Source organism: Solibacillus silvestris, assembly GCF_051967575.1.
Lineage (GTDB): Bacteria > Bacillota > Bacilli > Bacillales_A > Planococcaceae > Solibacillus > Solibacillus silvestris_B.
In genome coordinates, this window is the sequence record NZ_JBQCJW010000007.1 from 1 (window position 1) to 115343 (window position 115343).

Here is a 115343-nt window from a genome sequence, read left to right on the forward strand (position 1 = left end):
TGTGCATGCGGCTTTGTTTGTGGGACGTATGCCATTTCTGAATAGCTCAAGCGCCAAAAAATTGTACCAATCAAAACCGATGTGATGGCTCACGATCGGCAAATCACCTAAAAATGCCTTAAAGTCGTGAATGACCGTGGCAATCTTCTGTTCATCTTTCACCCGCTCGTTTGTGATTCCGTGAATATGCGAATTTTTGATCGGCTTTTCGGGATTGACAAAACGATGAAAAAGATCAATCGTTTCCCCATGGCGTACTTTCAATGCGGCGATTTCAACGATTTTATCGCCCCGAGCAGCAGAGCCGCCTGTTGTTTCAATATCGACTACAACATATTCGTCGGCCTTCTCGAGCATTTGAGCCATATCCGTCACTTTCAGGCGCGGACTATAACCCGCCATCAAGTCTCTTAAATACTGGGCGGCAAGCTTTGTATTATAATAATGGCCATAACGCGAACGCGCAATATAGCCGTGTTTTTCCAATTCTTCAATTGCCTCTTTCGGATAGCTTGCCAATAATGCTTCACAGTTTGCAAAGCTGACAATTGAGCATGTAATAAAAATTCTAATGTGCACACGTTCGATTTTCATCATTTCACCTCACGATCTCGAAACGTTTGTTCTATTTTATTGAATCATAAATCAGTGGAGGCATGCCATAAAAATGGCTGGAAATTATAATTTTTTAGGCCATTTTAAAACTTGTTTAATGGAAACGATCGATGGACTGCAAATTGAATCGCAAAATGAATAAAAGGCAAATTATTTTCCGCATAAATGACGCTACAAGTAAGAATTGGTAAGGCTTGTGCTGGAATTTTTTTAAACGAACGTTGAAATCGAAAAGGGGAAATTCAACTCATGGGGTCAGGGGGATTAGTTTACTTAGTGGGCATCCAATCGGCAAGTCATGCATTTTGCAACTATGATGGGCCGACAATTCATTTAAATATTTAAGAGAACCTGCCATCTCTAATATGGATGGCAGGTTCTCTTCTAATCACTCTACTTTTAGGGCGATTGGTTTAATCTTCAAATTCGGCGGCTATGTTTACTTAAGTATTTTTCGACATCGTTGTAGAGGCCGCCGTGGTTTGAGTATTTGACATAGTTTTTCACTGTGCGCAGCCAATCCAATGTGGAAGGCTGGACATTTTCGAGTGCTTGAAGAAAATCTTCGGTCGTTAAAGGGCGTTCAGTCCCTTTTGTTAAAATCTCCTCAATTAAATGCTCTGAAGCCAGCTCCACGACGTTTTCAATATCAGCGCCGGAAAAAAATTCGGTTTTGGAGGCGAGGAGCTGTGTATCGATATTTTCTGCGAATCTACCTTTGACTTTCAGCTTGAAAATTTGTTCCCTTGCTTCCTCATCCGGCGGCGCCACAAAAATCAATCGATCGAAACGGCCGGGGCGCTTCAAGGCATTATCGACATCCCAAGGCGTGTTCGTCGCCGCCATGACAAGTATTTCATCTGTACTCGAATCGATCCCTTCCATCTCCGTCAAGAAAGTGTCGATGAGCCCGCGTGTGTTTGAAGAGGATTTGGAGCGGCTGAATCCAATCGTATCAACCTCATCAAAAAAGAGGATGCTCGGTTTCTGAAAACGCGCTTTATCAAAAATATCCTTCAAATTCCGTTCGCTTACACCGATGTATGGATCCAGTATATCGGTTATTCTTACTGGGTAAAAGTGGGCATTGCACTCACCGGCAGTTGCCCGTGCGATGAACGTTTTCCCGCATCCGGGGGGTCCGTAGAACAGAATGCCGCCACCGATCTTTTTCCGGAACTTGGCAAACAACCCTTTGTTGAAAAAGGGACTAATAATGCGTAAGTGAATGGTCTTTTTCAAATCTTCCAAGCCTGCGACATCCGCAAATGTTACATCATCGGTTTCTTGCTTTGCATTAGTCGGCGCCGCATTGCCGTCAATCACCTTCAGCATCGGCTGAAACGGCTTTGTTTTGTTAATGGAGGATTGGGGAAAATTGACCTCTCCATCCATTGGAACATCGGGCAAGGACGGCGATGTATTTTCCTCTTGCTTCAAATGGGAACTTATTTTCACCAGTTCATTGACCATATCGTTCCTTAAACGATCTTCTGCACAATTGGAAATGGCCGTTGATATTGAAGAAATCGCTTCATGATAGCGGCCGTTTTCGGCAAGCTCCTTTCCGAGCCAATAATTCGCCTGCGGATCGGCCGGACTTTGTGCAACCATTTCCTGTAACCATTTTATTTTATCCATTTCATTCACCTGCTTTTTTTCCTTAGGATTTTAACTAATGGCATAGCCAACCATGTATAGGAAGTAAAAAGGAAATATAGTATGATCCAAGCTGTGCTTAAATAATTCAACCCGCTAAAGAGGAGAAGAATAAAGATGCCGATACCGAGTCCCCAGACGACGAATGGTCCTCCTATGCGGTCCATTAAACGAAGCGGCGCCAACAGGGGATGGTTATGTACATCCATTTCCTCCAATACCGCCAGCAGTTGCGGATCATCAGGTTTCAAAAGGAAGGCTTGGCGGTAATATTCCCTCGCTTCCTTCTCCTTGTTTTGAAGGGATGCATGCAGCCCAAGTTGAATCAGCTTGGATAATTCGCTATCGCCCGAATTCATATAATGTTCTAATGCCTGCATTTGCTGCTGTTTTTTATCCGTTATTGCCTCAAGGCGGAAATAGTAGCGGAGGACATGGGCATTTTCAGGATCCAATTCCATCGCCCTTTGAATGAGCTGCTGCGATTTTTTCCTATGGCCGAGCTTTTTCATTAAATACGCATAGCTCGCATGGACTTGCGCATGATTGGGATCAATGCGAAGCGCCTCTAAAAAAGCTTCCTCCGATTTCTGGAACTTCTCCGTTTCCATATAAATATGTCCTAAAATATAGAGCGTATGTTCACGGGCATAGCCTAATCGCATCGCCTCGAGCAGCTGTTCTTCAGCATCCTCATAAAAATTCAATTGATAATTGCTGAAGCCAAGCATATACCAAAGGCGCCCATTTTCAAGATGCTCATGCAAAATGTCCTTTATGGAATCGACGACCTGCTGAAAACGATCTATTTCATAATAATGTTCAATCATTTCAATGGACAGAGGTTGTTGTTCGATCAATTTAAACACCTACATTCGATTAGTTAAATTAATTTTGAAAGCATGATGAGCATACTCTCGATGACACCGGAAATTAACACCCACACAATCCCTTTTTTATATAAAACTTCCGTGCCTCCGCCAACAGCGAGATGCTCTTTAAACGGTTTTTTCATGGCTAAAAAATAAATGATATAACAGAGCACCCCGAATAATTTGGCGATATTGTCCATATTGGATAGGCTGATGGCAATCGCTTGCTGGGCAATTGCATAAACAACGATCACTTTCAAAATAAAGAGCACGGTGCTGACCGCGATTAAGCCTTGAATATATTTTTTGTCCAGCCGCAGCCATTTCGCATTTTGTATACCGAGCACAGAAACGCCGATAATGCCTCCAAAAAATGCTACAAGAAAAAGACCGCCGATATTATAGCTTTTTGTTGCACCGGCATCATTTTCGACTAAGCTTGAAGAATATAGATCTTGCATATTGCAGCCTCCTCATAAATTCCATCGTAATGCGACAGACTTCCGTTTTCTTGTAATAGTATAGAGGACATTTTCTAATATTTGTATAATTCAACCGCAAAATGAGTTGATGGGTTTAGTTTTTCTCTGGAGTGTGAGGAAAAGGTCGTATCCAATTTAAAGCGGGATTTTCGAAAGAAGATGGAGAGTCCTTACCGACGGATTTTGATTAGTGAATTATAACTAGAAAGCGGGTTTTCGGGATATGCGAGGGTAGCAGAAGCGCATATCTTTTAAAGAATAATGGGAGAATGCTCTGGTGAACGGCGAACGTAGGGAAGCAAAAAAAAATTCAAAGCGCTCATTTAAGTGTTTATTTTCATACGGAATGGGTAAAACAATATAATTATGGCAGGAAAGTTTTGTTTATATTGAATACAGTATATGCCCATTTCGGAAATCATTTTTTCAGGAGGCTATGAACATGGCAAAAGCGGCTATCATTACAGGCGGAGGAAGCGGATTAGGTCAAGCGACAGCTATCCGCATGGCACAGGAAGGCATTAATATTGCCGTAGTGGATGTAAGTGAAAAAGGCGGCAACGAAACAGTCGAAAAAGTAAAAGCGCATGGCGTTGATGCAATTTTCATCAAAGCGGATGTTTCGAAGGCGGAGGAAGTAAAAAATTATGTCGATAAAACGTTGGGAATATACGGCTCAATTGACTATTTCTTCAATAATGCCGGGATTTCGGGAAGCGGCAAATTCTATTTGGATACAACAATCGAGGAAATCGATCAAATTGTCGGCATTAACCTTCTTGGTGCGCTGTATGGGGTCCGCTATGTGGCGGAAGCTATGCTGAAAAACGGCGGCGGTTCAATCGTTAATACAGCATCAAGTGCCGGCGTTATCGGGCAAGACTCTGTTGTGACATACTCGGCAACGAAACACGGCATCGTAGGCTTAACAAGAAGTATGGTGGCGGAATATGCAAAGGATGGCTTGCGTGTAAATGCGATCGCTCCGGGGCCAACTGAGACACCGATGGTAAAAGCCTTTTATGAGGCAAACCCGAAAATGAAGGAAAACGCTACTGGCGGAATTCCGCAAAAACGCTTAGGGACACCAGAGGAGGTGGCCGAGCTTGTCACATTCCTTTTAACATCAAAAGCAGAGTATATTAACGGTGAAGTCATCCGTATTGATGGTGGATTCACGAGTACGAAATAATTGAAAATTCCCGGATGCGAGACTTGCACTTGAAAACAGTGCAGGTCTTATATTTTGCATACATATTTAAGAGCAATTCGAATCATGGGCAAATATAGGCGGTTCAAAGGTTCGGCGGTTTTGTTTTCGCCCAAAATACTTAAAACATATGTTACGATTCTACTAGCTAAAGCGAAGCAAAGGAGGGTTTTCAATGCATGAAGCATTCATTGCTGCCTATTTTTTGAAAAAAGGCGAAGCGATTGAAAAGATTGAGCGGCAGGATGAGATTGGCGGTTCGAAACATTTTGATGGAGAGCGCGATGATTTTCTCGTGCAGCTGGAGCAGAGCGGTATACCCCCTGATTTGGTCGTCTTGTAACTAAATGGATATTATTTTTCGCGGATGCCTTGAACTTTCGGCTAGCCTATTTGCATTGTTCGCTATAGGGGTTGGGTTCCCAGCCTTATAGTAGCGGAAGAAAATAAGCGGAGATTTTCCGGTTAAGTGAAGAGAAAACGCTATTTAACGGACTTTTCAAGTAGATAGGCGGAGTTTTTCCGTCAATTTCGGCTATTTTTTGCTTTATTTTCTAATTAGGCGGAATTTCCCCGTCTATTCATCAGATAGGGCGCCCAACTGGGTTCCCAATGGGGGAAGAGCGGGCACTTTTCATCCCCCATACGGGAAACCCTCACTGTTCACTTAATAAAACGGCAATTAAACGAACGAAAGCGATGGAATGAACGAATTTACGTTTCTTCCATCGCTTTTTTTCTATAAATCCGTTTTTTCTTGATTGAATCCAATCATTCCGTGCTGAACTTAGAAACAATGCGCTGCAGCTCTTCCGCAAGATGGGCGAGGGACCCTGCAGCCGCGTTCACTTCTGTCATGGATGCGAGTTGCTCCTCCGAGGCAGATGCCACAGATACGGCATTATCGGCTGTTGTCTCGGAAACTTTTGCTATTTGCAGTGACTGCTCCGAAACAGATTCCATTTTCGTATGGATACTATCGGATACGGCTGAAATCTGATCTACCTGCTTTTGCACTTGGCCGATGATCGCCAGGATTTCATTGAATGTCGCCTTTGTATTATAAGAAATCGTGATACCGGCATTTACGCGGCTCTTCACTTGCTGGATGGATGAAACGGTTTTAGTCGTATCTGTTTCAATTTCCGCTGCGATGCGTGAAATGTCGGATACGGACTGTTTTGTCTGCTCGGACAGCTTTTTCACCTCATCCGCGACAACCGCAAAACCTTTGCCTGCTTCTCCCGCACGCGCCGCTTCAATCGCTGCATTAAGGGCAAGCAAATTTGTCTGGTCGGAAATATCCTGCACAAGCTGCAAAATATTCACGATTTCCTTCGTGCGGCTTGTCAGCAATGTTAATGAATCAGCAGTTGCCTCCACTGTCGACTGAATTAAATTCATTTGCGAGACAGTGTTTTCCACATAGACTGAGCCTTTTTCGATTTTCTCGCTTGTGGAATGGGATAGTGCGGTTGCCTGATCGGCTTGACTCGCGATTTCCTTTGCCTCGCCCAATACTTTCTGGGCAAAGGCGGCTGAAGAGCGCGACATGCTTCTTTGGTTGTCCGCTGCGTCCGACACATGCTGGATTGACGTTGAAATCAGTTCTGTGCCGACCATTGTTTCATCGGCACTGGCCATCAGCTCCTCTGCAGATGCCGCGACCTGGTCCGAACTGTCCGACACATGCGAAATAATATCCTTTAAATTGCCGGTCATCTGACGGAATGAAGCTTGCAGTTCACCGACTTCATCGTCCGATTCCTTGTCTTCAAACTGCACATTCAAATTCCCGGCAGCAATTTCTTTGGCACCTGCCGTCAACCGGGCAATCCGTCCGACAATTCTGTTCGTAAAATAAAGTGCAGCCACAATACTGCCTGTTAACAGCACAACCGCCAATATGACTGAAATCCACGTAATGGCATTGATTTTACTGTCGAGTTCTCGCTGCATCGCCGCATAGTTTGCGCCGACATCGCGTTTCAGCTCGATTACATCATTGACAATCCCGCGTGTGCGCTGTGATTGCCGCTTGATTTCTGCAATATTTCTGTCCTGCAGCGAGGCTTCCGTCACCTCGGAAATATTTGCGAACTTCTGCTCAAAACGTTTACCAATGATGTGCTGCCAATCTGTTGTAAAAGTGTTGTGCAAAATTTCGTAAACTGTCTTTATATTAGCTAAATCTGTTTCAATATTTTGCTTATTGTTTTCTGACACATTCACGGAATAAACGCTCAATGATTTTTGAAGACTTTGCACGGAGCTGTTTAATTCCTCCACCTTGACTAGAGATTCCACGACTTCTTCCGTCGAAGCATTCAGGCTCATTAGTTGACCGATGTTATAGCCGATAATACAGACAGCCAGCAGCAGCGGAATGAGGGCCAGCATTAATATCTTTTGTTTTAGCTTCATTGTTTGACCATCCTTTCTCCTACTTAATCGTCAGTTGCCCCTCTGCAAGCTCCTGCTGTAATTTTTCAAGTTGTTTTTGTTCCTGTGCCGTCAATTTAATGACACGTATTGGCGCAAGACCGACGCCATTTTCCTTGATGCCAAGTATTTTATCTTTTTCTGCGAGCGACCCGGATACGGCGATTTCTTCAATCGCTTGATATACAGCTGTATCTACGCGTTTTTGCATGGAAGAGACAATCGTATCTTCAGCTAGGAAAAACTGGTCGCTGTCTACGCCGAATGCATACACACCTGCTTCTTGCGCTGCTAAAATGGCGCCAACTCCAGCAAAGCCGGCAGCCGGATATAAAAAGTCAGCCCCTTGTGCGATCATATCCCGGGAAATGGAAGCCCCAAGCTTATCATCGCCGAAATTTCCCGCATACACGGATAAAATCTGCGCATCGGGATTCATATGTTTAACGCCTGCTTTAAAACCTTGCTCAAAGCGCTGGATGACCGGATTATCGACACCGCCGATAAATCCGACAATACCGCTTGTTGATTTCATCGCAGCCAATGCCCCGATCAGAAACGAGCCTTCATCCTCTTTAAAGGTAATTGTATGAATATTCGGCAAGGCGGAAACTGCATCGATTAATAAAAACTGCTGGTCAGGATGTGCAGCGGCTACTGCTTCCATATCTTCCAGCACCGTAAACCCGATGCCAATGACTAAATCCTGCCCTTCCTCAAGAAGCTCCTCTATGCCTTGCTTATATGTACCTGTTTCCTCCAGTTCACGGTAATCAAAAGTTATATCCAGCTCATCGCGCGCCGTTTCAAGCCCCTCAAAAGCGATATCCGAAAACGACTGGTCCCCGAGCCCCGCATCGGAAAGCATGACCCCGATTTTCACACGCTCCTTTGTTTCTTCGTCTGAATCCGATGAGCACGCGGAAAGTATGCCAGCGACTAAAAGACTTATCGCAAAAGTCCATTTCTTTTTCATCCTATCAATCCTTTACTTTTAATACATAGTATAGATGTATGACAACCTACCTTTTCGATTTTATCGTATAATTGCCATTTAATAAAATAAAGTAAATTATCGCGCAAATTATTAATAGAAAGATGGGGGGAATTGATGTCGGCTTTTGCCAGTGGTTTATAAGGAGGCGCTTCCAAAGAAAGTCATTGACGGGAAAAGCGGATTGCATGTAGATAAGAGCCTATGCAAAAGATGCTGCAAGTATAATCGGACGCAATGATCCGTTAGGTAAAATTAAATAAAGGACTGTCCAAATTGACCAGTCCTTCAAAATTTATATAAATATCCGAAACTTCTAATTCCAAAAGCCTTAATAAAAGAAAAAACATTCCCAAGGAAAATCAACTATCCACCAAATCCTCTACCCATGGATATCGTTTATCCTCCCCGAATAATGAAGCTTTGTTGAATTGCGGTTGATCTTCTATATCGATGGTGCAGTTCGGCAAGTTAAGGGAATATTTACCCTTTGCATTTTCGATTTGAATTTGCAGACCGCTTTCCGCCAAAATTTTCTTAAGTCGGTAAATGGAAGTATAAAGATTTTGTTCAGCCTTCTTCAATTCGATTTTAGGCCATAGCTTTTCTGTAAGCTGCCATTTTTCTATCCCATGCTTACGGTATATAAGCAAGAGGGCGAATAATTCCTCTACTTTTACTGTCGGCCATTTTAACCGCACTTCCTGATTTTCGTGAAAAACTTTAATATGACCGAAAAGCTCGATTTTTAAGCTATTATTGAGTATAACATTCGAATGGGCTTTTCTCTTTTTCATGACACGTTCCAGCGCGACAAGAATATCATCTTCATCAGTCGGTTTCAAAAGATAATGTACCGCATTCAGCCTGAATGCATCAACTGCATATTGATTGTATGCCGTGACGAAAATGATTTCTATATTCGTACCTCCATTGAGGAGCTTTGTGGCAAGCTCGATTCCATTCATTCCAGGCATTTCAATATCCAAAAAAACAACATCCGGCTTTAAATCCGGGATTTCGGCAAGTGCGGCGGACGGTTTTTGATATTGGCCGACTACACAAGCCAAGCCAGTATGCTCCAATTGCATTTTTAGAAAATTGGCGACCAGTATTTCATCATCAACAATGACTGCTTTAAGCATAAAAACAACCCCTTTCTAGTTGATTGGTATTTCAAATGTAACCTTTGTCCATAAATTTTGCTCGCTCTCGATAATTAATTGTGTTTCATAATATTTTGCCAATCGCTTATTAATATTGGGGATGCCGATACCGCGTTTTCTTTGCTTTGCCGCATCCATTAAATCGGAAATCCGCCCAGCTGGTATTCCAACACCCGTATCAAATACGCTAACTACTAGTTTTGATTGTTCCTTACTGATGGAAATTTTAATGACGCCGCCATCTTCTTTCGGATAAATGCCATGGTTTATCGCATTTTCCACTAACGGCTGGATGGAAAGTGAAGGAATCGATTCCGCCAATGCATGTGGGTCAATATCATAATCAATACACAATTTTTCCCCGAATCGCTCTTTTTCTATAGCAATATAAGAAGTTAGCAAATTCAATTCTTTATCGACCGTTACGAAAATGTCCCGGGAATTAAACTCGAAAGATTGTCTTAGAAAATTGCTGAAATGCCCCAATAATTGAGCCGCTTTTTTTCCGTCCGTATAACATAGAGACATCACACTCGTTAAAGTATTGAAGAAAAAGTGCGGCTTGATTTGCGCTACTAAATACGCCTGTTCGGTCACATCCAATTCATGTGTTAAAAAGTCGTTCGTTTTATAGGATTGATTGACCCGAATCGTTAAGTAAATCGCAAGCGTAATAGCGTAAATCAGAATGTTCAAAAAGCCGAGCTCCAATTTTGCAGTGACGCCAAAACTGTATAGGAGCAAGTTAATATTATAAATATTAATATTCAGTATACTAAACATGATAATCGTGTGATGGTAATCATTTGCGGCATTTTTCTTTTTTATATAAAAATAAGCGACTTTTATCATAATGTATAAGTAAGTAAAGCAATTCAAAAAAACAAAGACAGGTGCGAACATATGGTAAAAATTCAACGATGTCAATAAAATGACGGGAACATAAAGGGAATAAATAAAAATCAATGAATTTCTCAGCCAAGGCGCCAGCAGTCTTTTATCAATTTGCGACACAATTAGAATCAAAGAGATTGTTGCAAGAAAGATGGAGGTGTCCTTGATTTTAAACATTGCTTCGAAAGATAGATTTGGCAGGAGATAAAGAATCGTTCGTTCGCTTAAACATAAATTTATGAATGCAAAAAAGATGCATGATAAAGCGAAGGCAAGGATGAAGAATTCTTTTCTGCGATACTTTTCCACAAAAAGATATAAAAGAATATATAATAATCCGATCGTCAGCAAAATCGTGATAATCGCCAATTCATATAGCACTTTTTTAAAGCTTTCAGTAACTAAAACTTCCTGTTCACCGAAATAGATCGAATTTGAAATTCCTGCGCTGTTAAATGAAAAATCGGAAACCTGTATGATGATTTCAATCTGATTTGTATCTGTTTGAAAGAAAATCAATTTAGGGTAATTTCCTTCCTTATAATCTGCCTCGCTCTTTGTGACAGTACCTTCTTCGCTAACAAGTTCCCCATTAATGAAAATATTGCTCGCACTGCGGATGTTCTGCTTCTTGATGCCGAGTATCTTCCCGGCAGGCACGTTTTTTATGACAAGTCTATATGTGCCCACACCTTTTCTTTCTTCATTATTCGCCCAATTGCCGGGGACTTGGATTAATTTTGCATTTTCCTTAATCCGATCGGTAAATGCGTTCGGTTCATATAACTCGCCTTCATAAAATTCCCATTTCCCATCAAGCGCAATCATTTTATCATCGTGAAAAGGTGTCTTGCTGAGGTCAAGCGTTCCCTGTGAAGCAAAAGAGGGCTGATCATTTTGCAAGAAAAATAAAGTAAGTGCGAATAGAATCACCAAACTAACTAAAAGGAGCAAAACCTTCTTTTTTTTCAACTCCACACCCCCGTGTATCAATAAGAACTAAGTGCTGTTTTTATGTCGAACCTTGTAAGAATCTTGTAAGAAAGTTCTATTTGAAACATTATACACTCTCTTTCATAATTAAATTATAGTTTTGTCTAGGTATTAAGTCTATAGTTGTGGAATTTAATTTCAGATAAATCAATATTCAATAATGAGCGAAGAAAGGGAGGATATCATATTTCCGGCGGTAGTCTTGTATCAGGAAAAATAGTTGCAACTAAAGATTTATCAGGGTGTATCAAACAAGTCTATGTTTACATCAATGATACGATTTTGGGCTTGAAATTTATGTTTGCCGAGAATGGGACCGTAAAAGAGGGAAGTCTACACGGTACGAAGGAAAATTGCAGGCTTCATTTAGTGCATGTTCCTGACAACTCTTATATTAGTGGAATAACGACAGACATCTCGGAAGGGAAATTGTCGATTATTCAATTTCATTATGCCAACAATGAAAGCAGCGATATAATCGGCAATCCAAATAACGTAAAACATGAAAATATCGCAACGATACATAATGACAACTACAGATTGGTGAACGCAAAAGTAGCTTCTTCATGGAAATATAGAAATGGCATTGAAGCGATTCAATTTCAGTTTGCCCATATTAATAGTGATCTCCAAGGCGGAAGTGAACTTAGTTTGGCAGTGCATGGGTAAGGAGTATGGAGGGGATTAATCCTGTAATATTAGGTTGGCGCATGGCAGCATATTAAAAAAATTCATTTAAGTGTTTATCAATTTAATGAAGGACAAGAAAATTATATAATCGGTAAGATTTTTTGTAGCTAAGATTTCAGATTTAATATTGTATTTTGATTTTGACGGGTTAAGAGTAAACAAGTTCAAGGAAGGTTTACTTACATAATTGAAAGGAGATGATTTTATATGAGGAATAAATATTTAAGTAAAATGATTAGCATGTTTTTAGTATCCATTTTAATAGTAAGCAATAGTTTCATAGGATTTCCAACAGAAAAAAATGTTTTTGCAGCCAGTCTCCCGGATGGGGTTCAGGATTTCAGAGACTATAAAATAATAGATGGCATTCATACTAGTCCAGATGGATTTTTTACTATTACTTCTTCTAAGACGCCTATAGAAGCAGACGAATTTGGCGCTTTTATAAATAGCACTACTATCAATAATGAAGAAACGGTATATATGGATATAAAGGCTAATTCTATGTTAGGCAGTTTTGAACTTGAAAAACTTTATATGGGGGAGTACTTTAATGATTCATTAAAGGGTGGCCATTTCAAAGATATAGTTGTAACTGGCTATGCTAATGATGAAGAAGTCTTTTCCACTCTCCCTCATACCGAAAGCAATCAAGATATTATGGTTGAGAATTTTCCTATCGACTATAGTCCGGCTATAGGTAAAACAATAAATTCTTTTAGGATTACTTATACAAAATCCAATGATAATTATTCACAACATATTGGCTTTAACTTAGTAAATTTCACAATTACCAATGCATCGGTAAATCCGCCAATGAATAATGAAGAAGCGCCGGCTTTCCCAATGCTTCCTTTTACTCAGACGTTTGATTTAATACCAGCAGGAACAGAAAGTGAAATAGATCAGCCGCTAAAAATAGATGGTATGGTTTATTCGACAGATGCCCTGAATGAAGCTTTAGCTGTTGAAACGATTCGAAATTCAGGCAACACAATTGGCAGTGGGCACGCACTGAACGCCATCTGGTACGGAACGAATACCGGGACATATTTCCAGTTCGAATCCGAAAATCAACTAAACAATTTTAAAATGACATCCCTTGAGCTTGATATGTGGGATCATGGTTCACGAAATGCTGAAAAATATACAGTGACTGGTTATGATGATGGAATCGCTAAAGTTTCTGTTTTGGTGGATTTTAAAACACCAAATGGATTAGCGACAACTTATTTGGATAATTTATCTAGTCCAAATTCGGAATTATCGTGGATGAGAAATGTTGGTCCTACCGGAGATTTTACGGGAGGCAAACTTATCTTCAAAGGGTCGTTATGGTCAAATTTGGATATGGTTCGATTTACGGTTGCAGACACAGCTCCGAACACAATTTTAGGTGCAATAATAGATAATATTGTGTTAGATCCACCAATAGATTTTCTAGATGATTCTATAGCACCTGCGATAAATAACAGCAATATTTATATATCTAATGTTACTTCTTCAGGCATTACATTAAACTGGGACAAAGCAACAGACAATGTTACGAGCCAGGAAAATCTGGAATATCAAGTTTACCAATCAGGCAGCAGCAATATCGATACTGTAAGCAATGTGGAGGCGAACGGTACAGCTTTAGGGCAGGAATTCACGAAAGACATGAATACGTTTGGTGTTACAGGTCTTTCGCCGAATACAACATACTATTTCAACGTCCTTGTCAAAGATGCGGCGGGGAATAAGAGCGTGTATTCAACAAAAGAGGCAACGATAAGCCCGAATTCCAAAGAGCTCCCAGCGGTGATTAAGGCAACAGGTACACCAGGGACTTGGACAGATTTAGGTACTGAATTGACTGATGGGGAACAAGGATCAGATGATATTAGCGGAAAAGATTTTGAAATCTATTATACAGATTCCGATTCAGGGGATACCCGGACTGATAATATAGGGCTGTATGTATGGGAGGAGTCTGAATTCAATGATCCAAGCAGTGCATATGAAGGGGAACGGGCAACTCTAATAAACAGCCAATACGCCTCTAAATATGGCGGTGATGGCTCAGCACGTACACATCTAGTTATCAAAACAATCGATGGTTCAGAATTTAAATTTGATGGATTCCATATTTTTAATTCTTTAGGTTTAGTAGGAGATAGCTCCAAAATTACAGTGGTTGGCTATAGGGACAGTGTAAAGACGGGGGAAGTTACGCTTACCGTAGCAGATGACCCATCATATATTTCCAAATTCAATTCTACCGAGCTGGAACCTAGTATATTCCAGAATGTTGACAGAGTTGTTATAAAAAGAAGTTCTGCTGCTCCGGATTATAATGAGTATCCAGAGTTATGGTATTGTTTCAATTCCTTTGCAGTAGATAATCCTATTATAAATCAGACGCCAGCAACACCAGCTTTAGCTGCAAATAATATGGCTATTGCGGATCGCAGCTCAGTTATAGTAGGAGAAGATATAATTTTAACAGCAACAGGTGACAGACAATCAGCGACAGGATCTGTTATCAATGATGAGCGATATATCCCTCTTTCCTGGTCGTCATCAGAAAATGATAAGAATGGAAACTTTACTGAATCAAATGGTGTTTACACGTCAACATATACCTCAAGCATTTCGGGAGATTATAACATTTCAGTAGTTTTCCAAAAGCAGTTATGGGATGGGGATTCATGGATAAATGCGGTGGGGCAGACTGATACAAAGACTGTGAATGTAATAGTGAACCGACCACTAGACATGATGCCACCGTTACCGGGTAACAATGGATTGATTATCTCATCTGACGTCACTCCTATAAAGGTTAATTTGGTCTGGGCAAAAGCAACAGACAATGCCACTCAACAAGGCGATTTAGAATACGAAGTCTACCAATCCAGCAGCGATAATATTGATACTGTAAACAATATCGAAGCAAACGGTACAGCATTAGGGCAAGGATTCATGAAAGACTTGAATACGTTTGCTGTGACGGGTCTTACGCCGAATACAACTTACTATTTCAACGTCCTTGTCAAAGATGCGGCGGGGAATAAGAGCGTGTATACGATGCAGCAAATAGTAACACAAAATTTGAAAAGCAATAACGCGGATTTAAGTAATTTAACGATTTCATCTGGTCCGTTAAATACGGCTTTCAATAAAGATACAGTAAATTATACAGCGATTGTACCTTCCATGATGAATGGTATGACGGTTATACCTACTTTTGATGATAGTAAAGCAACAGCGCAGTTAAGAATAAATGATCAGCCAGAGATAGAACTTCAGCCATTTTATCTTAATGATGGCAAAAATACGATCGACATCATTGTGACAGCGGAAGATCGATTAACAACGAAAACATATAGTGTTACCGTTTATCGATTATTACCTCCGCCAACTGTTTCAGCGAATGATGCCAATAACTCAATTATAGGTATTAATCCTTCCATGGAGTTTCAAATCAACGGAGGCGCATGGACAACCTTTAATTTAGCAAACCTGCCTGATCTAAGCGGGGACAAGACGGTGAAAGTCCGTTATATTGCGAATATTATAAAAGGTGAACCTACTAATGAAGAAACAATTTTAACATTTACAACAAACCCTAAAACCGCGAGTGCTCCGACTATAACATCGACAGTTACTAAGGAAGACACTATTAGCGAAAATGGTTTGGTAATCACGCCGCATGCAGAAGATGCCGATGATGTAACACACTATAAAATAAGCGATATTACTGGCGGTGTTCTTTATAAAAATGATGGCGTATCAACAATTGAGAACGGGTATTTCATCACAAAAGCAGAAGGGCAATCGGGATTGAAGTTCCTTCCATATGCTGATACAAATTCGATGGCAGGCGATACTTATGCATTTAAAGTTCAAGCGTCATTGGATGTGACAGGTTTAGGATTGAGTGATTTTACTTCAGGCAGAATTGCTGTAACAGAAGTAAATGATGAACCAAATGCTAATAGTGATTCCTTACCTTCTATAGATGAAAATTCGTCAAGCTTCAATATACCTTTAACAGATTTATTGTCCAATGATTGGGCGGGACCGGATAATGAAAGCGGACAAACATTAATGATAACGAATGTCCAGAGCGTTGAAGGAGGAACAGTGCGTCTTGACGGCAACCATATCGTATTTACACCAAACCCGAATTATCGTGGAACGGCGAGATTTAACTATACGATTATGGATGATGGCACAACAAATGGTGCACCAGACCCGAAAACAGATGAAAGCATGGCTTTAATTCCGATCAAACCAAGGGCTGATCAGCCGACCGTGACAGATGCTGTAACAAATGAGGATGAAAAAAGTTCGGACGGATTAGTTATTACACCAGCAAATGCTGATGGAGCCACAACAACCCATTATAAAATTACGGGGATTACGGGTGGCAGCCTTTATAAAAATGATGGGGCTTTTCCAATTGTTAATGGTGATTTTATAACAGTATCGGAAGGTCAGGCCGGGCTAAAGTTCCAGCCTGCAGAAGATCAGTATGGCACAACAGGATTTGGCTTTTTAATCCAGGCAGCTCCAAGCGATGATGGGAGAAAATTAAGCGATGCGATTCAAGCAAGTATTATCGTGAAGGAAGTCAATGACAATCCAATCGCCACTGATGATCAACTTCCGAACAAGGAATTGAATTCAGGTGGAATCTCAATTACTTTTGAAGAGCTTTTACAAAATGATCTAAAAGGTCCAGAAAACGAAAATGGCCAGACACTGACAATTACTTCAGTTGAAAATGCGGTTGGGGGAACAGCCACTATCCAAGATGGAAAGATTATATTTATTCCAAACGGTACAGGATCAGCAAGTTTTGATTACACTGTCCGGGATAATGGCACAACAAATGGGAACGCCGATTCTCTAACTGATAGTGCGAAAGTTCAGTTTACAGTAGTTTCAAAGCCAGTCATTCAGCTTCAAGGAAACAATCCGATGTATATTGAATTAGGCAGCACATATTTGGAGCCTGGATATAGTGCGATGGACGAAGTGGATGGGGACTTGACAGGTGAAGTGAATATTAGTGGGGCGGTCAATAATAATCAGCTCGGTATTTATCCGCTTAACTATAATCTAGTCAACAGCAATGGTATCTCTGCAATAGAGATGACGAGAACTGTCCAAGTGGTGTCAGCAGATTTACAAACATTGTCAGTATCGGCAGGGAATTTGATGCCAGAATTTGACAAGGTACAATCGAATTACAATCTGACTGTACCATCGAATACAGCGACAATCGATGTTTCAGCAAGCACTCTTGATATGACTGCCAATGCTAGCATAAATAGCCATGCCGTTGGAAATGGCGGAAACGAGTCGATTCCGTTACAGCCTGGTGCTAATACTATCACAATAGAGGTAGCAGCTAACGGTGGACTGACGAAAACTTATACACTGCACATTATAAGAGAGCTTACGAATGCAAAAGCGCCAACAATTTCACAGCAGCCTACTAATCAAACGGTAACTGTGGACGTTGAAGCGAATTTAACGGTAGCTGCTGCAACAGATAAAGGCACACTCAGCTATCAATGGTATTCAAACACGACAAACAGCACAACGGATGGCAAGCTAATCCCGGGAGCAATAGGTGCGACATACTCGGCGCCAACTGCAATTGCCGGCATAACCTATTATTATGTCGTTGTCACGAATACAGACAATAATGCGTCAGGGCGCGAAACGGCGACGGCAACGAGTGAGGTCGCAGCCGTTACGGTAAATGCGAAAAGCATAAACGCTTATTTAGCTGATTTGACATTATCAAGCGGTGCATTAAGCCCGGCATTTACTAAAAACAGAGAAACTTACACGGTGAATGTGGCGAATTCCGTCTCCGCTATTACATTTATACCGACAGTGGAAGAGACAGGGAAAGCAACGGTGACAGTGAATGGTCAGCCAGCTGCAACGGCTGTTCCGCTAACAATTGGCGCAAATAAAATTAAGGTCGTTGTAACGGCTGAAGACGGCGTGACACAAAACACATATACGATCACGGTGAACCGTGCACAGCCAGCAACTAATGACGGAGGCGGCTCTACACCAGCTCCGCAGCCAGAGCCGCAACCAGAGCCACAGCCAAATCCGGCACCAGTGCCAGCTCCTCAGCCAACGACAGAACAGATTGTCGTGGATGTGGACGGCAGCAACGGGTCGAATTTGGCGAAAACGCCGATCACTCGCACGACAGAGACAGATGGTACAGTGAAGGATAAAGTGGCGATGACAGATGCAATCGCAAAGGAAACAGTTCAAAAAGCAAAAGAGCAAGGGGTGGACACAGCCCGCATCATGATTCCGGACAAACAGGACAAAGTGTCGGAAATAGTAGTGGAGATCCCTCAGTCCGCACTGGTCGAATTGAATAACGGAAGCCTGAAACTGGAGATCGTCACACCAAATGCGGTCATTTCCATCCCGACAAAATCGCTTGACCAGTTTAATGGGGACTTATATTTCCGGATCGTTCCGGTCAAATCTGACAGTGAAAAGCAACAAGTGGAGGAACGTGCGAAAAATGAATCGTTAATCCAGGAGGCTGTAGGGAACAGCACCGTGCAGGTGATCGGCCGCCCGATGGAAATCGAAACAAATATGCAAAGCCGCGAAGTGGCAATTGTCCTTCCGCTAACGGCAAGCCTGCCGAAAAATGCGGCAGAGCGTGAAAATCTTTTAAACAACTTAGGGGTTTACATTGAACATAGCGATGGTTCAAAAGAACTGATCAAAGGCATGGTCGTGAAAATGCAGGACGGTTCGGAAGGTCTTCAGTTTACAGTGAATAAATTCAGTACCTTTACAATGGTGTATTTAGAAGGCTGGGAGGAAGAGGCAAAGGAAGAGGCCGATAAAACCCTGCACACACCATATATTAAAGGCTATGCAAACAGCGAATTCCGACCAGATGCACCGGTCACTCGTGCCCAAATGGCGACAATGCTGGCGAAAAACCTGGATGCAGCCCCTTCAGCAAGCACATATAAGGATGTTTCCAAAAAACATGGCGCATATGATGCGATATTGGAAGTAAGAGAAGCGGGTATTATGACAGGCAAAACCGCTGACGCATTCGATCCGAACGGAACAGTCACGCGTGCCCAAATGGCAGCCATCGTTCATCGCTGGATTTTAAAACAATGTGAACAGGATGCCGAGGCTTACGCAAGCTGCGGCATCGCAGCAAACTTACCAGCAGCCAACTTCACGGATGTGAAGGGAAGCCACTGGGCAAAAGAAGCGATGGACTTCACCAAAGCAGCGGATATCATGGTCGGGGAGGGCGACAAATTCCGACCGGAGGCAAACTTGACGCGCGCGCAGGCCGTGAAGGTGCTGAACCGCCTATTCAAGCGAGGCCCGTTAACGGTTAGCACAGCAGCAACATTCACAGACGTGCCAGCAACACATTGGGCGTTTGGCGAAATAGAAGAAGCAGCAAGGGAACATTCTTCTTCATTGGATAAAAAAGAATAGCACAGAATGAAGCAAACCTAGCGAAAGAAGTAGTTAGGTTTGCTTTATTATGTAGCAATAAGTCAATAGAGAAACTTGAGCCTAGGTTACAGAATGGAGATAGGCGAATTACAAACGAAAAAGAGACTGTTATAATTTTCCTAAATTTCCCTTGTATTATTTTGGAACTGCGACTATTGTCTGTGTCGCTCCATGCTTTTTAGGAGAAAAGGTGTTTGAAATCAGTAGGTAAAGCATGATACAAATTCAGGAGTGCAATGCTATACTTTTTATTATCAGATATTTCAGTTAAATAGACGGGAGGAACAGTGTGGATTTTAATAAGAAGACAAAACGTAATATCGTATTGCTTTGGGTTTTTACGGGTCTGCCTCTCATGCTCGTACTATATTTCCTATTTCCAAATCAACCGGTTGACTGGGGGATTTTTGTTTATTTAATCATTTTTGCCCTTATTACGACCGCCATTCCATTCCAAGTCGGAAATACGACAATTATTCTTTCGCAATGGGTCACACTAGCTGCCTTCTTGCTGTATGGTGCCGGTGCTGAAATGGTTATTGTTCAATTAGGGATTTTGCCGATTATTTATCAAATGAGGAATCGTCAAGATGCGCTTTACAGAATCATATTTATTTCATGGATGTTTGTTTACACATCGTTTGCCGCTGCAGGCATTGTACATTTATTTGGTTTTGAGGTCGGCAACACGAATTTGTTGAACTTGCTCAGTTACGGGTCTTTGTTCGTCATACTGCACTTATTCGTGAACCATACGATTTTGTATGTGCGCGACAGATTAGTCGGGATCGAGGAGAAATTTTTCAGCGATCATGCGAAATGGGATTATAGTAGTGTTGTCATTACATTGCCTTTTGCCATTGCTCTAGTAATTATGATCAATGAAGTGGGAATGCCTGCGATTTTCCTGCTCGGAATTCCTTTTATTGTTATTACTTATGTTGTCAGAATGTACAATACTTCGGAAAGGGTCAACTATTCATTAAGTAAAGCGAGCGCGTTCGGGCATGAGCTGGCGGATCGATTAAGCACCCAGCAAATTATGGAGTTATTTATGCACCGGGTGAGCGAGCTTTTTGCGCATGATGCGATGTATATTGTCGACCATATTCAAGGGGAATATGTCATTCTCCGTGCCAGAATCGATGGAGAAGATCGTGATGTGCTCACACAATCCGGGTCGATACGAAAATCATTTATTCATTATTGTTTTCAAACAGAGGATAAACAGGTTTATGGAAGTGCAAAAGACTGGGGGAAAGAAGCGCCTGATTTCCTGCCTTCTGATATGAATAGCGTCATGATTGTTCCTATTCACCGAAATCAAAAGACAGAAGGGGTAGTCATTTTAACGGCCCGCAAGAAAAATGCATTTGAAAAGTATCAAATGGATATCGTGCATTTGCTGTCCACATATTTTGCAGTGTCACTGGAAAAAGCCAAGTATTTGAATGCGGCTGTAGAGAAAAGCGAAACATGTGCATTGACGGGTCTTTATAATTACCGCTATTTGGATAAGATACTTTTGATGGAACAAGATCGCATTGAAGCAAATCCGCACTTGCAATTTTCTTTATTAATGATGGATATTGATCATTTCAAACGGATTAATGACACATATGGCCATCATGCGGGAAATATTGTGCTGAAGGACTTTGCGAAGCTGCTGGAAAGCTTTGTTCCAAAAGGCGCAGTACTGGCGCGTTATGGAGGAGAGGAGTTTGTTATGCTCATTCCTCATAAAGACAAACAGGAGGCAACAAAATTGGGTGAACATATTCGCCGTAAAGTGGAAAATACACCGTTCTTAATTGAGACGGATTTAGCGGAAGCTGCCCGCGAAGAGATTATTTTTATAACCGTAAGTATCGGTGTGTCCAATGTGCCGGAGGATACCGAAGAAACGAAAGGGCTTTTGCGAAATGCCGATCGTGCTCTTTATATCGGGGCGAAACAGGCTGGGCGGAATAAAGTTGCGGAATATGTGAGATGATGAGACCCCTAAATATTTTGTTTTTAGGTTAATTATAGATTTTATAATTGTGGGTAACTTTGCGAGGAAGTGTTGTCCCCGTACAGGCAAAACGCGCCAACTTACCGGACTATTAGATCCCTTCGTGCAAAAGGATGGCACTGAAAATCCCCCGGGAAATCCAGGCGTATTTTAAGGGAAGCGGCGAGACTTTTAGAAGAGGCTGATTTCCGTAATTTGAGATGAAGAGTGGCCGCCATTAACGGTTTGGAGACCAGTTTAATTACTCGCTCTAATAAATAGACGGAAAAATTCCCTTTAATTAAAAAATAGAATCAAAAACAGCCTAAATAGAAGGAAAAACTCCGGCTATTGATCCGAAAAATACGAAAAGGGAGGGTTTTCCTTTGCATAACCGGAAATTCTCCCCTTAATTACCCCGAAGCAAGGCCTATTGCGCAAATAAGCGGAAAACCTCCGCTTATTTATTTCTCTCATCATTAAATTAAGAGCCGGAATCTCTGTCAGTAAAGATGAATTTTGTCCAATAAGACCATTTCCGGAAAATAGTTTTAATATTATTACTGCTTTTCAAACACATTACAGCCGGATTTAGAAAATAGTGTAAAAGAAGTTTTAGAGTATTGAAACAAGATGGCTGTTTCCTGATTATTGCAGAGGTGTACAAAATTAATTATCATATGAAAACCTTTAAAAGTAATGAAGATATGGAGCAGCTGTTTAAAAAATTGGGGTTCAACAAAGTGGAATTCTATGTAACTTCGAATAAAAAGTGGATATGTATTCAAGGGATTAAATAATGTGGAAAATAAATCAACATGAGGTTGGAACAAAACAAAAAATATCAACTTTTTAATAAAGTACATTCTCTATTATAAAGAAATATCTGCTTCTGTTCCAACCACTTTTTTGTAAAAGCCTTTCTTTTGCTTCATGAGTAGTTCAGGCTTTACTTTAATTGGCGGAAAACTTCTTCACTTTCTCCAGTGCGTCAAGCAGCTTCACTGTAACGACATCCGATTCTTCGATGTGCTCTTGAAGAACGGTGTTTGTTTCGTCGAAAATGGAAGTTGATCGTTTAAAGTTGTTTAAGACGTCCTCATTGGAAAGCTTTTGGTTTTTAATCAAACTTAATAATGCTTTAATCTCACTTTGGACATCCTCAATCATTACTAGCAAACCATCAATTTTCTCGGATGTTTCGGAAGTTGTTTGGATGCCTTGCTCGACAATATGCATATTGCTTTTTGTGTTCTCGGAAACTTTTTGGATTTGCAATTGTGTATCCTTTGTGAGGCTTACAATGTTTTCTGCACTATGCTTTGTGCTTTCCGCCAGCTTTCTCACTTCTTCTGCCACGACAGCAAATCCTTTTCCATGCTCCCCTGCTCTTGCAGCCTCGATCGAAGCGTTTAATGCGAGCAGGTTCGTCTGGTTGGAGATATTGCTTATGACCGTTACGATATCTTCAATTTCTTTTGAGCGATGGCTTAATTCATTCATATTAATGGAAGTTTTTTTTGATTCGTTTCCTAAATCATCGATGATCGTTTTAACTGCGGAAACGGCTTCGCGACTCCCTTGGGATACTTTCACCATGTTTTCGGATACTTCGATCAATTTACTTCCTTTATTAAGTGCATCATCGGAAATTTCATTGGATTGAATTGTACTATTCTCCACTTGGTTGAACTCTGTGAGAATATCTTTCACCATTTCACCTAATGTAATATGTTGGCTATTTACTTTATCATGCTGTTCAATTGTGGAAATCAGTTCTTTATGTAAATCATTTAAAAAAATTTGAAAGGCATGATCTTTTTCGTCTAATGTTGCATTTAAATCATCAATCTTTTTCTTAAATAAATCAATATCCTCTTTTTTCGTTGTAAACACTGATAGCATAGCCAATCCTCCATAAGATGTATTTTAAATGTGCCTTTATAGTGAAAGTATACCATATATTTACTGTAAATAGGTTAAAGCGAATTAATTATTGATTATGAAAAACGGATCATTCATTTTCGGTTCATATCGTTATTATTGAAAGCGGAATTTGTGGAGATGATGGAATATTGCGTTAAATCATACTATTTTTATAAGAATTAATGTATGATGGAAATACAATCTTTCAAGGTTGAGAAAATCTTTATAAACAGCTTGCAGGAAAATCGGGGGAATGGAATATGGCAAAAATTTATGTGATTCATGAGAATGATGATTGGACACGTCATTTAGTGAACCGCCTTGAGGAACTGAATTTACCGTATGAAGCATGGCATTTGGACGAAGGGATGGTCAATTTAACGACGGTCCCTCCAGAAGGTGTATTTTATAATCGTATGAGTGCATCATCACATACACGTGACCATCGATACGCACCGGAATTGACAGGTGCGGTATTGGATTGGCTAGAATTCCACGGCAGAAAAGTGCTGAATGGCAGCAACGCGCTTCGTTTAGAGTTAAGCAAGGTGAAGCAATATACCGCACTTGAAAAACAAGGGATAAGAACAGCGAAAACGATAGCGGCAGTTGGAAAAGAGCAAATTGTTGAAGCTGCTAAAGCATTGGATATCGTACCGTTTATTACGAAGCATAATCGTGCCGGAAAAGGGCTCGGTGTACAGCTATTTTATTCGATCGCTGCATTGGAGGAGCATTTGGCGAAGTCGGATTATGATGAGCCGGTAGATGGGATTGTGCTTATTCAGGAATATATTGAGTCGCCTGATTCGTTCATTACACGTGTTGAATTTATCGGCGGAGAGTATTTTTATTCGGTGCAAGTCGATACATCGGAAGGATTCGAACTATGCCCGGCAGATGCATGCCAAATTGGCGAATTGTACTGTCCGGCAGGCGAGGAGCCAAAAGAGCAGCGCGCGAAATTTGAAATTGTTGAAAATGGAGAAACAGAGCTGCTTGAAAACTATGCGGCCTTCTTGAAAAATAGCGGAATTGACGTTGCGGGCATTGAATTTATCCGCAATGCAAAAGGGGAGATATTCACGTATGATGTGAACACGAATACAAATTACAATGCAGATGCAGAAGCGAAGGAAGGAAAATTTGCAATGCTGCAGCTTGCAAAATTTTTAGCGCAAGAGCTGGAAAAAGTGACGGCACAAATTGTGAATGAAAAGTGAGCATGAAATATAAAACGTCCAATGAGGGGAAACTGAACCACTTCCCCCATTGGACGTTTTTTGATCTTCATTTATGCTTTTTATGCTGCTTCATTCGTTTCACTAAAAAGCCGCCTTTGAATGACTTTGGCTCATAGGAAATAATGAATGCAGTCGGTTCGTGATGCTGCACAAGCATGAACAATTCTTTCTCGCGATTCCGTTTCGTTAAAATTTCGTATTTATAACGCTGGCTGTCGCGCCCTTCCCCTACATATGTCGTCAAGGCAAAACCTTCGTCGCGAATAACTTTTATCAATTCTTCGTTGCGGCTTTGCGTATTGATCGTCACGTAAATATAACCAATCGCAAGCTTCTGCTCAATGCGTGTCCCGATAATGATCCCAAGACCAAACCCGACCGCATAGACGACCATTGCGAGGAAGCCTTGATCTCCGCTGAATACGAGCGAAAGCCCAAATACATAAATGAGCATCTCGACAATTCCGATAAGCGAGGCGAGCATCGTAATATTCTTCACCAGGAAAATTGTGCGCAGCGTAAACAAAGGGACATAAAGCAGCTGCAGTAAAAGTATTAGTAAAATTTCTTTCATTGAAATCGAATCCTTTTCTCAAATAGTATGCTCATCATAATACGGCAGGTGTTTTCAAAGCAATCGAAACGCATAGGAAATGACGGGATGTCCTATAAATAAAATTACCAAAATTTTAAAGGGAAAAAGTCCAATATTTTGGTTTACCCGAGCCGTTGCATTGGCAAACATAAACTTAAAACAAATTTAAATTCAGAAGAGGCGACTAAATATATGGAGCAACAGTATAAAGGCACAAATAAAATGATTATAGGCATTGTATTTGGCGTTATTACATTTTGGCTGTTTGCGCAGGCGATGGTAAATGTTGTGCCTGCTGTTCAGGAAGATTTGGGTATTTCACTTGGAACGATAAATATTGCGATTAGTTTGTCGGCTTTATTTTCGGGGATGTTTATTGTGGCGGCAGGCGGACTTGCGGATAAGATTGGCCGCAAGAAAATCGCTGTTATTGGGTATATATTAAGCATTGTTGGCTCGCTTTGTCTAGTTTTGACCAAAGGAGCGATTTTGCTGATCATTGGCCGTATTATTATTGGGCTTTCGACAGCTTGCATTATGCCTTCGACGATCGCATTAATCAAAGCTTATTTTGAAGATGCAGCGGCTGCAACCGGAATTATTATTAATGTTATTTTCGGTGTGCTTTCAATTTTGGCGGTAATTATGTTAGTGCCGAAAAATGCTGGCAAAGTTACCGAACGAACAGAAAGGCGATAAAATAATATAAGATAGTAGGTTTTATTTTACTAGCCCGATTGCTTATAAATCTAATTTTGAAGAGGTGCAAAATGATGAAAAGCCAATTAATGGAGATGCTGCAAGCCCGCAAAGAAGAAATCATTGCAATTCGCAGACATTTACATGAATATCCGGAAATCTCTTTTAAAGAAGAGAAAACAGCGCAATATATTCTCGACTTCTATAAAGGAAAAGACGTCGAAATCCAATCAAACACAGGAAACGGCTATGGAATTATTGTTACGATTAAAGGCGGGAAGCGTGGCAAAAATATCGGGCTTCGCGCAGATTTTGATGCACTGCCAATTATCGAGGAAGCCGATGTGCCATTCAAATCGAAAAATGAAGGTGTCATGCATGCATGCGGGCACGACGGGCATACCGCTTATTTGTTAGTGTTGGCGGATTGCCTGATACAGCTGAAAGAACATATCCCCGGGACGATAAAAATAATCCACCAACATGCAGAAGAGGTTCCGCCGGGTGGTGCAAAAAGTATCGTCGAATCGGGCGTTTTGGATGATTTGGACAATATTTTTGGTATTCACTTATTGCCGATGGGCGAAGCAGGGGTAGTAGGCTATCATGCAGGGTATTCATTCAATGGGAGAGCATATTTGAAGCTGAAAATTCAAGGCAGGGGGGGACATGGTTCATCCCCGCATCTGGCGAATGATGCGATTGTCGCGGGGGCGCACTTTGTCATTGCCGCCCAAACGATTATTAGCCGCCGCTTAAGCCCTTTTGAAATAGGTGTAATTACGATTGGCTCTTTTGATGGAAAAGGGACATTTAATGTGATTAAAGACAGTGTCGAGCTTGAAGGGGATATACGCTATATGACAAACGAGACGAAAGAAACGATTGAAAAAGAAGTAAAGCGTCTTATAAAAGGGCTCGAGGAACAATTTGGCGTGACATGCGAATATACGTATGCAAATGATTACCCGCCATTATACAATGATCCGGGGCTGACGGAAAAAGTTGCGCAATATTTAAAAAATGCGAATGATGAACATATAAAAGAGGTGAAGGAGTTTCCGGCAATGGCCCCTTCGGAAGACTTTGCCTACTATGCGGAAAAATTCCCTTCCTGCTTTTTCTATATTGGCTGTACACCGAAAGGAGTGGAAAAACCATATTTCAACCATCATCCTAAATTCGACATCGATGAGGAAGCGCTCCTTGTAGCGGCTAAAGCAGTAGGTCATGTCGTTTGTGGGTATTATGAATTAGATTAATATAAAGGGATGCTTCCGCTATTGGTGGACGATGCGGAGGCAATATGGTTGAAATTATGTATTAGGTCTATTTTCGTATAATCAGAAAAAATTTTGGTGATTATTTTGCGTTACATGTATATATTTTTGCTATTGTAAATGTAATTCCTATTTAATTAGGAAAAAGAAAAGGTGATTGGCAGTGCACTTGTTTTCCTTTAGCTGCTGATTTCTGTATAATTACATAGAGCAGACAGTGTATTATACTCCATTTAAATAAATAGAGAGAGAAGTTGATGAAATGACCATTCTTATAGTGGACGATAACCAAGTGAATCTCTTTGTTATCGAGAAAATCTTGAAAAGTGATGGTTATGATAATTTTGTCTCGGTGCAATCGGCAAAAGAAATGTTTGACTATTTAGATCCATCCAATGCACCTAAATGCAACGAGATAAATGTCATTTTACTAGATGTCATGATGCCGGAGATGGATGGCATTGAAGCTTGCCGTATTTTAAAACAAAACCCGCAATGGAAAGATATTCAGGTGATATTTGTGACAGCGCTTGAAGACAAAGTGAAATTGTCAGAAGCTTTGGACGTTGGGGGCATTGATTACATAACAAAACCTATTAATCGGGTGGAACTACTAGCTCGGATACGTGTCGGAAAGCGTCTGAAATCAGAGCTTGACTGGCATACAAACCAAGAGAAAATCCTCCAAATGGAGCTCGATTTAGCGGCGCGCGTCCAGCAAAGTTTATTAAGTCCGCCCGTTCAGCAACCGAATATTGCGATTGCGGCATCGTATTTGCCATCATCGAATTTAGCAGGGGATTTATATTATTGGGACAAGCTCGATGAACACCGGTATGCAGTAATGCTGCTGGACATGATGGGGCATGGCGTTTCGGCGTCCTTAGTATGCATGTATATTTCCTCGGTGCTGCGGGAGGCGATCAAAAAGCTGACAAAGCCCGAGCTTGTTATCGCGGAGCTAAATCGCTATATGAACTTGCTGCAAAATGATAAAGAAAATTTATTGTATTACTTTACCGGTGTGTATTTTATTGTTGATACGAAGGAAAAAACAGTGGAATATGTTAATGCCGGGCATCCAACAGGGTATGCGCTCGTGGATGGGAAAAAAACTGTCCCCATTACGCAAACGAGCTATGCGGTAGGATTCGTCGAGAATATTAAAGTTGAAAAAGAAATCATTCATTTTGATTCATCGATTCAAATCGTATTGTTTACAGATGGGGTGCTGGAGGCAATGGGTCCATGTGATATCACGTCTACAAAAGAACTTTGCAAGATTGCGAGTGAAACATGGTCAATGGATGTACCGCCGATTGACTATTTAGTAGATAAAGATCTTCAGCAAAACCAGCCGGATGATATGTGCGTACTATTATTGCAGGCGAAAAGCTAATGGAAAAAAGGCAACACGATTTTTATAGTCGTGCTGCCTTTTTAAATCAAATTTTCTTCTGATAAATGCGTTCTGCTGCGTTGACGGTGCGGTATTTCGTTGCCAATGCAGTGAATTGCAATGTTTCCTTATCGCCTAGACCTAGAAAGCCATTTTGTGCCAGGCTGTTATAAAATAAGTCGTGCACACCATTTTGAAGCTCAGGCGTGAAATAAATAAGCACATTGCGGCAAATAATAATGTCAAACTCCTGAAACGATTGATCTGTCGCTAAGTTATGCTGCGCAAATATAATATTTTCACGTAAATACGGATGGAACGAAGCGTAGCAATTATCGGTTTTATAGTATTGCGAAAAGCCTTCTGTACCGCCGGCAAGCATATAGTTTTTCGTATATGCTTGCATTTTATGGAGGGGGAAGGCTCCTTCTTGCGCTTTTTTGAGCACCTCTTCATTCATATCGGTCGCATACATTACCGTGCGCCCGAGCAGTCCTTCCTCTTGCAGTAAGATCGCCATTGAATATACTTCTTCGCCTGTGGCACAGCCAGCATGCCAAATCCTTATTTTATCGAGCTGGTGAAGCTGTGGCACAATATGCTCGCGGAACACTCTGAAGAAGGAGGGATCCCGGAACATTTCGGTCACATTAATCGAAAAATCATTGAGCAGCACTTTTAATAGCTGCTCGTCGTAAATAATGGATTCAGTCAATCGGGAAATCGTCGGAATATTATTGATGCGCATACGATGCTCAACTCTTCGCAATATCGATTGTTGATTGTATTTCCGGAAATCAAACCCGGATAATGTATATACCGCCTCTAATAGCAAACGTACTTCCAGCTTTTTCTTATCCATTTTGTATACGTTCCCCGCTTGTAAGCCATACCGTCAATACGGAGAATAATTGGTCTAAATTTAAAGGCTTACTAATATAATCGGATGCGCCCACTTCAAATGCGCGATCACGGTCCTGCTTCATCGCTTTTGCCGTCAATGCAATAATCGGCAGCTCTGTCAGCTGTAAATCATTGCGAATACGCTCCATTGTTTCATATCCATCCATTTCAGGCATCATAATATCCATCAATACTGCATCAACTCGAGTGGCCGTCTGCAAAATGTTCAAGCATTCAACACCATTCGAAGCTTCCAAAATATGAACGCCTTTTTGTTCAAGTGCTTGGCGCAATGCATAAATATTGCGGTAATCGTCATCAACAATCAAAATATGCTTTTCGTCGAATACCGTTTTCGCCACCTCCAACGGAATTGCCGGAATGGCTTCCGTGAATACGGCTTCCTGTTCAGCAAGAGCCAATTGCGGGATATTTCCTTCAGGCAAGTTCGGTAAATATACTGTAAACGTACTGCCTTGCCCTTCAGTACTTTTCAATGTAATCCAGCCACCTAAGAGCTTCGTCACTTCACGGCAAATCGATAAGCCTAAGCCCGTACCGCCATATTTGCGGACAGTTGCCCCGTCAGCTTGCTGGAAAGATTCAAACACAATGTTTTGCTTATTTTTTGGAATGCCGATGCCTGTATCTGTCACACTAACTGAAAGCCATGCATCACTGAACTGTTTCATGGAAGGGGTCACTTTTGCTTGCTCTACCTTCACATTGACCGAACCTTCTTCTGTGAACTTCAAAGCATTCGACAGCAGATTATTCAATATTTGATGGAATCGCTTTACATCTGTATGGAATGTTTGCCCTATATTATCCGCCACATCCACTGTTAATTCGAGCTCTTTTTGTTTTGCGATTGGCAAGAATAGATTATGAATATGCTGCGGTATGCCGAAAACATCCATTTCGCTAAACCATAAATCCATTTTGCCTGCCTCGACTTTTGATAAGTCTAAAATATCGTTAATGAGGCTCAATAAATCCTCGCCTGAATCATGGATAACTTTCGCATATTCCAGCTCGTCTTCGGATAAGCGGTTGTCATGATTTTCCGAAAGCATCTCGGACAATATTAAAATACTATTGAGCGGTGTGCGTAATTCATGGGACATATTCGCCAAAAACTCGGATTTATAGTTGGAGCTTTGGCGCAGTTGTTCGGCGCTTTGCTTCAGCTCGACTTGCGCTTTTTCAAGTGCATGCGTTTTTTGTTCCGCATCACGGGTGCGCTCTTCCAACCGCTCATTAATTGTCGTAAGTTCCTCTGTTTGCATTTTCAATTCTTCCGATTGGGTTTGAAGCTCTTCCGACTGCACTTGCAATTCTTCCGTCATCGTCTGGGATTCATTTAAAAGTCGAATAATCTCCATGCGCCCGATGATGCTGTTAATCGTCACACCTAAATGCAGAATCACTTCTTTGATCAGATTACGGTGCTGTTCACTATATTTTTTTAACGAGGCCAATTCCAAAACGGCTACAACTTCTCTTCCGAATAATACCGGCACAATGATACCGTTCGCAATCGGGATATTTCCTAAAGCCGTCTCGAGATAGTGGAAGCTGTTTTCCTTGTTTTCATAGCTTAGTATGCGCTTTTCTTTTACACTTTGCCCGATGAAGCCTTGTCCGACAATAATGCTGTCACGGCCCACATCTTCGCCTGTTTCGGCAAAAGAGGCAATTTTATTGAACCGGGAATGATTCCGTACATCCTGAATATAAAATGCGCCATATACCGAATGTGTGCGGGTCGTCACTGAATTCAGCAGAACTTCTCCCAATTCATCAAGTGTATTCACCCCTTGGTAGGCAGTCACAATTTCAGCCAAACTCGTCTGGAACCATTGACGGTCCTCCATCGTTGCAAGGAGCGTGTTCGTCGCAATGACGAGATCTTTTACTTCATCATTCGTCCTTGCCACTAAACGCTTCCTTTTTTCGCCTTTGGATGCGTTCATCTCATGGATGGCATCTGTTACTTCAGTAATCGACCCGGCAATATTGCGTGAAATAATTGTGAAAACGATGATTGTCACAGTTGCGATTAACGATAATATCGCAAAAAGACTGAACGTTAATTTTGTGTTTTTGTCATTGAGCGCCGACACATGGTGCTGGATCGCTTCAGTTTCGATATTGCGGTACGTTGTGAACTTTTGCTGCAACTCGCTGATCGCTACATTGCTTTGTTCTCCGTGGAATATCGAAAGCACCTGATCTCTGTCCTCGCTTAACGCCGCTGCCAATAAAGGCTGTCCGATTTCGTTGATCCACTCCGTTATGCTGCTGTATAAAATGTCAAGCTGGTCTTGGCGGTTTGAGTAATCCTGCATTACCCCTTCCAATTCATCATAGACAAGTTCCCAGGATGCCGCCTCTTCATAATATTTGTCTAAATACTTTTCCTCATTTGCGATTAAATAACGCTGCAGCGATGATTCCATATTGACGATTTTACGCTCCAACCTGTTTGAGATGGTGCGCATATTGGAATCGTATTTGATGACTTCATTCCGCTCATTTTGCAGGCCCGTAATTTGATTATTTAGGACAATTGCCGAAATGGCTAAACAGCAAATGAGAATGATATAGCCACTCGTAATTTTAAAGCCGATGCCCATTCTTCGTTTTTTGTTCATTTTGATCCTACCTTTATATTAAATCTCTCCTGCTAAGTATACTATAGTTTAACAGGCTATACGAATATGGGGAATTGAAGATTGAAAAGCATGGTTAATTTGGCTTTTCTGCACGCACTGACATGAATTACCCGAGCTGCTAAACGACAATTCAGCGGGGGATGAAGCGTCTCCCGCTGAATGAAGGTTGTCGATACAATTATTTCAAAATTATTTAAACCTTATCGATTTTTCCATAAATCCCTCCGCCGCCACCGGTAATGGCCAGTTGCCCCTTTCTTGCCAAATCGATTGTTATGGCGAGTTTTTCAGGGATGGCCTCCTTTAATTCTTCCAACGAAGCTTCATGCAATATATTCATCTCCGTGCCGAACGCATCAAGCATTTTTTCAATTGTTTTCGAGCCGATGCCCGGTATGAAATCAAGCGGAATTTGGTGGATATAAGGGGGTCTTTTAACTTTCTGGAACGGTGCATCGGTTAATTCGCGTATTCTTTTCGATACACCTTTAATGAGCTGTTCTTTTCCGCAATATGGACAGCGGGTATGCCCATCTTCCAGTATTTGTTCGCCACAGCTCGTACAGACAGTTTCGTAATATTTGCCGAGCAGCGGATTTAGCCCGTAATTGGCGACAATGGCTCTTCCTTCTTTTTGGTGGAGCGCTTTCCTCAATTCCTCAAAATTGGCATCTGCAACTTTGATTTTTTGATATTCGCGGGCAAGCTTTCCGAGGGAGTGGGCATCTGAATTCGTTACGAAACTATAAGGCCCCAATTCACTCATCCCTTTTACCATCGTTGTATCCGAGCTTAGCCCGAGTTCAATCCCATCAATTAGGTCAGGATCGAAAACTTCGGATAAACTTTTTTTCACGCCTTTGCCAAAAAGGCTTTTAAACGGTGTGAAAACATGGGCCGGTATGAACAGACCATTTAGTTCACGCACTTTTTGTTGCAATGTGCGTCCATCACAATAAGTGCGCTGCGAGCTTAAATGAATATTTTTTTGATGGGCACGCATCCAGTTTGAAAATTCCTTCATCTTTTCGATTGTAGGAATATAGCACAGTACGTGGATCGGTCCATGACAATGCTCATCATAAATTTCGATTTCCGAACCTAAAATAAGCGTCGTCTTTTTAAAGCGTACACCGCCATCAATCAGTTCCTCCGCTTTTTGTTCATGAATAAGCTGTTCAATCTCTTCAATGACTTCAGGTGAATGGCAATCGATAATCCCGATTAAATCCAGGCCTTTTCTTGAAGTGGCGGTTTCCAATATATTTGCGAGCGTCAAATTTTTGCTTCCCGTGATTTTTACTGCACGCCCTTTTTCCGTCCGCCCAATATGTATATGTAAATCCGCATATATTTCCTTCAGCATTCGAACACGTCCTTAAAAGTATAGTTATAAAGAGAATACCCGAAAATTGAAGAATTGTTGCAGCGGAACGCAAATAAATTGAAGACGAAAAATAAATAGTATAGTCGATTTACAAAATTCCTTTCATCGCTTCCCATTTCTCCATCGCAGCGTCTTCATCAAACGTGCTTAAAATCCGGTAATTTTCGTCGTCCAAAATCCGGTAATGCTTGCTTAAATGATTCTGCTGGAGGCGGTGTTTTTTATGCTCGTCAATATTTTTCCACCAAACATATCCGCCTAGCGTTTTTTCCCTTGGGGTAATGATGACTTCATGTGCAGTCAATTCAATCACCTCCATCGGATCACCGCCAATCCGGCTTTGCAATGTTTCGCTATGGCGGAAAAGGGCGCATATCGCAATCGTTGTCGTCCAATTTGCGAGGATGCGGCCTTTCTCTATTTGAACAAGCGTCTTTTTTGAAATGCCTAAAACTTCGGCCATTTTATCTTGTGTATATTTATTTTCTGTTCGTATGAGCTTCAGACTGTCAGACGTCATTTGCGTAATGAATTCTCTGTCCATCCAATCACCTCGTCTACTATTATATTTTATTAAAAAAATAGCCCTAACAATATCGTCAAGGCTACTTTAAAACATGCACTTAATCGGCTTTCCCTTTACTTAAAAGCTTATTTGAAATTACAAGCCCGACCGCACCGATCAAAATAAATAAAATCGAACGGATAAGAATATCAAGTGCGGATAAATCAAAGAAAATCATTTTGATTATCCCGAAAAACAATAGGACAATGCCGACTAATTTCAGCTGCCTGTAGTTTCGTTTTGCTGCTAAAAAGAGCGATAAACAAGCAATGAGGAAAATCGAAACAGTATTAAAAATAACAGCTGTGCTCCAATTAATGAGCTCATGAAAATTCATGAAATGTGTTGCATTAAAGAACCAAACGATTGAAACAAACATGCCTGCAAGCGTGATTTGCTCCGTGTATCGCGCGAAAAGAGTTTCGTGATTTTTGAAAATCCTGCCATGCTTCCATAAATCCGCCACAATCATCCAGAAAATCGCAATATATAAAATGCGGATTATGAGCGCAACTGTAACTGCCTGTTCATCAATCCATATCGTCGACAGTAAAACGAGTGCCGCAAATCCGTAGATTCCAGCAGCAAGGACTGGAAGCAGTCGGCCAATCAATGCACGGCTTCCGATAAGAACAGCCGTAAAGCCGATCGCAATAGCACTAAACACGAAATACGAAGTGAAATGGAGCGGCATGTATGCCCAGTCCAATTTCCAAATGTAAAGAAGGGCGACCATATATAAAAGACATGGGTAAAAATCCTCTAAACCGAGCAGCCGGTTTTTGTTATCGACCGGCGTACGCTTATATTGGCGAAGTATCCAGTATAATGCGACGAGCATAACGATGACGAGCACAATAGTCAAATGCTCTATAGAGAAAAATGGCTGAACTATATAAAACATAAGAACGAAAAGTGAAAGCATCGAAAATGTAATACCCTGCACCCATTTCATGAATACAATTGCATGCTTCAACGCAAGGGTCAACCCTGCGAATGACACGAGAATCATTAAAAGCAGCATGACTTCGCTTGAAATATTGAGCTGTGCAATAATGTTCAATATTGCGATTGCACATAAAGTACCGAACATATCGATTAATAGTCGATCCCCGCGTTTGAATGCGATGTATAAAGAACTTGCCAATATCCCGAGCAAGACAATGAGCACAATGACGAGTGTGGCCTCTTTTTGCAGAAGCATCACGTTTACCAGTGATAAAACAATGACAGTAAAGCTAAATAGCATACTCGCATTTCTCTTGCTTTTGCTAGAATATAAATGTAAAAAGCTTCCTGTAAAGATGCTGTACAACGCAACAGCAGAGAATGCGAAAAATACTGCATGCCCGCTATGGAATGCTGAAACGATCCCAAGCGCCAAAACCGAAAAAGCCATCCCGATATAGAGTGCTTTGCGCTGTGCATGCTTCCAAATAACAACTTGCACAACAGCGAAGAGCAGCAAGACGAAAATCCCGATAATAAGTGCGCTGAATTTCATATATTCAAGTAAATACGGCAGCAGTAATGATGTCAATACAACGAGCGCGGTCAATGCTTCGTTGCCTTTTACATAACTGATCAATACACCATACACAATGTAGGCAAGCGCGACAATGAGTGCAACATACAAATGAAGGACATCATATAAAATGGCACCCGCAGCCGTCACTAAAATTCCGACAATGAAAGCACCGCCATAAAGCGATAAGGCGACAACCCGTGAGCCTTTTTGTTTTTTCTCCATTAAAAATGCACATATACCGAGACCGATTGATAACGCAAAGCCGGCGATTATTTTTACGCTGTCCGATAAAAAGCCGTAATCGCTCACAAGCTTCAAGCCCCACAGAATACCGAGCACTAAAATGACCATAAAAATTCTTGGCAATGCCCTTGTAAATGTTTCTTCAAGTGAGCGTTTTTCCTTTTTAGGCGCGGTTTTTTCATGAACTGCAGATGGATCTTTTTGAACGAGCGGTTTTGGCTGAACGATCGCTTTTGGAGCCTCTTTTTTAATGGTTGCAATTTGCCCGATCGTTGCATGCTCTTTTAAATGCTGCACTTCTGCACGCAATGTGCGGAGTTCCCGTTCCAATGCAGCAATCCGTTCCAGCATCTCTGAATCTTTTTCCATACAATTCACCTCTCTCAATGAAAGTAATGATATTCGATTAGTGTAATTTTACACTTTGAATCAATGCATGTAAAATGTTTTCCGGAAATTCCTTCTTTTGTATGTATTAAAGAACGGGCAAGTAGTCCAGAGGAAATAAATCCATTAATTACGAATAAGGACATAAAAAAATAAAAAAACTACATCCCTTATTGTTGGACAGTATCCATTAATAGGGACGCAGCTTTATAAATGATCAAATAGTCGAAGCTTGTTTTATATGAAGGGCATTATTCAATGCATTTTCGAATGTCGCAGTGAGCTGCTGGCTAATGCTTGCTTGTGGCGCAAAGCTTTCGAAGCCGTGGAAGCCACCAGGGTATAAGTGGAATTCTGTCGGTACATCGCTTTGGCGAAGTTTTTGAACATACGTAATCGTTTCATCTCTGAATGGATCTAAATCGCCGATGCATGTGAAAGTAGGCGGCAAATCCGAGTAATCCTCTGCACGCGCGGGCGCAGCATAAATCGGCACATCATCCGCATCTTTCAGATCACCTAAATACATATCCCATGCAGCGCGATTTCCAGCACCGTTCCAAACGCGTTCATCTGTGATCTCTTCGTTTGAAGCTGTGTTGCAACGATCGTCAATCATTGGGTAAAGAGGGAATTGAGCTGCAATCTTTGGTCCTTTGCGATCACGTGCAAGCAATGTTAGAGCGGCAGTCAATCCGCCACCAGCGCTCGCCCCAACAACGACAATTCGTTCTGGATCCACATTCAATTCGTCCGCATGTTCGGCAAACCATTTCAGACCAGAGTAGCAGTCTTCAATCGGTGCCGGATATGGATGTTCCGGCGCCAAGCGGTAATCGACATTCACAACAACGCAATTAAATTGCTCAGCATAGTGCTCACAGCTTTGACTAAACATTTCCGCAGTACCTAAAATATAGCCCCCGCCATGAATATAATAGATGCCCGGCAAAACATCCGCCTGATTTTTAGGGCGATGGATTAAAACGCGTACATCAGGATTCCCGTCAGTCCCGGGCACGATTTTTTCGATTGTCTCCACATTTGGCGATTCGGGAGCATTTGGTTGGCTTATTTGCTCCGCGATGCCGGCACGGATATCTTTAAGTGATTGCAGTGAAATCGGCATTTTAGGCATTAAAGCAAAAATTTCTTTTAACTCTGGATGAACTTTTTTTTCCATAATACATCTACCCCTTTTTGAAAGCTTAATTGAAGCATTTTACAATGAATTATATTAGGCGCGAACTGTATATTATGTATAAAAAAGAGAAAAAATTTATTTGTACTCCATGAACGAAGAAAAAAGTACATAAAAGTTCTCTTCAAAAAAATAATTTGGTAGTATAAATTTAAATATTGCATCATAGGGGGTTATATGAGTAATTTAATTATATTTTTATGCATATTTTTGATTCTATTGATCATTTTTATAAAGACATTCCGTTCATTTACATCACAGCTTTACTTGCGCAGAAAGATAAAAAAAGGCTTGCGTCAAAATAAAAGCGAAATTTATGAAGCAAGAGGGAATAAGCAGCAGCTTTTCGAAATTCACAAGCGCGTTTACAACTATGTTACCTATAGACCGAATCGATTAATTGCGCCGATGAACAGAAGGAAATTCGAACAAAAGGCGAATAATGAATTGAATCGAATGGTCAGAAACCCGTTCACAAAATTATTTTCCGCTGTATTGACATTTTCAAAAGGCGTATTCGCATTTGCCTTTTTGGTGGCGACTGTCTTTTCAGGTGCGATTGTCGTTGATGAAGTAAAAGCTTCCTCGCTAACTTTGCCGACGATTAATAAAGATACACAGTTAAAGCTTAATGTCGATTTGGAAGACAAAATTGATTCACTTGTAACATATTTGCTGAATAGCGAAAATAAGATGAAAAGCTTCAACTTTCAGGAGCTGGCGAATGAAGCAGTTATTCCCGTTTATGATGTGAAAGACTATCCGCAAGCTGTAACGAATGTTGAGCAATTAGGGCAAGCGATCGCACATCATATGTCCCAGTTCGAAAACAGGTTCACGGTGTATTATGAAGGGGAATCGGCGGATTTCGAGAGCATTGTCGATCAAGTATATACATGGCTGCAGGTGAATGAACCGTATTTATGGGCAGTGATGGGCGATTTCTCGACACGCGCAAAATCTTACGGAAACACGATCGAATGGCAAGCAACGGTAAATTATGATTTGACGGCTGAAGAAAATGCGATCGTTCTGGGGAAAATCGAGCAAATTATCAATACCGTGCCGCAAGGTGCAACAGAGGCGGAAAAAGTGAAATTTGTGAATGATTATTTAGTCGTGCATACGAAATACAATTTGGATAGCAAGGCAAATCCCCATACACCGTATTCCATTTTAGTTAATGGGGAAGGGGTATGCGAAGGGTATGCATTAGCGGCATTATTAATGCTGGAGGCTCTTCACATTGAAGCGAAATATGTCGTCGGAAATGCTGGGGGTCCCCATGCCTGGAATCTGGTGAAGGTGGATGGGCAGTGGTACCACTTGGATACAACATGGAATGACCCATTGCCGGATCAAGGGGAAAAAGTTCATTACCAGTATTTTTTAATTACCGATGAAAAAATGTCGGACGACCATGAGTGGATTGAATCCGATTATCCAAAAACTGCAATCAACAACTATCTTTAAAATTTGGATAAGCATAAAAATACCAAGTGAAACATTGTCACTATTCGACATGGCACTTGGTATTTTTTTATTATATAGTTGCTACTTTCCTAAATTATTCGCCTTAATGCCGTCCGGATTTGATCGCAAGTAACTGCCATCCTCAAAGCCGCCATTACGGTAATAGCCTTCGACAAATGTGCCGTCTTGTTTAATATAGCTATCAACATAGTGCGGCTGGACAAAATGGAGCTTAGGCTTCGGCATTTCATATTGCTGTGCTTGTGTCAATGGGTCGGGATGCTGGAAAATTGCTGCGTTATTACTGAAAGCGGGTGGCTGATCCATTGATGAATAACCGTTGTAATCGATTGTTTGCGGTATGTCCATTTGCTCATATTGCGTGACATCGCCTTGCTGTAAAAAATCAAATTGCTGAAACATGCAGTTGTCCTCCTAATGATTGTATAAATTGTTCGATTTGAGCGATTTCTCTTTTTAGCTGTTGCTCGTCCTGCAATGCCAATTTTTCGGTCTTTTGCATTTGTTCGAATACTTGCTGCTGTTGCTCCTGAATCATTGCTGTTGTTTCGTCTGCAACTTGCATAATGGATTTGCGAACATATTGCTCCATTTTAAAAGTAAAGTTTTTCCGCAGTGCCTGCATTTGCTGTGACGCTTCGTTTTTCAGGACAGGCATCTTTTCTTCAATTTGCTTCTCCTGCATTTTTTTCGATAAAAAGGGCATTCCGAATGCTGCAACGACTGGAACCAAAATAGGTGCCGTCAACAGCAATACCGAACTGGCACTACCTATAATGAGTCCTGACTTCAATGTCGGGTCCATCCCTTTTTCAAAATCGAGCTGCAACATGTCATCAAATTCAAATTGCACATGGCGTTGCTGGATATGGACACTTTGTTCATATGTCGTTGTTAAAGCTTCCGAAATTTGATGCTCCAGCTTGGCAAATAGCAGCTGAAGCTGTGGCGTATATGTTTCGATCCATGTTTTCATCTGGTATTTGATGAATAGCGGCAACTCTCTTTCAAAAAAGTTTTCGATGTTGCCACTTTGGAATAAATCCATTTTTTCCTCGATTCGACGTGCAAGACCAGCAAAAAAGTAATCAATAGATTTATGCATCATCATTAATATAATCGTTTGCTGTTCATTGATATACTGTGTAAGTTCACCATTCCGGGCTGTTTCACTTTCTTTCCACGCTTTCATTTGTGCAAGCTTTTGTGCATGGATGGAAGCATCTTCGGCACATAAATTATGGAGCAGCACTAACTGCTCGGCGATTTGTGTTTTCAATTGCTGCAAGCGAATTGTGTAACGGCGATTTTTTTCCTGTTGGCGCGACCCGCTCGCACACATGTCCTTCAGTTTTTGTTCAACTACTCCAAAATTCGAAAGGGCATAAAGCTCCTCATCATCTGCCATTTTTGCTTCGAGGGCTTCCTTTGCGGAAATCGGATAGACGAACACTTCCTCCAAACCGAGCGCCATTTTTAATCGCATCGTTAAAATTTGTGTCGCTTCTTCTATTTGTTCTTCGTCGATTTGATCCACAAAATTCGCGATGAAAATAATGCGGTCGATCCCTTGTTTCAATAACCCATTTTGCAAAAATTCGATTTCGGTTCTATTGAGAGGCTTATGCATTTGCAGCATAAAAAATACAACGTCCGCATGCGGAATAAATGAATACGTAATTTCTGAACGCAGCTCATTGACATCATTCAATCCAGGTGTATCAATAATCAGAATTTCGTCTTTTAACAGGGGGGCGTCCATGCCGATGCGAATGTGTTCGATTTTGCTTGCGTCATCTATTTCGTTGGCGGCGAATTGTGTCAGTGCATGTTCGCTAAACGGAAGAACTCGTTCTTCTGTATTCGAATAATGTACAGCAATTGTTGGCTCTTCAGCATAGTAAATTGCATTAATCGTAGCAGTAGTCGGTATGATCCCTGTCGGCAGCAAGGGGATGCCTAGCAATGCATTCACAAAGCTTGATTTCCCGTGGTTAAATTCGCCAATAACGACGATTGTATAGTCGTTGCTGTCGATATCTTGCTGCAATTCTTCCAGTTTTTTCAGTTCGCGGTTAAACTCGTATTTCTTTGCAATATTCATCAATTGCTGCAGCTGTAATGAAAAGTCTGCTGTCATAAGCTCCATATTACACCTCTAGCTTCATATATTTATCAATGCTTGTTTTTATGTGCTGCTGGCCACGCTCAACTACTAATATATCGCGGTTTAATTGGGCGATTTTTTGCTCGATTTCCTGTTGTTCCGTTTCGGCCATTTTTAGTGCACGTTGATTGCGTTTCCGTTCATCCGCAATTTGCGTTTCGACCATCTTTTTCACTTGGCCAATCATTCTTTTCAGCTGTTCATGCATCTCGCTTTCAAAGTTCGATACATTAGAATTAATATGTACCGAGTAGCGTTCCATCACTTGGCTGCGCATCTTTGCTTTCACATCCACAGGGCGGCGATCACCGAATAGTTTATCGCGGACCCAAGTCACCATCCCGCCGAAAAAGCCCCCGTAAGATTCTTTATATTCAAAGCTGCTAAATTCAGTATTCCAATTTGTGGACGATTGTGAATGGCTGAAAGAAATCGTATTTTTAATTTGGTGCAGCTCCTGTTTAAAGTTATTTAAATTTTGATTGAATAAACTTTGCATAACTTGCTCCAATTTTTGCACTGTTTTCTTCGGTATTGCAGATTCCAATTTACCTGTGCGGCGTTCAATTTCAAGTTTAATTTCAGCTTGATCGGCAGTTGACGTATAGAGTTCATCCAATGTGCTAAGCGCAATTTCGCTAATAGTCGTCAGCTCGCTATGATACCAATTTTTAAGTGACTGAACATGCAAACCGATTTGGCTTGTTGCCACGTCCATATTGTTGCGCATTTTTTGTTCAAGTTGAACGAGTTTTTGTTCTAGCATTTTAATCTCATTCGCACTGCGGTTAGTAGCATTTTGCAGCATTGAACGCTCATATTGCAAATGCTCTGCCAAAAAGGCATCGATCGTTTCGTCATACATCGCACGGAGCTTTACGAGTTTTTCGAAGCCTGTATCATAGGCCAGAAAATGATCCAAATCTTGTTCAAACTGGGGTATGCCTGTTTGTTCCAATGTTAAAAGCGGCTTACGGCGGCGGCGACCTGATGCTTCTGTTGTACCGATATGATGCAGCAGTGCATGCTGGGCCGAAATTAAATAAATTTTAGGATCGGCTACTAGTCCTGCAAGCTGGTCTTTAATATAGTCAATCGCTGTTTGTTCATCAATATTGTTTTCAAGCAAATCTTTGAAGTTTACAACAAAAAAGATTTTATGTAAATGCTCATCCAAAATACGGCTTAAAAATACTTTATCAGATTCAGAAAACGGCTTTGTCGCATTTAAAATAAATATTGCGGCATCACTGCGCGGAATATAGTGTGTTGTGATCGCTTCACGCGCAGCATCAAAGTCATTTGTACCTGGACTGTCAATAATCGTAATATTATTTTTGCAAAAATCTGTTGGAAAACCGAGTACTGCCTCGCGAATTTCGGAGATTTCCTTTTTCTCCTTTTCGATGCCAAGCAAGTTGCCGAGCAAACTCGGTTTCGAATCTGGGGCGACGATACTTTTAAATTGTTCTTCCGTCATTTGTTTTGTCGTGCCATCGCGGTATACAATCGAATAGCTCTTTACTGGCGCATACGAAATTTTATTGAGCATCGCCGTCGTTGGGTTAATCGAAGACGGCAAAAAGCGTTCGCGCAACAGCGCATTGATCAACGTGGATTTGCCGTTCGAAAATTCCCCGACAACGATGATTTCAAAGCTATCCCGTGCAATGATGGATTCGATATGTTCAAATTGTTCTTTTAATGTTGAAACATCATAAAATTGTGCAAGTTGCTTAAGAGTTTTAACCTCCTCTTGGAAGCTGTGCAATGTTTCTTTATACAGTTCAATACTTTTATTCATTGGGAATATCCTTTCCATTACGGATAAATTATATCGATATAGTTTTCGTGACCTGTAATCCATAAATTATCGCTAATTTCAAACCAGCCTGTTGTGTCATCACGCCGATAAGCCGGGTAGGTTGCCGCTGCTGAAGTGACATAAACAACCGGATAATCAATACCGGGTCCCGTCCGGACATTGATTTCAGCCTTTGCCATAATTTGCGCGATTGGCGGGACTCCTAAGTCAACTGGTGTAAACGGTGTATCGTAATGAACAACATTAACAGGATCGGTAATGTGAACCCAGCCACCGGAAATAGAATACCAATCATTTTCCATGTTATAGAACGTCAAGTATGAATCCGCTGTTGTTCCGATATACTCACCGTCGATCTCGTCAAAAACATGTGTTGGTTCGCTGACAAGGATGACCCCTAGTGGCATTATGTCGGGATTAAAAGTGTACGTATATGGCACTTCGTCGTATTCAGATATAAAATCATGCCATATATTGCTTGCGAAGCTTTTTGTGCGTGTAACCTTTTCGGAAATATTAGCTTTAATTGAATCGAAAAAGCCGTCTCCACCATCAGTGGGAGTTTCTTTAAGAGCATGAATCGCTTTTTGCCCGCCGAAGAGTAAAGCAAATAGCATGGCCGCTCGAACAAATGGAATATGCGGGCGGAAATAAATCGCAAAACGTAACTGATTCTTCTTTAAATGGGCAAGCGGAATCTGCTGTTTTACAAACATTTCAAAAGAATCGGATAAATGGAGGTCAGTGAATGGGTTAAGTTGATCCAGTTGCTTGTGCTCACATTTACGTTTCATTTCAAGTATTTGCTGCTGCGTATCCTGTAAATATTGCTCACGTTCAGGCAATAATGAATAGTGACATTGTTTTTTCGCGGTACTTAACGCTTTTTTCAAGTCATTCATGTCATCCGCAATCGGCTCGAGGCTGTTCAAAATATTTTGTTTATGTTGTTCAACAAGCTGTAGCTGGCTTTCAATATTTTTCCCGGCTATTGAATACCGGGCAATTATCACTTGTTTTAAACCGTCAAGTACGGATGGCCACATATGTTCAATCGCGAAATACGTTGTTTTATATAGCTGTTTGTCTTCTTTTCGGATTGCCTTGTTTCTAGCCTCATTTACGAGATGGCGGTGGCGCTTTATTTGTTTCTTGTTTTTCTTATGAAAGAGTCTGGAATATATTTTTTTATCATAGTATTCATTCGCAATAGCTACTTTATTGTTGAATAGAGAAAGTTTATCGATATAATCTTTTTTCACTAGTTCATGTGCATAAAATTGCGCCAATGTTTCATGTTCGGCTATATACTCTTTTCGGATAAGTGCTACTAGCTCTTCATAGGTTTTCACGTTCTGTAAGACAAAAAGCTCACGTTCGATTTGCTGACATATGTCATTGATTTCACGTTCAACTTCAGGGATATTTCGGAAAAGCTTTTCAACTTCTGAAATACGTTGGGGCAGCTTCAAACTTTCAATTTCCAGATGTAGAACTTCATTCATTTGCTCCAGCAGAAAGCCATGCTCCGTATAAGGCCAATTTAACTTCTGTGGATGCATAGAAAAGCTATCGTATGTATCGAAAGCTTTATCCAATAGCGGCAGAAATTCTTCTTCAATATCGAATTTAACAGAAATAGGCATAAGATGTTTTGGAGAATCAGTAAACATATTTATTTGCCTGAATAGGTCATTTAAATGCGGAATAATCGCCAGTTTTTTCAGAGTATTTTTTAAATAAGTGCGATCATGTTCAATTTGTAATAACTGTTCATCGATTTTCCTGTCCACCAGGGAATAGATTTGTTCAAAGAATTTATGCCATTCTTCGTGGAAATGTCGGATGTAATCTAAACACTCTTTTTCGATAAATCGGTAAATTTTTACTATGCGGTTTTGCGATGTCTGTTTTTCATACGATAGTTTTTCCATACTAATACGATAAGTGAACTGCTGTGAGACTTCCGAAAAATTATCGCAGAATTTTTCGAAAGCCGGCTGAAACAATTGAAGGAAATCTTCATTTGCATCTGTTATTTTATGTGCTGAATGGAGTTTCTTTTTTATTTTAATGAAATCTTCTCTGATTTTTCGATTAAATTTTTCAAGAACCGTATATGCAGACGCATTTTTAGCTACGGTTTGAGTAAATTGCTTCATTTCTGACAGGATATCCATTATATAGCTGTCATTGTACCGAGCCTCCAACGATGCTAATTTATCATTTCTTTCACTTGTAAAGAAATATTCTGTTGTATATGTCTTCAATGATTTCTGCAAATAATCGGCCGCCTGCTGCTGTACTCTTTTTCTAGCTTCAAATGCAGTGAGCTTATCTATTAATTCATCGAGATTGCTATCATTCCAGTCAAGATCATTCATATTTTTTACTTTGGCCTCTTTAGCGAGAAGGCTGTCGATGCCAATTAAATCGGTTAGCTTCATCTCAGCATAGCGCTGCTTCCATTCATTAAGCAGAATATTTGCTACTTCCTTATGCTCAAGCTGCTCAAAGCGTTCGGGATCGTCATCATAGCACGCTTCAACAGTTATAGCCATTCGGTTGACGACACCTAAAACGTTTAGACCATAAGATTGCAATAGTCGAATTGTTTTGTTTTCCGTTGCGGAATTAATCCCTTTAACCCCGCCGCCAAACAGCCAAATTGCGCCATCTCCTTGTTCGATGAAATTTTTAGCGACATTCGTATGTTCATCGTGATTCGAATTAAAGCCAGGCGTATCAATTAACGTAACCTTTTTCAATAAAGGGTTTGGTGCAGTCATGCGAATAGAATGAATATTTTCCAGGCTGCTGCTTCTTGCCTCGTCACGCTTTGATTGCAATATATATTGATCTATCTCGTCCAATGACATTTCCTTTTCATTACCATTGCGATCTACTGCATAAGTTTTAATATTATCCCCATATTCAATGATTGTGCTAAGTGCAGTTGCGGGTTTATTTTCAACAGGAAGCCCGATTTCCGGAATCAGCTGATTAAGAAGATGGGATTTTCCGGCGTTCGTTTCCCCGGTTACTAAAATCTTCGGTGGCTGATCGAGAATAGACAAGGTTTGCTTTAATAATCGGATGATCTCTCTGGAATCATTCGTATCATGTTTTGTTAGTTTTTGAATTGATTTAGTTAGTTGAGTATATAATACATTTTTCATGTCAAAAAAACCGCTTTCCTAATTTGGTTATTAAGTCTATTTTAACTATAAAAATGGAAAATGTTAAGCATAGTTATTCCTATAGTTCGGTAGGTGATTGTGAAAAAAATCCTAATAATAAAATCTTTAAAAGGATCCTTGAAAACGATTGACAAATTCTGTGTATTAAATGCATAATACATTGTGAGGTGTGTATGAAGCACTTAATACATTTTTTTAGCTATAGCGTATTAAACCGATAATACACGAAAGGAGCTGACAATAGTGGAAGTGAAGTTCAATAATCGTGATCCTGTGTATGTGCAGGTCATACGGCATTTTAAGGAACAAATTGCGAAAGGTTTTTTAGCGCCCGGACATGTGATTCCGTCACGGCGAGAGTTGGCGAACCAGCTCAAAATCAACCCAAATACGGTGCAGCGTGCCTATAAGGAAATGGAGGAGCAACAATTGATTTATACAGAAGGAAATATGCCAAGTTGTATTACGAAAGATGAAGCGGTGCTGAAAAGTGTACGCGAAGAATTAATTAGTGAAGCAGTGCAAGTTTTTATAAGTTCGATTAAATCAATCAATGCGCCACTTCCGGAAGTGATGGAGCTCGTGCAAAAAAAGTATGAGGAGGCTGGGCAGCGTGATTGAAGTAAAAAATGTCTTTAAAAAATACAAGAAAAAGCAAGTATTAAAAGATATGAGCTTCACGGCTGAAAAAGGGCAAATTACATGTTTGATTGGTATCAATGGTGCAGGGAAAACGACGATTATGAAATCGATAATGGCGCTTACACCGATTGACCGCGGCGAAATATTAATAGATGGGCAAAAGATTTCGAAGGATGCATACGAAAAAATTACGTACATCCCTGATCGTTTAACGATGATGCCGAACTATACGATTGCGCAAAGCTTCGAATTTATGGCCGATTTTTACAAAACATGGAATGAGCAGCGCGCAACAGAGCTTCTTGCCTTTTTCAAACTTGAGGCAAACGATAAAATTTCAAGCTTATCAAAAGGGAATGCGGCAAAGGTAAATTTACTGCTCGGTTTAGCATTGGATGTGGATTACATACTGATGGATGAGCCATTTTCAGGAATCGATATTTTCTCGCGCGAGCAGATTGCCGATGTTTTCACAAGTCATTTGATCGAAAATCGCGGCGTCATTATTACGACACATGAAATTAGTGATATCGAGCATTTAATCGATAAGGCGGTGCTTATTGGCAATGGCACGGTATTAACGGAAATGGATGTTGAGCATGTACGCGAAACTGAAGGGAAATCGGTCGTTGATGTCATGCGGGAGGTGTATGTATGATGAATAATTATATAAAACTCGTCAATTTTGAAGTGAAGCGATTTTGGAAAATTTTTGCGACGCTAGTCATTGTTGTCGCCCTCGCACAAATGATCGGTGCGGTCCTCAATTCATTTTCTTTCAATAGTAGAGCAAAGGAAATAATGATAAAGAATCAGATTTCGGAAAGCGAATATGTTTTCGAGTATGGCGGGTACTCACTCCGCAACTTTCTTAACTCGGAATATTTTGTGCTCTCTATCATGTTTGCAGCAACAGTGCTCATCATTTACGTATTTTTCATTTGGTACCGAGATTGGCTGGGCAAGTCATCGATTATCTACCGTTTATTAATGCTGCCGACTGAACGGCGCAATGTGTATTTTGCAAAGCTGACGGCGATTTTACTTTTCGTCCTGTGCCTTGTCGGTGTGCAAATTATTTTACTGGAAGTCGTGGAGCAAATCATCCGGTCAATCATACCTGGGCAACTGCGCGAAGACGTGGGGATATTCTATACGTATTCCAACGAGCTGTTAACGATATTGTATCCGGAGACACTTTTACAATTCGTGCTGACTTACGGGCTGGGGATGACTATAGTAGCGATCGTCTTCACGGCCATTTTATTTGAACGAAGCTATCATTTAAAAGGTATTTTCATTGCAGTGCTATATAGTGCGGTTTCAATCTTCATCATTGCGATTCCGGCTATTTTACAAAGCATTACGCATTATTTTTACAATAATGAACTGATTCTGATGACAGTAGTAAGCAGTATTTTAGCGTTGGGATTTGCCATTTATATGGCAAACTATTTATTGAAACGAAAAATCAACGTGTAGAGGAGGGGAAAATGGATGAAAAAATATTGGCAATTGCTTGTTATTGCGGGGATTATCGCTGCAACAATTAGTGTCCACTATATACAAGTCGCAAGCGCTACAAAGCAAAATTACAATTTTACGTTTGAAAATATTTCCGGGGATGATAAATATATAGATTCGCTTGTAATTGAAGCAAATGTTGAAAATCGAATGATGCATCATTCCGTCGTTATCAAAAAAGATGAAACAATGACGTTGGGCCGTTACCATTATCGGTATATCCCTGAACAATTCCAGCAGATGATCGACAAACATAAAAATTTCATGCGCGGAAAAGGGTTCAATACAAATAACTATTTTGAGGACGATACGAAGCTTATTTATGTAGAGGAACCTAGCGGAACATGGGAACTGAGCGAAGGGGACCCATATTCTTATCATATCGATCTATTGGATAAAGCAAATAATAAGAAAGTCTCGTTTGAAGTCCAGTCTGAGATGAAGAACAAATTAAACTGGATGAGCATTATTAATATTGCTGTTGTAAACAATGAAATGAAGCTATTTGAAAGGCATGTAAAAAATAATGGCGATGAGGAATTTTATGTCGTCATTATTGATTTGAAGAAACAGCAACTACTGAGTGAAAGCCTGATTGATACTGTGACAAGTGGTGAAAACATAGGAAAGAGTTTTGAGCTTTATAATTCATATTATAATTTAGCGCAGGAAAAATATAATGTATATGCATTAACTTCCTATGATGCTAAAAAAGAAGAGTTCAATATTATTTCCCGTAAGGTCAGCGTGCTGAATATGGAGACAAATGAAGTGAGCCCGATTCAATTGCCGGAAGGTGTAGAGTATGAAATGCAAAGCGCTGTAGTGGATAATAATTATTTCATTCCGGTGTATATAACAGATACAGACACGATGATTTACCGGTATAATATCGGGCAGCAAAGATGGCTTGACCCGATCAGCGTACCGCATCCTGTTGCAATCACGAAACCTTTATCAAACAACATCGGTGCGCAAAACGGCAAGCTATATGTAATGAATGAAACGGAAAAAGACAATATACTTCAAATTTTCGATATTGAAAGTGGTACAACATTATATGAAGGTATTCTTTCAACAAAAAATGAAAACGAAAACTATCATATTTGGGCGTCGCGTTTTTATGAAATAGCAGAGTAATCTAAAATTAAACAATAAGTGCTGCAGCTCAATGGATTAGGCTACCAACGAATTATCCTTGAGGTTGTATCGGAAATCCCACTATTTTTTCAAGGAGAAAAGAAAGTGGGATTTTTGCTATTATTCTTTTACAATCGTTAATTTTCTTCGATCGGTGTACGCGCTCTTGCTAAAGGCATTTTTTTCGTTTAGTGATTATTTAAATATTGTAAAGTTTTGTAAATTTATGCTTGGAATAATATGTTTTTTGCTATGATTATCGATATTCGAGAGTCGACGAAAGGTGAAAAAATGGAGCAATTGATAAAAAGTGAAAAAAGTTACGTTAAGTCATTAATTGAAATATTTGCAGTATCCACTAAATTAGGTTTTACATCATTTGGCGGGCCGATTGCGCATTTAGGGTATTTTCATGAAGAATATGTCCGGAGAAGAAAATGGCTTGATGAAAAAAGTTATGCTGACTTAGTGGCGCTGTGTCAATTTTTACCGGGTCCTGCAAGCAGTCAAGTAGGAATTGGAATAGGCGTGATGCGGGCGGGTGTAATAGGGGGTATTGTTTCTTTTTTAGGCTTTACGATGCCGTCCGTTGCAGCTCTCATAATATTTGCTTTAGTTGTTCAAGGCCTAGATGTGAGTGATACAGGTTTGATTCATGGGCTGAAAATAGTAGCGGTCGCTGTTGTAGCACATGCGATTTTAGGAATGGCCCAAAAATTAACACCGGATATCCAAAGGAAAACAATTGCCCTCATTGCCATAGTCGTTATGTTATTATGGCAAACCGCTTATGCTCAAATTGGAATAATTATTTTAGCGGCGTTCATTGGCTTCTTATTGTATCGACAAGAGAAGGAAGATTCCGTGGAGGGAGCAATTTTTCCGATCAGCCGAGGGTTTGCTGCAAGTTGTTTAGCAATATTCTTTGCTTTACTGATTCTTCTTCCAATAGTAAGAGAAGTGACTTCCATGCATTGGGTCGCTCTATTTGATAGCTTTTATCGTTCTGGCTCACTAGTATTTGGAGGCGGGCATGTTGTATTGCCATTGCTTGAACGAGAATTTATACCGGGTGGTTCGTTGAGTGAAGAGGCATTTCTAGCAGGATATGGCGTAACCCAAGCAGTACCGGGGCCGCTATTTACATTTGCTGCCTACATAGGCACAGTGATGAATGGATGGACAGGAGGTATACTGGCAACGGTGGCCATATTTTTACCCGCATTTTTATTGATTTTAGGGACACTTCCTTTTTGGGATAGCCTCCGTCGTCTTTCAAAAGTGAAAGGTGCGCTCATGGGGGTAAACGCAGCGGTTGTAGGCATATTAATTTCCGCTTTTTATGAGCCGATTTGGACGAGTTCAATCTTCACGCCAATGGACTTTGCTTTAGCAGCTATTTTATTTGGCATGCTCACTTTTTGGAAATTGGCTCCTTGGATGATCGTTGTGTCAGGGGCTATAGGTGGAATGCTTATGTCGGTTATTTAATAGAATTAAATATAAAACAGCGCTTCATTAGCTGCGCACTTTACAGAGTATCGTATATATGCCGGGCTGATAAAATAAAAAAGAATTGGAAAAGGTGTCCAAGAAGCCATTCTTGAACACCTTTTTCCCCTGCTAATATGGTCTGATTTCCACTATCTTTGCAGCAATCGTCTTTACAAATGACGCATCATGCTCGACAAAAAACAGTGTCGGCCTGTAGCGTGCGATCATCGTCTCAATTTGCTGCTGATTAAAAACATCCAAATAATTCAGCGGCTCATCCCAAATGTAAAACTCGGCAGGGAGCCCGAGCGACTTCGCAAATTCCACCTTCTTCTGCTGTCCATTGCTCATGCTTTCGATCGGTACGTTAAAAATATCTCGGCCAAAGCCCAAAATGCGCAGATTGTTGAGAAATAATGTGTAATCAATGCTGTGCTCAAAGGCAAAATCCTTCACAGTGCCTTTATTATTGTCATGATTTTGACGAATGGCGCTCATGCTAAGTCCTTGTGGAAGCTTGATTTCACCGTGAACTTCACCTGCAAAAGAGCCTAGCAAATAGTTTAATAGCGATGTTTTCCCGCTGCCGTTCGGGCCGATTAATGCCACTTGTTCACCTTGGAAAATATCGAATGTAATCGGGTGGAACAATGGCTTTCCATCATAGCTCAGTGTAAAGTTTTTCATGCGCAGCACTGGATTGCGGTGGCTGGACTGGCAGTTGATCGTCAAATCGCTTACCGTTTCAATATTTTTTAGCAGCTTTGTTTTTTCCTCGATTTTTTCGCTTGTGCGTTTTTCAATTGCTTTGGCGCGTTTATTCATGCGTTTCGCGATCGCATTTCCGAACGGGTCATTGCCTGATGGTTTTTCCCGCTGTGTAGCCCAGTCGGATTTTTCCCGAGCCGTTTTTTGCAGGCGGTCGATTTCGGATTTCAGTGAGCGATTTTGTTCTAGCTCGAAGTCGTCTTGAAGCTTCTTTTGCTGTTCATATGTTGTGAAGTCGCCTTTATAGAGCTTCACATCACTTTTTTCAATAACTAAAATATGATCAACCACTTCATCGACAAATGCCCGGTCATGGCTGACAACGATAAAGCCTTTTTTCTTCTTTAAATAATTCGCGACCGTTGCGCGTGCTTTCATATCTAAGTGATTTGTCGGTTCATCAAGCAAAGGGAAGCGATTTTCCTCGCAAAATAGCGCGGCAAGAAGCACCTTAGTTTGCTCGCCACCGGATAATTGCTCAAAAGGCTGCCATAACATTGCTTTATCCAGTCCGAGCAGCTGGCATTCACGCTCCAGTTTCCATAATTCCACCGCCATTACTTCCTCAATTGCATAATAAGTAATATTTTTCGGATCGCGAATTATTTGAGGGAAATAGACAAATTCCTCATCACTCGAAATCGTTCCGCTATACGGCAATTTATTCATAAATAAATTCAGCAATGTCGTTTTTCCGCGGCCGTTGCGCCCAATCAAACCAAGTTTCCACGAGTGATCGAGCGTCAAATTGACATCTTCGAACAATAGTTCATCCAGCGTATCATAACTAAAAGTCAGGTTTTTCATTTCAATCGGCATAGTGCATACCTCCAATTTTTTCGTTTGAAAGTATACGCATTTTCCCGCTTAAAGAACACAATAGTGCGAAAGGATAGATAATCTTGAGCATGCTATTAAATTTTATCCAAAAAAATCCTCCCGAAATTGTTCGGAAGGATTAGCATTCATACGTAAATAAGCCTCTGTAAAGGCATATAAGGTAATGAAAAATGGACAGACTAATCCTATTTTAAGTGAAAATGCGTATACATTTTACGTGTAAAATAGAATTATATTTCCATCAGCCATTCATCATCCCTTCAAATAAGTTAGTGCTATTATGGCATAGCTGCACTGAATTTTCAAATGATTTCGCATCATCGGTTTATGCAGGGTTTTGCGTTCTGTGTTTTATTCAGGCGTCTATACTATATAAATATAATGAGAATGAATCCAGCCTGATGCGGATGTATACTTTTCTGCTCTTAATAAATGGGCATAAAGTGTAAACATGAATTTTTTAATATTCCACTGCATGCGGTAATATTTTAATCCATCATCATATTTGTAGTGATGAAGCTTCTCTAGCCAATTGATCAAGCCGTCTTCAGTAAGCCCCCTATCAAATAATGCGTCAATGACAGGCATCATCCGTTCGTCTTCTTCGTCGATATATGCGTAATCGGTACATAAACATTTTTTTAATATTGTAAGTATATCATCTGTTGTAGCTATATTTGAAAATAGGGGATGCGAGACAGCACGCGCGAGTAAATCACTGCCATGTGCAACACTATGCGCCCAGCCTTTGTTTTCAATATAGCCGCGGTAATCATGCTCAAACTTTAAATATTGAATGCTTTTAGTGAGTACATGAGATGCCAAATCTTCCTTTAAAAATGGTTTGCTGCAGTCTTTATATAAAACTAGCTGAATGGCAAGCGCTGAAAATGAGCGGGTTAATACCGCATCGCCTTGCTGTTCATGGATGTCGAAAAACAGATGCTCGTCATCGCTGCATGTTTCCGCAATTTTGATAAGCTGTGTATTGGATAGATGATCATTTAATATGAGCTCACAAAAACCGCCATAAATTAATGTATCGCGAATATATGTATCGGTGCTTCCGATATGTTCGAGCATAAAAGTTAACAGGGAATCTGCTTGCTCTAGTTGTAAGTTCGTTAATTTCTTTTCATGAATATGCTTTAAGATTGAGATAGAATCGTTCATTTTACTCTCCTATACTTGTAGTATATAGCTCCAAAGTGCATCTCGCTTATGGAAGCCGGTTTTATAATAAAGGCTATTCGCTTCGGCGTTCGTATTATTTACCGTTAAAGTAACTTGTGTAATTGCTTCATTCAAAAAAATAATTGTTAATGCCTCGTTTAAAAGCTGTTTGCCAAGGCCTTGCCCGCGATACTCCGGCGCGATCGCAATGAATTCCAGATGTGTGGAGTGAAGTGCATCATCCATTTCAAAGTAGGCATAGCCTTTAACTGATTGGTTTTCCTTCAAAACAATAAGCTGATGCTGATTATGTTGGAGTTTTTCCGTAATTGTTTCGGCCGGGTAGTATGCATTCGGAAAAGCATGTGAATGAATGGCTGCAAATTGCGGAAAATCCTGTTCGTTATATGGCTCGCTTAATATTGCTTCTACCGGCTGGAATGTTTCTTTCGTTAAACGTAAATACAAATGCTCACCCGACTTTTTGCTATGAAGAGTTTCCATAAATTTTTGCTGGAATGAATTTTCTTCATTGATAAAAAACAGAATTTCTTTTAACGGTCCAAGCCTAGCAGTTGCAAAATGCCATAACTTTAACTGTCTTTCGATATTTTGCCCACTGGAAAAAGGCCCCCATACTTCGGCGATCCCATCGTAAATATCAAAGCCGACGAGTTCGGTAATTTCATTGGCGCTACGTGATACGAAAATAATCGCTTGATCACCTTCTGTAAAATCCTCAAGCAAATCCCGCAAAATATCTGCTTTATCTGTACCACAGTAGCCGATATGGAATTTTTTGTTTGTATTTAGCGCCGCAATAAAAGCAGCCGCTTCGTCCAATTGATCGATTGTCAGTTGTTCAAAAGTTGTCATTGTAAAACTCCTATTCTTTTTGTTAGCGATGAATTAAAAGTTTTTGCTGTTATTTTTTTAAAGAAAGTTACTAAAATTGCGAAAATGAAAACGATGGTGCTGTTTATTATCAAATAAGAAGGCGAGCAGCAATATGATAAAAGCCCATAAGTATTATAAATAGACTGATCATTTCGCGATATGGGCCAGAGTTCAACATTTAGCTTAAAATTTTTCACTTTAAGTCAATATAACAGGGATTTTCTTGAAGATATATGTACAAATTCGTGATTGGCACTATTACAGTTAACTTTTATATGGAACATTATAGCAAAAATGTATGGAAGTGTGGTTTCTCTTGTAAGAAGAAATTTTTACAGATAAACCGATATCTCTTTTGTTTATAAAATGATTGATATAAATTGAACTTTGTTTACAAATAAATAAACGTATAGTATAAATGTTTGTGGAGGTGGTTAATTTGGATTTTCAAAATATTGCAGCAGATATGCTTAGTAAAGGGTATGAGTTGCAAGATGAGGCATACAAATGTCTGTATTGTGGACACCGATATGATTTGCACGAAGTTTTTCCGCATGACAATCGCTTTTTTACAGCTGAAGGTATGATGAAAAAGCATATCGAATCAGTGCACACGTCGCCATTCCATGCGTTGCTTGCGCTTGATAAAAAGGTGACAGGCTTAACGGATGTGCAAATTGAGATGATGCAGCATTTTTTTGAAGGGAAAACCGATCAGGAAATTGTGGATGCCAGCAATTTGACAAGTGTGTCGACTGTTCGCCAGCACCGTTTCAAACTGCGGGAGAAGGAGAAGCAGGCGAAAATTTTTATCGCGCTTATGCAGCTGATGAAAAACCCCGAGCATTACGCGATACATAAAGGAGCGAGACAAGTGGACGAACGCTATAGCATTGAAGAAAAAGAACGTGAAAAATTATTGGCAACATATTTTAAAGACGGGCTGGATGGCGGAATTGACACGATTCCGAGCAAAGAAAAGAAAAAGCTCATTATTTTACAGCATATTTTGAAGCGCTTTGACAAAGGGAAGCACTATCATGAAAAAGAAGTAAATGAAATTTTAAAAACTGTTCATGCTGATTTTGTGTCACTGCGTCGCCATTTAATCGAGTACGGCTTTATGGAACGCAGTGATGATGGGACGGCATATTGGATTAGGAAATAGGGGGATGCAGAAATGAAGGCGGAATTAACGCGCTATCGGGTAAAGCCTGACAAATCTTCTAAAGTTGAGGAGTGGCTGAACTTTTTGAATGAGCATATGGCAGATGTGCTCGTTACACTGGAAGGCGAAAAAGTGTATGTAGAAACGATCTTTTACGAAATTTTGAATGGAGAAGAGTTTTTATATTGGTATTCAGTTCGGGGAGAAGGCGGAATGAATGTCGATGATTCCACACATTGGATCGATATAAAGCATCTGGAATATTGGGAGGAATGTATTGACCCTGGCTTCGGCTCTGTCGATTTGGATACGAAAGTCGTCATGATACCTGAGAAGGTGCGCGCCAGTATGGATTTTTAATCATGTAAACCTTGGATAAATGCCTCTTAAGTTCTATAAAAGCGCGCCCTTTAGTATCTACAAATAGAGCGCCTTTTTAAAATTGTGATACAGTAGGAATATTAACCGTAAACAGAACGGATTTGGAGGACTATATGACGAATACAGTAGATGAATTAATGGAATCGCTCGTGGCAGCAACCGTAAATAATGAAGTGAAGTGGGGCAAAGGCACGGAACAACTTGAAGATGTTTTGGGAGAAGTATACGGCAACACAGAAAAGCTTTATTTCTTTTTCGATGAAGAAGAAGGTTCAAACATTGTGTTCGCAACATACAAATACTACGAAGGCGAAGTAGAGGCCGATGAATATTTGAAAGATGGCATGAGCTTATTCGTAATTGATGCAGATGATTTTGAAATTCTAAATGAAGTAACGGATGAAGATGCAGAAGATCCAACGCTATTCACAACTTTAATGGAAGCAATTGAAGAAGCGAAATAGTATCCGGTTGTCGGAAATCCATGTACTTCGGGTGCAAATCATTATAAAATGATTTGCACCAATTACCCTTTTTTTCATTCCTCTCCTACAAGCCTGAATTCCATGCCTTCCGGATATAGGCCAATATATGAACCTTCCTTATTTAAATAGGCGATTTCCGCACCCTCTATTAATTGATGGCTGGATAGCACTTTTAAGATTGCTTCCAGTGCTAATCCTAAATCAACAACAAGGAAAAAAGTAATGCCGGCCCCATCCCCGATTTCCGAGCCATATAGTTCGCCATTGCCAGTCTCATGTAATACATCATCTAATAAATCCTCTACTACTAAGCTTCTTTCTTCCGCTTCATAATATTGGTCCTCATGTTCATAGCGGTATTGGACAGCAATTTTAATTAATGAATTCGGATCCACATATTCATAGCCTTGATTGACCTTCTCGTTCGCTAAATTTTTCATCACTCTTTTTGAGCTTTCGAAAAATCCTAGCGGCAGCTCTTCTTCCCTGCCTTGAACGCCTAATGTGCCCGATAAAATAAAGACATATTTATTCACTTTCCACACTTGCCAATAAAGTGTCTCACTACCCGTTTTCTTCAGTAACCGAATCATATTAAACCTCCCCGAAAATAATTGAGCATATCATAAAACCATTATAGCTCATTTTTATATAGCTTTTACCAAATAGGGCATGTAATGGTTGCAAAGAACTAGTATCCTTTTTTTGCTGGCAATTATTTACGTCAGCTCTTACAATTTCTTTATACGTATAGAAAACAGAAAGAATGGGTGCTGTTTATGGGAAAAACATTGAATCCCTCCATGGAACGCTATGTTCATTCGGAGGAAGAGCAACAAAAGCTTTATAAAAGAACGTTATGGGTTGTTATTTTATCACAAACTTTTGGAGGAGCTGGGCTGGCTGCCGGGATTACGGTCGGGGCATTAATCGCTCGACAATTGCTCGGATCTGAAAGCTTTTCTGGTTTGCCGACTGCTTTATTCACGCTTGGCTCTGCGTTGTCCGCTTTTTTAGTCGGGCGTTTTTCGCAGCGTTTTGGACGAAGGTATGGACTTTCATTCGGATTCATTACTGGGGGAGTCGGTGCGATTGGAGTCGTAACTGCAACAGCGATGGAAAACATCGTGCTGCTGTTTTTGGCTCTGTTCATTTATGGAGCGGGCACTTCCACAAACTTGCAGGCGCGCTATGCGGGCACGGATTTAGCGAAGCCGAAACAGCGCGCTACAGCTATAAGCATGGCAATGGTTGCTACAACGTTTGGTGCCGTTGCAGGTCCGAATTTGGTGACGCCAACTGGGCATTTAGCGGAGGCGATTGGCTTACCGGCATTGACCGGACCGTTTTTGCTCGCAGCTTTGGCGTATTTGCTAGCCGGCTTTACGTTTTTCTTCTTATTAAAGCCAGACCCTTTACTCGTAGCAATTGCTATTGCAGAAAAACAAAACAACCAACAAATTTCTGCAGGTATTACGGCAAATGAACAGCCGACAATCGATCGTTTAGGTATGAGTGTTGGGGCAATTGTACTTGTGCTGACACATGTTGTCATGGTTGCGATTATGACAATGACGCCGGTTCATATGGAGCATGCAGGTAGCGGGCTGTCACTTATTGGACTGGTGATTAGCATGCATGTTGCCGCGATGTATTTACCCTCACTTGTGACGGGGATTCTGGTCGATAAAATAGGTAGGGCCTGGATGGTTATTGCCTCGGGTATTACGCTTTCGCTTGCGGGCTTTTTAGCGGCGTATACACCGGGTGATGTGATTTGGTCGATATCCCTTGCGCTAATCCTGCTTGGTCTTGGCTGGAATTTCGGGCTTATTAGCGGGACGGCGATGATCATTGATGCGACGACAATTCAAAACCGTGCGAAAGTCCAGGGCTCCGTCGATGTTTCAGTCGCGCTGGGAGGATCGGCAGGGGGCTTGCTATCGGGTATAATTGTCGCTAACTCAAGCTATTCTTACCTTAGCTTCGCCGGTGCATACTTGGCGATATTATTGATTCCGCTTATGATTTGGGTGCGGTATAGAAGGAAGGTAGAGGATTGATGAGTGGAGAGTTTTTTCACTTCCATGAAATATGGTGATTTGATGAAAAAAATGATGACTATGTTATTAACTGTGCTGTTAATTGTCGGATGTACGCAAAAAGAGTTGATGCTGGATGATGAATTGATATTTGAATTACAGAATGTTAATGAAAAAGAACTCGAGCTGTTAAAAGAACACGCGACTAATTTTACAATAGAAGAATTGAAACAAAATTATGCAACGATTATATTTGATTACCAAATACAGAATGGTGAAAAATTTGATAATCTAACAGTTCAGCATAATGATGATTTCAGTTATTTAATGGATCAGGTTAAGTTGCAGCACGGCCCTTTTTTTATCCTAAAAAAGTGCCTAGTAACAAAACCAGGCACTGCATTAAATACGATCTTATAACGAATCACACTTCAATATATGCTCCCACAAGAAAGTGGACAATGAATTGTTTTCTTTTTCCATTACTTAAATATAACCAAGCCTTTAAAACGCCGAAAAACTTTTCACCGTTAATGGTGCTTCACCGAAAACTTTTTGGTCAAATTGCTCCTCGATATAAATTTCAGCCAGAACCTGCTCGCGTTCGCCGGCTGTTTTGCCGTGCTGTACCGCTATGACCGCTTCGTATAGGCGGGCAAACTGCTGCATGAGCGGCTTTGCTTCAAGTGTTTGCATAGCCGGATCAAGCGCGGCGAATGTTTTGAAACGTTGCTCTAGTGCAGAAGCGAGCTGCTGCAAAGATGGATGGTCAGTTTGCTTCAACTCTTCAAGCAGTGCCATATGCGCATTCTTTTGCACGAGGCGGATGAGTTCATGCGCCAAAATATTCGAAGTGCCTTCCCAAACGGTCAATACTTGCGCATCCCGGAGCAGGCGAGGGAGCACAAAATCCTCGATATAGCCATTGCCGCCATGCAGCTCAATTGCTTCATGCGTAAATTCGATCGCCCATTCCGCCGTTTCCTTTTTCACTAACGCGATTAACAGGCGGACGATTTGCTGCCCTTCCTCCGATGCGCCGCCATTTACGACCGCATCATAGCGCTCCACTAGATCGAATAGCGCGACAAGAGAGGCATGCCATTTTGCGTGCAATGCTCCTAAGGAATGCTGTACCATCGGAAAATCGGCAATTTTTTGTCCAAAGGCTGTCCTTCCGTTTGTATAGTGCACCGCTTCGTCCAATGCACGCTTCATAATGCCGACAGATGCTGCGGCATTGCAAATTCGCGACAAGTTGAGAGCTTCGAGCATATAGTAGATTCCTTTAGACGAATCCCCGACAACATATGCTTTTGCACCATTAAACTCGACTTCTCCTGATGGTACTGCTTTTACACCAAGCTTATCTTTCAATCGGCGGATCGTAATGTTATTAAGCTCACCATCGTAGTCATGCCATGGTACAGCAAACAATGTTAAACCTTTGGAGCCTTGCTTGGAATTGGTCGTCTGGCGAGCAAGTACCATTGCAACTCCGCACATCCCAGCATTCGATGCAAAATACTTTTCACCGTATAAACGCCATTCACCTTGTTCAAATCGCGCTTCAACGACATTTGCCCCGACATCGGATCCCCCTTGACGCTCCGTTAAAAAAGTGGCTCCTTCAAATAATTCCGCATCGCCTGTCGCACATATATGCGGCATAAATTTCTGCTTCAATTCGTCGGAAGCATAATGCTCGAATAAATAGGCGGTCGCCATCGTTAATGTGACAGGGCAGTAAAAGCCAGGCTCCGTTTGCGATAATAAATAGCCTTGTGCAAAGCTGTACATGTAATTGCCTTTATGTCCGAGCTCGGGGATATTTTTGTGCACATAGCCGACAATGCCCGTCGCGTACGTTTCGGCAACGGTTTGCTTGTAGCCCTCATTGACAATAACTTCGCTCACTTCATCACCATATGCATTGTAGCGGCGCAATCTAGGCTCTCCTTCACGATCCGTCACTTTTGCGCGGGCGTCTATTGGCCCTGCACAAAGCTTTCCGAATGCTGTGAGCTGTTCATTGGCATACGCATAAAAGTCGCTAGGTAGTTTTTGCTGCAGAAGCTGCTGCAATGTTTTGTCTGCTTCATAGAAATTTTTGTTTTTTTCATGCCTATTGGCCAACACTTGTACTTGCATTTGCTTCACCTCTTAACTGCTGCTTTAATATTTTTCCGGATGCATTGCGCGGAAGTGCTTCGACTTGCTCATAAATTTTCGGCACTTTAAACGCGGCAAGTTTTTCGCAAAGGAAATTGCGGATTTCCTCCTCTGAAACAGATGCCTTTGCCGAATATACAGCCTTTACCGTTTCACCCCATTCTGGATGTGGCACACCGAAAACGGCTGCTTCAAAAATGGCCTCATGCTGGAGCAATTGATCTTCTATTTCTTTCGGATAAATATTGACACCGCCGGAAATGATGACATCTTTTTTACGGTCGACAATGTAAATATACCCTTCCTCATCAATGCGGCCCAAATCGCCTGATCGGACCCAGCCATCGATGAATATATTTTTCGTTTCCTCAGGGTTTTTATAGTATTCTTTCATATTGCCTTCACCGAATAAAATAATTTCGCCGATTTCGCCTTGTGCGACGTCTTCGTTTAAATGATTAATGACGCGCAGCTCTGTTCCGAACGGTGCGCGATTGCCGATGCTTCCCGCTTTTTGCGGATGATCGGCTGCATGCAAAATTGATCCGCTTGGCCCGGCTTCTGTCAGGCCGTACACACATACTAAATTTTCTGTGTTAAACTGCTTTTGAATGTATAGTACTTCTTTTTCTGATAGCGGTGCACCGCCATATACCCACCATTTCATTGAGGAAAGGTCGGCATTTGCAATATGCGGTGAACTTGCTGTTAAAAGATAGGCGACAGGTGCGCCGAAGAAATGGGTTGTTTTATATGTCTGCACTGTATCAATCAATAAATCGGGCGTGAATGTCGGTGTCAGTACAGCGGTTGCGCCTACTAAAATAGCAGTTGCCAAAAATAGATTCAACGGTGCGGAATGGGTTAACGGCATCATGATGAGCAGCCGGCTTTCAGGCTTCACTTCCATCTCGATCGCAATCATATGCGAGACCGCAAGCACATTGCGGTTTGTGAGTAATACGCCCTTTGGATTGCCTGTTGTTCCGGAAGTATAGAGCAATGTCGAGTCATCGTCCTCGGTTAAATCGCAAAGAGCCGCTTCGTCAGTTGCAGCTGCCTGGAATTGCTCGAAGCTTTGCCAATGCAATGAAGCTGCACCTGTTTTTACTTTTAAACCGTCAAAAGAAATGGAGGAGGCTTGATCGAAAATAAGCTCATGGGCAAAAATCGCATTTGCGTCACTATGGTTCAGCACGTATTCGATTTCGCGCGCAACAAATTTGGCATTAATCGGTACGACAACACCACCAATGCGCTGTATGGCAAAGTACAGGACGACAAATTCCTTTACATTCGGCATGAAAATCCCGACTTTATCGCCTTTTGCAATTCCACTTGCACATAAAGCATTGGCCGTGATGTTCACCTGTTCATCCAATTGTTTATACGTCGTTTCCTGCCCTAAACTAATTACAGCAGCTTGATCCGGATACTTCCTTGCATGACGAGCCAATAAATTTGAAATATTCATGATTGTTCCTCCAATAATTGAGTTAGTTTTTCACGAAAAATAGCTTCCGTCTTTTCAATATCTTGACGGATTTCATACAGCTCTTGAATCTTGTCATCAATTTCTTTCAGCTTTTGCCGACCGTATTCAATTGTCCGCTCCAACTGCTTCACGCCAGTACGGTCAAGGTCAAAAAGCAAAATCATTTCCTTAATTTCATCCATTGAAAAACCATACTTTTTCCCGCGTATAATGAGCTTTATCTTCGCCTCCTCCCGTTTGGAATAATGGCGCATCCCGTTATGAGGTCTTGTCGGCTTTAAAATGCCAAGTTCTTCATAGTAGCGTAAAGTTCTTGGCGTCAGTGCATATTGTTTGGCAATCACTTTAATGGACTTCACCTAAGACACCTCCATTGGCAAAAGTATAACATTTACGTTAGCGTCAATTTAAAGGGAAATGAAGTATAAAAGAGAAAAAAATTATTTGAGCAGGATTTTCGGGTATAGGGATTGTACGGGATATGGAAGATGGAAAATCCAATACAAGTAATTTAAAAACGTGGTTAATCAGTTTACAGAATAAACTTGCATTATTTCATCAAAAAATGCTTTCCTAATATGATGGGGATAGGCATTGTTATTCTCTGTAAAATATTCAAGTAAGAAAGAATTATTGTTTGGAAGTAGTGTGATTATGAAAAAAGAGATCAAATTAAATGTCGTCATTAGCATAATAGTAATAGTTTTTGTTTTAATTGGTACTTTATTGAATTTATATTATTCAACAAACGCATTGAAACAATCATTGACGAACAATTATTTAGAAAGCAATAATAACTACTCCAATAAATTGGCGGAAGGCACCGAATATATTATTCATAATTTGCAGCTAACGATTACTGCGCTGGCAAATCTGGCAAGTAAAACGGAATTTACCCAAGAACATCTGGACATATTCTATGAATCGGAAAAAGAGCATTTCAATTCGATTTTTATTGCCGATGAAAATGGCGTCATTCAATTGATAAGCCCGCATGAATTTCAAAGCGAGGACAATATTACAATAAAAGCCGGCACGAAAATCGATGCGAAAATCATGGAGAGAGCCCTCAGAGAGAAAAAGCCGTTTATTTCAGACACATATGAAACCGCAAGCGGAACATTGCTTTTTCTTGTGACAGCCCCTATATTCCGCGAGCAAAAAAATATGGGAGGGGTAATGGTGAGCACGGTCTATTTGGAAAATAATAATGTAATCGACACTATTTTAGGGACACATGCGTACAATGATGGCTCTTTCGTATATGCAGTGGATCGGAATGGGCGCATTTTATATCACCCAAATCGCGAAAAGATTTTCAGCAATGCAAGCAAGGATCCTGTTGTGAAAAAGTTGCTAGATGGGAAAAGCGGTTTTAAAAAAGTGACAGATGCGCAAGGGGACGAGTTTTTTGCGGGGTTTACGTATATCGATAATTTAGGATGGGGCATTATTTCATTAACTCCGGCATCCGCGATTAATGGTCCGATAAATGATTTGCTGATCAATTTAATTACACAATCCTTTACATTTCTAGTCTTTCTATTAATTTTTGCAAGCATTATCGTAAAAATATTAACTAAGCCGTTGACTAAATTGGCCGAATACTCGGAAAGATCATTGCTGAATAAAGATATAAGTGCATCAAAAGACGAAATGTTATATATCAACTCGCATATTTATGAAATAAACCAGCTCAATCGCCAAGTGAAAAGTCATTTAATGATGCTGAATCAGGAACTGCAACTCGATGGATTATCGGGTCTAGCCAATCGGAGGAATTTCGATGCTACCATTAATAAATGGGTTGCTCAAAAGAAGCCGTTTTCTCTAATATTGCTCGACATCGATAATTTCAAGCAAATAAACGATCATTACGGTCATTTAGTTGGGGACGATGTGATTAAATTTGTTGCCTCTATTTTAAGCAGCTTTACACAAAATGATGACGTGGCATTTCGATATGGCGGCGAAGAATTCGGGGTTTTGCTGAAAGGGAAAAATGAATTGGAGGCATTCGATTTAGCAGAACAAATTCGAGCGAAAATAGCAGAAACAAAAAGTCCGATGGGTAGAGCGATTACAATATCGCTAGGTGTCACCTCTTATAAGGCACACGATATGTATGCGAGCTCTATTATCGGAAGAGCAGATAAAGGACTGTATGTTTCAAAAGAGAATGGAAAAAATAAAGTGTCCATTTACGAAGACGAATCGGATTAGCAATATAATTTCAGCAGTATACTTTGGGCGTGTTTCTCTCGACGGAACACGTTTTTTTTTGTAGAGGGCCATGTAAACAACTATATTATTACAGAAATGTGACATATCCTTATATATTATTGGTCGTTACTATATTGGAATTTGCAAGTTGTATTTTTTCCGATAAAAATTGATGTCATTCATAATAAAAAAAGTATGTTTACAAGGAAAATATGCTAGAAATAGGAGAAGTATATTATTTCGAAAATTTAGAATTAAATAAATAATTTTACTAGAAAAATGTCGAATAATGGGGAAAAAGGGGCTAAAATTATAGAAAAATATGTAAAAGGTGCGATGCGAATGAAGAGTTTGAAGATGAAACTTATGTTAAGTATAAGCATGCTATTATTTGTTGGAATGTTGGCAGTATCCTTTATAAGCTATTTCACCGCAAGCGATATGCTGGAAAATAGCATCAAAATCGAAGCAACGAAGGAGGCCCTTTATTTAACAGAGAAAATGGATGTTTATATACAAGAAAAAAAGAGCATTGTTGAATCGATTTCCGTATCGGCCGCCGCCTATTTTGGTGATAAAGATCAGCAGCTGCAGCATATCCGAACATTAAGAGCGGCCTTTCCTGAATTTGAAACAATCGCGATTTCCCATGATTTGATAGGGAAAAATGTGTTGACAGATGAAGGGAAAACAATCGATTTGTCGAGCCGAGCCTACTTGAATGATGTAAAAGAAGGAAAGATTGTGCTTGTTGATCCGAATATTAGTATTGCCACAGGGAATTTAATATCGGTAGTTGCAGCACCGATTATGATAAATGGGAAAGCACGCGGGTTTGTCGTCGGCGGAATTCCGTTGGAGGAAGTAATCTCTGTTGTGAAAGAGGCGAAATTCGGACAAACAGGATATGCATCATTATTCGGTACGACAGGTATGGTCATTCATCATCCAATTGAGGAAATGATTATAGACAAAACAATACATGACTTTAATGTACCGGAATTAAGCGAAATACATGAATATTATTTAAAAGGGGAGAACGGAACGAAACTTTATGAGCTGAATGGCGAATACAAAATGGCTGCATATGCCGGTACGCGCGACCAATGGGGAATTATATATGGGGCGCCCTATGAAGAGCTTTTCGCACCGATCAATAAACTGAAAAATACGCTTATCATCCTGACGATTAGTTTTCTGCTCATCGGGCTGGCGATGATGTATATTATCGCAAAAAGAATAACTAAGCCGATTGAAAACCTGAACGATGCCTTTACCGTTTTAGAATCAGGCAATCTCACACATGAAATTACCCCGGTAGGCAAAGATGAAATTGCCCAGTTGGGAACAAGCTATAATGAAACGCTAGATCATTTAAAAGGGCTGATACGGGAAGTGAACGACTGTGCACACAATGTCAAAAACTCGGCAGATTCTTTGTTTGAAAATATGGAAAACGTAAACGACAGTGCGCATCAAGTGTCCACTACGATACACCAATTGAACAACGGCGTGGAAACACAGTTGAACAGCGTTGAAGAAAGCACGATTGCCATGAATGAAGTCGTGACTGTTATTCAGCAAGTTTCAACAAGTGCCACTCAAGTAGCGGACTATTCGGAAGTTAGTGTGAAAAATGCCCAGCAAGGGAATGAGGCGATCAATAAAATCATTAATCAAATGACGACAATTCACGATGTCGTCCAGCAATCTGCAAATATGATCAAAGGGTTGGAAAGTCGGTCAAAAGAAATAAGTGCGATTGTCAATGTAATTACGGCGATTTCAGATCAAACGAATTTGCTTGCATTAAATGCAGCTATTGAATCTGCTCGTGCAGGTGAACATGGAAAAGGCTTTGCTGTCGTGGCAGGGGAAGTGAAAAAATTAGCCGAGCAATCCAATCAGTCCGCGGGGCAGATTGTGACGCTAATAAATGAAATACAAAAGGAGACAGAAAAAGCCGTATTCTCAATGGCTCAAGGAGTTTCGGAAGTCCAGCAAGGAATGTTGGATGTACAGCGGGCGAATCAGGCATTTGAAGAAATACTGACAACGACCGAGAAAGTTTCCAATGAAATTCAGGAAGTGTCGGCAGCATCAGAGCAAATGTCAGCATCGTCAGAGCAAATTATGGCATCCATTGAAGAGTTGAACCATATTTCGAAAACATCTGTTCAACATTCATCCGAAGTTTTATCGGTCACTATGAAGCAAGTTGAAATTCTCGGTCAAATAGCAAACGCAACAAAAGAATTAAATGAAACAGCAATAACATTGGAAGCATCGATTAATCGCTTTCAAATCAATTAATGATTAAAGGCATACGCAGCCATTTAGCAAAAAGCAGAGTCCAGTAAGGGCTCTGCTTTTTGAAATGATGGGAATACACTTTCTCAATCAACCGACAATAAATATTAGTTATTTAGTATTAAAAATTATTGACAATGATTATCAGTTAGATATAATGTTAATGACAATGATAATTGTTATCAATTAAATTTAAGGAGCGTTATTGAGATGAAATCAAAAAAGTTTTATTCATTTATGACAATGCTATTTGCAACAGTTGTTTTTCTTGTACTTGCCGGCTGTTCAGATAAAGATTCAAGCACAAAGGAAAATGATGAAGAAGATACAAATTCACAAACAGCAAATTCAGAAGATTCAGCAATACAATATCCAATCGTTATTAAACATGCATTAGGAGAAACAATAATTGAAGAAAAGCCGGAGCGTGTGGCGACAATTGCATGGGCAAACCATGATGTGGCGCTTGCTTTGGATGTAGTGCCAGTAGGATTCTCAGCTGCAAACTATGGTGTGCAGGATGAGAGCGGCATGCTGCCATGGACAGCTGAAAAGCTAAAAGCGCTGGGTGAAGAAAATCCTAATATTTACCAAGATACAGACGGCTTAGATTTTGAAGCTATTTCAGATTCAAATCCGGATGTCATTTTAGCTGCATATTCAGGTCTTACACAAGAAGAATATGATACGTTAAGCGAGATTGCACCAGTAATCGCTTATCCAACAACACCATGGGTTATTACATGGCGCGACCAAATTCTGTACAACGCAAAAGGGATGGGCATGGAAGAAGAAGGAAAGCAATTAATTGCTGATACAGAAAAACTGATCCAAGATAAAGCAAATGAATTCCCGGAAATTAAAGGAAAAAAAGCAGCATTTGGTATGTTCAATGCGACAGATTTATCGAAATTTTACATTTATACACCAGTTGACCCACGCGGAGAATTGTTAGTGGAGCTTGGAATGGAGTATCCAGAAGGTCTTAAAGCACAAACTAAAAATGAAGACAGCTTCTATATCGAATTAAGTGCTGAAAACGCAGATGCTTTGAATGATACAGAAATTCTTATCTTATATGGCGATGACAACACATTAAAATCACTTCAAGCAGACCCGATTTTAGGAAAAGTACCTGCAATTCAAAATGGGACTGTGTTAGTTATTCCTGACAACACACCACTTGCAGCAGCAGGGAATCCAAACCCGCTCTCAATTGACTACACGATTGATGAATATGTATCACTAATTTCGGAAGTCGCGAAAAAGTTAAAGTAATATGAAAAGCTCATCCGTTTTAGAAAAAAAGTCCCTACATATGCCGCGTCATCTTATGAAAGTACTGCTGCTTTTAATTATTTTACTTGGTATGTGTATCGTGGCATCGCTTGTCTTTGGCTCTCGGATGATTAGCTGGACAGACCTTCTGAATGGGCTCTTCCATTCAGAAGTTCAGTCTCATGAGGCGAGTGTTGTAAGACAGCGAATTGTCAGAACCTTATTCTGCTTATTATGTGGTGCTGCATTAGGTGTATCGGGTGCACTGATGCAATCTGTTACACGAAATCCGATTGCTGATCCGAGTATATTAGGTGTGAACACTGGGGCATCCCTTTTTGTCGTTTGCGGTATTGCCTTTTTGAATATTAGCTCGGCCAATCAGTATATTTGGCTAGCGATAGCGGGCGCATTTATTACCGCTATTTTTGTTTTTGGAATTGGTTCAATGGGAAGCGGGGGCGCGACACCGTTGAAGCTCGTCTTAGCTGGCGCAGCGACAAGCGCAATTTTATCATCCCTCGTTGTAGCGGTGATGATTCCGCGCACAAATGTAATGGATCAATTCAGATTTTGGCAAGTAGGTAGTGTCGGCTCAGGCAGCTGGGACGCTATTGCTCTTTTTATGCCATTTATAATAGTAGGAATTGGAATTGCACTTTTTACAGCTCCGGGCTTAAATGCTTTGGCACTAGGTGATGATGTGGCGAAAGGATTAGGCGTAAGGACAGGCACTTTAAGAATCGTGGCTGCATTAGGTGGTGTATTATTATGCGGAGCTGCGACGGCTCTAGCAGGACCGATTGGCTTTATAGGCTTATTAGCTACGCATATCATACGTCTCGTAATAGGACCGGATTTACGCTATATTATTCCAATGTCCGCATTGTCGGGCGCCATCATTTTAACGCTGTCTGATGTAGTTGGCAGATTGCTCGGGAGTCCAAGCGAGCTGGAAGTTGGTATTGTGACGGCCTTTATTGGCGCACCGATTTTAATTTTAATTACAATGAAAGCGAAAATGCGTGCGATATGATGAATGAAACGATTAATACAATTAGGAATTTACGAATAAAAAGAAAACGTCGCTTTATGCTGATGACTGCATTGCTGGCGCTTCTCGCATTCGCGCTTTGCTGTACGATGCTGATGCTGGGCAATACGATTTATCCTGTGCAAGATGTGCTCCGTGTATTGTTCGGAGAGCAAGTAAAGGGTGCGTCATTTGCGGTAAATACAATCCGTTTTCCGAGAATGGTGGCAGGGTTGTTTGCGGGCTTTGCGTTTGGTGTCGGGGGCTATATTTTCCAGACGATGCTGCGCAACCCATTAGCTAACCCGAATGTCATCGGTATTACTGCTGGCTCAAGCGCTGCTGCTGTATTTTGCATCATTGTTTTGAATGCAAGCAATACAGTCGTATCCATCGCAGCTATAATCGGAGGGCTTGCAACAGCTATCTTTATATATCTGCTGGCAAAAGGCGCATCCTTTTCGATTGGTCGACTAATTTTAGTCGGTATCGGCATTCAGGCGATGCTGACGGCCTTTATCAACTATTTAATGCTCATCGGGGATACGCATGATATTCCGGCTGCAATGAGATGGCTGAGCGGTAGTTTAAACGGTGCTAAATTAACTAACTTATATCCGTTAATCATTTTCGTGTGTATTTGCACACCGATTTTAATGTATTTTGCGAAGCGTCTGGAAATGCTGGAGCTTGGTGAACAGGCGGCAACTTCTTTAGGCGTCAATACAAATCAAACGAGAGTCATCCTTATTATTACGTCGGTGCTCATGATTGCATTGGCGACTGCTGCAACGGGTCCGATTGCCTTTATTTCCTTTTTGGCAGGTCCCATTGCAAAAAAATTGGTAGGTGTCGGATTTTCAGGTCTCATTCCTGCAGGTTTAATCGGGATCATTTTAGTATTGGCGGCAGATCTTATCGGACAGTTTGCTTTTGAGACACGCTATCCGGTAGGGGTCATTACAGGGATAATTGGTGCACCATACTTAATTTATTTATTAATCCGTATTAATCGGAAAGGAGATTTATGATGAAACCGACACATACATTCCAAACGGAAAGCATTATTGCCGGCTATGACAACAAAACGATTTTGCACGACGTAAGTATTGCCATACCAAGCAATAAAATTAGCATTATCATCGGGGCGAATGGCTGCGGAAAATCGACACTTTTAAAAACGATGGCACGGTTAATAAAACCTGTTTCGGGTCAAGTAATGCTGGATGATAAACCAATCCATAAAATCCCGGCCAAACAACTGGCGCGGGTAGTAGGGCTGTTGCCTCAATCGCCTATCGTCCCTGAAGGTATTACGGTTGCAGATTTAATAGGGCGCGGCAGATTTCCTCACCACAGCTTTTTAAAAGGCTGGTCAAAAGAAGATGATGCAGCTGTTGCCGAAGCAATGGACATTATGCGAATTACTGAATTTGCCAATCGGCATATTGATGAACTATCAGGTGGACAAAGACAGCGTGTATGGATTGCGATGGCACTTGCACAGCAAACCGATATTTTGTTTTTGGATGAACCGACAACCTATTTGGATATTACGTACCAAGTGGAGATTCTGGATTTGCTGACAGATTTAAATCGCAAGCGTGGCACGACAATTGTGATGGTGCTTCATGATATTAATTTATCTGCACGCTATGCCGACTATATTTTTGCGCTGCATGAAGGCAATCTTGTTTCGGAAGGTGCGCCATCTCAAGTGATTACAAGTGAATTGATCAAACATATTTTCGATTTAAACTGTATCGTCACACAAGATCCTGTTTCGGGTTCGCCTTCTGTTGTACCGATTGGAAGACACCATACGAAATCCGAAGTGCTCGTTTAGCAGCGATAGAAGGCAAGCGTTTTAGCAAAATGAAAAGAATGGAGTGTTTCGAATGAACGATATTTATGACGTTACGATAATTGGTGGAGGACCAAGTGGATTATATAGCGCGTTTTATTCAGGCTTAAGGGATTTAAAAACGAAAATTATAGAATTTCAACCGACATTAGGCGGCAAATTGCACGTTTATCCCGAAAAAATTATTTGGGATATTGGCGGCTTGCCTGCGACACCTGCACTACAAGTCATTGAAAATCTCATTAAACAGGGACTGACATTTAAGCCAACAGTATGTCTAAATACGAAAGTCGATTTCATCACAAAGAAAGATGATCTATTTGTGATTGAAACAAGTTCAGGCGAAAAACACTATTCAAAAAAAGTCATCGTTGCGGTAGGCGGAGGGATTATCAGTCCGATTAAATTGCATATTGAAGGCGCTGAGAAATATGAAGTATCGAATTTGCATTATACAATTCGAGGCATTCAAAGCTTTAAGGACAAGTCACTGTTAATTTCAGGCGGCGGCAACTCGGCAATTGACTGGGCGAAAGATCTGATCGGCATTGCCAAAAAGATTACAGTAATATACCGGGGTGAAAAGCTTTCTGCCCATGAAGCGCAAATCCGTCATTTGCAGGAGAATGGTGTACCGATTATTACGAATACGCAAATTAAAACACTTGTGGCCAACGACACAAAGACAAAAATCGAAGAAGTCATTCTGGAAAATGTCGTTACAAACCAAACTTCGAAAATGGTTGTGGATGATGTACTTGTAAACCACGGCTATGACCGGGATTCTTCATTTTCTTTTGATGCTGCGCTTGCTCCGGAAAAAGATAAAGAGTATGACTATTATTATTTAACGGATGGAAAAGGGCTGACATCGGTTGACGGTATTTATGCAGTCGGCGATATCTCCAAGTATGAAAATAAAGTCTACTTGATTACCGGTACATTCCAGGATGCCGTCAATGCGATTAATGCCATCAAATTAAGCCTTGAACCAACGGCTGATCAGTATGCAAAAGTGTCATCACATAACGAAGTATTCGAAACACGAAACCGGGAAGTGATGAAGGAAATATTGGTGAAGGGGTAGCGCACGTAATACGATACATGTTTGAATACAAAGAAACGCCAACGCAAAAGCTCCCATCGCCTTTGCGTTTTTTATTTGCTTTTAATTATACAGGCACCGTATATCGCATCTTTGAAAAGCTTGCACCGTAATTTACAATAAAAGTAAAGTAATGCCAAAAATTATAAATGGGAGAGTTGTTGTATGCCTTTACAAAGAATATTCGACTATAAATGGCTTCTTATCGCCTGTATTGTACTGCTTGGGAAATTTTACCTTGTATCAGTTTTCATTCGTTTATACACTATCGGATGAGCACGTGAATGGTATGGTTATCGGTTCACTTATTGATTGTGCGATTGTTGCGCCGGCGCTTCTTCTAGTGCAAAAACGAAAATGGTCAGTTAGAAATTTTGTTGTGTTCGTTGCAGCGGGAATATTGTTTGCACGCCTCGTCATTCCATCAGCATTTATCGAACCTTTCCGTTATTTAACATTTTCTGTGATTGAAAATGAAAATATGCATCAATTTAAAGTTTGGGGAAATACCGAGGACCAGCCCGCTTTTGTCATTGAGATGAAATATGAGCAAACAATTCATTTGATCGGCGGCATCGAAAAAAAGGCTAAGTATATCGGGATTTATGCGGACGATCCAGTAACGCTTCGCCGGGAAATCGAGTTGGCGATGGAATCGGGAATAGTGTAAAAGGTGAATGTGTTGGGTATGTAATAGAAGATGCAATAAAATGAGGTGAAAAGATGAATATACGAATATTAGGTTATAAAGATGCGTCACAATACAAAAAAATACGACTTCAAGCATTATACAATTACCCAGCATTATTTAGCTCGTCATACGAACATGAAAAAAATTACACGATTCAAGAAATTGAACAACGCCTTCGCCCGCAAGCCGAAAAATTCACTCTCGGGGTATTTGAGGGGGAACGATTGATCGGGATTGTTGCATTTGTGCGGGAAACGAGTGCAAAGCTATATCATAAAGGACATATTATGGGGATGTACGTCGTCCCGGAAGCAAGAGAAAAAGGTGCAGCTCGGATGATGCTGGAAGAGCTGTTTCGATTATTGCGGAAAAATGATGGGCTTGAGCAGATTCATTTGACAGTCGGATCATCAAACGAACAGGCGATTGCGCTTTATGAATCTCTTCAATTCAAGCAATATGCTATAGAGCAAAAGGCATTGAAAATCGATGGGATCTATTATGATGAATTATGGATGGTGAAAAATCTTTAATTTAAAAAGCTGTGCTAAAAGCCGATGAGACCTTTAGCACAGCTTTTCCCCTTTATAAGCATAGGTCACACAGCAATGAGGGCATTGCTGCATGCCGCTGAGGAATTATCCGAAAAACTTCGGCAATTCTTTTTTTGCTTTATATTGCAGATCCGGCAGAACCTTTCGATAAACGTTCTGAAATGATGAGCACAATCAAGATCAGTATGATTTGCAATACACCGTATGCACAAGCCGTCCCAAACTTAAATGCGTACAGCTTTTGGAAAATCGCAACCGATAATGGGATTGTTGATGTGTTATAAATTAAAATCGATGCAACAAACTCCCCAATGCTTTGCACGAAAGCTAATAATGTCCCAGCAAGAACGCCTGACAATGTAAGCGGGATGACAATCTTTCTGAATGTGTACCACCATGTCGCCCCCAAACTGCGCGACGCTTCTTCCACTGATTGATCGAGCTGCATAAGGGAAGCGGAAGTCGACCTGAATACAAGCGGCAGATGGCGGATAAAGTAGGCGAGCGGCAAAATCCAAAACGAGCCGATTAATACTTGGTTGAATGTAAATACGCTTTCAGTCGAGAACGCCGCGATTAAATTTACCGCAACGACTGTGCCAGGCAATGCCCATGGAATGGTGATTAAAATATCGAGCATCGTTTTCCCTTTAAAACTAAGTCTGACCATTGCATACGCTGCAGCAACACCGAATATAATATTGCCGACTGTTGCGATGAAGCCCATTTGCAGCGAGTTCCAGATTGGTCGCCATGTCCTTTCATCGGTAAACAGCGCTTTATAATGATCAAGCGTATATTCGGTCGGCAAAATTTGGATTGTCCAAGCACCATCTTTTGAAAAAGAAATTAGCACGAGCACTAAAATCGGCAATATTAAAATAAGGGTGCCTATGAATGAAAGGGCGACCGCTAAATATTTCAATGGCTTTGAACTTACCTCTGAACGGTGCACACTCACACCTTTGCTCAAGTTTTGATAGTTGCGCCGGTTTTGATACCAACGCATAATAAGCAAAAATGTAATCGACACAATCGATAAAATCGTGGACTGTGTCGCCGCCATGTCCAAGTTGCCGTTCGTGCGCGATAAATAAATTTGCATTGTCATCGTTCGTTCCACCCCAAACATCAGAGGGGCCGTATAGGATGCCATCGACACCATGAATACGAGGAGGGACGAAGCGATTAAAGAAGGAGTAAGCATCGGTAAAATGATTTTCCTCCAAACACGAATACGGCTGGCACCTAAACTTGTAGCAGCTTCTTCCAATGATGGATCAAGCCCTTTAATCGCTGCCGAAGCCGTCAAGTAAAAATACGTATACATCGTGAACGTATGGACGACGATCACACCCCAAATCCCTTTCAATGAAAAAGGAACATCCTCCAAACTAAGCAGTTGCTGGAATAGCCGAGGGAAGATGCCGCTTTCCCCGTACAAAAATGTGAACGATAATACTCCGACCAACGGCGGCAGCGCCATTGGTACCAACACTAAAACGGATAGTATTCTTCTTCCTGGAAAATCATAGCGCTCTAGTAAAAACGCCATTGCCACACCTACAATCGCACAGCAAACAACACTGATGACAGATATATAAAAACTATTCCAAAGCGCCTCTAAATTCGCTGTACTTTCCAAACTGAAAAACTTCGTATAATTTGCGAGTTTATCATCACCTGCAAAGCTTTGAACAAATGTTGTATAAAACGGATAAATGACATAAGCAAATAAAATCAGAAAGAGCGGAGAGACGAGAATATATACAAAATAGCGTGACTGTGTAAGACGAGACCACCAATTCGCTTTGTAAGTGTCAACGGTTTCTTTGCTCATTGTGTGCCTCCTCCCTTATTCTCCGAGAAAATAAATATTTTGTTTTGGGATATGCAAATCAATTGTATGACCGGCTTGCTTTATTGCCGTACCTCGACTAATAATCATCGCTTTTAATGTCGTATTATTCCATTTTAAAAAATAGTTTACGCTGAGACCCGTAAATTCGGTCAGCTCGATTATGCCGGAAATCGTGTTGTCGCCAGCACCACTTTCAAATGCTTCCGGGCGTATCGATACATAAATTTCATCACCGACATTTACTTGCAGCCCTTTTGCCAAGTTTTCGGTTAAGCCTTGTAAAGTAAGGCCATTTTCATTCGCAACAGTGATCGTTTCATCATTAATCGACTGTACTTTCATTTCGAGCAAATTGGTTTCACCGATGAAAGTAGCGACAAAGCGGTTGTTTGGGCGATGGTAAATTTCCTGCGGGGTGCCGATTTGCTTCACAACACCGTTTTCCATTACCATAATCCGATCAGACATCGCCATTGCTTCAGTTTGATCATGTGTTACGTATATAGTTGTCACACCGAGCTCTGATTGAATACGCTTAATCTCAATCCGTGTTTCTTCCCGAAGCTTTGCGTCCAAGTTGGATAACGGTTCATCAAGCAGCAATATATCCGGCTCGATGACGAGAGCGCGGGCCAAGGCAACACGCTGCTGCTGTCCGCCAGATAGCTCATTGATTTTACGAGAGCCATATGGACCTAAATGAACAAGCCCGCGAATACGATCCACCTTTTCTTTAATTGCCTTTTTATCGTATTTTCGGATTTCAAGACCAAACGCAATATTTTCATCGACTGTCATATGCGGAAAGAGCGCATAGTTTTGAAACACCATGCCGATATTGCGCTTATTTGGCTGTAAAGTTGTGACATCGTGATCGTCAAAATAAATCTTTCCTGTGGATGGGTAATAAAAACCGGCTATCATACGCAATGTTGTCGTCTTGCCGCAGCCGCTTGGACCTAAAAATGTAAAGAATTCGCCGGATTTAATATCTAAATCCAAATCATCGACACCCAATACATCACCGAATTTTTTTGAAACATCTTGAATACGAACAGCTTTCATCACATCGAACCCCCTTCACCCATAACAAACTAGGAAAAGAAAGACCTCTTCATGCAGAGGCCTTCCTTGCGAAAATTATTTACCTTTGCCTTTAATATTTGTATCCCAATGTTCCATCCATTCCGCTTCTTTGTCAGCCATCATTTGCCAGTCGATATCCATCGTTTTCAAATCCAAATCTTTATACCAATCCGGCATTGAGTCAGCAGAGATATCCGTACGTGTCGGGATTTGATAATATTCTTCGGAAAGCTCGACCATTGTATCTTGCTCAAATAGGAATTCCATGAATAATTTTGCGTTGTCCGCATTTTTCGCATTGTTCACAATACCGACAGCATCTACTAAAATCGGCGCCCCGCTTTCCGGATAAATGAAATCAAATGTATAATCAGTCGTATGTTTTTTCAGTAAAATATCTTGTAAGTTCCATAACGAAATTGAACCTTCCTGGCGTGCAAGTTTTAAATACAATGCATTCGGGTCTTGCGTATATTCCTTTGTATTGGCATCTAATTTTTTCAGCCAGTCATAGCCTTTTGAAGGATCATCAGCGCCTTGACGATAAATCATAGCCGAATAGATTGTGCGCATCGTTCCCGAAGCCAGTACACCACGGATTAAAATTTCGTCCTTCCATTTTGGGTCAAGCAAGTCGTCCCAATCTTGAGGACCTTCCTCAGGCGAGATAACATCGCTGTTAATCATAATAACTTCAGGTAAAAGCATTTCACCGACCCAGCGATTTTGTTCATCTTTATGAAGTGTGTCAATTGCATCGATAAAGGAAGGATTCCATTGCAGCAGCAAATCCTCATCCGCAGCGACCATCATAGCTGCCTGTGTGCCGCCCCACCAAAAATCGCCTTGAGGATTCGCTTTTTCACCACGGACACGCTCCAAAATCTGCTGTGCGCCCATCGTCATGTATTCAACATCAATATCAGGGTAGCGTTCATTGAATTTTTCAATAACCCCTTGCACCATTCCTTCATCACGCCCCGTATAAATAACGAGCTTGCCGGAAGGGTTTTCTTCCTTTGCACCTTCTGCTGTATCACTGCCGCCCTGTGTTGACTCGTTTGTCGTCTCGTCATCGCCATTACATGCAGCTAAAACTAATAAAAGAGCTGTGAGAATAAGAGATAGCCAAGTGAATCTTTTCATACAATGTTCCTCCTTAATAAATATTTTTACTTCGGAATCAGGAATAATTCACATACATTCCGTCTCCATTCTAACTTCAATATTTTTAATATTCAATTAAATATATCCAACCTTATTAATTTTTTACAGTTTACTAGACAGAAAAGTGCAAAAAAAGAGATGACTTGTTGTTCTATACCCGGAAAATGGAAATAAAACAATATGTTTTCAGAAGCGTTGAATTTTCTTGAGGGGAAAGGGTGTACAAAGTTTCGACGGCATATGCGTAAAAGCAACCTGTCAATCGGCTTTAGTGTGAAATATACTTCGCAAAGTTTTTTTCAACTTCATCATACGTTTATGTAAGTTTCCAAATAATTGCTTCGACCTGATTTTATACTTCCATTTTATGATTTGGACAACAACAGTTAGAAGGCAGAATCATCTTAACGGAAATTTTGTTTTATTTGCGCATATTAAGGGAATTATAAACATGTTTGCACAAGAGCATTTTGTTCATTTATGAAGAATGAACCCCAATCCGCTTATTCGTGCAGTTTATATGAAGATTCAAGGAAATTATTTTACTGAAGGAGTGAAAATATGAGCAATCGTAATAGAGATATCGCATTGCAAATTTTGAATGAAAACAGTATTGGCGTTATGGCGACGAATAATAACGGTGTACCCAATTCACGCTATATGACCTTTCATTATGTCGAATCCAAGCTATATACAGTTGCGAAAAGGGATTCTGCAGTAGTGCGCGAAATTGCTGAGTATGGCAGCACACATATTTTATTAGGGTATGAAAGTGACGGCATATTCGAAACATTTTTGGAAATTGAAGGCAATGCGACGACTACATTGCACGATGTTGTGAAACAGCAATTGCTTGAAAAATACCCGGCACATGCAGATGAGGATTTTGTTGTCATTCAAATAACTCCGCTTCGCATGAGAATTATGAACAAAGACGGCAAAAATCAGGAAGAAGTTCATTTAATATAGGGGGGATGCTTAATGGAAACATTAAAGGAAAAAATACTTTCAATTATCAATAAGCATAATATCGGAACAATGGCTACACTAAAAGTTCGCCAACCTTATGTGCGCTATATGACGTTTACGAATGAGGATTTTGTGCTGTATACGACGACGACTGAGGAATCTCAAAAGGTAATGGATCTGCAGGAAAATCCGTACACGCATATTTTATTAGGCTATACGAAAGAAGATATGGATGCACCATATGTCGAAATTACAGCAAAACTAAGTGAAATTAAAGATGATACATTAAAGCTGAAAATTACGAACTTCTTTAAAGATATGTTTACTTCTGAAGATGGTGACATGATTACGCTTCAATTGGAACCGATCACGATTAAATTAATGAACGATGGAGAGCCGCAAATTTTGAATTTCTAATAGGAAAGCTAAAGAGCAATGACATCCCTTTGTCGTTGCTCTCTTGCATATTCAGGACAATTATTGCAATCCAACTCGGAACATAGGATTAATCTCTTTTGTAAAGCTGTACAGAAAGTAAAGAAATATCATATGAACATACTGATTTTAGAGCAGCGGTGAAATAATCTTCTAAGCTTTCAATACAGCAAAAAAGTATTGAAGTTATTTTGAAATACAATACATGTGTCTTTTAGATTAATGGGAGTAGTTAAAAATCCGTATAGCCACGATATACTCTACATATATGTCAGAACTCTTTCATCACTTGAATAGCAGTTGAATAATGTTAATAAATGACAACAAATTGTAATTATTGCAGGAAATTATTATATATTAATATGTTAAGATTTCTATTGAACAAAATAATTTTACGGGGGATTCACCATGAAGATAGGGTCTAAATTAAATTTGGCATTTTACTCGATTATTGGGTTAATGCTCATTTCAACAATTGTTGTATTTATTAATTTAAGCACCATCGAGAATAAGCAAAATGAGGTATTGGACAGTCGGGTTGTGCAAATTCGATTAGTTGATGACATTCGAGCAAATATAGCGTTTCAAGGATTGTATGGACGGGCACTGATATTGGATAACTCCGATACAAACCGGAATAATTTGCTTACTTACGCGGAGAATTTGGATAAAAATATTGAGCAAATTTCATCGCTGGCAAAATCGGCTACGATGAAAACTTATATTAAGGACATATCTTTGTATAATGAAGACTTTAACGAAAGTATCGAGCATCTGCTTGCATCACTTAAAACCGGCAATACTCAGGAAAGTATAAATATAGTAAACAATGAGCTGCAAAAAGCCAATATAGAAATATTAAAAATAGCAAATGATATGATTGTTTATCAAGAAGCCCAACTGGAAAAAATTGACGAAGAAACAGATGCTGCTATGACAACATCTAAAATTATATCAATTATAACGGTAATCATTAGTGTCATTGTCGGCTTTATTTTAATAGTGTTTGTAAAACGCGCTATCGTGAACCCTTTAGCAAAATTAATGACAACAGCACAACATATAGCAGCAGGTGATTTAACACATCCATCGATTAAAATTCATTCAAAAGACGAGATTGGCCAATTAGGGAAGATTTTTAATGAAATGAAGCAAAATCTACAAAGCCTTATCAAATCTGTTCAAAATAATTCACAACAGTTAACCGCTGCCGCAGAGGAACTGTCTGCGAGTACAGAGGAAATTACGGCAACGACAGACGATGTAGCCCAGCAGATTGAACTTACTTCCGATGCGGCGCAAAGTTCGGCAATTGCCGCAAATGAAAGTGCGCGGGCGATGGAAGAAACGGCATATGGAGTACAGCGTATTGCAGAGGCTTCCCAAGTGCTGTACAATTCATCGTTTGATGCGAGTACAACTGCGACTGAAGGTGCCCGAATAATCGAAAATGCACAAGAACAGATGGCAACGATTAACAACTCCACTTTTACAGTGAATGGGCTTGTGCAAAAACTCGCTGCACAAACATTGGAAATTGAAAATATGACAAAAGTTATAACAGATATTACCGATCAAACGAATCTGCTAGCACTTAATGCAGCGATTGAGGCAGCACGTGCAGGCGAGCATGGAAAAGGCTTTGCTGTTGTTGCGGATGAAGTGCGTAAACTAGCAGAAAGCTCGAAGCAATCCGCCAATTCCATCGTTGAGCTGACAATGGAAATTCAGCGTGATACATCAAATGTGGAGCAAGCTGTTTCAAGCGCACTCAGCTCAGTGAATGATGGTGTGAAAATTATTGGCGATGCGGGGAATTCGTTCGATGCAATTGTGAATGCCGTTGATTTAATGACAACGCAAATCGAAGAAATTTCGGCGACAGTGCAACAACTTTCAGCAAGTGCAGAAGAAGTGACGGCCTCCGTAAATGAAATTGCGGTTGGAGCAGATAGTTCTTCTCAAAGCATCAGTTCGATTGCCGCCGCTATGGAAGAGCAATCAGCGACAATGCAAGAGGTGAGCGGCATTGCAGTCTCATTAGTCGACAGTGCTTCCGTATTGCAGGAGGAAATCGGGAAGTTCAAAGTGTAACTGGGGTCAGTAAACGATCGCCGTATGATTAAAATGTGGACAGAAATATCCATTCCAGAATAATTAAAGCTCTTATGATGTAGGTAGTACAAACACATCATAAGAGCTTTTTTGCCTTTTATAAAATTAAAAACATTGGAATGTGAGTATCGAGTTTCGGTTAACAGAGCTATATACCCAGCCAAATCGACCCCATCTAAAGCCTAAAATTATATTTCGCGAAACGAAAGTAGGGAAAAACCAAAAACTGTTGCCGTTTCTTTGCCAAATAAACGTATTGCGGTAAATACATCGTCTTATCCCACTGGAACCTTGCTGCGATTGAGCTCCAGATAATTGCATTTGTGGAGAAAAGGCAGGTGGTGGCCCCATTGGCATTGGGGTATTGCCTCCCGGTGATGGTCCTCCAGGCATTTGGGGATTTCCGCCAAGTGGAGGCGGCGGCATTGGAAACGAGCCGCGTTCATCAAATGACGGCGGAAAAAACTGATTAAACGGTTGAGCGTTTGTGCTTTCATCAAATGGATTAAACGGATTTTGATACAACAAACATACCTTCCTTCATAAGTAGTCATTGTTAATTTATGTGAAGGAATGAAAGGCACCATAGGGATTCGCCTATGATTCGAGCTATAAAAAAATGCACTATAAATATGACATAGACTTTACAGCAAAAAGGGGTGCGAGAAGCATTTCTAGAACACCCTTTTACAATAAGCAAAAGCATGAATAAAATTAATGATTTGGACGGCTGTTTTTAATGAATAAAGAGCCAATAACCCCGATGACTCCAACTGCTAATACAGCGATAAACGCATGGCTCACCCCATACGCCAAAAAATCGGCAGGGCTTGCAGCACCATGCTCAGCTATATAGTTTTTTTGGCCGGAAGTGAATAATGTAATCGCCACGGCTGTTCCTGCAGCACCCGCTACTTGTGTTAAAGTATTCATCGCAGCCGAACCGTCAGCATATAGTTTAGGCGTCAATGTGTTCATCGCGTTTGTCTGTGCCGGCATGATTGTCATGGAGACACCTACGAAAAATACACATAATGCGACAACAAGCTGCCATACGGGAGTTGTAGCCGATAAGGCAAACACTAGGAAGATTGCAGCTATTGTAATCATAAAGAAACCTATACGCGTAAAGATTTTTGCACCAACTTTGTCAAAATTGGACCCTACGATCGGCGACATGATGATGTTTAATATATTACCAGGAAGCATTAATAAACCGGCAACAATCGCTGTATATCCTAATACTGATTTCAGGTAAAGAGGTATTAAAATCGCTACGTATAAAATAACGAATAATGTGGCGAACATTAAAAGTGTTCCTAATGCAAACATAGGGAAACGAAATACGCGTAAGTTAATCATCGGCTGCTCCATTTTGAATTGCCGCACCGCAAACAAAAATAAAGAAATAATGCCAACAGCAAGAGGCATCCATACAATCGCATCAGAAAAAGGTGTTTCAGCAAGCGTTGCTAATGCAAAAACAATTCCACCGAATGCAACTGTTGACAATAATAATGAAAATGCATCGATTTTTGGCTTTGTAATATCTGAAACATTTTCCATCTTTGCGCCGCCGATAATCAATAAGAGAATGTAGAGCACTAACATGATCCAAAAAATATAGTGCCAGCTTGAAGCGCTAATAATCAAACCCGCAATTGTGGGACCTAATGCCGGGCCGGCTGTCAATACTAAACCGACAATCCCCATTACCGCCCCGCGTTTTTGTATAGGAAATATAATTAGTACAACACTGAACATGAGAGGCAAGAAAATCCCAGTTCCGATTGCCTGGATTAAGCGACCTACTAATAATAGGGTAAAGTTGGGGGAAACAGCGGCGACCAATGCGCCAATACTCGCGATAATTAATGCACTGACGATTAATTGTCGTGTCGTAAACCAGCGCACTAAGTATGCTGAGAATGGCACTAAAATAGCTAAAACTAATAAATAACCTGTTGTTAACCACTGAGCTAAGCCTGCGCTAACAGAAAATTGCTCCATAATATTTGTTAATGCCATGTTTAATGCAGTTTCACCGAATAAACCAATGAATGTACCGACCATTAATACAGCTGCCATTAACTTTGGATTCTTTACTTGTAAATGCGATTCCATTTTGAAAAATCTCCTTTTTTGTTTAATAGACCGTGCAACGATAAAATGAAAACTATGGGCAATCACCGTGATGCCCATAGTCAAGTATTTAAAAGTTAATTTAGCAGCAGCCTTTTTTAAAATTCCGCTAAAGAGTTGTATGCCTGCGATTATTCGTTGCAAAGGGAATGCACCAGAAAGATTTCTTCGTCAACCTTTGTCTATGAGCAACTATAACAAAATAATATTGAGGATTTCTAATAAAACTTTAAGTGTATCTTACTTAGTAAGACATATTTTAGACGTATATTTTCCGTTATTTGTATATTTGATGGAAGGGATAGTTTAAAAAATGAAAACGATTCTATTTAGAATTTATCCTAAGTTTTTTGCTGTTTTCTTTTTCAGCAGAGGCTGACAGAGCAATATTCGGCGCAATTTTCTGCGATTTGCTATGAAAATATCGGAAATTGCAATATGAAAAATCCTATTTTGTCTTAATTTTTACCAAGGGCATATATCTTTGGAAATGTTTTATTAATAAGAAAATTGAAAGAACTTTTTGTAGTTATAGTTTTTTTATTGCACGATAAGAAATTTGATAAATATACATAAGTTTTATAAAATCACAAGGATATGTCATAACGGAAAGGAATTTAAAATGAAAAAATATATACTTGCTGTTTTTGTATTATTGCTGGCAGGCTGCAGTAGCGGGGAAGGGGCGAAAAATAAGTTTACAGAGCAACAGAGCGTCCCATTTGAAATCGTTCATTACGAAGAAAGAATTGCCCCTATCTATGAATCGCTCGTTCCGCATATTGCCTATGCTAATACACAATCTCAATTCGAATTACTGCAAGGTCGTTTTAAGGTTGATAATTTTTCGGTAAATATGGACAAGTATATGGCTGTATTCATCGTTACTTATTCAAATGGATGTGGCATTGCTATCGATGGTGTATACGATCATGATGGATATTTAGCGGTGCAGCTTCTTGAATCGGATAAGAAAACATGTGATAAAGAAGGTGTCCCGCATACATTTGTTCTGCAAGTAGAGAAAAAAAAATATGAAAAAGTGCAGTTATATAATGGACATATTATAAAATCATCAGCAGATGTGGAATAAATGATACGAGAGTTTTCAGCTTTGTTTTTTGAAGTTGAAAATTCTTTTTTTGTTAGGATTATTTGCTATAAAGATTGGAAACCTATATAATTTCCATAAACCATAACGTGATGGTTTTGGAGGGAATGATGAAATTTATCAAATTATTCCTTATTCCTAGCATGATCATCATTTTATTTGGGTACATAATAGAAGAATAAAAAATTACGAGCTAAATATTTTGGAGGTGAATCCCTCGAGGTGAGGGAAGTAATTGGACGTAAACACCATATTAAACATCATTTTATTAATTATTTTTTTAGGTTTGACAGCATTTTTCGTTTCCGCTGAATTCGCTGTCGTAAAAATCCGTAAATCTCGTATTGATCAATTAATTTTAGAAGGCAATAAAAAAGCGCTTGTCGCAAAAAAAGTAGTGAGCGACCTTGATTATTATTTATCTGCCTGTCAGCTTGGCATTACAATGACAGCGATCGGCTTAGGGGCATTTACAAAACCATATGTCCAACAATTAATGTATCCAATATTTGATTTATTAAATGTTTCGGATGTCGCGGCTTCTGCAGCATCATATATTATCGCATTGGCCATCGTCAGCTACTTACATGTCGTAATCGGTGAAATGGCCCCAAAGACATTAGCGATCCAGTTTTCCGAAAAGTTGACGCTACTGCTTGCAGGACCGCTATATTGGTTCGGTAAAGTGATGTATCCGTTCATTCAGGCATTGAATGGGACATCTCGCCTGCTATTACGTGCAATCGGCATTAAATCTGCAAGCGAAGATCAGGCATACTCGGAAGAAGAGCTGAAAATTATTATGGCGCAAAGTTTCCAAGGCGGCCAAATTGACCAGCAGGAGCTGAAATACTTGGAAAATGTGTTCGCGTTTGATGAGCGTGTCGCAAAAGATATTATGGTACCGCGCACAGATTTAATTACGATAGACAAAAATATGAGCGCCGAAGAAATCATTCAAATTTTGGACGAGCATAATTATACACGCTATCCTGTTGTTGAAAATAACGACAAAGACCGTATTATTGGTGTTGTCAATGCAAATAAGCTCCTTAGCTACATCGTATCCAATCGAACAATCCGGTTAGAGCAATTTGTAAGAAAGGTTCCATTTGTATTGGGGGTGACAAGCATTCAAGACGCATTACTGAAAATGCAAATCGCAAAAGTGCATATGACAGTTATTGTCGATGAGTATGGCGGTACTTCCGGCGTATTGACGATGGAAGACGTATTGGAGGAACTTGTCGGGGAAATACGTGATGAGTTTGATGAAGATGAAGTAGATGAAATTCGCAAAACCGGTGAAAACGAATATACGATTAATGGCCGCGTACTGCTAGTGGAGCTGGAAGACCGCTTCGGTTTTGAATTCGAGGATAGTGAAGATATCGATACAATCGGTGGATGGATCCAGCATACGAATATTGATTCGATAAAAAACGGCGAAGAGCTGCAAGTTGGCGATGAAATCAAATTCGATGACCATAGCTGGATTATTTCGGATATGGACAATCTTCAAATTAAAGAAATCATTTTAAAGCAATATAAATTTCAGCAGTAATGGTTGACATATAGTTTTCTTGGAGGTGAATCCCTCAAGTTTCGGGGGAATTAATTGGACAGTATTATTATAATTAATTTAATTTTAGTCGCAGTCTTCATATTATTGACCGCCTTTTTCGTAGGTGCGGAATTCTCGATTTTAAAAGTGCGCATGTCGCGCATCGATCAACTTATCGCAGAAGGCAATAAAAAAGCAGTAATTGCAAAAAAAGTAACGCAGGAACTGGATTATTATTTATCGGCATGTCAGCTTGGCATTACGATTACTGCATTAATACTTGGTGCGCTGGGTGAACCAACTGTAGAAAAAATGCTAGGGCCTGTATTTGAATATTTCAATATCCCGGCAGCAGTGGCGACAGCACTTTCCTATGTGATCGCATTATCGGTTGTAACATTTTTGCATGTAGTACTTGGTGAGCTGATGCCGAAAACAATCGCGATTCAATATGCGGAAAAAATGACATTATTGTTGGCGCCGCCAATTTATTGGTTCGGTAAAATTACAGGTCCTATTATCGCCATATTAAATGGTTCTGCACGTGCACTATTGAAAGTTTTCGGTGTGAAGCCGGCTGGTCATGATACTGTATACTCCGAGGAAGAGCTAAAGCTGATCGTGACGCAAAGTTATGAAGGCGGGGAAATCAACAAAACCGAGCTTGCCTATTTGGAAAATATTTTCGCTTTTGATGCGCGTACATTACGGGAAGTGATGATTCCCCGCAGTGAAATGATTACAATTGAAAAAACATTTACATTAAGACAAATACTGTCGGTTATAGATGAATATGAATATACACGCTATCCGGTTATTGATCGCAGCAAAAATACAGCGGCATTTGTCGGTTTTATCAACTCCAAAGAGATGTTAACGGACATTGCGGCAGGTAGGTTGAATGATGTAACTTCCTTCATGCGTGAAATTCCTCGCTATAAAGAAACGGTTGCGATAAAAGATGTGTTTTTGAAAATGCAGCAAACACGCAATCACATGGCCATAGTAACAGATGAAAAAGGGATTACAATCGGTCTTGTAACAATGGAAGATATATTGACGGAAATCGTCGGGGAAATTGAAGATGAAGGTGATGGCGATATAGTGCCCACAACATAGAAAAGGTCGTAATCAACGGAGAATTCGCCAGTTGATTACGACCTTTCATTTGCTCATATTGGATAATGCAAGAAAAACAGCTTAGTATATAATTTTCACGAAGCGATCGAGTAATATGTCGATTTCTTGCCGTTTTGGGATAAGGTCCATCCAGTCTTCGGGAATGTTGAGCTCCTCATAGTAAATACCTGCAAGTCCACCGGCAATGGCTGCAATCGTATCTGTATCATTTCCAAGATGTACCGCATTGAAAATTGCACTAAAATAGCTATCACTATTAAGTAAGCTCCAGTATACCGCTTCCAGTGTATGGATGACATAGCCGTTGCTTTCAATGTCGTCCCGCTGCAAACTTTCAATTGAAAAAATGCGTTTGAAATGCCCAAGCTCCTCAGGATAATCTTTCAACTTCGGCAAAAGCTGTTCATTTGCCGTCTTTAAGCTTTCCATAATAGATAAACCATCCAATAGATGATGAACAACATATGTATAATGCAAACAGCAAAGCGTGGAGCGTATATGGCCATGTGTCAATGTAGCGTAATCTTTTACATAGCGCTCTTCAATGCTGCGCTTATAGCTGAAAAAGGCGATTGGCAAAATACGCATTAACGCACCATTCCCATTGCTCATTTCATCGTGTTTTGCTTCTTCAAACAGACCTTTTTTCTCCCAGCGATTCAATAGCTCGGCAATCGTCAAACCAACATCAAAAGACGGCTCATCATTATACGTCCAATAGCCGCGAAAAGCCCAATTGCAAAATGCCCTCTTTAAATCAGCGAACGATGTATCATCGATTAAATGCTCAATTGTAATCAATGTCATGGCACTATCATCCGACCATGTTCCGGCTGGCACATCCCAGCAGCCATAGCCAATCATATCATGCACTTCAAAAGTATCCCGCTCCATAAATTCGAGTGGCACACCATATGCGTCTCCGATAATAAAGCCCCATAAAGCCCGTTTCCGTTTATTCATGTATATCACCCCAAGTTGCAATCCGTTGATTTTCCCCTGCATTACCGGGCAGCAAAACTCCCGCCTAAGTATAGAGGAGATAGTTGAAGAATCTGAGGGAAATCAACTTCCTGTAAAAGCCCGATTCGTGAAAGCTAACAACGAGCGGAGGTTGAAGGCCGGCAGCAAACGCGCCATCGTATGGCAATGTCGGCAATAACATGTCCTGCCCATCAAAAACCGCTATTTGAAGTTTCACTTGATTAGTTACAGTGTACCAAAAGAAAAATTGTTATTCGATTGTTTTTTGAATATTTCATATAAAAGTTGAAACTCGCTCTTTGGCTCCCATACTCGTTATAATAGAAGAAAGGAGCGGATTGAAATGCAATGCGGGGCAAAATGTTTTATGGTGGAAGTAGAGCATAATGGTGAAAATAAACGTATAAAGGTAAAAGCAAGATCAGCAGTGCGTGCCAGAAAAACTGTGCGGGTACAATATGAAGATGCAGTCAAAATCATTTCCGTGAAAGAAGATGAATAAAAACAGGGCAACCGAGTGAATGAATGGTTGCCCTTTTTGCATAAATACGGCATGGTCGTGGGTGAATATATTATGAAGCGGAAAATTATCCAACATTTAATCTAGCGTATCGAAAAAATTGATTTCCGTAATAGGGGGCATTTTCATTATTTCATTTAGGTCGCCACCCGATTTATAATAGCGGTTCAGCTCGTGAGGCAGTTTAAATTGTTCTATATCGGTATACATATAGCGTGAAAGCAAAATTTCCAGTTGTTGCTCCGATAAATGATAATAATCAATATCCGGAGAAAGCGTATATTTAAATGTACCGCCAACGACAATGACTTGTTTTGCTTTGCAAATCGAAATTACTTTTTCGATTGTCGCTTTCGGCTGCTGGTTTTGTGTAATAAAAGGATAAAGACGGCTACTATGCAGCAATCCTTCAAAAATTCGAACGACGGATTTTGGCTTTTCCCCGGCAAATAAAATGACTACTTTTTCATTAAGGTGGTTTTCTTGTCTAAATTGCTTTAACGTATTTTCCAGCAATGCATGAAGCTGATTTTTCATGTCGTTCAACTGTTTTTCCGAAACGATATTATTCTTCTCAATGACCCTATAAATATGGAATACCGGTAAATAAATATGGGTAAACCATTCTTTTTTGCTGTAATGCTCTTTTAATTTATTATAATAGCCGATCATGGAATGACTATCATTATTGATTAAAAAGTCTGAAAATTTTACGAATAGCTCCTCTGCTGTTGCAATATAAAATGTTAATATTCTTTTTATTGATAAGCTTAAATCGGTAGGCATCGTCAATTGTTCATTCGTTTGCAAAATTTTTATCATCGGCAATAAAGGATGGAGAGGATTTACCTTTTCTACAATGGCTTGATTTCCATCTGACAGCAATACAATGGCGTTTTCTGGATATATTCCTAAAAAGTCGATTAGTCGATAGATGAGATGCAGGTCAAATTGGGTCGTTTGTTTAAATAGCTTTTCGATTGCCGCAACAGAAGAAATCGCCTCTTTATAAGGACGGTCCATCGTCATCGCGGAGTATACATCGATCATTTGCAAAATTTGCAGTTCCAATGAAATTTCATCGCCCATTAATTTTTCGGGATAACCAGAGCCATCGATGCGCTCATGATGTGATTTTGCATAATGTGCGATATATTCAAACCCGTCCTGACATAATCGTTCATATCCTAGCAGCACATGTTCTTGAATTGTCGCGAATTCATTGTGTTCTAATAGCTCCACTTTATTGAGAAGCGAACTTGGGATGGAGGTTTTTCCGATATCATGCAGCAAGTACCCAAGTGCGACTTCTTTAATATTGGACACACCTTCTGATAATGCAAATAATGTGCCGAGTGTAAATACATCAATCGCATGTAAATAGGAAGTTTCATCATGGCTTTTTAATTCGGACAAATAATTATAAATTTCCGTGCTTTCCAAAAAAACTGCGAATAGCTCTTTTAATATTTGAATATCTTCCGAGTTGTTTAATGCTTTTCCATACCGTTTTTCCGAGCTGAGCTTACCGAGTACATTTAAAAAATCATGATCAAGCATATTCCAAAAACTAAAATCCAATTCAATATCCTGCCCTAATTCCTGCTCGGCTTGAATCGGGGTAAAAGGACTCGCCAGCATTTTTTCAAGCTGCTGCAACTCCATTTCTATTTGTTGATCGATATCCAGCCTCGTATTTACAGAATGCCCGGCTGGAATTGCTTTTTCGATTTTTATATCCCGTACATTACGGTTTTTTAAAATTGTAATAATTCCATCTGTCAGCATATGTCCTTTTGAGAGCAGGCGGCGGTTATCAATGTTTAAATCTTCATATAGGATTTGTCCGGGCTTTAGCTGGTAAGGCAGGCATATATCATAGTCTTTTGTCGTATGTTGCTTCACGGGAAACCACTCCTTTAAATTTTATTATTATAGGTAATTACCCGAAAAAGTTAAATATAAGTAAGAAATAATCAATTTTATAAAAAAAAAATTAAGAAAATAGTCAAAAAGTTTATATTAGTGTTCTTTTTGTGGGTAATTGTTATTAAAAAATAAGTGGTTATTAAGTTTTATTGAAGTGTGGTTTTATATTTGAAGTGAGAACAAACATGACGAAGCAACTTTTCTGTCAGGCACAATACGTGGATTAGCAATAGCTTAACGAAAAAAACGGTGACTCCTTATTATAGAAGTGCACCGTATTACTATTCATTTATTATTTTGTTTTTCTATTCTAATTTGCTTCACTAAATGAGTGATGAGCATTATAATTCCTGCTGAACATAAAACAAGACTAACAATAAATAATATGAGCCAGCTTCCAAAACTCCAATTTGCCGTAAAAAAGATAGAACCGACTAATAAAAGCACCCCGATTAATAATACAAGGTAGCCTCCTTTAGATAATGACACAACAAAAAACCTCCTCCAAATACTACATCATAAAAATAACATAAATATCGCAAACTTATCTATTGATATGTATAGAAGGTTTTAAAGATAAATAAGACCGGAAAGAAGCCTTTTTTGGCTTTTCCCCGTCTCGATTAGCAGCCTTATATCAATTTTCCAAAGGGAGCGTAAAATAAAATTGGGATCCTGTATCCTTAATGCTATTTGCAAAAATTTTCCCGTGATGCTGTGTAATAATTTCCTTGCATATCGCAAGACCAATTCCATGTGAATTTAGCGCATTTGTATTGGAGGCACGGAAATAACTGTCAAAAATAAAAGGCAATTCATTTGCGGGAATTCCAATGCCGCTATCTTCAATCATACAAATTAATTCGTCTGCCTCAACATACACTTTGAGTTTAATTTGCCCCTTTTCTGTATATTTAATCGCATTTGCTATTAAATTTGAAATCACCTGTTCGATACGCAGCAAATCAATGACTACATATTGCTCCTGAGAAACACGCGATATAGTTGAATAGGAAAGGCTTGCTTCTTTTACATTTGCTTCAAAACGATAGGCAAATTCTTCGAAAAACTGCTGAATTGAAATTCTAGTAAATGTAAAGTCCATACGGCCAGCTTCCAATTTCGCCAGTTCAAATAAATCTTGAATTAATCGGTTAAGTGAAAGCAATCGCTCTTTGCTCCGGTTTAAATAATATTTTTGCTGTGTCTCATCTTGGACGACCCCATCTAAAATGGATTCAATATACCCTAAAGTGGATGTCAAAGGTGAGCGCAACTCATGCGAAATACTGTGCAGCAATTTTTTTCGTTCTTGCTCATTGATGGCGAGCCGCTCATTGACATCTTTTAATGAGAGATTCATTTTGTCCAACGTCGCTGTCCGTTCTCTCACACGATTTTCCAGCTCATTGTAAATTTCCGTATTTTCCAGAGTGACCGCAATTTGTGTGGAAATAATGCGCAAAAGCTCAAGCTGTACGGAATTGAATGCATTTACAAGCAAATGGTTTTCTAAAAAAAGGAATGCCTGAATTTTTCCTTTATACTTAATCGGCATACATAAAACCGATTTTGCCTGTATATTCAAATGCTGGAACATTTGATTTGTCTCGATATTGCTAATGACTAACGGCTCATCTGTTTGCAGCACATAGTCGAGGATTACTTTTATCGATTGATCATTCAGCTCGCATAATGAAGAAAAGTGAAATACTTGTTTATGAATATTGATGCTCGCTAAATTATAAAGGTTATTATTGGAATAGCGAATAAAGTAGCCGGAAGTTGCATTTGCCTGCTTCAAAATCGAGTTTAATAATTTATTCAGCATTTCTTCCGTACTAATTTCTTCATTTGCTAAAGTATGGGTTGCATCAAAAAGCCGAATCATATCGTATGAAAGAATTGGCGAAACGGTTTCAACACGTGTCGATATAAATTGTGAATAGCTGTTTTCCCAATCGATCGCAATTGCCTCGGCGCCCCATTTACGCATTGTCAAAATAGCTTGGGTAATATAATAGGCTGCCTTCACATTGTCTTTCTGCATGCTATAAACATTTCCTGCCCGCTCATAAAAGACGGCTTCATCTTGTGTGAATCGATAAATTTTAGAAAGCTGAATCGCTCTGTCGTACAATTGTGCAGCTTCTTCAATTCGTTGTTTTAATGTAAGTTTTTCTGCCAGCAACAATGTATAAAGATGCTCATATTGGTGAGGTGCTTCAGAAGCCCATTTTTTAAAATAGGTGATGCTCTCCTGTATTTCTTTCAATAATGTTTTAGTGGAAAAAGAATGCTGCATTTTTCCTTTTAAAAAATCGATATTGCAAAGCGTGCGGAAGAAATAATATACTGGCGCCGTTGGTAAAGAAAGTACCTCCTTGCTTTGCTTTTCGAGCTGCTGCAGCAAATATTTGATTTGTGCTTCATTCTTGAATAAATAAGCCATCCGAAGACGCAGTGTATAATGCATCATAACAACGGCTTCCTCATTTTTCAACGTAATATGGGCATCCCATTCAGGCACTGTATCCACAGTTTTCAGTGTATGAATCCAATGTTTAAATTCCTCGAGAAAATCATTGGCAAGTGCACTGGCATATTTTCCGTAAAGCTTTTGCTGATTGTGAAGCTCGTCTTCAATGTCCTGTATGGAACTGCCATCGATAAGCTTTGCATTACATAAAAAGCATGACAGTGCACTTATTGTATAGTACATGCCGAGCTGTTCCATATTTTGCTGGACATTGCGCATGTAATGAATGCTCGAGTCAAAATCCTTTTCCCAATGATTCAGAAAAATACTGTATATAAAGTACACGCGTGATTTAATATACGTATTCTCCTGGTTTTCTGCCATCGATACCGCTAATTTGCCAAAGCGCAGTGCACCTTTCACATCGTTACTGCCTGAAATAAGTATTAATGCATAATTAATAAAAACGATAGCGCTTTCTGTCGGTGCCCCGTATTTTAATTGAAGTTGCATTAAGCGAAGCAAAATCATGCCAGTCAAGTTTTGGCTCATACGGAAGGAATTGCTGACGATGTTAATCATAATTTGAATAAGAACATCGATTTCTTCATTTTCAATTTGTTTTAAATTAAGCAGCTGCTCGTTTGTTTTGTTGCGGAGCTTTAATTTTAACGATATAAATTCCTTGGCAACTTCCCACTGCTTTGGCTCAAGCTTAATATTCATATTACATAGTTCCATCGCGGTAATACCAGCATTCAGCACAAGCTCGGTGTTCTCTTCCTCGATGAAAATCAATGAAATCAAGCGATAAATCTTCAGCTTTTCCAATTTTGTACGTGCATGGGACAACGCCTCGAAAATATAGTTTTTTGATTGTTCGTAATTACCTACTAAATATTCGCATTCTCCAATCGCCATGTAAATTTCCACAGTTTCTTCGCGCATTGATGACCATTTATGATCAGGCAAAAAATGAAAAGTTTGTTTGAAGTATTGGCGTGCATGATTATAAAGTCCAGCATTTTTTGCTTGGATTCCGAGCTCGTAATTCCATATAGCAAGCTGTTTTTGTTCTTGCAGGGAAAGGAGCTCTTTACAATAATTAAGCTGGCGGACGAGCGATTGCAATGGGTTTTCGATGCCATCTTCCTGTTGCAATAGCCTGCTAATCGCAAAATGTGTATTAAGGCGCACATCATGTGACAGCATTTCATAGGCTGCTTGTTGAATGCGGTCATGGACGAACTGGAATTTTGTCATATAAAGCTGTTGGCTATCTTCCATTAAAGATTTATGCTTCAAATCAATCTGACGATCCACAGTATGGATAAACCCGTTCGCTATTAATTCTTCAAGGTTTGAAAGCAATTCGTAATAAGGCAAGTTTGACAATTTCAGCATTAGCTGAAATTGAAATGTGTGCCCAAAGCATGAAGCCGTTTGTAAAACTGTTAATGCTTCTTCTGATAGCATATTCATTCGACTTTCAATAAAGTTAAATAAATTGGTATTCCCTATATTTTGCTGAAGCTTTTCAACCTCGTATTCCCAGCAAGCATTTTTGAAATTATAGTAAATAATTTTATCTTTTATAAAAATACGAAATACTTCATGAACGAACAGGGCATTTCCTTGTGTCATTTGAAATAAACGCTGGGCTACAATATGCGCCGTTTCGCATTGGGAGTTTAGTGCCGCACTAACAATGCTGAATATTGCCTCAGGAGTAAGCAGACGCATTTGGATCAAATTAAAAGCAGCGAGCTCTTTTTGCCATAAAAGAAGAAGATCATCTGTTTTTTCTGCTTCAATGCGATTGGCGACAATGAGCAATAGAAAACCCTTTTCATGTTGCTCGTAAATTTGCTCCAATATTTGAATAGCCTCCAGTTCAGCCCATTGAATATCATCGATGAAAATAACGAGCGTCTTTTTTTGAAGCGAGAAAATATGCAGTAATTTCTCAATTGAAGCAAATATAAATGCATTTAACTGTAGTGTATACTGTTTGCTTTCTTGTACAATTCGAAATCGCTCATCAATGAGCCATTCAAGCTCAGGGAAAAGCTGCAGAAGCCCTTCAGTAATCGATAATTCCACTTCCAGCATTTTGGATCGGAAAATATCAATCGATTGCTCGCCTTCCAAAAAAATCTGCCTCAACAATATTCTTAAAGGCTCGATAATCGGTTGAAATGAATACTGTTCTTGTAGCTGATCAAATTTGCCTTCCAAAAAATAGCCTTTGTCCTGGGCGGCATATGCCATGACGGATTTGGCTAACGCAGATTTGCCGCTGCCGGAAATGCCATTAATAAAAACAATTTCCTTATTGCCTTTTTTTGCGTTGTTATAAGCTTTTTGCAAGATGAATTGCTCTGTTTCACGGCCATAAAGTTTAGTGGAGAAGTTCGGCTGATATGGCGTATCCTGCTCTCCAAGCGTAAATTGCGCATCAAATTCATGATGGATTAAAAGCTGCATTGCTTTCATCAAATCATGGCGAAGGCCAAATGCTGTTTCATAGCGTTCTTCCTTATTTTTGCTAAGCAATTTCAAAATGATCTTATTGAGCATGACAAGCTTGCATTGCTCGTTTAATAATGTCGTGTTTGGTGCTTTTGTTAAAATGTAAAATATATAGTCCACAAAATTGTCTGCATTATATAACGGAATATTTGTCGTCATTTCATATAAAATGGCCCCTAGAGCATAGAGGTCTGTACGTTCATCCACTTCGGAAATAACACGGCCGGTTTGTTCAGGGGCGATATACGAAAGCTCATCTAAATTCCCGGTATGCACATGTTGTTGATATTTCGCAAAAGTGCGTTTTATCGTAGAAGGAGCCAATAGTTTTATTTTAAGTGTATGTGGTTGAATCATTATAAGGTTTGGCGAAAGATGCTCAATCATTTCCCCTTGCTGATGAATGCTCACACATGCGTTGGCAAGCTCAATCGCTATTTGCACAACCTGATGCAATGCAGGGGAGGAATCGATCAAATATTGTTGCAATGTAAGCCCCGGGAAATCTTCATATACAATTGCATACTGCTGCTGGAAATGTATAATATCAACAGGTTGAAACAGCCAAGAGCTATTTTGGGTTTTGAGTTTTAGATGATCTAATAGCTCGACTGCTTGTCGCTTGGACATAATATGACCTGCTGGCTGTATGAGCATCATTCGATTAAAGCTTTCCATATATTTGCGTGTAAGCAGTTGCTGCAATGTAAGATTTTCAGTCATCATTTGTATCAGCTCCTTCATCAATCCCGCCACAACAGGCAGTATAATTCCTCATGATAAGTCCGTCATAACATAATCGATGATGGAAAAACGAATCGCCGACTATAAAACGATTTGCAACGCACAGATTTTCGGGGCCATTATGCGCTATGATCGGATTTTGTGTTAAACAAAGAGCAAATGGTCTGTTTTACTAAAGCTTTCCAAATCTTTTAAAAGATGATGGTTCTGCAGATCCGAATGCAAATATTGGGATAGTAAAGTCTCAAGTTGCTGCTCGGTTATATGATGATAATGAATATCGACAGAAGGCAGCTGTCTCAGTGTATCGCCAATAACGATCAAACCTTCTGCGCGACAAAGCTTAATGAGTTTTTCTACATCTTCCTTTGATTGCTGCGCGTGTGAAATAAAAGGATACATATTGTTGTTGTGCAGCAATCCTTCAAAAAGCTTCACAATAGCCGGTCTATTTAGTTCGCCTAAAATGAGCACAAACTTTTTCTTCTTATAATCATTCTGGCGATAATGCTTTAGCGTATTTTCCAACAGCGAGACTAATGTTGATTTTACTTCCTTAAATCGCAATTCTGGTACCATATTGTAATTTTCCAAAACACGGAGTACGTGAAACACCGGCAAATAAATATGTGTGAACCATTCACTTTCTTCATAATGTTCTTTTAACTTTTCGTAGTAACGGCGCATTTGCTGTTCATCATTATTGATCAAAAAGTCAGAAAACCTGCTAAACAAATCTTGTGGTGAATCGGTATGGAAAGTCAGTAATTTATTAATCGTTAAGCTAAAATCCATCGGCATTTGAAAAATCTGATTTGTTTGAAATACTTTTACGGTCGGCAGTAACGGGTATAAAGGATGAACCTCCTCGATAATCGCTTGTGTTCCATCTGAAAGTAGTACAACCGCATTTTCAGGGTAAATGCCAATAAAATCAATAAAGCGATATAGAAGATCGATATTGAATTGCTCCACCCGTTTGAAAATTTTTTCGATTGCCAATACAGCTGTCACACTCTCTTTGTATGGACGATCCATTGTAATGGCGGAATATACATCGACAAGCTGCAAAATTTGAAGCTCAAGAGATAGCTCATGACGGCACAAGCCTTCAGGGTAGCCCGAACCATCGATTCGTTCGTGATGTGACTTTGCAAAATGGGCGATATGACCAAAACCGTTATTGCATAAAATATCATGCCCTTGTGTTGCATGTTGCTGAATAATAGCAAATTCATTTGAGGTTAAGCCTTGTTTTTTATCTAATAAAATATTTGCTGTATGCAATTTGCCAATATCATGAAACAAAAAGCCGAGTGCTGCCTGTTCAATATTAGCCACACCTTCGGAAATGGAAAATAATATACCTAATGTAAAAACGTCAATTGAATGTATATACGTATTTTCATCATGGTTTTTTAAGTTCGATAAAAGTTTAAAAGCTGTTGGATCTTCCATCAAATGAACAAATAACGTTTTAAGAAGCTGGATATCCTCTGAATTATTTAAAAGTAGACCATATCGTGTTTCAGAGCTTAACACACCAAGTGCCCTCAAATAATCATGCCCTGCATCATATTTAAGTTGTTCGTTTTCATTGGGGGGCAAAATGGATGGCACATAATTTTTTTCGATTAAAATTTGTCGGATATTGCGATTGCGTAAAATATTAATAATTCGTTCTGATAATACATGTCCTTTTGAAAGAAGACGGCGATTTTCAACATATAAATCTTCGTAAACGATATGACCAGGCTTTAAATCTTTTATAAAACAAAGCTCGTAATCCTGTATTTCAGCTTTTTTTTGCATTTTAACACACTCCCTATAATTTTCCTATTAGTTAGTAATTTATAGATGAAAGGTTAAAAAATGGTTAAAAAAGTACATTTATTTTAAGTGGGAACGAATAAAAATAGTCCAATCGTTTAAGAGGAGGGATAATAAAATAGGAATTATTGTATGGTTATCGTTAGGGAATTGGGAGGGAGGCCGTCATATGCAGCCCTGTTCCGTAACTTATATATGATACAATTTAAGGTGGAAATGAAAGAGAAGAAAAGAGGCAAAAGTCATGGTTCAGCAGCTCAATCAATTTATCCAACGTTGGATGCCCGTCTTAACCCCATTAAGCTTAATTATTGGTGTGTTCCTAGAGAAAATCGGTATCCATCTATTATTTTTAGTGCCCGTCTTATTTGCTATTATGACATTTATCAGCAGCCTAAGCCTGAAATTTCGCGATATTAAAATTTTTAAGCAATATCCGAAAACGATTTTATTCGTGATTGCTTTTTTACATATACTAATGCCTTTATGGGCGTTCTTTTTAGCAGAACTAGTTTTTGACGACCGTTTATTGACGATAGGCTTTTTAATATCCGTTGTCGTCCCGACAGGAGTTACTAGCGTTATTTGGGTGACTATCAGTAAAGGGAATCTGCCGCTTTGTCTGGCCATTATTTTAATCGATACATTGCTTGCTCCGATACTAATGCCGTTAATTTTACATATTGTTGTAGGGGAGACAATTCAACTTGACACAACATCGCTTATTTTTGATTTAATTTGGATGATCGTTTTGCCTTCACTGTTAGGAATTGTTGTGAATGAATGGACAAAAGGAAAATTGTTAGAGCAATTTGGAAAACCTTTTTCATTAATTTCAAAGCTTTGCTTATTTGCGATTATTATGATTAATAGCAGCGCGATTGCTCCTTATGTGAGGGATATTAATATCGAGCTTGCGAAAGTCATCGCAGTTGTATTATTTTTAGCGATTTCCGGCTATGTTTTATCGCTTATTCTAAGTCGTTTATTCTGGAAATCTAAAGCAGACCAGGCGACATTTATTTTTAATGGGGGAATGCGCAATATCGCTGTGGGGGTAGTTATCGCAACGACTTATTTCCCGTCAAAAGTTGCTATGCCTGTTGTGTTCGGCATGCTATTCCAGCAAGTGCTTGCCTCGATTTTTTATAAAATAATTCGAACAGATTGAAAATCCGGCACCGATAATATATGCATATAATCAATTTAAGCGGAAAATATTTATGTGCTTTGAAATGGCGGAAAAAGCATTGCATCGTAATAGTTGAATATCTTTTTATAATGGTTGTTTTGTGTTCTGTAAAAATACAGTTGTGTTATTTGAGGGCACAATGTATTATTGTCATATAGCAAATTAACGAATTTTGAAGTGTTATAGAAGATGAAGCTTCGATCGCTGGGAATTTTTTCTCGCCGATGATTATGTTTCGCTCGCTTCGATCATCAGGAAGCAATGTAACAACTTAGAATAGCGGGGGAAATTATGAAAAGATTGTTCGAAAAATGGAACAGCATTAACTTAGTTAACCGTATCATTGTTGGTATTATTATCGGAGTTGTTTTAGCATTGACAATTCCTGAAGCAGTAAGCGGCATTACCATTTTAGGCTCTTTGTTTATTGCCGCATTAAAAGCGGTCGCACCGGTTTTAGTGTTTGTCCTAGTCATGAATGCAATTGCTTCACATGTTGGGGGCAAAGCGACAAATATGAAGATGGTGCTTGTTCTATATGCAATTGGTACAATTTCGGCCGGGTTTGTGGCGGTTATTGTCAGCTTTATTTTCCCGACAACTTTAACATTGAAAACGGAAGCGCAAAATATTGCACCGCCAAGCGGTATTGGCGAAGTGTTTGAAAAATTGCTCTTCAATATTGTGACAAATCCGGTAAGTGCGATTATGGATGCCAATTACCTCGGCATTTTGGCTTGGGCGGTTATTTTGGGAATTGCACTAAAGGCGGCAAATGATTCCACGAAAAGCATGCTTTCTAATTTCTCGGATGCGGTTACGAAAGTTGTTCAATGGATCATTAGTTTAGCGCCGTTTGGGATTATGGGGATTGTATTTGAAGCGGTTTATACGACAGGGCTTTCTGCTTTAGGCGAGTATGTCCGGCTAATTGCAATTTTAGTAGGGACGATGTTTTTCGTCGCGCTTGTCGTAAACCCGATTATTGTATTTGTTGTTGCCCGCAGAAACCCGTATCCATTAATTTTGATGTCATTAAGGGAAAGCGGAATTACTGCATTCTTTACACGCAGTTCCGCTGCGAATATCCCGGTGAATATGGCGTTGGCGGAAAAACTGAAATTGGATAAAGATACCTATGCTGTGTCAATCCCTTTAGGGGCAACGATTAATATGGCGGGGGCAGCCGTCACGATTTCTGTTTTAACAATGGCAACAGCCCATACTTTGGGGATAGAAGTCGATTTCATGACAGCGGTGATTTTAATGGTATTATCTGCGTTGTCTGCCGCAGGTGCCTCTGGTGTTGCAGGGGGCTCGTTAATGTTAATTCCATTGGCTTGCAGCTTATTCGGAATTTCGGATGATATTGCAATGCAAGTCGTCGCAATTGGATTCATCATCGGTGTTGTGCAGGATTCATGCGAAACGGCATTAAATTCTTCGTCGGACATCGTATTTACCGCAGCGGCGGAATATGCGAAAGAACGCAAATAAAGTTAACTCGGAAACTATGCTAAGCACAATTGTTAGCATAGTTTCTTTATTGTTAAGGAAACTCTAGATTTTGGCATTGAGGATAACTTTACAAAAAAAGTATTGTCCCCATCCAGGCAAACCGCGCCGACTCCTCGCACTATTAGGCCCCTCCGTGCAAAAGTGATGGACCGTTTACTTTTGCGTCGGGTCCTCCAATGTCTGTCGGAGTTGAACGGTTGCTTGAGCGTTTTTGTTCTTATTCTCCAATTTAGACAAATGTCATTATTTCTCGGGAAATAATATATAAATTACTGGAAAATTACCGTTATAAAGAGAGAAGGATTGAAATATACGTCGACCTATGGAGGGAACTTTATGTCAATATTAGATAATTTGCGTCAAGTGAAACGGGAGCTATTAGATGAGAAGCACCCGCTTGAAAGCGAAAATATTCAATTTCGAAAAATATATGCAATCGGGTATGCGATGCTAGTATGTGTGAATGGCTATCCTAGCGAAATGGCTAAAGATGTGCTGAAAAAACAAATTTCCTTGCTTGATTTGCCTGCAGAATTCAGAAAGCTCGCTATTTCTGCTGCTCTTGAAGCAGACTCGCAAACGATACAGACGTTATTGCAAACACTGCAAAATGAGAAGCATAAATATATTTTCATGCTCGATTTATATGATTATGCACAAAAGGACCGGAAAATCACAGAAAAAGAACAAGAGCTGCTCATATTGTTTGAAGAGCTTTTACAATTTAGCTATGAGGAAGTGCACTTTATCCGCGGCTTCCGTTTAGCGATGCTGAAAAAGGATACTGAGGTGGCGACAAAAGTTGTGCAGCAAGCGTTTGAGCAGCATGTAAGCATTCCATTGAAAGAGCTTGTATATTTCCTGGCAGGCTTTGAATACCAAGAACGGCTTATGCAGATGACATTGCTTGCGGGGCAGAAGAAAAAACTGGGCTATGCCACATATTTAAATGGGGAAGTGGTTGTAGGCAAAGGCGCAGAATTGGATTTAAATGGAATGAAGGTTACGTTCGGCAATAATGCTGCGATTATCGTCGAAGGAGGAACTCTTTTAGCGGACGGTGCACAGTTTATTGCTTCGTTGGATGCAAATAAAACGATGCTTTCATTGCGGGATATTGGCTTAACGAAAATCCGGGATACGCATTTTTTCGGCGCAAATAATGTGCGGGCAATTGAAATGGTTAATGCGAAAGTAGAACTTGATACGTGTTCATTTGAAAAGTGTTTTGATGAGGAACGCGGTGGTGCCATTTACTTCACAAACAGCGATCATTTTGTATTACGCAATTGTGTATTCGAACATAACTCGACGCTCGGTAAAGGGGGCAGCATGTACATCGCAGGGACAGAAGCGCGCCATATGAAAAAGCTTGATTTCTTTAGTCGAATCACAGGGAAAATACAAAAGGTAAAGCTCGTAATGGAAGGATGCCACTTTAAAGAAAGCCGTGCAGAAATGTCAGGGGCGCTCCACACATATGATGCGGATATGATCATTCATAATACGACATTTGACCATTGCACCTCAAGAGCGGGCGGAGCGGCAATCGATACATTGAACTGCAGCATATCAGCAGGCGGAAATTCGTTTATCAAATGTAAAGCAGGACTCTCTGAAGCGGTTGTTATTCTTGGCAATACGAAAGGCGCATCAGAAAGCGCAATAGGTAAATTTGAGCATTGCGAACCGAAAAATTTTATCATGCATTAAAAATTAAGCTGTGCTAAAGGTTGAAATGACTTTTGACACAGCTTTTTTCGTATTGAAAGCTGCTGCAAAATATTGCCCCTTTTCCAGTTCCATCAATATTTCATAATTTCTTGTTGTTTGAATAACTGACAGAGAAGCTGCATTGTTAATCACCACCGCCGCTCCCCCCGTCGCCTCCGCTATCTCCAAAGCCCGCACTTTCAACAGCAGAAAAAATAATATCTGGAAAATCCAATTCGTATGACGGCAAGTCGCCAATCGCTTCATTGGATGTGTAAATTTGTGTCGCGATAAGCAAAGAGTTGCAGCGATTAGGATTTAGCTTTAATGTACGACAAATTTCATCATGGATATCACTAAGTGCCGGAAATTGATGCAGCTCGAAATTTGCGAGCGCTAGTAAAGCAATCGTACTGTAATGACATGATTTCAATTTTGCTTCTGTATCTTTGATGAAAGCTGTCAGTTCCTTAATGCGGAAAAAAGTATCTTTCTGAAACGTCCCTGTTCCAATCGTTAAAATAAGAGCCGTATTTTTCATATCGTCATTGCGTTCATAGCCAATGGAAACGAGTGCTTTATAATAGTGCTCCATACTTTCGGACAATGTCTTTGTATCTTCAGGACGGATAGCGAGCATTGCACAAGCAGCCGGTTTCAATGGCGAGAACTTCATGCACGGCTGCTTCATTAAATCAGCTATCATCTGATGGACACGAGCAATATCCTCTTCCGACTTTATATAGGCTGCCGCAATATAGCTTTGCTCACCACGCGACAATCGCATTGTCAAACTTTTATACAAATTAAACACATTACCAATCTTTTCTGGTTGCTTTGCATAATGGATATAATATGTATTGATAATTTGAGGATTTGCCCGCGCAAACTGATACCATTTCGTATTGTCCTTAATTTGCAGACGGACAGCTTCGTAATCTTCATAGTGAAACACCATATTACGAACTGTCAGCTTTAGGGCTAAATCAATATAAAAGTATTTTGCATCTGAGCCGAAATATAAATTAATTTTATCGATATTAGTAAAAAATAATTGCAATTGTGCATTCACGACGATCACCTCTTACTTAATACGTACGTTTTAAAGCAAGAGAAGTTTCACTAAAATGAGCGAACATAGACTAAAATCCGTATACAAAGTACAGCATAATTCGAAAGAGTATTGTATGATAAATAAGTGATAATTGATATGAAAAGACCGCTAAACAGATTGAGAGGAAGTAAGCTATGACCCGAAAACCATTTTTACCGATTATTGTAGGTACTGATATTAATGCATATAACATGGCGATTTCATTCCATGAAGAATATAACATTCGTCCGATTTTAGTAGGGAAGGGCGTATTGCCATTTACGAATTTGAGCAATATTCCACGTGCGATCGAGTATGACCAAAAACTGGGAGACCCTGGTCAATTTGCGAAAATCCTGATCAGTGTCGCAAAAAAATATGAGGAAGAGGCGGAAAAATTAATTTTGATCGGCACAAATGATTTATATGTCCGCCTCATAATTGAAAACCGCGCGATTTTACAAGATTATTTCGTCTTCAATTACATCGACGAGCATTTAATGAATGATCTGCAAATTAAATCGAATTTCTACAAGCTATGCGAACAATACGGTATCGATATTCCGACGACGGTATTTTACGATTGCGAAACGGGAGGGGCATTTGAACAGGAAATGATGTATCCCGTCATTATTAAGCCAAGCAATGGGATTGAGTATAGCCGTCATCCATTTGAAGGACAGGCGAAAGTGTTCAAAGCGGAAAATAAGGAAGAAGTGCAAAATGTAATCGATATGATTACAAATAGCGGCTATAAAGAAGAGCTGATCATTCAAGACTTTATTCCAGGTGAAGATACGGCAATGTGGGATTCGGTCGTTTATGTGAACGGAAAAGGCGAGACTCAGCTTGTTTCGTTTGCTCAGGTTGTTCTGCAAGAGCATACAAAAACCGCGATTGGCAATTATACTGCACTTATTTCCCGATACAATGAAGAAGTGATGACAAAGCTGCGCGGATTTTTAGAGGCTGTAAATTATCGCGGTTTCGGCAACTTTGACCTGAAGTACGATGAGCGCGACGGTAAATTCAAAGTGTTTGAAGTAAATATCCGGCAAGGTCGCTCCAGCTACTATATTACGGCAATGGGCCATAATATGGCACGCTATTTTGTAGAAGATTTAATTTATGATATTCCAAAGCCGTGTGCATATTTAAAAGGAGATGTTCTCTTTTCGGTCGTGCCAAAGATTGTATTGAAAAATTTTGTCCATGATGAAGCGGTGAAAAAGGATATCGAACGCTTAATTCAGGAAAATAAACTAGTCAATCCATTATTTTATAAACAGGACAAACATTTAAAACGTAAATTTTACATGTTCATCCGCCAAGTGAACTATTATAAAAAGTATAAAGAAAATGTATGGTAAAACTGAAGCCCGTCAATGAGATTGTTCTTGTTGATCGGCTTTTTTCTTTTCTGGGTCGGGCGCTTTAGCTCATTTGTTCTTTATATCTGAAGATTATTATCAAAAAAATGTTATAGTAAAAGAAAAATGAAAAGAGTGAATATTTGTGACAATTCATACATTTAAATTACAGATTGATTGGCCAGGGGGGCGCAACGCGATTGGGGAGCTTACAGCAGAGCGACTTCAAACACAAATCTCAATTCCCCTGGAAATGAATGGCCCCGGTATAGGGACAAATCCTGATGAAATGCTACTCGGTGCAGCAGCTACATGCTATATTATTACACTTGCAGCAATGCTTGAACGCAGCAAAATCGAGGCAAGACTCGCGTTGAAGTCGGACGGGCTGGTCGATGTGACGAATGGTGTATTTACATATAAAGCGATCCATCATCATGTAGAGATTTTGTTGCAGGATGTCGATGATGAGCGCACACGACGTTTAGCGGAGCGATATGTATATAAGGCAGAGGAAACTTGTATGATTAGTAAAGCGTTAAAAGGGAATGTAGAAGTGCAAGTGCATTTAACATTTTTCGGCGGGTGAACAGCACTCATTGAAAAAGTGAATCCCATAGCAGTGTTTACGAATTCGGGTGCAATTCCGCCGAGTTAGGATTTATTATTGAATGAAAGGAGCGATCTTGATGGATATCGTTTCGTCAATCATCCAATTATTTGTTGCCGCTGTTCTTATTTTTTTCATTAGCGGTCGACTCATTGGCTCTCAAGTAAGCTTAATAAAGCGAATTATGTCGGTAGTGATCAGTGTTGCTTTCACGACGTTCGTGTTTTGGTACACATATTTACGCGGTTCCGACTATTATGACCAAGGCATCGTCTCGAATGTCGTCAATAGTGCTACACTTTTATGGCTTGGAAGCATGCTGCTCATTTCAATGCTTCTATATTTGTTTTTCGAGCTGTTTGATCCGATTGAACTGAATGAAAACGGCACACCTGTTGGCAGGCGCTCATATATAAAAACACTCATCACATATTGGAAGCGCCAAAAACGTTTGCGGGTAGTTGTGGGCATCGCTGTGAAAAACGGCGTCACACGCACGATGAAATATGCACGTGCCAGGGAGGATGAACGCGAGCTGGCGAAGGCGCTGCGTGATACCCTTGAGCAATGCGGCGGGGTGTTCATCAAATTCGGACAAGTTTTATCGACGCGAAAAGAACTTCTATCACCTATTTTCATCGAGGAACTTGAAAAGCTTCAGCAACATGTAAAACCTCTTTCCGATCAGCAAGTCGACCAAATTATAGTTGAAAACTTTGGTGCAGATACAAGCAATATTTTTTCGTATATTAGTAAAATACCGTTAGCCTCTGCTTCTATTGGTCAAGTACATAAAGCGGTTTTAAAGGAAACTAATGAGCCAGTCGTCGTAAAACTTTTGCGTCCTGAAGTAAAAAATATAATGCATGAAGATTTGTCGATTTTAATGGAATTCGCAAGCTGGATTACGAGTAAATCGCAATGGGCTGAAAATCTTGGGTTTTATGATTTGGCAAAAGGCTTTAGCTTGGCATTGAGTGAGGAAATCGATTTTAATATCGAGGCGCGCAATATGGAGCAAGTCGCAATGATTGTCAAACGCGGCAGCATCGATGTGAAAGTACCAAAAGTGTATGCTGAATACAGTAATGAAAATGTCATTGTGATGGAATATATAAAAGGCAAATCGGTTACAGTGGCAAATGGATTATTTACCGATTTGCAAATTGATCGACATCAATTCGCTCAATCTTTGCTTTATACGTTTTTGGAGCAGACGCTTATTTCCGGGATTTTCCATGCTGATCCACATCCCGGGAATATTTATATTGAGGAGAATAGCGGGCGTGTGGCGATACTGGATTACGGTGCAGTGGGCCGTTTGGCGGCACATCAGCAAGATGGCCTGAAGTATTTTTTAGTCGGCATTCATCAAAATGATGCAGCGCTTGTTGTTGACGGAATTAGCCAACTTGTTGAAAACGCAGAAGAAATCAATCGTCAGGAAATGGAGCAGGCAATCAGTCAAATTTTATTGAAGATCAATTACGTTTCGAGTGTTCCGACAGATGAGCTTATGTATTCGATTTTCTCCGTCGTCCGGGAGTTCGGCCTCCATTTTTATCCCGCGGTGAATGTAGTATTACGCGCAATTGTCACACTTGATGGCACACTATCCATCATTTGCCCTGGCTTTGGGATTTTCAGTGAAGTGAAAGATTTCTCCAATGATTATTTAAAATCCAGTTTATTGAAGCCATTTAAAAAGCCTATCGAAACAAAACAATTTATCGAGGAAGAACTTGCATTATTATTACCGAATTTGCGGAAGCTTCCGCGTCGCCTTGACCAATTGTTTAAAAAAGCCGAGAGCGGCAAAATCATATTGCATCATGATATTTTTTCCGATAAAGCGAATTCGATGTTTGTTACACAGCTGTTTTCAAGATTTGTGCTGCTGTTCGTCGGCATTACGTTCGGTATTATATCCGTCGCCCTTCTTGCAATTTCGCAATTTATTCATAATGCCTATGCGGTCTATTTAAATACAGCTGCCTATTTAGGGTTATTTCTATGTGCGATTTTACTTGTACGGTTATCGATCCAGGCAATAAGGGATATGAAACGAACAAAATGAATGGGGAGATCCTTAGCAGGGTCTCTTTTTTAAGAAGAAAAGATGAAGCAGGCTATGCTATCCTTTGATTTTACTGAAATGAAATAAACAAAGAAGCGTTTCCTTTTTGAAAGAAACACTCCACTCGCAAAACTGTATTCAATCAAATGTCCTGCATTGTTTTTCGCTTTCCTCTTCGGAAATATGCTTCTTTATTTTAATATTTGTCACTTGTAATCCTGTCAAGTTGGAATCACTTACGGAAAAAGTGAGTTTATCGTAATCTCCGCCGTGGTGCCCAGAATAGTTTAAAGCGCTTCCGTAAATACGGTGTCTTCTAGGATCTCCATCAATAGGCTCAATTTCGATTTTTGGGCACATAAAAAATTCCGAATAAGATGGGCCTAAATGGTATAAATAACGTGTAAACAATGCTTCTTCAAGCAACTCCTCTTTAGTAGGCCCGTCTACTTCTTTCCTCCACCCCACCATGATCCAGTCATAAAGAGATTGTGATTTTAATCGCAGCTTTTGCCCATTTTCCGAAATGATGACTTCTCCTTCTTTGGCCGTGCAGGTATTGCGTTTCTTGTCAGCTGTACATGTATAAGCGGGTTCAATCGTGATCACTTCATCAGTTGCCGATTTTAGCGTCAATTTATTGGATGGATTTTCTGAAGATGCCCCTATTTCCAGTGTACCATTCACCGGTTCCGAGTTATTAAGCCAGTAAATCACCTTTCTGAGCACCCGTTCCTGAAAGCCATCATTGATGCTGAACACACGCTGAAACCCGGAAGCATTTTCAACTTTAATGTATTGAACATTTGAATGCTCCAATGAGTGCGCCATCAATTGTTCCAGAAAAGATTTACTGTTATTCTTTTTTTGCTCAACAATTCGGCTGGCTGGATTAATTGATTTTGCATCAATGGAATATTGGCTCGTTGCTCCCTGATTCGCGAAAACAGCGGTAGTATTTGCGAGAATAAGCATACAAAAAATGATGCAGAAGTTTTTTTTCAATAAAGCACACCGACCTTTTTTATAAGTATCTTTCCCGAATATTCTTCAACTATCCAGACACATTGGCAGCAATGGGAAACTTCACATTTTAAATACTTGATTTTCTGCGCGAGCTTCATAGATTTCCAAATTTAAAAGATCTATAATTTTTCCGTCACTTCATTGCTTTACTATAATAAAATACTAAATCATTAGTGAATTGCTGTGTTAGTGTGGAAGTGAATTTTAAAGGAATAATTGAATAAAACCTAGTAAAATAAGTATTTATTATATAAAAAAAGAAAAATTCGATAAAAATAAGTAGCAATAAACAGTTATTTGTAGAATAATAAATTTAAGAGAGTAGAATGATTGGAAAAGGGTGGGGCAGATGATTCAATTAAATGGACAAAATTTATCGATGGAGCAATTAGCGCGTATTTTATATAGCGGGGAAAAAGTCGGAATTGCAGAAGAAGCGAAGGCGCGTGTTGTAAAAAGCCGCGAAGCAGTGGAACGAATCGTGCAGCAGGATAAAACCGTATACGGAATCAATACAGGATTCGGAAAGTTTAGTGATGTGAAAATCGCCGGGCAGGAAGTAAGCAAGCTGCAAGTTAATTTAATCCGCTCGCATGCATGCGGATTTGGAGAACCGTTTTCGGAACAAGTTGCAAAAGCAATGATGGTACTAAGGTTAAATGCATTATTAAAAGGGTTATCAGGTATTCGAATGGAAGTTCTTGAACGTTTATTATGGATGATCAATGAAGATGTCATTCCTGTTATTCCTCAGCAAGGTTCGCTCGGAGCATCCGGAGATTTAGCACCGCTTTCTCATTTAGTACTGGCGGTTATCGGGGAAGGGGATGTGTTTGTAAATGGTGTACAACGCTCGTCACATGAAGTATTTGAACGTCGGGGACTGCCGAAAATCGAACTGCAGGCGAAAGAAGGCCTGGCTTTAATTAACGGGACACAGGCAATGACGGCACAAGGTGTAGTCAATTATATCGAGGCTGAAAAACTGGCTTATGCGAGTGAGTGGATTGCAGCGATGACGATGGAAAGTTTATACGGCATTATCGATGCATTCCATCCTGCTGTTCATGAAGCACGCGGCATGCAAGAACAAATGGCTGTTGCAGAACGTATGCGTGACTGGTTAAAGGACAGCAAGCTCATCACACATCAAGGCGAAAAGCGAGTGCAGGACCCGTATTCACTTCGCTGTATCCCGCAAATACATGGTGCGAGCTGGCAAGTCCTGAATTATGTCAAAGAAAAGCTGGAAATTGAAATGAATGCGGCAACGGACAATCCGCTCATTTTTGATGACGGTGATGTAGTCATTTCGGGGGGGAACTTCCATGGACAGCCGATTGCGTTTGCAATGGACTTTCTGAAAATCGGCATGGCGGAGTTGGCCAATGTTTCGGAGCGCCGGATTGAACGATTAGTAAACCCGCAATTAAACGAAGGGCTGCCTGCATTTTTAAGTGCGAATCCCGGGCTTGAATCAGGAGCGATGATTTTGCAATATAGTGCGGCCAGTCTAGTATCGGAAAATAAAACATTGGCACACCCTGCATCGGTCGATTCCATCCCGTCTTCTGCCAATCAGGAAGATCATGTATCAATGGGAACAACCGGTTCTCGCCACGCGCGAATGATTATTGCCAATGTCCGGAATGTTTTGGCGATTGAAGCATTTTGTGCAGCACAAGCAGTGGAATACCGAGGTGCCGGCAAAATGTCGCCGAAGCTTTATGCTAAGTGGAATGACCTTCGGAAATTAGCGCCTGCTATGAAGGAGGACCGTATTTTTAGTCATGATGTAAATCGTATTATCGAATATTTAAAGCCGAATGCATAAATGTTTGCAAGCCCATTTCGATCAATAAGTTTGCTATAATAAATGTCTAGTAGCAAAAGAGGAGATTTATTATGACAAAACCACATTTATTAATAGTTGACGGAATGGCACTGTTGTTTCGTTCATTTTTTGCATCAGCCGCAATGAATCAGTTTATACGTTTAGATGACGGGACACCATCAAACGGTGTTCAAGGCTTTGCCCGCCATGTATTGACAGCACAAAATCTGATGCAGCCTACGCATTTGGCGGTATGCTGGGATATGGGCGCGGTCACGTTCCGAAATGACCTATACGATGGCTATAAGGCGAATAGACCTGCACCACCGGAAGAGATGCTGCCGCAATTCGATTTGGCTAAGAAAGTTTCGGAAATGATCGGGTGGCAAAATTTCGGTACACAAGGTCTTGAGGCAGATGATTTAATCGGCTCAATGATTGAAAAGTGGAAAGACGAGGCCCGAATTACCGTCATTAGCGGTGATAAAGATTTACTGCAATTATTAAATCCTTCGACAAAAATTGCCTTTACGAAAAAAGGCTATACAGAGTACGATGTTTATACGGAAAGCCGATTTGTTGAGGAATATGGCATTGCACCAAAACAATTTGCGGAAGTAAAAGCATTTATGGGAGATACGAGTGACGGGTATCCCGGTGTGAAGGGAATAGGTCCGAAAACAGCGTTACAGCTCATTCAAAATCACGGTTCCATTGATGGCGTATTAGAAGCATTGCCAACATTAAAGCCGGGTCAACGAATTAAGATCAGCGAAAATGAAGCAATGCTCCGTTTATCGCATCAATTGGCTACAATCCATTGTGAAGTACCGATTGATATTGAATTAAATCAATTAGCATTATCTCCCTATGCTCCGGAGCTGTTTGATCATGTTGAACAGCGAGGCTATCGACTTATTGCGAAGCATGCACGTTCTATTTATAAATAAATGTAAAGAGGTTGCGCACATTAGCGCAACCTCTTTTTAATGTGAAATGATACGCTCCCCTTTGACCTTTACAAGCTCCACATCCACTTTCCGAATAGTAGACTCGTTAAGAGGAATTTTTCCATCCTGCTCATACTTTTTCCACGTTTTCAAATCTTTTCGGTACAATATCTCAGAGAACCGGTATATATCGGCATCAAATTGTAATGAAGCTTTATAGGTTTGCTTTATTTCTTTTTTTACTTGCTGCTCAATTTTATTTTCTAATAATTCCATTTTATGTTCATTAAGCATTTCATTTGTCTGAACAACCAATTGAACTTGTAAATCAAACTGCACATTATTTTCGGAAACAATTGGTGTAATTTTAGAACGCACTTCGTCAACGGTTGTCGTTGTATATAATTCTTCAAATTCTTCCGTTTTAACGGTAATATCTGAGCGTTCTGTTTTATTATTGAGCCATTGAATACCGTTTATATCGTCGCCTAATAAATTTCCTTTAAAACCAGTGTTCTTACCGAGAGTGCTTATGCCTTTAAATGAATAAACCGGATCAGGTCCATCTTCCTTTGACCAGTTTTCGCTAATTTCAACCAATGGTATTTTGGCTTCGTGACTCGGTTCATTCAAATGAATCATCAGCTCACGAAATTGGATGGGACGGATTCGTGATGACTGATTATAGGAACTGAGCGGGTCGGACAACTTTGAAAGGGTGATGGATTTATTGATAATGGGGGTGATGAGCAAAGCTTCCTTGAGTGGTGAGTCTGTAATATAAGCCCAAGTCGTATACCTCAATTCCCTGTAGCGGATAAAGGAATCGATAATAGGTTCCACTTTATTTTCCTTTGCGATAGTTTCCGAAAAGAGAACATAGCTTAAATGCCCTAAAAAAAAGCGCTCATCCATCGTTTGATATAAATTGAAAAACGCTTCATCAAATGTTCTTCCTTTGGCCATCCCAACTTCAGCCTGTGTTGCTTCAGGATTCGGCTGATCGCTTTTGGCAATATTAGTGAAAGCAACAACCTGACTATAAATTTCATATTGACCTTCTTTATAATCGATTCCCAGGCCAAGTAAATAATACATACGTTCAGGCTGGTTTGTATCCCAGCAGCCGGCAAGTAAAAGCAACAATGGAAATAAGAGTAACTTCTTCATTTTGTTTTTTCCTTTGTTTTATCTTTAACATTTAATAATTCTGGGCGTTTCGTGCTCGAATTTGACGGCGGACGGAATAGGGACATTTTTATATTATCCCAGCTCAAATCGGCTGCTATATTTAAATAGGGAACACCATAAATACGGATATTCGCGATATAGACAAGGCAAACATAGATCGATAGGAAAAAACCAAAAAGCCCGAAAGCCGATGTAATAATAATAAATACAATTCGCAGCATGCTGATCGTCGTAACGAAGGACTGATTGACAAGTGTAAAGGTGGCAATCGTTGAAGTAGCTATAACCACAATCATGGCGGGACTTGTAATCCCTGCCCGGATGGCTGCGTCGCCTATAATCAATCCACCTACAACACTGATCGTTCCACCTAAAATACTCGGTAGGCGCAAGCCCGCTTCACGAAATAACTCAAACATAAAAAGCATCCCAAGCATTTCTAAAGCTGCAGGCAGCGGCGAGCCCGTATTGGCCTGGACAACAGTCGCAAGCAATTGGATGGGAAGCTGCTCTTGATGGAATGTCGTCAGCGCAAGCCAGAAAGCCGGGAGTAAAAATGCTATTAATATGCAGAATAAACGCAGTAATCGTTCCACTGAACTGAATATCGGAGGAAAGTCATTGTCCTCTCCGGTTTTAAGTAATACTAGAATATTGATGGGTGTGATAATTGCATATGCAATCCCGTCCACCAAAATGACGAAGCGTCCGGTAACGAGGGATTGCACCACAAAATCAGGACGGCCAGTTGTATCATTTAAAGGGATGAAATATGAAACTTTATTCAACCGTTCCATTATTAATTCACCACTTATAATAACATCAGTTTCGATTGCTGACAGTTGCTTTTTTAATTGTTTTAAAATCGATAAATCCGCAATGTCATTAAAAAACAGAATAGCCATATTTGTTTTTGAACGTGCTCCGATTGTTAATTTCTCAACACTTAACGAATTCGTAGGCAGGCGTTTCCGGATAAGCGCAATATTGACACCTAAATCTTCAATGAAGTTATCACGCGGACCTTTAATAAGTACTTCCAAGCTTGTCTCTTCAGGGCTTCGATTCGGCTTATTTTCGATATTGCTGCATAATAAAATCTTTAAATTTTCAACATAAATTAGAACAAATCCGCTAAACACATTCGTAACAGCCTCTTGCAGATCGTCAATTTTCTGTAGCTGGGGAAGATGCAATTTCTGCATTAAAACTTCCTCATCAAATTGTTCTTTTTGATGGCATACCACTTTTAGTCGGGGGACGACTACTTCATTGAATAAATGATTATCTGTCATCGCTTCACAAGTGATGAGCATAACGTCGCTTGCAGGAAAGTCAAATGTTTGAAAGCGAATATCAGCACAATTATCAAATAGCTTTTTTAAGGCAGCATATTCAATCATTATATTCCAACTTTCGTCTATTTTTTCGATTTACTAATATAAAGAGAATAATTGAAAGTACGAAAAAGAATAATGTAGTACTTATTAAAAAATATTGCCCTTTCCACTTGCTGAATATACTGTCATTGAGTAAAAAAAGAGGCAGCGAGCAAAAAACAAAAATCGGGAAAATATATGCCCAAATTTTCTTCTTTTGGCCAGTGAGTCCTAATAGTTCGATTATTATGAATAGTATAAAACCGATCCGGATAAATGCTCCTGTCAGCCACTGGTAAATAGAAAAGAAATCGATATGGTTTATAAAGCTCCCGATTGTGGCAATTCGCCATTCTTCATAGGCAGGATACCGCTGTTTAGCAGCTTCAGCTGGTCCGAATTCGGCAATTGCTCCCACTAATGGGCCTAGTGTTAATCCTAGTAGTAAAAAGAGCATGATCAATAAATGCGTTAATTTAAGCTTAGTCTTAAAATGATGCTGAATAAAAACGAGTAAATAAAGCTCTACAAAGCCGGAAGCGGGGTACAGCATTGATATGAAAACCGGTTTCACGCCATGCTCGAAAAAAGGCAGCAGTAATGCATAGTCTTTCACCTGTATATTGACAAAGGCGATAAAGAATCCAAGGACCACCACGACAAGCAAGACGACAACATTAACCATTGTGATTGTCATTATGGAGGATGCCGCCAGTAAGAAACATACAACTGCAAAGAACGAAAATAAAAGCAAAGGAGGAGTTTGGATTAAAAAAGTTGTTGAAACCCATTGCAATGTTTCATGCATTGTAACAACCGCCATGAGTATTAAGTAAAAAGCAATGATATATATGAGTACATTCCCAAGCTTCGGATAATTGTTTTGCAAATACATGCGAAGCGACTCATCTTTAATTTTTTTTACTGTAAGCAAAGGCAGGATCAGCCATGGAATGATAGGCAATACTGAAAAAATGACAGAAAACCAGGCGTCTCTGCCAGCTCCGTTTAATAAAGAAGGAATAATCGTGACATGATTTTTCAACCCGATGAATGTCATCGTTAAGAAAATAATATGTAAAAGACTAATAGAGCCAACTGATTTCATAATATATCCTCACAGTTTTTTTACAGTAATAGTCAATTAACTTATCATTTATTCAGAAAAAGAAAACAGCACTAGCATAAATGCTAATGCTGCTCCTTCTCGATTTTCACAAAGCTCAAAATTTTGCGGTTGTC

88 protein-coding genes (1 of these 88 running past the window's edge) are annotated in these 115343 nt (G+C 40.0%); 45 read left to right on the forward strand and 43 right to left on the reverse strand.

What is annotated here, in order from left to right; all coding sequences use genetic code 11:
* From ACTHOQ_RS06245 to ACTHOQ_RS06260, 4 genes are all read right to left on the reverse strand, one after another.
* Positions 1-594, reverse strand: a 594-nt coding sequence (locus tag ACTHOQ_RS06245) for a 3'-5' exonuclease (RefSeq protein WP_440494895.1), incomplete at its 3' end; no start/stop codon positions are given.
* A 441-nt stretch (positions 595-1035) separates the two neighbouring features.
* On the reverse strand, positions 1036-2256 hold the full coding sequence (locus ACTHOQ_RS06250; protein WP_440494897.1) for an ATP-binding protein: 1221 nt from the start codon (positions 2254-2256) through the stop codon (positions 1036-1038).
* A gap of 5 nt (positions 2257-2261) precedes the next feature.
* Positions 2262-3134, reverse strand: a complete 873-nt coding sequence (locus tag ACTHOQ_RS06255; RefSeq protein ID WP_440494898.1) for a tetratricopeptide repeat protein — start codon at positions 3132-3134, stop codon at positions 2262-2264.
* 23 nt (positions 3135-3157) lie between these two features.
* Positions 3158-3607, reverse strand: a complete 450-nt coding sequence (locus ACTHOQ_RS06260; RefSeq protein WP_440494899.1) for a hypothetical protein — start codon at positions 3605-3607, stop codon at positions 3158-3160.
* A 463-nt stretch (positions 3608-4070) separates the two neighbouring features.
* Here ACTHOQ_RS06260 and ACTHOQ_RS06265 point away from each other — a divergent pair, with 463 nt between their 5' ends.
* Positions 4071-4820, forward strand: coding sequence for an SDR family NAD(P)-dependent oxidoreductase (locus tag ACTHOQ_RS06265; RefSeq protein ID WP_440494900.1), 750 nt, complete (start codon positions 4071-4073; stop codon positions 4818-4820).
* 193 nt (positions 4821-5013) lie between these two features.
* Positions 5014-5181 (forward strand): hypothetical protein, encoded by a 168-nt coding sequence (locus ACTHOQ_RS06270; protein ID WP_440494901.1) that lies wholly within the window; start codon positions 5014-5016, stop codon positions 5179-5181.
* A gap of 428 nt (positions 5182-5609) precedes the next feature.
* Here the strand turns inward: ACTHOQ_RS06270 and ACTHOQ_RS06275 are convergent, their stop codons facing one another.
* From ACTHOQ_RS06275 to ACTHOQ_RS06290, 4 genes are all read right to left on the reverse strand, one after another.
* Positions 5610-7262 (reverse strand): methyl-accepting chemotaxis protein, encoded by a 1653-nt coding sequence (locus ACTHOQ_RS06275; RefSeq protein ID WP_440494902.1) that lies wholly within the window; start codon positions 7260-7262, stop codon positions 5610-5612.
* A gap of 19 nt (positions 7263-7281) precedes the next feature.
* Positions 7282-8256 (reverse strand): BMP family lipoprotein, encoded by a 975-nt coding sequence (locus ACTHOQ_RS06280; RefSeq protein WP_440494903.1) that lies wholly within the window; start codon positions 8254-8256, stop codon positions 7282-7284.
* 380 nt (positions 8257-8636) lie between these two features.
* On the reverse strand, positions 8637-9419 hold the full coding sequence (locus ACTHOQ_RS06285) for a response regulator (RefSeq protein ID WP_440494904.1): 783 nt from the start codon (positions 9417-9419) through the stop codon (positions 8637-8639).
* 15 nt (positions 9420-9434) lie between these two features.
* Entirely contained in the window at positions 9435-11306 is a 1872-nt protein-coding gene (locus ACTHOQ_RS06290; RefSeq protein ID WP_440494905.1) for a sensor histidine kinase, read from the reverse strand.
* Positions 11307-11450: 144 nt separating this feature from the next.
* On the opposite strand from ACTHOQ_RS06290, the gene ACTHOQ_RS06295 reads away from it, so the two are divergent.
* The 3 genes from ACTHOQ_RS06295 (at position 11451) to ACTHOQ_RS06305 (ending at position 21540) form a co-directional block, all read left to right on the forward strand.
* Positions 11451-11996, forward strand: a complete 546-nt coding sequence (locus tag ACTHOQ_RS06295; protein ID WP_440494906.1) for a hypothetical protein — start codon at positions 11451-11453, stop codon at positions 11994-11996.
* 228 nt (positions 11997-12224) lie between these two features.
* Positions 12225-19526 carry a cadherin-like beta sandwich domain-containing protein gene (locus ACTHOQ_RS06300; protein WP_440494907.1) on the forward strand — a complete coding sequence of 2434 codons (7302 nt, stop codon included), beginning with the start codon at positions 12225-12227 and terminating at the stop codon, positions 19524-19526.
* A 310-nt stretch (positions 19527-19836) separates the two neighbouring features.
* Positions 19837-21540, forward strand: coding sequence for a sensor domain-containing diguanylate cyclase (locus ACTHOQ_RS06305; protein ID WP_440494908.1), 1704 nt, complete (start codon positions 19837-19839; stop codon positions 21538-21540).
* Between the two features lie 954 nt (positions 21541-22494).
* Here the strand turns inward: ACTHOQ_RS06305 and ACTHOQ_RS06310 are convergent.
* Positions 22495-23445, reverse strand: a complete 951-nt coding sequence (locus tag ACTHOQ_RS06310; protein ID WP_440494909.1) for a methyl-accepting chemotaxis protein — start codon at positions 23443-23445, stop codon at positions 22495-22497.
* Positions 23446-23726: 281 nt separating this feature from the next.
* Between ACTHOQ_RS06310 and ACTHOQ_RS06315 the strand changes: the two genes are divergently transcribed.
* Positions 23727-24689, forward strand: a complete 963-nt coding sequence (locus ACTHOQ_RS06315) for an ATP-grasp domain-containing protein (protein ID WP_440494910.1) — start codon at positions 23727-23729, stop codon at positions 24687-24689.
* Between the two features lie 67 nt (positions 24690-24756).
* On the opposite strand, the gene ACTHOQ_RS06320 is transcribed toward ACTHOQ_RS06315, so the two are convergent.
* On the reverse strand, positions 24757-25284 hold the full coding sequence (locus ACTHOQ_RS06320; RefSeq protein ID WP_440494911.1) for a DUF2179 domain-containing protein: 528 nt from the start codon (positions 25282-25284) through the stop codon (positions 24757-24759).
* A 213-nt stretch (positions 25285-25497) separates the two neighbouring features.
* Between ACTHOQ_RS06320 and ACTHOQ_RS06325 the strand changes: the two genes are divergently transcribed.
* From ACTHOQ_RS06325 to ACTHOQ_RS06335, 3 genes are all read left to right on the forward strand, one after another.
* Positions 25498-26004 carry an MFS transporter gene (locus ACTHOQ_RS06325; RefSeq protein ID WP_440494912.1) on the forward strand — a complete coding sequence of 169 codons (507 nt, stop codon included), beginning with the start codon at positions 25498-25500 and terminating at the stop codon, positions 26002-26004.
* A 74-nt stretch (positions 26005-26078) separates the two neighbouring features.
* Positions 26079-27266, forward strand: a complete 1188-nt coding sequence (locus ACTHOQ_RS06330) for an amidohydrolase (RefSeq protein WP_440495077.1) — start codon at positions 26079-26081, stop codon at positions 27264-27266.
* Between the two features lie 280 nt (positions 27267-27546).
* A complete protein-coding gene (locus ACTHOQ_RS06335; RefSeq protein WP_440494913.1) occupies positions 27547-28683 on the forward strand; it encodes a SpoIIE family protein phosphatase in 1137 nt (378 codons plus the stop codon).
* 46 nt (positions 28684-28729) lie between these two features.
* Here ACTHOQ_RS06335 and ACTHOQ_RS06340 read toward each other — a convergent pair whose 3' ends face one another.
* From ACTHOQ_RS06340 to ACTHOQ_RS06365, 6 genes are all read right to left on the reverse strand, one after another.
* Complete coding sequence (locus tag ACTHOQ_RS06340; RefSeq protein WP_440494915.1) at positions 28730-29545, reverse strand: CheR family methyltransferase; 816 nt, start codon at positions 29543-29545, stop codon at positions 28730-28732.
* Complete coding sequence (locus ACTHOQ_RS06345; protein ID WP_440494917.1) at positions 29538-32243, reverse strand: ATP-binding protein; 2706 nt, start codon at positions 32241-32243, stop codon at positions 29538-29540. The genes ACTHOQ_RS06340 and ACTHOQ_RS06345 overlap by 8 nt, the downstream gene beginning before the upstream one ends.
* Positions 32244-32457: 214 nt before the next feature.
* The gene (locus tag ACTHOQ_RS06350) at positions 32458-33627 is read right to left on the reverse strand and encodes an endonuclease Q family protein (protein ID WP_440495078.1); all 1170 of its coding nucleotides are present in this window, start codon (positions 33625-33627) and stop codon (positions 32458-32460) included.
* Positions 33628-33739: 112 nt separating this feature from the next.
* Entirely contained in the window at positions 33740-34195 is a 456-nt protein-coding gene (locus tag ACTHOQ_RS06355; RefSeq protein WP_440494919.1) for a helix-turn-helix transcriptional regulator, read from the reverse strand.
* A 79-nt stretch (positions 34196-34274) separates the two neighbouring features.
* Entirely contained in the window at positions 34275-36356 is a 2082-nt protein-coding gene (locus ACTHOQ_RS06360; protein WP_440494921.1) for a DUF2339 domain-containing protein, read from the reverse strand.
* 235 nt (positions 36357-36591) lie between these two features.
* Positions 36592-37557, reverse strand: a complete 966-nt coding sequence (locus tag ACTHOQ_RS06365; RefSeq protein WP_440494922.1) for an alpha/beta hydrolase — start codon at positions 37555-37557, stop codon at positions 36592-36594.
* Positions 37558-37752: 195 nt separating this feature from the next.
* Here ACTHOQ_RS06365 and ACTHOQ_RS06370 point away from each other — a divergent pair, with 195 nt between their 5' ends.
* Positions 37753-39048, forward strand: coding sequence for a transglutaminase domain-containing protein (locus tag ACTHOQ_RS06370; protein ID WP_440494923.1), 1296 nt, complete (start codon positions 37753-37755; stop codon positions 39046-39048).
* Between the two features lie 81 nt (positions 39049-39129).
* Here ACTHOQ_RS06370 and ACTHOQ_RS06375 read toward each other — a convergent pair whose 3' ends face one another.
* Genes ACTHOQ_RS06375 through ACTHOQ_RS06390 form a run of 4 tightly spaced genes read right to left on the reverse strand, consistent with a single transcriptional unit; the run spans position 39130 to position 46240 of the window.
* Positions 39130-39471, reverse strand: coding sequence for a DUF3892 domain-containing protein (locus tag ACTHOQ_RS06375; RefSeq protein ID WP_440494924.1), 342 nt, complete (start codon positions 39469-39471; stop codon positions 39130-39132).
* A complete protein-coding gene (locus ACTHOQ_RS06380) occupies positions 39455-41218 on the reverse strand; it encodes a dynamin family protein (protein ID WP_440494925.1) in 1764 nt (587 codons plus the stop codon). Before ACTHOQ_RS06380 ends, ACTHOQ_RS06375 begins: the two co-directional genes overlap by 17 nt.
* A 1-nt stretch (position 41219) precedes the next feature.
* A complete protein-coding gene (locus ACTHOQ_RS06385) occupies positions 41220-43040 on the reverse strand; it encodes a dynamin family protein (RefSeq protein ID WP_440494926.1) in 1821 nt (606 codons plus the stop codon).
* 17 nt (positions 43041-43057) lie between these two features.
* The gene (locus tag ACTHOQ_RS06390) at positions 43058-46240 is read right to left on the reverse strand and encodes a dynamin family protein (RefSeq protein ID WP_440494928.1); all 3183 of its coding nucleotides are present in this window, start codon (positions 46238-46240) and stop codon (positions 43058-43060) included.
* Positions 46241-46504: 264 nt separating this feature from the next.
* On the opposite strand from ACTHOQ_RS06390, the gene ACTHOQ_RS06395 reads away from it, so the two are divergent.
* The 5 genes from ACTHOQ_RS06395 (at position 46505) to ACTHOQ_RS06415 (ending at position 51058) form a co-directional block, all read left to right on the forward strand.
* Positions 46505-46882, forward strand: a complete 378-nt coding sequence (locus ACTHOQ_RS06395; protein ID WP_440494929.1) for a GntR family transcriptional regulator — start codon at positions 46505-46507, stop codon at positions 46880-46882.
* Positions 46875-47561 carry an ABC transporter ATP-binding protein gene (locus ACTHOQ_RS06400; RefSeq protein WP_440494931.1) on the forward strand — a complete coding sequence of 229 codons (687 nt, stop codon included), beginning with the start codon at positions 46875-46877 and terminating at the stop codon, positions 47559-47561. Before ACTHOQ_RS06395 ends, ACTHOQ_RS06400 begins: the two co-directional genes overlap by 8 nt.
* The gene (locus ACTHOQ_RS06405) at positions 47558-48385 is read left to right on the forward strand and encodes a hypothetical protein (RefSeq protein ID WP_440494933.1); all 828 of its coding nucleotides are present in this window, start codon (positions 47558-47560) and stop codon (positions 48383-48385) included. The genes ACTHOQ_RS06400 and ACTHOQ_RS06405 overlap by 4 nt, the downstream gene beginning before the upstream one ends.
* A gap of 15 nt (positions 48386-48400) precedes the next feature.
* Complete coding sequence (locus ACTHOQ_RS06410; protein WP_440494934.1) at positions 48401-49567, forward strand: hypothetical protein; 1167 nt, start codon at positions 48401-48403, stop codon at positions 49565-49567.
* Between the two features lie 291 nt (positions 49568-49858).
* The gene (locus ACTHOQ_RS06415; protein ID WP_440495079.1) at positions 49859-51058 is read left to right on the forward strand and encodes a chromate transporter; all 1200 of its coding nucleotides are present in this window, start codon (positions 49859-49861) and stop codon (positions 51056-51058) included.
* A 132-nt stretch (positions 51059-51190) separates the two neighbouring features.
* Here the strand turns inward: ACTHOQ_RS06415 and abc-f are convergent, their stop codons facing one another.
* The 3 genes from abc-f to ACTHOQ_RS06430 all read right to left on the reverse strand — a co-directional run bounded on the left by abc-f (position 51191) and on the right by ACTHOQ_RS06430 (position 54718).
* A complete protein-coding gene (gene abc-f / locus ACTHOQ_RS06420; RefSeq protein ID WP_440494935.1) occupies positions 51191-52648 on the reverse strand; it encodes a ribosomal protection-like ABC-F family protein in 1458 nt (485 codons plus the stop codon).
* 384 nt (positions 52649-53032) lie between these two features.
* On the reverse strand, positions 53033-53842 hold the full coding sequence (locus ACTHOQ_RS06425; protein WP_440494936.1) for a DUF2785 domain-containing protein: 810 nt from the start codon (positions 53840-53842) through the stop codon (positions 53033-53035).
* A 9-nt stretch (positions 53843-53851) separates the two neighbouring features.
* Positions 53852-54718 (reverse strand): GNAT family N-acetyltransferase, encoded by an 867-nt coding sequence (locus ACTHOQ_RS06430; RefSeq protein WP_440494937.1) that lies wholly within the window; start codon positions 54716-54718, stop codon positions 53852-53854.
* 451 nt (positions 54719-55169) lie between these two features.
* On the opposite strand from ACTHOQ_RS06430, the gene ACTHOQ_RS06435 reads away from it, so the two are divergent.
* The 3 genes from ACTHOQ_RS06435 to ACTHOQ_RS06445 all read left to right on the forward strand — a co-directional run bounded on the left by ACTHOQ_RS06435 (position 55170) and on the right by ACTHOQ_RS06445 (position 56752).
* Positions 55170-55907 carry a DUF2087 domain-containing protein gene (locus ACTHOQ_RS06435; protein WP_440495080.1) on the forward strand — a complete coding sequence of 246 codons (738 nt, stop codon included), beginning with the start codon at positions 55170-55172 and terminating at the stop codon, positions 55905-55907.
* 12 nt (positions 55908-55919) lie between these two features.
* Complete coding sequence (locus ACTHOQ_RS06440) at positions 55920-56267, forward strand: DUF6176 family protein (RefSeq protein WP_440494938.1); 348 nt, start codon at positions 55920-55922, stop codon at positions 56265-56267.
* 134 nt (positions 56268-56401) lie between these two features.
* Positions 56402-56752 (forward strand): hypothetical protein, encoded by a 351-nt coding sequence (locus ACTHOQ_RS06445; protein WP_440494939.1) that lies wholly within the window; start codon positions 56402-56404, stop codon positions 56750-56752.
* Between the two features lie 74 nt (positions 56753-56826).
* On the opposite strand, the gene ACTHOQ_RS06450 is transcribed toward ACTHOQ_RS06445, so the two are convergent.
* Positions 56827-57366 (reverse strand): hypothetical protein, encoded by a 540-nt coding sequence (locus tag ACTHOQ_RS06450; protein WP_440494940.1) that lies wholly within the window; start codon positions 57364-57366, stop codon positions 56827-56829.
* 186 nt (positions 57367-57552) lie between these two features.
* On the opposite strand from ACTHOQ_RS06450, the gene ACTHOQ_RS06455 reads away from it, so the two are divergent.
* Complete coding sequence (locus ACTHOQ_RS06455; RefSeq protein WP_440494941.1) at positions 57553-58836, forward strand: MFS transporter; 1284 nt, start codon at positions 57553-57555, stop codon at positions 58834-58836.
* 3 nt (positions 58837-58839) lie between these two features.
* Positions 58840-59235 (forward strand): hypothetical protein, encoded by a 396-nt coding sequence (locus ACTHOQ_RS06460; protein ID WP_440494942.1) that lies wholly within the window; start codon positions 58840-58842, stop codon positions 59233-59235.
* Between the two features lie 84 nt (positions 59236-59319).
* Here the strand turns inward: ACTHOQ_RS06460 and ACTHOQ_RS06465 are convergent, their stop codons facing one another.
* Genes ACTHOQ_RS06465 through ACTHOQ_RS06475 form a run of 3 tightly spaced genes read right to left on the reverse strand, consistent with a single transcriptional unit; the run spans position 59320 to position 62841 of the window.
* Positions 59320-60966, reverse strand: a complete 1647-nt coding sequence (locus ACTHOQ_RS06465) for an acyl-CoA dehydrogenase family protein (RefSeq protein WP_440494943.1) — start codon at positions 60964-60966, stop codon at positions 59320-59322.
* On the reverse strand, positions 60941-62461 hold the full coding sequence (locus ACTHOQ_RS06470; RefSeq protein ID WP_440494944.1) for a class I adenylate-forming enzyme family protein: 1521 nt from the start codon (positions 62459-62461) through the stop codon (positions 60941-60943). The genes ACTHOQ_RS06465 and ACTHOQ_RS06470 overlap by 26 nt, the downstream gene beginning before the upstream one ends.
* Positions 62458-62841 carry a MerR family transcriptional regulator gene (locus ACTHOQ_RS06475; RefSeq protein ID WP_440494945.1) on the reverse strand — a complete coding sequence of 128 codons (384 nt, stop codon included), beginning with the start codon at positions 62839-62841 and terminating at the stop codon, positions 62458-62460. Before ACTHOQ_RS06475 ends, ACTHOQ_RS06470 begins: the two co-directional genes overlap by 4 nt.
* Before the next feature lie 295 nt (positions 62842-63136).
* Here ACTHOQ_RS06475 and ACTHOQ_RS06480 point away from each other — a divergent pair, with 295 nt between their 5' ends.
* The 9 genes from ACTHOQ_RS06480 (at position 63137) to ACTHOQ_RS06520 (ending at position 73519) form a co-directional block, all read left to right on the forward strand.
* Positions 63137-64705, forward strand: a complete 1569-nt coding sequence (locus ACTHOQ_RS06480; protein ID WP_440494946.1) for a sensor domain-containing diguanylate cyclase — start codon at positions 63137-63139, stop codon at positions 64703-64705.
* 342 nt (positions 64706-65047) lie between these two features.
* A complete protein-coding gene (locus tag ACTHOQ_RS06485) occupies positions 65048-67018 on the forward strand; it encodes a methyl-accepting chemotaxis protein (protein ID WP_440494948.1) in 1971 nt (656 codons plus the stop codon).
* A gap of 207 nt (positions 67019-67225) precedes the next feature.
* Positions 67226-68293, forward strand: coding sequence for an iron-siderophore ABC transporter substrate-binding protein (locus ACTHOQ_RS06490; protein WP_440494950.1), 1068 nt, complete (start codon positions 67226-67228; stop codon positions 68291-68293).
* A 1-nt stretch (position 68294) separates the two neighbouring features.
* On the forward strand, positions 68295-69329 hold the full coding sequence (locus ACTHOQ_RS06495; RefSeq protein WP_440494952.1) for a FecCD family ABC transporter permease: 1035 nt from the start codon (positions 68295-68297) through the stop codon (positions 69327-69329).
* Positions 69326-70357 carry a FecCD family ABC transporter permease gene (locus tag ACTHOQ_RS06500; RefSeq protein WP_440494953.1) on the forward strand — a complete coding sequence of 344 codons (1032 nt, stop codon included), beginning with the start codon at positions 69326-69328 and terminating at the stop codon, positions 70355-70357. Before ACTHOQ_RS06495 ends, ACTHOQ_RS06500 begins: the two co-directional genes overlap by 4 nt.
* Positions 70357-71172: an ABC transporter ATP-binding protein gene (locus ACTHOQ_RS06505; protein WP_440494954.1), complete on the forward strand. Its 816-nt coding sequence runs from the start codon at positions 70357-70359 to the stop codon at positions 71170-71172. The genes ACTHOQ_RS06500 and ACTHOQ_RS06505 overlap by 1 nt, the downstream gene beginning before the upstream one ends.
* A 52-nt stretch (positions 71173-71224) precedes the next feature.
* Entirely contained in the window at positions 71225-72277 is a 1053-nt protein-coding gene (locus tag ACTHOQ_RS06510; protein ID WP_440494955.1) for an NAD(P)/FAD-dependent oxidoreductase, read from the forward strand.
* Positions 72278-72533: 256 nt separating this feature from the next.
* Positions 72534-72965 (forward strand): hypothetical protein, encoded by a 432-nt coding sequence (locus tag ACTHOQ_RS06515; RefSeq protein WP_440494957.1) that lies wholly within the window; start codon positions 72534-72536, stop codon positions 72963-72965.
* A 53-nt stretch (positions 72966-73018) separates the two neighbouring features.
* Positions 73019-73519 (forward strand): GNAT family N-acetyltransferase, encoded by a 501-nt coding sequence (locus ACTHOQ_RS06520; protein ID WP_440494958.1) that lies wholly within the window; start codon positions 73019-73021, stop codon positions 73517-73519.
* 139 nt (positions 73520-73658) lie between these two features.
* Here ACTHOQ_RS06520 and ACTHOQ_RS06525 read toward each other — a convergent pair whose 3' ends face one another.
* From ACTHOQ_RS06525 to ACTHOQ_RS06535, 3 genes are all read right to left on the reverse strand, one after another.
* Entirely contained in the window at positions 73659-75380 is a 1722-nt protein-coding gene (locus ACTHOQ_RS06525) for an ABC transporter permease (protein WP_440494959.1), read from the reverse strand.
* Positions 75381-75395: 15 nt separating this feature from the next.
* On the reverse strand, positions 75396-76466 hold the full coding sequence (locus ACTHOQ_RS06530) for an ABC transporter ATP-binding protein (protein WP_440494960.1): 1071 nt from the start codon (positions 76464-76466) through the stop codon (positions 75396-75398).
* A gap of 75 nt (positions 76467-76541) precedes the next feature.
* Positions 76542-77633 carry an extracellular solute-binding protein gene (locus ACTHOQ_RS06535; RefSeq protein ID WP_440494962.1) on the reverse strand — a complete coding sequence of 364 codons (1092 nt, stop codon included), beginning with the start codon at positions 77631-77633 and terminating at the stop codon, positions 76542-76544.
* A gap of 582 nt (positions 77634-78215) precedes the next feature.
* Here ACTHOQ_RS06535 and ACTHOQ_RS06540 point away from each other — a divergent pair.
* The 4 genes from ACTHOQ_RS06540 (at position 78216) to ACTHOQ_RS06555 (ending at position 81646) form a co-directional block, all read left to right on the forward strand.
* Positions 78216-78623, forward strand: a complete 408-nt coding sequence (locus ACTHOQ_RS06540) for a pyridoxamine 5'-phosphate oxidase family protein (RefSeq protein ID WP_440494963.1) — start codon at positions 78216-78218, stop codon at positions 78621-78623.
* Positions 78624-78635: 12 nt separating this feature from the next.
* A complete protein-coding gene (locus ACTHOQ_RS06545; protein ID WP_440494965.1) occupies positions 78636-79040 on the forward strand; it encodes a pyridoxamine 5'-phosphate oxidase family protein in 405 nt (134 codons plus the stop codon).
* A 426-nt stretch (positions 79041-79466) separates the two neighbouring features.
* Positions 79467-81152 (forward strand): methyl-accepting chemotaxis protein, encoded by a 1686-nt coding sequence (locus ACTHOQ_RS06550; RefSeq protein WP_440494966.1) that lies wholly within the window; start codon positions 79467-79469, stop codon positions 81150-81152.
* A gap of 371 nt (positions 81153-81523) precedes the next feature.
* Positions 81524-81646 carry a hypothetical protein gene (locus ACTHOQ_RS06555; RefSeq protein WP_440494967.1) on the forward strand — a complete coding sequence of 41 codons (123 nt, stop codon included), beginning with the start codon at positions 81524-81526 and terminating at the stop codon, positions 81644-81646.
* A gap of 241 nt (positions 81647-81887) precedes the next feature.
* Here the strand turns inward: ACTHOQ_RS06555 and ACTHOQ_RS06560 are convergent, their stop codons facing one another.
* Positions 81888-83297, reverse strand: a complete 1410-nt coding sequence (locus ACTHOQ_RS06560) for a DHA2 family efflux MFS transporter permease subunit (RefSeq protein ID WP_440494968.1) — start codon at positions 83295-83297, stop codon at positions 81888-81890.
* A 640-nt stretch (positions 83298-83937) separates the two neighbouring features.
* Here ACTHOQ_RS06560 and ACTHOQ_RS06565 point away from each other — a divergent pair.
* The 3 genes from ACTHOQ_RS06565 to ACTHOQ_RS06575 all read left to right on the forward strand — a co-directional run bounded on the left by ACTHOQ_RS06565 (position 83938) and on the right by ACTHOQ_RS06575 (position 87109).
* Positions 83938-84408, forward strand: a complete 471-nt coding sequence (locus ACTHOQ_RS06565) for a putative periplasmic lipoprotein (protein WP_440494969.1) — start codon at positions 83938-83940, stop codon at positions 84406-84408.
* 253 nt (positions 84409-84661) lie between these two features.
* Entirely contained in the window at positions 84662-85990 is a 1329-nt protein-coding gene (locus ACTHOQ_RS06570) for a hemolysin family protein (RefSeq protein ID WP_440494970.1), read from the forward strand.
* A gap of 54 nt (positions 85991-86044) precedes the next feature.
* Positions 86045-87109 carry a hemolysin family protein gene (locus ACTHOQ_RS06575; protein ID WP_440494971.1) on the forward strand — a complete coding sequence of 355 codons (1065 nt, stop codon included), beginning with the start codon at positions 86045-86047 and terminating at the stop codon, positions 87107-87109.
* Between the two features lie 81 nt (positions 87110-87190).
* On the opposite strand, the gene ACTHOQ_RS06580 is transcribed toward ACTHOQ_RS06575, so the two are convergent.
* Complete coding sequence (locus tag ACTHOQ_RS06580; protein WP_440494972.1) at positions 87191-88093, reverse strand: ADP-ribosylglycohydrolase family protein; 903 nt, start codon at positions 88091-88093, stop codon at positions 87191-87193.
* A 364-nt stretch (positions 88094-88457) separates the two neighbouring features.
* Between ACTHOQ_RS06580 and ACTHOQ_RS06585 the strand changes: the two genes are divergently transcribed.
* Positions 88458-88616, forward strand: coding sequence for a hypothetical protein (locus ACTHOQ_RS06585; RefSeq protein ID WP_440494973.1), 159 nt, complete (start codon positions 88458-88460; stop codon positions 88614-88616).
* 96 nt (positions 88617-88712) lie between these two features.
* On the opposite strand, the gene ACTHOQ_RS06590 is transcribed toward ACTHOQ_RS06585, so the two are convergent.
* From ACTHOQ_RS06590 to ACTHOQ_RS06605, 4 genes are all read right to left on the reverse strand, one after another.
* Positions 88713-90539 carry an HD-GYP domain-containing protein gene (locus ACTHOQ_RS06590; RefSeq protein WP_440494974.1) on the reverse strand — a complete coding sequence of 609 codons (1827 nt, stop codon included), beginning with the start codon at positions 90537-90539 and terminating at the stop codon, positions 88713-88715.
* A 309-nt stretch (positions 90540-90848) separates the two neighbouring features.
* A complete protein-coding gene (locus ACTHOQ_RS06595; RefSeq protein ID WP_440494975.1) occupies positions 90849-91052 on the reverse strand; it encodes a hypothetical protein in 204 nt (67 codons plus the stop codon).
* 148 nt (positions 91053-91200) lie between these two features.
* Positions 91201-96300 carry an ATP-binding protein gene (locus tag ACTHOQ_RS06600; protein WP_440494976.1) on the reverse strand — a complete coding sequence of 1700 codons (5100 nt, stop codon included), beginning with the start codon at positions 96298-96300 and terminating at the stop codon, positions 91201-91203.
* Positions 96301-96462: 162 nt separating this feature from the next.
* Complete coding sequence (locus ACTHOQ_RS06605) at positions 96463-98130, reverse strand: HD-GYP domain-containing protein (RefSeq protein WP_440494977.1); 1668 nt, start codon at positions 98128-98130, stop codon at positions 96463-96465.
* A 262-nt stretch (positions 98131-98392) separates the two neighbouring features.
* Between ACTHOQ_RS06605 and ACTHOQ_RS06610 the strand changes: the two genes are divergently transcribed.
* The 3 genes from ACTHOQ_RS06610 (at position 98393) to ACTHOQ_RS06620 (ending at position 102571) form a co-directional block, all read left to right on the forward strand.
* Positions 98393-99319, forward strand: a complete 927-nt coding sequence (locus tag ACTHOQ_RS06610; RefSeq protein ID WP_440494978.1) for a bile acid:sodium symporter family protein — start codon at positions 98393-98395, stop codon at positions 99317-99319.
* A 312-nt stretch (positions 99320-99631) separates the two neighbouring features.
* Positions 99632-100837, forward strand: a complete 1206-nt coding sequence (gene sstT / locus ACTHOQ_RS06615; RefSeq protein WP_440494979.1) for a serine/threonine transporter SstT — start codon at positions 99632-99634, stop codon at positions 100835-100837.
* Between the two features lie 357 nt (positions 100838-101194).
* Positions 101195-102571, forward strand: coding sequence for a right-handed parallel beta-helix repeat-containing protein (locus tag ACTHOQ_RS06620; RefSeq protein WP_440494980.1), 1377 nt, complete (start codon positions 101195-101197; stop codon positions 102569-102571).
* 3 nt (positions 102572-102574) lie between these two features.
* Here ACTHOQ_RS06620 and ACTHOQ_RS06625 read toward each other — a convergent pair whose 3' ends face one another.
* Entirely contained in the window at positions 102575-102724 is a 150-nt protein-coding gene (locus ACTHOQ_RS06625) for a hypothetical protein (protein WP_440494982.1), read from the reverse strand.
* The gene (locus ACTHOQ_RS06630) at positions 102717-103643 is read right to left on the reverse strand and encodes a DUF4003 family protein (protein WP_440494983.1); all 927 of its coding nucleotides are present in this window, start codon (positions 103641-103643) and stop codon (positions 102717-102719) included. The genes ACTHOQ_RS06625 and ACTHOQ_RS06630 overlap by 8 nt, the downstream gene beginning before the upstream one ends.
* A gap of 176 nt (positions 103644-103819) precedes the next feature.
* Here ACTHOQ_RS06630 and ACTHOQ_RS06635 point away from each other — a divergent pair, with 176 nt between their 5' ends.
* The 3 genes from ACTHOQ_RS06635 (at position 103820) to ACTHOQ_RS06645 (ending at position 107721) form a co-directional block, all read left to right on the forward strand.
* Positions 103820-105034, forward strand: a complete 1215-nt coding sequence (locus ACTHOQ_RS06635) for a carboxylate--amine ligase (protein WP_440494985.1) — start codon at positions 103820-103822, stop codon at positions 105032-105034.
* Between the two features lie 145 nt (positions 105035-105179).
* Positions 105180-105623, forward strand: a complete 444-nt coding sequence (locus ACTHOQ_RS06640; RefSeq protein WP_440494987.1) for an SACOL1771 family peroxiredoxin — start codon at positions 105180-105182, stop codon at positions 105621-105623.
* Positions 105624-105723: 100 nt separating this feature from the next.
* Positions 105724-107721, forward strand: coding sequence for an ABC1 kinase family protein (locus ACTHOQ_RS06645; protein WP_440494988.1), 1998 nt, complete (start codon positions 105724-105726; stop codon positions 107719-107721).
* A 138-nt stretch (positions 107722-107859) separates the two neighbouring features.
* Here the strand turns inward: ACTHOQ_RS06645 and ACTHOQ_RS06650 are convergent, their stop codons facing one another.
* The gene (locus ACTHOQ_RS06650) at positions 107860-108726 is read right to left on the reverse strand and encodes a hypothetical protein (RefSeq protein WP_440494990.1); all 867 of its coding nucleotides are present in this window, start codon (positions 108724-108726) and stop codon (positions 107860-107862) included.
* A 370-nt stretch (positions 108727-109096) separates the two neighbouring features.
* Here ACTHOQ_RS06650 and hutH point away from each other — a divergent pair, with 370 nt between their 5' ends.
* The gene (hutH, locus tag ACTHOQ_RS06655) at positions 109097-110581 is read left to right on the forward strand and encodes a histidine ammonia-lyase (protein WP_440494991.1); all 1485 of its coding nucleotides are present in this window, start codon (positions 109097-109099) and stop codon (positions 110579-110581) included.
* 71 nt (positions 110582-110652) lie between these two features.
* Positions 110653-111531, forward strand: coding sequence for a 5'-3' exonuclease (locus ACTHOQ_RS06660; protein WP_440494992.1), 879 nt, complete (start codon positions 110653-110655; stop codon positions 111529-111531).
* 36 nt (positions 111532-111567) lie between these two features.
* On the opposite strand, the gene ACTHOQ_RS06665 is transcribed toward ACTHOQ_RS06660, so the two are convergent.
* From ACTHOQ_RS06665 to ACTHOQ_RS06680, 4 genes are all read right to left on the reverse strand, one after another.
* Complete coding sequence (locus tag ACTHOQ_RS06665; protein WP_440494994.1) at positions 111568-112701, reverse strand: Ger(x)C family spore germination protein; 1134 nt, start codon at positions 112699-112701, stop codon at positions 111568-111570.
* Positions 112698-114125 carry a spore germination protein gene (locus tag ACTHOQ_RS06670; protein WP_440494995.1) on the reverse strand — a complete coding sequence of 476 codons (1428 nt, stop codon included), beginning with the start codon at positions 114123-114125 and terminating at the stop codon, positions 112698-112700. Before ACTHOQ_RS06670 ends, ACTHOQ_RS06665 begins: the two co-directional genes overlap by 4 nt.
* A complete protein-coding gene (locus ACTHOQ_RS06675) occupies positions 114118-115209 on the reverse strand; it encodes an endospore germination permease (protein WP_440494996.1) in 1092 nt (363 codons plus the stop codon). The genes ACTHOQ_RS06670 and ACTHOQ_RS06675 overlap by 8 nt, the downstream gene beginning before the upstream one ends.
* A gap of 83 nt (positions 115210-115292) precedes the next feature.
* Positions 115293-115343, reverse strand: partial view of a C39 family peptidase gene (locus tag ACTHOQ_RS06680; protein WP_440494997.1) — the 3' portion only. It continues 477 nt past the right edge of the window; the window shows 51 of its 528 coding nt (coding positions 478-528); its start codon lies off the right edge, out of view; its stop codon occupies positions 115293-115295.

Excerpts from the sequence above, each read along its gene's own strand:
- ACTHOQ_RS06670 (WP_440494995.1), bottom strand. The coding sequence starts at position 114,125 with ATGATTGAATATGCTGCCTTAAAAAAGCTATTTGATAATTGTGCTGAT.
- ACTHOQ_RS06280 (WP_440494903.1), bottom strand. The coding sequence starts at position 8,256 with ATGAAAAAGAAATGGACTTTTGCGATAAGTCTTTTAGTCGCTGGCATA.
- ACTHOQ_RS06610 (WP_440494978.1), top strand. The coding sequence starts at position 98,393 with ATGGTTCAGCAGCTCAATCAATTTATCCAACGTTGGATGCCCGTCTTA.
- ACTHOQ_RS06580 (WP_440494972.1), bottom strand. The coding sequence starts at position 88,093 with ATGAATAAACGGAAACGGGCTTTATGGGGCTTTATTATCGGAGACGCA.
- ACTHOQ_RS06485 (WP_440494948.1), top strand. The coding sequence starts at position 65,048 with ATGAAGAGTTTGAAGATGAAACTTATGTTAAGTATAAGCATGCTATTA.
- ACTHOQ_RS06535 (WP_440494962.1), bottom strand. The coding sequence starts at position 77,633 with ATGAAAAGATTCACTTGGCTATCTCTTATTCTCACAGCTCTTTTATTA.
- ACTHOQ_RS06340 (WP_440494915.1), bottom strand. The coding sequence starts at position 29,545 with ATGGATAAGAAAAAGCTGGAAGTACGTTTGCTATTAGAGGCGGTATAT.
- ACTHOQ_RS06360 (WP_440494921.1), bottom strand. The coding sequence starts at position 36,356 with ATGGAAAAAGATTCAGAGATGCTGGAACGGATTGCTGCATTGGAACGG.
- ACTHOQ_RS06465 (WP_440494943.1), bottom strand. The coding sequence starts at position 60,966 with ATGCAAGTACAAGTGTTGGCCAATAGGCATGAAAAAAACAAAAATTTC.
- ACTHOQ_RS06550 (WP_440494966.1), top strand. The coding sequence starts at position 79,467 with ATGAAGATAGGGTCTAAATTAAATTTGGCATTTTACTCGATTATTGGG.
- ACTHOQ_RS06345 (WP_440494917.1), bottom strand. The coding sequence starts at position 32,243 with ATGAACAAAAAACGAAGAATGGGCATCGGCTTTAAAATTACGAGTGGC.
- ACTHOQ_RS06405 (WP_440494933.1), top strand. The coding sequence starts at position 47,558 with ATGATGAATAATTATATAAAACTCGTCAATTTTGAAGTGAAGCGATTT.
- sstT (WP_440494979.1), top strand. The coding sequence starts at position 99,632 with ATGAAAAGATTGTTCGAAAAATGGAACAGCATTAACTTAGTTAACCGT.
- ACTHOQ_RS06380 (WP_440494925.1), bottom strand. The coding sequence starts at position 41,218 with ATGGAGCTTATGACAGCAGACTTTTCATTACAGCTGCAGCAATTGATG.
- ACTHOQ_RS06325 (WP_440494912.1), top strand. The coding sequence starts at position 25,498 with ATGGAGCAACAGTATAAAGGCACAAATAAAATGATTATAGGCATTGTA.
- ACTHOQ_RS06645 (WP_440494988.1), top strand. The coding sequence starts at position 105,724 with ATGGATATCGTTTCGTCAATCATCCAATTATTTGTTGCCGCTGTTCTT.
- ACTHOQ_RS06480 (WP_440494946.1), top strand. The coding sequence starts at position 63,137 with ATGAAAAAAGAGATCAAATTAAATGTCGTCATTAGCATAATAGTAATA.
- ACTHOQ_RS06445 (WP_440494939.1), top strand. The coding sequence starts at position 56,402 with ATGACGAATACAGTAGATGAATTAATGGAATCGCTCGTGGCAGCAACC.
- ACTHOQ_RS06265 (WP_440494900.1), top strand. The coding sequence starts at position 4,071 with ATGGCAAAAGCGGCTATCATTACAGGCGGAGGAAGCGGATTAGGTCAA.
- ACTHOQ_RS06285 (WP_440494904.1), bottom strand. The coding sequence starts at position 9,419 with ATGCTTAAAGCAGTCATTGTTGATGATGAAATACTGGTCGCCAATTTT.
- ACTHOQ_RS06665 (WP_440494994.1), bottom strand. The coding sequence starts at position 112,701 with ATGAAGAAGTTACTCTTATTTCCATTGTTGCTTTTACTTGCCGGCTGC.
- ACTHOQ_RS06250 (WP_440494897.1), bottom strand. The coding sequence starts at position 2,256 with ATGGATAAAATAAAATGGTTACAGGAAATGGTTGCACAAAGTCCGGCC.
- ACTHOQ_RS06635 (WP_440494985.1), top strand. The coding sequence starts at position 103,820 with ATGACCCGAAAACCATTTTTACCGATTATTGTAGGTACTGATATTAAT.
- ACTHOQ_RS06320 (WP_440494911.1), bottom strand. The coding sequence starts at position 25,284 with ATGAAAGAAATTTTACTAATACTTTTACTGCAGCTGCTTTATGTCCCT.
- ACTHOQ_RS06545 (WP_440494965.1), top strand. The coding sequence starts at position 78,636 with ATGGAAACATTAAAGGAAAAAATACTTTCAATTATCAATAAGCATAAT.
- ACTHOQ_RS06310 (WP_440494909.1), bottom strand. The coding sequence starts at position 23,445 with ATGCTATCAGTGTTTACAACGAAAAAAGAGGATATTGATTTATTTAAG.
- ACTHOQ_RS06315 (WP_440494910.1), top strand. The coding sequence starts at position 23,727 with ATGGCAAAAATTTATGTGATTCATGAGAATGATGATTGGACACGTCAT.
- ACTHOQ_RS06660 (WP_440494992.1), top strand. The coding sequence starts at position 110,653 with ATGACAAAACCACATTTATTAATAGTTGACGGAATGGCACTGTTGTTT.
- ACTHOQ_RS06620 (WP_440494980.1), top strand. The coding sequence starts at position 101,195 with ATGTCAATATTAGATAATTTGCGTCAAGTGAAACGGGAGCTATTAGAT.
- ACTHOQ_RS06560 (WP_440494968.1), bottom strand. The coding sequence starts at position 83,297 with ATGGAATCGCATTTACAAGTAAAGAATCCAAAGTTAATGGCAGCTGTA.
- hutH (WP_440494991.1), top strand. The coding sequence starts at position 109,097 with ATGATTCAATTAAATGGACAAAATTTATCGATGGAGCAATTAGCGCGT.
- ACTHOQ_RS06605 (WP_440494977.1), bottom strand. The coding sequence starts at position 98,130 with ATGCAAAAAAAAGCTGAAATACAGGATTACGAGCTTTGTTTTATAAAA.
- ACTHOQ_RS06490 (WP_440494950.1), top strand. The coding sequence starts at position 67,226 with ATGAAATCAAAAAAGTTTTATTCATTTATGACAATGCTATTTGCAACA.
- ACTHOQ_RS06455 (WP_440494941.1), top strand. The coding sequence starts at position 57,553 with ATGGGAAAAACATTGAATCCCTCCATGGAACGCTATGTTCATTCGGAG.
- ACTHOQ_RS06565 (WP_440494969.1), top strand. The coding sequence starts at position 83,938 with ATGAAAAAATATATACTTGCTGTTTTTGTATTATTGCTGGCAGGCTGC.
- ACTHOQ_RS06385 (WP_440494926.1), bottom strand. The coding sequence starts at position 43,040 with ATGAATAAAAGTATTGAACTGTATAAAGAAACATTGCACAGCTTCCAA.
- ACTHOQ_RS06600 (WP_440494976.1), bottom strand. The coding sequence starts at position 96,300 with ATGATGACTGAAAATCTTACATTGCAGCAACTGCTTACACGCAAATAT.
- ACTHOQ_RS06260 (WP_440494899.1), bottom strand. The coding sequence starts at position 3,607 with ATGCAAGATCTATATTCTTCAAGCTTAGTCGAAAATGATGCCGGTGCA.
- ACTHOQ_RS06390 (WP_440494928.1), bottom strand. The coding sequence starts at position 46,240 with ATGAAAAATGTATTATATACTCAACTAACTAAATCAATTCAAAAACTA.
- ACTHOQ_RS06505 (WP_440494954.1), top strand. The coding sequence starts at position 70,357 with ATGAAACCGACACATACATTCCAAACGGAAAGCATTATTGCCGGCTAT.
- ACTHOQ_RS06520 (WP_440494958.1), top strand. The coding sequence starts at position 73,019 with ATGAATATACGAATATTAGGTTATAAAGATGCGTCACAATACAAAAAA.
- ACTHOQ_RS06495 (WP_440494952.1), top strand. The coding sequence starts at position 68,295 with ATGAAAAGCTCATCCGTTTTAGAAAAAAAGTCCCTACATATGCCGCGT.
- ACTHOQ_RS06270 (WP_440494901.1), top strand. The coding sequence starts at position 5,014 with ATGCATGAAGCATTCATTGCTGCCTATTTTTTGAAAAAAGGCGAAGCG.
- ACTHOQ_RS06365 (WP_440494922.1), bottom strand. The coding sequence starts at position 37,557 with ATGGAAAAAAAAGTTCATCCAGAGTTAAAAGAAATTTTTGCTTTAATG.
- ACTHOQ_RS06585 (WP_440494973.1), top strand. The coding sequence starts at position 88,458 with ATGCAATGCGGGGCAAAATGTTTTATGGTGGAAGTAGAGCATAATGGT.
- ACTHOQ_RS06415 (WP_440495079.1), top strand. The coding sequence starts at position 49,859 with ATGGAGCAATTGATAAAAAGTGAAAAAAGTTACGTTAAGTCATTAATT.
- ACTHOQ_RS06275 (WP_440494902.1), bottom strand. The coding sequence starts at position 7,262 with ATGAAGCTAAAACAAAAGATATTAATGCTGGCCCTCATTCCGCTGCTG.
- ACTHOQ_RS06335 (WP_440494913.1), top strand. The coding sequence starts at position 27,547 with ATGACCATTCTTATAGTGGACGATAACCAAGTGAATCTCTTTGTTATC.
- abc-f (WP_440494935.1), bottom strand. The coding sequence starts at position 52,648 with ATGCCGATTGAAATGAAAAACCTGACTTTTAGTTATGATACGCTGGAT.
- ACTHOQ_RS06425 (WP_440494936.1), bottom strand. The coding sequence starts at position 53,842 with ATGAACGATTCTATCTCAATCTTAAAGCATATTCATGAAAAGAAATTA.
- ACTHOQ_RS06440 (WP_440494938.1), top strand. The coding sequence starts at position 55,920 with ATGAAGGCGGAATTAACGCGCTATCGGGTAAAGCCTGACAAATCTTCT.
- ACTHOQ_RS06510 (WP_440494955.1), top strand. The coding sequence starts at position 71,225 with ATGAACGATATTTATGACGTTACGATAATTGGTGGAGGACCAAGTGGA.
- ACTHOQ_RS06370 (WP_440494923.1), top strand. The coding sequence starts at position 37,753 with ATGAGTAATTTAATTATATTTTTATGCATATTTTTGATTCTATTGATC.
- ACTHOQ_RS06375 (WP_440494924.1), bottom strand. The coding sequence starts at position 39,471 with ATGTTTCAGCAATTTGATTTTTTACAGCAAGGCGATGTCACGCAATAT.
- ACTHOQ_RS06430 (WP_440494937.1), bottom strand. The coding sequence starts at position 54,718 with ATGACAACTTTTGAACAACTGACAATCGATCAATTGGACGAAGCGGCT.
- ACTHOQ_RS06355 (WP_440494919.1), bottom strand. The coding sequence starts at position 34,195 with ATGGACAGAGAATTCATTACGCAAATGACGTCTGACAGTCTGAAGCTC.
- ACTHOQ_RS06525 (WP_440494959.1), bottom strand. The coding sequence starts at position 75,380 with ATGAGCAAAGAAACCGTTGACACTTACAAAGCGAATTGGTGGTCTCGT.
- ACTHOQ_RS06450 (WP_440494940.1), bottom strand. The coding sequence starts at position 57,366 with ATGATTCGGTTACTGAAGAAAACGGGTAGTGAGACACTTTATTGGCAA.
- ACTHOQ_RS06330 (WP_440495077.1), top strand. The coding sequence starts at position 26,079 with ATGAAAAGCCAATTAATGGAGATGCTGCAAGCCCGCAAAGAAGAAATC.
- ACTHOQ_RS06530 (WP_440494960.1), bottom strand. The coding sequence starts at position 76,466 with ATGAAAGCTGTTCGTATTCAAGATGTTTCAAAAAAATTCGGTGATGTA.
- ACTHOQ_RS06540 (WP_440494963.1), top strand. The coding sequence starts at position 78,216 with ATGAGCAATCGTAATAGAGATATCGCATTGCAAATTTTGAATGAAAAC.
- ACTHOQ_RS06410 (WP_440494934.1), top strand. The coding sequence starts at position 48,401 with ATGAAAAAATATTGGCAATTGCTTGTTATTGCGGGGATTATCGCTGCA.
- ACTHOQ_RS06675 (WP_440494996.1), bottom strand. The coding sequence starts at position 115,209 with ATGAAATCAGTTGGCTCTATTAGTCTTTTACATATTATTTTCTTAACG.
- ACTHOQ_RS06300 (WP_440494907.1), top strand. The coding sequence starts at position 12,225 with ATGAGGAATAAATATTTAAGTAAAATGATTAGCATGTTTTTAGTATCC.
- ACTHOQ_RS06500 (WP_440494953.1), top strand. The coding sequence starts at position 69,326 with ATGATGAATGAAACGATTAATACAATTAGGAATTTACGAATAAAAAGA.
- ACTHOQ_RS06470 (WP_440494944.1), bottom strand. The coding sequence starts at position 62,461 with ATGAATATTTCAAATTTATTGGCTCGTCATGCAAGGAAGTATCCGGAT.